Annotated in this window: 111 protein-coding genes, 2 tRNA genes and 1 pseudogene (2 of these 114 cut by a window edge); 54 read left to right on the forward strand and 60 right to left on the reverse strand. The window is 41.2% G+C overall.

Features of this window, described 5'->3' with window-relative positions:
- The 27 genes from F8N35_RS04925 to F8N35_RS05055 all read right to left on the reverse strand — a co-directional run.
- Positions 1-1348, reverse strand: the 5' portion of a protein-coding gene (locus F8N35_RS04925; RefSeq protein WP_293050240.1) for a class I SAM-dependent methyltransferase. The gene continues 29 nt to the left of window position 1, outside the view; the window shows 1348 of its 1377 coding nt (coding positions 1-1348); the start codon lies at positions 1346-1348; its stop codon lies beyond the left edge, outside the window.
- 737 nt (positions 1349-2085) lie between these two features.
- Positions 2086-3210 carry a Wzz/FepE/Etk N-terminal domain-containing protein gene (locus F8N35_RS04930; protein WP_293050241.1) on the reverse strand — a complete coding sequence of 375 codons (1125 nt, stop codon included), beginning with the start codon at positions 3208-3210 and terminating at the stop codon, positions 2086-2088.
- 292 nt (positions 3211-3502) lie between these two features.
- Entirely contained in the window at positions 3503-5950 is a 2448-nt protein-coding gene (locus tag F8N35_RS04935) for an SLBB domain-containing protein (RefSeq protein ID WP_293050242.1), read from the reverse strand.
- 38 nt (positions 5951-5988) lie between these two features.
- Positions 5989-7377, reverse strand: a complete 1389-nt coding sequence (locus F8N35_RS04940; RefSeq protein WP_363928361.1) for a sugar transferase — start codon at positions 7375-7377, stop codon at positions 5989-5991.
- 36 nt (positions 7378-7413) lie between these two features.
- Positions 7414-8118, reverse strand: coding sequence for a WecB/TagA/CpsF family glycosyltransferase (locus tag F8N35_RS04945; protein WP_293050243.1), 705 nt, complete (start codon positions 8116-8118; stop codon positions 7414-7416).
- The gene (locus F8N35_RS04950; protein ID WP_293050244.1) at positions 8118-9017 is read right to left on the reverse strand and encodes a hypothetical protein; all 900 of its coding nucleotides are present in this window, start codon (positions 9015-9017) and stop codon (positions 8118-8120) included. The genes F8N35_RS04945 and F8N35_RS04950 overlap by 1 nt, the downstream gene beginning before the upstream one ends.
- A gap of 74 nt (positions 9018-9091) precedes the next feature.
- Positions 9092-10186 carry a glycosyltransferase gene (locus F8N35_RS04955; protein WP_293050245.1) on the reverse strand — a complete coding sequence of 365 codons (1095 nt, stop codon included), beginning with the start codon at positions 10184-10186 and terminating at the stop codon, positions 9092-9094.
- 52 nt (positions 10187-10238) lie between these two features.
- Complete coding sequence (locus F8N35_RS04960; protein ID WP_293050246.1) at positions 10239-11435, reverse strand: O-antigen ligase family protein; 1197 nt, start codon at positions 11433-11435, stop codon at positions 10239-10241.
- 71 nt (positions 11436-11506) lie between these two features.
- The gene (locus tag F8N35_RS04965) at positions 11507-12259 is read right to left on the reverse strand and encodes a hypothetical protein (RefSeq protein WP_293050247.1); all 753 of its coding nucleotides are present in this window, start codon (positions 12257-12259) and stop codon (positions 11507-11509) included.
- A gap of 32 nt (positions 12260-12291) precedes the next feature.
- Entirely contained in the window at positions 12292-13764 is a 1473-nt protein-coding gene (locus F8N35_RS04970; RefSeq protein ID WP_293050248.1) for an oligosaccharide flippase family protein, read from the reverse strand.
- Positions 13761-14771: a glycosyltransferase family 10 gene (locus tag F8N35_RS04975; RefSeq protein WP_293050249.1), complete on the reverse strand. Its 1011-nt coding sequence runs from the start codon at positions 14769-14771 to the stop codon at positions 13761-13763. Before F8N35_RS04975 ends, F8N35_RS04970 begins: the two co-directional genes overlap by 4 nt.
- Before the next feature lie 5 nt (positions 14772-14776).
- The gene (locus tag F8N35_RS04980; RefSeq protein WP_293050250.1) at positions 14777-15667 is read right to left on the reverse strand and encodes a glycosyltransferase family 2 protein; all 891 of its coding nucleotides are present in this window, start codon (positions 15665-15667) and stop codon (positions 14777-14779) included.
- 101 nt (positions 15668-15768) lie between these two features.
- The gene (locus F8N35_RS04985) at positions 15769-17469 is read right to left on the reverse strand and encodes a thiamine pyrophosphate-binding protein (RefSeq protein WP_293050251.1); all 1701 of its coding nucleotides are present in this window, start codon (positions 17467-17469) and stop codon (positions 15769-15771) included.
- Positions 17466-18380 carry an NAD(P)-dependent oxidoreductase gene (locus F8N35_RS04990; RefSeq protein ID WP_293050252.1) on the reverse strand — a complete coding sequence of 305 codons (915 nt, stop codon included), beginning with the start codon at positions 18378-18380 and terminating at the stop codon, positions 17466-17468. Before F8N35_RS04990 ends, F8N35_RS04985 begins: the two co-directional genes overlap by 4 nt.
- On the reverse strand, positions 18377-19066 hold the full coding sequence (locus F8N35_RS04995) for a hypothetical protein (protein ID WP_293050253.1): 690 nt from the start codon (positions 19064-19066) through the stop codon (positions 18377-18379). The genes F8N35_RS04990 and F8N35_RS04995 overlap by 4 nt, the downstream gene beginning before the upstream one ends.
- Positions 19067-19236: 170 nt before the next feature.
- On the reverse strand, positions 19237-19608 hold the full coding sequence (locus tag F8N35_RS05000; RefSeq protein ID WP_293050254.1) for a GxxExxY protein: 372 nt from the start codon (positions 19606-19608) through the stop codon (positions 19237-19239).
- Positions 19609-19666: 58 nt separating this feature from the next.
- Positions 19667-20986 carry a lipopolysaccharide biosynthesis protein RfbH gene (gene rfbH, locus F8N35_RS05005; RefSeq protein ID WP_293050255.1) on the reverse strand — a complete coding sequence of 440 codons (1320 nt, stop codon included), beginning with the start codon at positions 20984-20986 and terminating at the stop codon, positions 19667-19669.
- A 67-nt stretch (positions 20987-21053) separates the two neighbouring features.
- Entirely contained in the window at positions 21054-22139 is a 1086-nt protein-coding gene (rfbG, locus tag F8N35_RS05010; RefSeq protein WP_293050256.1) for a CDP-glucose 4,6-dehydratase, read from the reverse strand.
- Positions 22140-22236: 97 nt separating this feature from the next.
- Positions 22237-23010: a glucose-1-phosphate cytidylyltransferase gene (gene rfbF, locus F8N35_RS05015; protein ID WP_293050257.1), complete on the reverse strand. Its 774-nt coding sequence runs from the start codon at positions 23008-23010 to the stop codon at positions 22237-22239.
- Positions 23011-24408: 1398 nt separating this feature from the next.
- A complete protein-coding gene (locus tag F8N35_RS05020) occupies positions 24409-25479 on the reverse strand; it encodes a GDP-L-fucose synthase (protein ID WP_293050258.1) in 1071 nt (356 codons plus the stop codon).
- Positions 25480-25761: 282 nt separating this feature from the next.
- Entirely contained in the window at positions 25762-26838 is a 1077-nt protein-coding gene (gene gmd / locus F8N35_RS05025) for a GDP-mannose 4,6-dehydratase (RefSeq protein ID WP_293050259.1), read from the reverse strand.
- A gap of 138 nt (positions 26839-26976) precedes the next feature.
- A complete protein-coding gene (gene proC, locus F8N35_RS05030; RefSeq protein WP_293050260.1) occupies positions 26977-27756 on the reverse strand; it encodes a pyrroline-5-carboxylate reductase in 780 nt (259 codons plus the stop codon).
- Positions 27757-27970: 214 nt separating this feature from the next.
- Positions 27971-28453: a gliding motility lipoprotein GldH gene (locus tag F8N35_RS05035; protein WP_293050261.1), complete on the reverse strand. Its 483-nt coding sequence runs from the start codon at positions 28451-28453 to the stop codon at positions 27971-27973.
- Positions 28434-29594 carry a regulatory iron-sulfur-containing complex subunit RicT gene (gene ricT, locus F8N35_RS05040; RefSeq protein ID WP_293050262.1) on the reverse strand — a complete coding sequence of 387 codons (1161 nt, stop codon included), beginning with the start codon at positions 29592-29594 and terminating at the stop codon, positions 28434-28436. Before ricT ends, F8N35_RS05035 begins: the two co-directional genes overlap by 20 nt.
- A 128-nt stretch (positions 29595-29722) precedes the next feature.
- Positions 29723-30847 (reverse strand): DNA polymerase III subunit, encoded by a 1125-nt coding sequence (locus tag F8N35_RS05045; RefSeq protein ID WP_293050263.1) that lies wholly within the window; start codon positions 30845-30847, stop codon positions 29723-29725.
- Between the two features lie 56 nt (positions 30848-30903).
- Positions 30904-31938: a low specificity L-threonine aldolase gene (locus tag F8N35_RS05050; protein ID WP_293050264.1), complete on the reverse strand. Its 1035-nt coding sequence runs from the start codon at positions 31936-31938 to the stop codon at positions 30904-30906.
- 136 nt (positions 31939-32074) lie between these two features.
- Positions 32075-32410: a DUF3276 family protein gene (locus F8N35_RS05055; RefSeq protein ID WP_293050265.1), complete on the reverse strand. Its 336-nt coding sequence runs from the start codon at positions 32408-32410 to the stop codon at positions 32075-32077.
- 177 nt (positions 32411-32587) lie between these two features.
- Between F8N35_RS05055 and F8N35_RS05060 the strand changes: the two genes are divergently transcribed.
- Positions 32588-33700, forward strand: a complete 1113-nt coding sequence (locus tag F8N35_RS05060; RefSeq protein ID WP_293050266.1) for a universal stress protein — start codon at positions 32588-32590, stop codon at positions 33698-33700.
- A gap of 79 nt (positions 33701-33779) precedes the next feature.
- Here F8N35_RS05060 and F8N35_RS05065 read toward each other — a convergent pair whose 3' ends face one another.
- From F8N35_RS05065 to F8N35_RS05085, 5 genes are all read right to left on the reverse strand, one after another.
- A complete protein-coding gene (locus tag F8N35_RS05065; protein ID WP_293050267.1) occupies positions 33780-36101 on the reverse strand; it encodes a UvrD-helicase domain-containing protein in 2322 nt (773 codons plus the stop codon).
- Between the two features lie 156 nt (positions 36102-36257).
- Positions 36258-36608, reverse strand: a complete 351-nt coding sequence (locus tag F8N35_RS05070; RefSeq protein WP_293050268.1) for a TfoX/Sxy family protein — start codon at positions 36606-36608, stop codon at positions 36258-36260.
- Between the two features lie 59 nt (positions 36609-36667).
- Positions 36668-37423 carry a triose-phosphate isomerase gene (tpiA, locus tag F8N35_RS05075; RefSeq protein WP_293050269.1) on the reverse strand — a complete coding sequence of 252 codons (756 nt, stop codon included), beginning with the start codon at positions 37421-37423 and terminating at the stop codon, positions 36668-36670.
- Positions 37424-37466: 43 nt separating this feature from the next.
- On the reverse strand, positions 37467-38705 hold the full coding sequence (locus F8N35_RS05080; protein WP_293050270.1) for a BT_3928 family protein: 1239 nt from the start codon (positions 38703-38705) through the stop codon (positions 37467-37469).
- Positions 38706-38804: 99 nt separating this feature from the next.
- A complete protein-coding gene (locus F8N35_RS05085) occupies positions 38805-39347 on the reverse strand; it encodes a DUF1599 domain-containing protein (protein ID WP_293050271.1) in 543 nt (180 codons plus the stop codon).
- A gap of 1033 nt (positions 39348-40380) precedes the next feature.
- Between F8N35_RS05085 and F8N35_RS05090 the strand changes: the two genes are divergently transcribed.
- The 6 genes from F8N35_RS05090 to F8N35_RS05115 all read left to right on the forward strand — a co-directional run bounded on the left by F8N35_RS05090 (position 40381) and on the right by F8N35_RS05115 (position 51074).
- Positions 40381-43596, forward strand: coding sequence for a TonB-dependent receptor (locus F8N35_RS05090; protein ID WP_293050272.1), 3216 nt, complete (start codon positions 40381-40383; stop codon positions 43594-43596).
- A gap of 29 nt (positions 43597-43625) precedes the next feature.
- A complete protein-coding gene (locus tag F8N35_RS05095) occupies positions 43626-45917 on the forward strand; it encodes a RagB/SusD family nutrient uptake outer membrane protein (RefSeq protein ID WP_293050273.1) in 2292 nt (763 codons plus the stop codon).
- A gap of 207 nt (positions 45918-46124) precedes the next feature.
- Complete coding sequence (locus F8N35_RS05100; protein ID WP_293050274.1) at positions 46125-47351, forward strand: oligogalacturonate lyase family protein; 1227 nt, start codon at positions 46125-46127, stop codon at positions 47349-47351.
- A 156-nt stretch (positions 47352-47507) separates the two neighbouring features.
- Complete coding sequence (locus F8N35_RS05105; RefSeq protein ID WP_293050275.1) at positions 47508-47825, forward strand: hypothetical protein; 318 nt, start codon at positions 47508-47510, stop codon at positions 47823-47825.
- A complete protein-coding gene (gene rhaM, locus F8N35_RS05110; protein WP_293050276.1) occupies positions 47822-48136 on the forward strand; it encodes an L-rhamnose mutarotase in 315 nt (104 codons plus the stop codon). The genes F8N35_RS05105 and rhaM overlap by 4 nt, the downstream gene beginning before the upstream one ends.
- 55 nt (positions 48137-48191) lie before the next feature.
- Positions 48192-51074, forward strand: coding sequence for a sugar-binding domain-containing protein (locus F8N35_RS05115; RefSeq protein WP_293050277.1), 2883 nt, complete (start codon positions 48192-48194; stop codon positions 51072-51074).
- Positions 51075-51255: 181 nt separating this feature from the next.
- Here F8N35_RS05115 and F8N35_RS05120 read toward each other — a convergent pair whose 3' ends face one another.
- The 7 genes from F8N35_RS05120 to F8N35_RS05150 form a co-directional block, all read right to left on the reverse strand.
- A complete protein-coding gene (locus F8N35_RS05120; protein WP_293050278.1) occupies positions 51256-52449 on the reverse strand; it encodes a pyridoxal phosphate-dependent aminotransferase in 1194 nt (397 codons plus the stop codon).
- Positions 52450-52623: 174 nt separating this feature from the next.
- Positions 52624-53907, reverse strand: a complete 1284-nt coding sequence (locus F8N35_RS05125; RefSeq protein WP_293050279.1) for a YaiO family outer membrane beta-barrel protein — start codon at positions 53905-53907, stop codon at positions 52624-52626.
- 29 nt (positions 53908-53936) lie between these two features.
- The gene (locus F8N35_RS05130) at positions 53937-55955 is read right to left on the reverse strand and encodes a sulfatase-like hydrolase/transferase (RefSeq protein WP_293050280.1); all 2019 of its coding nucleotides are present in this window, start codon (positions 55953-55955) and stop codon (positions 53937-53939) included.
- Positions 55956-56007: 52 nt separating this feature from the next.
- A complete protein-coding gene (locus F8N35_RS05135) occupies positions 56008-57420 on the reverse strand; it encodes a glycosyltransferase (RefSeq protein WP_293050281.1) in 1413 nt (470 codons plus the stop codon).
- 28 nt (positions 57421-57448) lie between these two features.
- Positions 57449-58633, reverse strand: a complete 1185-nt coding sequence (locus tag F8N35_RS05140; protein ID WP_293050282.1) for a hypothetical protein — start codon at positions 58631-58633, stop codon at positions 57449-57451.
- On the reverse strand, positions 58617-59021 hold the full coding sequence (locus F8N35_RS05145; protein ID WP_293050283.1) for a response regulator: 405 nt from the start codon (positions 59019-59021) through the stop codon (positions 58617-58619). Before F8N35_RS05145 ends, F8N35_RS05140 begins: the two co-directional genes overlap by 17 nt.
- 299 nt (positions 59022-59320) lie before the next feature.
- Positions 59321-59959 (reverse strand): tetratricopeptide repeat protein, encoded by a 639-nt coding sequence (locus F8N35_RS05150; protein ID WP_293050284.1) that lies wholly within the window; start codon positions 59957-59959, stop codon positions 59321-59323.
- A 275-nt stretch (positions 59960-60234) separates the two neighbouring features.
- Between F8N35_RS05150 and F8N35_RS05155 the strand changes: the two genes are divergently transcribed.
- The 35 genes from F8N35_RS05155 to rplQ all read left to right on the forward strand — a co-directional run bounded on the left by F8N35_RS05155 (position 60235) and on the right by rplQ (position 82724).
- Complete coding sequence (locus F8N35_RS05155; RefSeq protein WP_293050285.1) at positions 60235-60681, forward strand: hypothetical protein; 447 nt, start codon at positions 60235-60237, stop codon at positions 60679-60681.
- 83 nt (positions 60682-60764) lie between these two features.
- Entirely contained in the window at positions 60765-64010 is a 3246-nt protein-coding gene (locus tag F8N35_RS05160) for a UvrD-helicase domain-containing protein (protein ID WP_293050286.1), read from the forward strand.
- Between the two features lie 325 nt (positions 64011-64335).
- On the forward strand, positions 64336-64752 hold the full coding sequence (gene rpsL, locus F8N35_RS05165) for a 30S ribosomal protein S12 (RefSeq protein ID WP_293050287.1): 417 nt from the start codon (positions 64336-64338) through the stop codon (positions 64750-64752).
- A gap of 138 nt (positions 64753-64890) precedes the next feature.
- Entirely contained in the window at positions 64891-65367 is a 477-nt protein-coding gene (rpsG, locus tag F8N35_RS05170) for a 30S ribosomal protein S7 (RefSeq protein ID WP_068702476.1), read from the forward strand.
- Between the two features lie 69 nt (positions 65368-65436).
- Positions 65437-67554, forward strand: coding sequence for an elongation factor G (gene fusA / locus F8N35_RS05175; RefSeq protein ID WP_293050288.1), 2118 nt, complete (start codon positions 65437-65439; stop codon positions 67552-67554).
- Positions 67555-67644: 90 nt separating this feature from the next.
- Positions 67645-67950: a 30S ribosomal protein S10 gene (gene rpsJ / locus F8N35_RS05180; protein ID WP_068702480.1), complete on the forward strand. Its 306-nt coding sequence runs from the start codon at positions 67645-67647 to the stop codon at positions 67948-67950.
- 97 nt (positions 67951-68047) lie between these two features.
- A complete protein-coding gene (gene rplC / locus F8N35_RS05185; RefSeq protein ID WP_293050289.1) occupies positions 68048-68665 on the forward strand; it encodes a 50S ribosomal protein L3 in 618 nt (205 codons plus the stop codon).
- Complete coding sequence (gene rplD, locus F8N35_RS05190) at positions 68665-69294, forward strand: 50S ribosomal protein L4 (protein WP_068702484.1); 630 nt, start codon at positions 68665-68667, stop codon at positions 69292-69294. The genes rplC and rplD overlap by 1 nt, the downstream gene beginning before the upstream one ends.
- 13 nt (positions 69295-69307) lie before the next feature.
- Complete coding sequence (gene rplW, locus F8N35_RS05195; protein ID WP_068702485.1) at positions 69308-69598, forward strand: 50S ribosomal protein L23; 291 nt, start codon at positions 69308-69310, stop codon at positions 69596-69598.
- A gap of 8 nt (positions 69599-69606) precedes the next feature.
- Entirely contained in the window at positions 69607-70431 is an 825-nt protein-coding gene (gene rplB, locus F8N35_RS05200) for a 50S ribosomal protein L2 (RefSeq protein WP_068702487.1), read from the forward strand.
- A 20-nt stretch (positions 70432-70451) separates the two neighbouring features.
- Complete coding sequence (gene rpsS, locus F8N35_RS05205) at positions 70452-70718, forward strand: 30S ribosomal protein S19 (RefSeq protein WP_068702489.1); 267 nt, start codon at positions 70452-70454, stop codon at positions 70716-70718.
- A 42-nt stretch (positions 70719-70760) separates the two neighbouring features.
- Entirely contained in the window at positions 70761-71195 is a 435-nt protein-coding gene (rplV, locus tag F8N35_RS05210; protein WP_068702491.1) for a 50S ribosomal protein L22, read from the forward strand.
- Entirely contained in the window at positions 71179-71931 is a 753-nt protein-coding gene (gene rpsC, locus F8N35_RS05215; RefSeq protein WP_068702492.1) for a 30S ribosomal protein S3, read from the forward strand. The genes rplV and rpsC overlap by 17 nt, the downstream gene beginning before the upstream one ends.
- Before the next feature lie 27 nt (positions 71932-71958).
- Positions 71959-72393: a 50S ribosomal protein L16 gene (rplP, locus tag F8N35_RS05220; protein ID WP_068702494.1), complete on the forward strand. Its 435-nt coding sequence runs from the start codon at positions 71959-71961 to the stop codon at positions 72391-72393.
- Positions 72394-72399: 6 nt separating this feature from the next.
- On the forward strand, positions 72400-72594 hold the full coding sequence (gene rpmC / locus F8N35_RS05225; RefSeq protein ID WP_068702496.1) for a 50S ribosomal protein L29: 195 nt from the start codon (positions 72400-72402) through the stop codon (positions 72592-72594).
- Between the two features lie 2 nt (positions 72595-72596).
- Positions 72597-72866: a 30S ribosomal protein S17 gene (gene rpsQ, locus F8N35_RS05230; protein WP_275505413.1), complete on the forward strand. Its 270-nt coding sequence runs from the start codon at positions 72597-72599 to the stop codon at positions 72864-72866.
- Positions 72867-72868: 2 nt separating this feature from the next.
- Positions 72869-73234: a 50S ribosomal protein L14 gene (gene rplN, locus F8N35_RS05235; RefSeq protein WP_068702500.1), complete on the forward strand. Its 366-nt coding sequence runs from the start codon at positions 72869-72871 to the stop codon at positions 73232-73234.
- Between the two features lie 20 nt (positions 73235-73254).
- Complete coding sequence (gene rplX, locus F8N35_RS05240) at positions 73255-73575, forward strand: 50S ribosomal protein L24 (protein WP_068702502.1); 321 nt, start codon at positions 73255-73257, stop codon at positions 73573-73575.
- Positions 73575-74123 carry a 50S ribosomal protein L5 gene (gene rplE / locus F8N35_RS05245; protein ID WP_068702504.1) on the forward strand — a complete coding sequence of 183 codons (549 nt, stop codon included), beginning with the start codon at positions 73575-73577 and terminating at the stop codon, positions 74121-74123. Before rplX ends, rplE begins: the two co-directional genes overlap by 1 nt.
- A gap of 14 nt (positions 74124-74137) precedes the next feature.
- A complete protein-coding gene (gene rpsN, locus F8N35_RS05250; protein ID WP_068702506.1) occupies positions 74138-74407 on the forward strand; it encodes a 30S ribosomal protein S14 in 270 nt (89 codons plus the stop codon).
- Positions 74408-74603: 196 nt separating this feature from the next.
- Entirely contained in the window at positions 74604-74999 is a 396-nt protein-coding gene (gene rpsH, locus F8N35_RS05255) for a 30S ribosomal protein S8 (protein WP_068702507.1), read from the forward strand.
- Positions 75000-75017: 18 nt separating this feature from the next.
- The gene (gene rplF / locus F8N35_RS05260) at positions 75018-75572 is read left to right on the forward strand and encodes a 50S ribosomal protein L6 (protein WP_293050290.1); all 555 of its coding nucleotides are present in this window, start codon (positions 75018-75020) and stop codon (positions 75570-75572) included.
- Positions 75573-75593: 21 nt separating this feature from the next.
- The gene (gene rplR / locus F8N35_RS05265) at positions 75594-75938 is read left to right on the forward strand and encodes a 50S ribosomal protein L18 (RefSeq protein WP_068702511.1); all 345 of its coding nucleotides are present in this window, start codon (positions 75594-75596) and stop codon (positions 75936-75938) included.
- A gap of 5 nt (positions 75939-75943) precedes the next feature.
- Positions 75944-76462, forward strand: a complete 519-nt coding sequence (rpsE, locus tag F8N35_RS05270) for a 30S ribosomal protein S5 (protein WP_293050291.1) — start codon at positions 75944-75946, stop codon at positions 76460-76462.
- 12 nt (positions 76463-76474) lie between these two features.
- On the forward strand, positions 76475-76651 hold the full coding sequence (gene rpmD / locus F8N35_RS05275) for a 50S ribosomal protein L30 (RefSeq protein ID WP_293050292.1): 177 nt from the start codon (positions 76475-76477) through the stop codon (positions 76649-76651).
- Positions 76652-76682: 31 nt separating this feature from the next.
- Positions 76683-77129: a 50S ribosomal protein L15 gene (rplO, locus tag F8N35_RS05280; protein WP_293050293.1), complete on the forward strand. Its 447-nt coding sequence runs from the start codon at positions 76683-76685 to the stop codon at positions 77127-77129.
- Between the two features lie 4 nt (positions 77130-77133).
- Positions 77134-78477: a preprotein translocase subunit SecY gene (secY, locus tag F8N35_RS05285; RefSeq protein ID WP_293050294.1), complete on the forward strand. Its 1344-nt coding sequence runs from the start codon at positions 77134-77136 to the stop codon at positions 78475-78477.
- A 13-nt stretch (positions 78478-78490) separates the two neighbouring features.
- Positions 78491-79270, forward strand: coding sequence for a type I methionyl aminopeptidase (gene map / locus F8N35_RS05290; RefSeq protein WP_293050295.1), 780 nt, complete (start codon positions 78491-78493; stop codon positions 79268-79270).
- Between the two features lie 26 nt (positions 79271-79296).
- Positions 79297-79515 carry a translation initiation factor IF-1 gene (gene infA / locus F8N35_RS05295; protein ID WP_068702523.1) on the forward strand — a complete coding sequence of 73 codons (219 nt, stop codon included), beginning with the start codon at positions 79297-79299 and terminating at the stop codon, positions 79513-79515.
- Positions 79516-79559: 44 nt separating this feature from the next.
- On the forward strand, positions 79560-79676 hold the full coding sequence (ykgO, locus tag F8N35_RS05300) for a type B 50S ribosomal protein L36 (RefSeq protein ID WP_068702525.1): 117 nt from the start codon (positions 79560-79562) through the stop codon (positions 79674-79676).
- A gap of 18 nt (positions 79677-79694) precedes the next feature.
- Positions 79695-80075, forward strand: a complete 381-nt coding sequence (rpsM, locus tag F8N35_RS05305) for a 30S ribosomal protein S13 (RefSeq protein WP_068702527.1) — start codon at positions 79695-79697, stop codon at positions 80073-80075.
- Between the two features lie 30 nt (positions 80076-80105).
- Positions 80106-80495: a 30S ribosomal protein S11 gene (rpsK, locus tag F8N35_RS05310; protein ID WP_068702529.1), complete on the forward strand. Its 390-nt coding sequence runs from the start codon at positions 80106-80108 to the stop codon at positions 80493-80495.
- Between the two features lie 128 nt (positions 80496-80623).
- Positions 80624-81229 carry a 30S ribosomal protein S4 gene (gene rpsD / locus F8N35_RS05315; RefSeq protein ID WP_293050296.1) on the forward strand — a complete coding sequence of 202 codons (606 nt, stop codon included), beginning with the start codon at positions 80624-80626 and terminating at the stop codon, positions 81227-81229.
- A gap of 11 nt (positions 81230-81240) precedes the next feature.
- Positions 81241-82233: a DNA-directed RNA polymerase subunit alpha gene (locus F8N35_RS05320; RefSeq protein ID WP_068702533.1), complete on the forward strand. Its 993-nt coding sequence runs from the start codon at positions 81241-81243 to the stop codon at positions 82231-82233.
- 5 nt (positions 82234-82238) lie between these two features.
- The gene (gene rplQ / locus F8N35_RS05325) at positions 82239-82724 is read left to right on the forward strand and encodes a 50S ribosomal protein L17 (RefSeq protein ID WP_293050297.1); all 486 of its coding nucleotides are present in this window, start codon (positions 82239-82241) and stop codon (positions 82722-82724) included.
- A gap of 79 nt (positions 82725-82803) precedes the next feature.
- Here the strand turns inward: rplQ and lpxA are convergent, their stop codons facing one another.
- The 3 genes from lpxA to lpxD are packed head-to-tail and all read right to left on the reverse strand — an operon-like array spanning position 82804 to position 86052.
- The gene (gene lpxA, locus F8N35_RS05330; RefSeq protein WP_293050298.1) at positions 82804-83583 is read right to left on the reverse strand and encodes an acyl-ACP--UDP-N-acetylglucosamine O-acyltransferase; all 780 of its coding nucleotides are present in this window, start codon (positions 83581-83583) and stop codon (positions 82804-82806) included.
- Between the two features lie 28 nt (positions 83584-83611).
- Positions 83612-84991 carry a bifunctional UDP-3-O-[3-hydroxymyristoyl] N-acetylglucosamine deacetylase/3-hydroxyacyl-ACP dehydratase gene (locus tag F8N35_RS05335; protein ID WP_293050299.1) on the reverse strand — a complete coding sequence of 460 codons (1380 nt, stop codon included), beginning with the start codon at positions 84989-84991 and terminating at the stop codon, positions 83612-83614.
- 14 nt (positions 84992-85005) lie between these two features.
- Complete coding sequence (gene lpxD / locus F8N35_RS05340) at positions 85006-86052, reverse strand: UDP-3-O-(3-hydroxymyristoyl)glucosamine N-acyltransferase (protein ID WP_293050300.1); 1047 nt, start codon at positions 86050-86052, stop codon at positions 85006-85008.
- A gap of 508 nt (positions 86053-86560) precedes the next feature.
- Here lpxD and F8N35_RS05345 point away from each other — a divergent pair.
- The 5 genes from F8N35_RS05345 to F8N35_RS05365 are packed head-to-tail and all read left to right on the forward strand — an operon-like array spanning position 86561 to position 92819.
- Complete coding sequence (locus F8N35_RS05345; RefSeq protein WP_293050301.1) at positions 86561-87466, forward strand: PASTA domain-containing protein; 906 nt, start codon at positions 86561-86563, stop codon at positions 87464-87466.
- A gap of 27 nt (positions 87467-87493) precedes the next feature.
- Entirely contained in the window at positions 87494-88564 is a 1071-nt protein-coding gene (locus F8N35_RS05350) for an RluA family pseudouridine synthase (RefSeq protein WP_293050302.1), read from the forward strand.
- Between the two features lie 30 nt (positions 88565-88594).
- Positions 88595-89821, forward strand: a complete 1227-nt coding sequence (locus tag F8N35_RS05355) for an HD domain-containing protein (RefSeq protein WP_293050303.1) — start codon at positions 88595-88597, stop codon at positions 89819-89821.
- 9 nt (positions 89822-89830) lie between these two features.
- Positions 89831-90589, forward strand: coding sequence for an SDR family NAD(P)-dependent oxidoreductase (locus F8N35_RS05360; protein WP_293050304.1), 759 nt, complete (start codon positions 89831-89833; stop codon positions 90587-90589).
- Positions 90590-90605: 16 nt separating this feature from the next.
- On the forward strand, positions 90606-92819 hold the full coding sequence (locus tag F8N35_RS05365) for a RelA/SpoT family protein (RefSeq protein ID WP_293050305.1): 2214 nt from the start codon (positions 90606-90608) through the stop codon (positions 92817-92819).
- A gap of 287 nt (positions 92820-93106) precedes the next feature.
- Here F8N35_RS05365 and F8N35_RS05370 read toward each other — a convergent pair whose 3' ends face one another.
- From F8N35_RS05370 to F8N35_RS05390, 5 genes are all read right to left on the reverse strand, one after another.
- A complete protein-coding gene (locus F8N35_RS05370; RefSeq protein WP_293050306.1) occupies positions 93107-93943 on the reverse strand; it encodes a M23 family metallopeptidase in 837 nt (278 codons plus the stop codon).
- A gap of 18 nt (positions 93944-93961) precedes the next feature.
- Positions 93962-94426: a nucleoside-diphosphate kinase gene (ndk, locus tag F8N35_RS05375; RefSeq protein ID WP_293050307.1), complete on the reverse strand. Its 465-nt coding sequence runs from the start codon at positions 94424-94426 to the stop codon at positions 93962-93964.
- A gap of 81 nt (positions 94427-94507) precedes the next feature.
- Positions 94508-96607: an ATP-dependent DNA helicase RecG gene (recG, locus tag F8N35_RS05380; RefSeq protein WP_293050308.1), complete on the reverse strand. Its 2100-nt coding sequence runs from the start codon at positions 96605-96607 to the stop codon at positions 94508-94510.
- A 26-nt stretch (positions 96608-96633) separates the two neighbouring features.
- On the reverse strand, positions 96634-97317 hold the full coding sequence (locus tag F8N35_RS05385; RefSeq protein WP_293050309.1) for a 2-C-methyl-D-erythritol 4-phosphate cytidylyltransferase: 684 nt from the start codon (positions 97315-97317) through the stop codon (positions 96634-96636).
- Between the two features lie 41 nt (positions 97318-97358).
- On the reverse strand, positions 97359-97799 hold the full coding sequence (locus F8N35_RS05390; RefSeq protein WP_293050310.1) for a nucleoside deaminase: 441 nt from the start codon (positions 97797-97799) through the stop codon (positions 97359-97361).
- 105 nt (positions 97800-97904) lie between these two features.
- On the opposite strand from F8N35_RS05390, the gene F8N35_RS05395 reads away from it, so the two are divergent.
- From F8N35_RS05395 to F8N35_RS05410, 4 genes are all read left to right on the forward strand, one after another.
- Positions 97905-99686: an aminopeptidase P family protein gene (locus tag F8N35_RS05395; protein ID WP_293050311.1), complete on the forward strand. Its 1782-nt coding sequence runs from the start codon at positions 97905-97907 to the stop codon at positions 99684-99686.
- Entirely contained in the window at positions 99673-100281 is a 609-nt protein-coding gene (locus F8N35_RS05400; protein WP_293050312.1) for a Crp/Fnr family transcriptional regulator, read from the forward strand. The genes F8N35_RS05395 and F8N35_RS05400 overlap by 14 nt, the downstream gene beginning before the upstream one ends.
- Positions 100282-100363: 82 nt before the next feature.
- On the forward strand, positions 100364-100963 hold the full coding sequence (locus tag F8N35_RS05405) for a hypothetical protein (protein WP_293050313.1): 600 nt from the start codon (positions 100364-100366) through the stop codon (positions 100961-100963).
- Positions 100960-101313, forward strand: a complete 354-nt coding sequence (locus F8N35_RS05410; protein ID WP_293050314.1) for a hypothetical protein — start codon at positions 100960-100962, stop codon at positions 101311-101313. The genes F8N35_RS05405 and F8N35_RS05410 overlap by 4 nt, the downstream gene beginning before the upstream one ends.
- Positions 101314-101544: 231 nt before the next feature.
- On the opposite strand, the gene F8N35_RS05415 is transcribed toward F8N35_RS05410, so the two are convergent.
- The 8 genes from F8N35_RS05415 to F8N35_RS05445 form a co-directional block, all read right to left on the reverse strand.
- The gene (locus F8N35_RS05415) at positions 101545-103650 is read right to left on the reverse strand and encodes a hypothetical protein (RefSeq protein ID WP_293050315.1); all 2106 of its coding nucleotides are present in this window, start codon (positions 103648-103650) and stop codon (positions 101545-101547) included.
- Between the two features lie 110 nt (positions 103651-103760).
- Positions 103761-103994, reverse strand: a complete 234-nt coding sequence (locus F8N35_RS05420) for an IS3 family transposase (protein WP_293050316.1) — start codon at positions 103992-103994, stop codon at positions 103761-103763.
- A 64-nt stretch (positions 103995-104058) separates the two neighbouring features.
- Positions 104059-104385 carry a DDE-type integrase/transposase/recombinase gene (locus tag F8N35_RS14560; protein WP_363928362.1) on the reverse strand — a complete coding sequence of 109 codons (327 nt, stop codon included), beginning with the start codon at positions 104383-104385 and terminating at the stop codon, positions 104059-104061.
- A gap of 254 nt (positions 104386-104639) precedes the next feature.
- Positions 104640-104813, reverse strand: coding sequence for a hypothetical protein (locus F8N35_RS05425; protein ID WP_293050317.1), 174 nt, complete (start codon positions 104811-104813; stop codon positions 104640-104642).
- Positions 104814-105169: 356 nt separating this feature from the next.
- Positions 105170-105619 (reverse strand): hypothetical protein, encoded by a 450-nt coding sequence (locus F8N35_RS05430; protein ID WP_293050318.1) that lies wholly within the window; start codon positions 105617-105619, stop codon positions 105170-105172.
- A 2-nt stretch (positions 105620-105621) separates the two neighbouring features.
- Complete coding sequence (locus F8N35_RS05435; protein ID WP_293050319.1) at positions 105622-107244, reverse strand: hypothetical protein; 1623 nt, start codon at positions 107242-107244, stop codon at positions 105622-105624.
- Positions 107245-107297: 53 nt separating this feature from the next.
- Positions 107298-109181, reverse strand: a complete 1884-nt coding sequence (locus tag F8N35_RS05440) for an O-antigen ligase family protein (protein ID WP_293050320.1) — start codon at positions 109179-109181, stop codon at positions 107298-107300.
- A gap of 25 nt (positions 109182-109206) precedes the next feature.
- A complete protein-coding gene (locus F8N35_RS05445; RefSeq protein WP_293050321.1) occupies positions 109207-109590 on the reverse strand; it encodes a DUF1573 domain-containing protein in 384 nt (127 codons plus the stop codon).
- Positions 109591-110148: 558 nt separating this feature from the next.
- On the opposite strand from F8N35_RS05445, the gene F8N35_RS05450 reads away from it, so the two are divergent.
- Together F8N35_RS05450 and F8N35_RS05455 are read left to right on the forward strand one after the other, a co-directional pair.
- Positions 110149-110460, forward strand: a complete 312-nt coding sequence (locus F8N35_RS05450) for a hypothetical protein (RefSeq protein ID WP_293050322.1) — start codon at positions 110149-110151, stop codon at positions 110458-110460.
- 22 nt (positions 110461-110482) lie between these two features.
- A pseudogene (locus tag F8N35_RS05455) lies at positions 110483-111426 on the forward strand (transposase).
- Positions 111427-111538: 112 nt separating this feature from the next.
- Here F8N35_RS05455 and F8N35_RS05460 read toward each other — a convergent pair.
- From F8N35_RS05460 to F8N35_RS05480, 5 genes are all read right to left on the reverse strand, one after another.
- A tRNA-Lys gene (locus F8N35_RS05460) sits at positions 111539-111611 on the reverse strand.
- 35 nt (positions 111612-111646) lie between these two features.
- Positions 111647-111719 (reverse strand) — tRNA-Lys (locus F8N35_RS05465).
- A gap of 125 nt (positions 111720-111844) precedes the next feature.
- Complete coding sequence (locus F8N35_RS05470) at positions 111845-112603, reverse strand: geranylgeranylglyceryl/heptaprenylglyceryl phosphate synthase (protein ID WP_293050323.1); 759 nt, start codon at positions 112601-112603, stop codon at positions 111845-111847.
- Between the two features lie 39 nt (positions 112604-112642).
- Positions 112643-113578 carry a hypothetical protein gene (locus F8N35_RS05475; RefSeq protein WP_293050324.1) on the reverse strand — a complete coding sequence of 312 codons (936 nt, stop codon included), beginning with the start codon at positions 113576-113578 and terminating at the stop codon, positions 112643-112645.
- Position 113579: 1 nt separating this feature from the next.
- Positions 113580-114860, reverse strand: coding sequence for a M64 family metallopeptidase (locus F8N35_RS05480; RefSeq protein ID WP_293050325.1), 1281 nt, complete (start codon positions 114858-114860; stop codon positions 113580-113582).
- 157 nt (positions 114861-115017) lie between these two features.
- Here F8N35_RS05480 and F8N35_RS05485 point away from each other — a divergent pair, with 157 nt between their 5' ends.
- On the forward strand, positions 115018-115343 hold the beginning of the coding sequence (locus F8N35_RS05485) for a DUF3078 domain-containing protein (RefSeq protein WP_293050326.1). The gene runs 1081 nt beyond the window's last position; only the first 326 of its 1407 coding nucleotides appear in the window; it begins with the start codon at positions 115018-115020; its stop codon lies beyond the right edge, outside the window.

The following is a 115343-nucleotide window of genomic DNA, read 5'->3' on the forward strand; positions in this document are numbered from 1 at the left end:
AAATTCTTTTGGAACCAGGAATAACAGTCTTGTCCATCATTTCAAAGGACTCATTAAATGTTTGAACAAAATTCTCCTCCGTGTAATCATTAAATGTTGATTCTCTGCCCGACATTAATATTTTTACTTTTTCGTCATCACGTGGAATAAATTCAATGATGACGTATTTGCTGCTAAACTTCGATAGCATCTCCGATACCTGATCCATGCTCATATAGCTGCTGATACACAAATGGTGTATTAATGCCAAACATAATACCACATCACATTGAGTGCGTTCAAATAGAGAATCTAACTCTTTGTTCAAAATCCCTAATGATGGGGTCGGTTCGGATAACTCTCCGACAAGGACATTGATATTTTTAATATTTTCATCTACAGTCATTTTTTCAATTAAGTCAACACAGTGTTGATCGCTTTCAATTGCAATAACTTCTTCTGCGAGTTTGGATGAAATTTTGCTAAATTTGCCGGTATTGGCTCCTAAATCCAATACTTTTGTAGGATTGCAATTTGTTAGCCATTGTCTAACGATATTTTCCTTTTCCAGTAAGTATTGTTCAGACTCTATCGTGTTTTTGTAATAGCCCGACCAATGATCGTTATAAGTATAAGGCGTCTCCCATTTTCTAACATTCGATTGGATTAATCTAAATAGTATTTGTAGTTTTGTTGAGTTAAATACTCTTGAGTCAGAAGTCTTATTGTTGATTTTTTGATAGTCAAATTTCGCATGCATGTGTAAGTGCATAAGGCATGTTGTGTTAAACCATGATCGAATTGGCAATTGCTTGCTAACAAAGGCCAATGGTAATCCATGCATATGAGTTTGATACAATCTAGCCCATCTCTGTCCTGAGAAATACATTAAGGCAAAAGGGGCTAATAATTCTTCACAAAACTGTCTGTATGCAATCCAATTATCTCCATCGTTAAAAGAGATAAACGAGCTGGTATCCAATAAAATTGCTCTTCCTTCTTTTAAATAAAAGTTAAATGGAGTAGCATCTTTTAGTATCATGCCATACTGTAAAGCTATGTGGTTTATCTCAAGGCATGTCAGTACTACTTTTCTCCATTGGGAATAAGACCATTCAAAAGGAAAACTTTGAAAGTTAATTTGTTCTGGTAGCAACCGCTTATAAACCGTTGAATCATCCACATCAATCATTACTTCATCGTGAGGGATAAGCAGTCCTTTCTTTATCAATACATGATATAGTCCGGATAGCATGAGTACATCGTAGTCTTTTTTGTACGCTTGAAAAATATACCTGTAGTAAATTCCATTTTTTTCAACGACTCTAGATGTCTTATCCCTATGTGATTTATAATTGGGTTTAATCATGATTTTTAGAGTCGGAATTAATGGACTCTTTTTTCTGTTTTGTGAATACGCTTTTGACTAAGAAAACTATCTTTTTAAAGAAAACCAAAAAAGTTAAAAGGCCTGATAATAGTGCTTGAAATAGTAAACTCCCGGATCCAGGGTCGATATATAAAAATTTCATTTTATGATATATTTGAAAGTATTGATGCAGATATGCTTCTGATATAATTAATTTGCAGTTTTTGTGTTAATAATACGAGCAGTTTTTTTACTGTTGCAGTAATGTAGTCCAATTTTGTAGAAATTGTCAGTAGGGCATGAGTCCCCTAACTATACCATTACCACTCTGCTTCACCCAAAGTGAATAATCATTATCGTATTTTGACTTCGTAAATTTCACTCTATCTTTGTTTTATTTTCTTTACGTTTTACTTTATTCCCTTTGTAGTAAAAGATATTACCACGAAGTACGCAAAGGTAGTCACAAAGTGCATGAAGCATTAAATCAGTATATTATGTTAACTAAACTGTTTTTATTTTTTATAATGTTGCTCTTACGGAGCTTTTGATTTATAAAAATGATGTTTACTACCATAATTAAGCTTCTAAAGGGAGCATTCGTGAGGCTTCAGGGGAGCAATTCCCGATAGCTATCGGGAGGTAAAATGAATTATCATATTCTTTTAGAGCTCCATGGGAGCGAAATAATATTGTATATAAAGAGTCAAGATGGTTTTGCGGTAATTTTCAATCAGTTATTCTTTTTTTTGTTCGGTTTCTTCTTTGGTTTCTGGTGTTAAGCTGACTTTGAAAAGCGACCAGAAATAGAGAGCTGCAAACCAAAGGATAGCTAAAAATCCACCGGTAAAGCCTCCTATAAGGATGCCTTTGGCTTTACCCAGACGTTGCTTCTCCAGGGGATAAACGGGAGCATCGATTACCTGTACCAGCGGCGTCTCCTGATTGATGGTCATTTTCATCACTTCCAGGTTCTTAATCATCTCCGCATAGGTAGCGCCTGCCACCTGCACATTGCTTTGCGAACGAACCACCCCAACACTGGCCACCTGGCGAACCGCGTTTGGTACGGCATCGGCCTGTGAGGCACGGGCTGCGACCGCTCCGTTGAAGATGGCTTTTACCGAGTCGGCCTGGTGGAGCAGCTTCAAGTAATTATCGCGCGACACTTTGGTTTTGGTATATACATAAAAGTCAGTTGTCTCGTGTATAAGATTCTCCACAAATAGTTTGGAGAGATCTTCATTTTCGGATACAAAGGAAATGTCACCGATACTCAGCTTTTTGCCACGCTGGGCTACGGTTAGCATGGGCTTCTTTGTAATGGTGGTATAAATGGATTGAAGAATGCTGTCCTGAGCCCGCGTGTAACTTTTTCTATCCTGACTAAGTGGAAAGGCCATTTTTTGAATTTCTGGTTTTGAGCTTTTGCTCCACCCTTCTCGCAACTTGTAAGTGTCTATATAGAGGTTCAGCAGGTTGGTTGTTTTGCCGTTAATGGTTGTCGGGCAGAGCAGTGTTTGTTCTACTAAACGGCGGGAGGTAAAGAGTTCGTAGAGATTGTCTCCTCCAAATGCGCTGCTGGCACCACCTACGCTTACACCGAACTGACTCGCAAGACTGGCGAGTCCCGACATGCCTCCGCCTTTTTCGTCCTGTAAGGCAAAAGAGAGTTTGGCGGTATAAGTCGGTTTGGTAAGAACAGATTTAGTAAGTCCGATTCCTGCTCCTATAACAGCAATAACAATTACGATCCATTTCTTGTTCCAGATCTTTTTCTTGATTGTCGTAAGATGCAGGAGCATCTCTTGTAAGGATATTTCGTCTGACGATGTCGTTCCGTTGTTATTCTGCGATGACATGTTTATATTGTTTTGTTCTGAACTCATTGTTTATAGAATCCTTTCTGAATTTTTATTTTATGCTAAGTTGAACATTTTTTCCCCTTTGGAAATTCTTTTAGCGTTTCCGACAACAACAAAATCTGAGATTAACCGCAAAGAAAAGCCAAGACTGTGCTAAGTACTCAAAGGTTTGATAAAGTCCAAGGTACAAGTGATTTCTTATGAATTAATCATTAATCCTTAACAATTAACCGTTATCTCTAATTTAATTCATGTCAATCCGTGTTCGTCCGTGGACTATAGATTGTCATTATAACGCTTTGATCAATGTTACGATCAATGCTGCCATGGAAACGATACTGGAAGTAAGACCAATTGTTTCAGCCGTGCTCATTCCTTTCTTTTCCGGTTTTAACGGGACGACAATACTTGCTCCCGGTTTCACTTTCGGATAGACCCGGAATCCTAAGAAGTGCGAAGTGGCGTCCACCGATCCGTTCGGATAAACCACGTATGTTTTCCCAGCCAACGCTTTGGCACTGAATCCTCCCGCATTGGCAATATAGTATCCCAGCGAGCGTCCGCTTTGGTAACGTACCGAAGCACTGCGGAGCACCTCACCCGATACATTCACCGTTTCCAGTTGTTTTGGGATAGAGAGAACATCACCCTCTTCCAGTTGCAGATCGTATTTTGATCCCGGATGTTTCATAATCTTTTCCAACCGGATGTCGACAATATCAGATGTCATAGCATCTTGTTTTTCTACCAGCATCGAGTCGATAGCGTTGGTTTTGCTTTTTACTTTTAAGGCTGCGTCTTTTTTAATGACCTCCATTGCTTTTTGATCTACAGCTTCCTTTTTGTGTTGACGAGTCAGGAAAGCTCCTTGTGGATAAGCATAGGCAGAGAGACCTCCTGCCTGACCAAGAAGATCGGAGATGCGTTGCTTCTTCGAGGTCAATACATAGTTGCCCGGAGCAATTACTTCGCCTTCTATCGTTACCTCTTTCATATCTTCAGCGCCGAAGATAGGACGAACTACCACGCGATCCTCCCGTTTGAGTTTGAAAGTGGCGGCTTCTCCGCTTTCCAGATCAGAGCTCATTTTAATCTTGAAAGATTCAGCTTTGGTTACGTTCTCGTTCAGTGTTTTTACGTCTGTAATCTGGCGATAAACTTCTATTTCGCCTACGTTGGCCCTGTTTTTAAAGCCGTTGGCAAGAAGAATGATGTCTTTCAGTGTCATGCCTTCGCCGAACGGATATTTGTTCGGTTTCATCACTTCTCCCGAAATATAGACAAAGTCACTCTCTTTCATATCGAGAACAGAACCGATATAGATGCTGTCTTCCCGTTGAAGCATGATGTCATTTTGTCCGTTTAGTACCTCTTTCGGGCTAAAAGAAGCAACTTCTGTGATGCCCACGTTGTTTTTGCGGAAGATCACGGCACTGTTGGCAAAAGCATCTTCTTTCAAGCCCTCGGCCAATTGAATCAGGTCTTTGGCTTTCATTCCTTCCTTCAAAGCATACACTCCCGGACGATAAACAGCTCCGGCAATTTGTACACGATTCACAAAACGATTCAGTAGTTTTCCCACCGTATATTCGTCTCCGGGTTCCGTTTGGAAGCTCTTGAAATCTCCGTTACTGATGCTTACCACACTCCTTTCTTTCAGGGTGTTGCGGTAGCCGGTGATGCTTTCTCGGTATGCTTTTTCGGTAAATCCACCGGCAAAGGTAATCAGATCCTGCAGGGTCTCTCCTTTCTTCATTTCGAAAATGGCAGGTGTCTTTACTTCACCGGTCAGTGTGACCCGGTTTTTATAGGGAAGTACTTTGATTACATCCTGATCCTGCAAACGGAAATCATGCTGCTTGCCATATACCAGAAAATCGTAGAGATCGAGGGTGCGGATTACCGAATTGTTACGGATCACCTGAATATCACGGAACGAACCGGTCTCTTTCGGGCCTCCCGATTGATACAGGGCGTTGAACACTGTGGCTAAAGACGGAATGGTAAAACTTCCCGGATGTGCCACTTCACCAATCACGTGTACCGTAATGCTGCGTATATTGCCCAGATTGATGCTAACAGATGTATTTCCGGAAGCTAAGCCTTTGTAGGTGGATGTCATGCGGTTTTTAATGACCCGTCGTGCCTCGGCAATGGTCAGCCCGCTTACATTTACCACACCAACGAGGGGAATGCGGATGTTTCCTTCCGGACTAACGTATAATTTGTGAGAAGCTTCGGATAACCCGGTAATGTCTATCAACACTTCGTCATCCGGCCCCAGTACATAGTCCTGCGGTGTAGCCAAGCGCAGGTTAGGCTCAAAACTCATGGCTGCGTTTTTAAAAATAGAGGTTCCGAATACCTTAGGTTTGGCGGCTCTAACAGAATCCCGTTTCCATTGGTCGGGTTCGAACCCGTTTTGAGCTTCGTCTCCAGCCATGTTAAATTCGTTATCTGATTCCGGATACCTGTTTCCTGGTTTTACCTCATGCCCGGAATATTGCACGATACGTGCTTTCAATTTCTGTGCTTGTTCCTGCGAAGCACCTTTCGCAGCGGCATATTGGTCTATTTGATTAACGGATACTCCCTGAACTTGCATCTGCTGCTTCAATTGCCCAATTTGGGCTTCACTGAGGTTGTCTACATTGATGTTTTGAAGGCTGGATAATGACTGAGAATAAGAGATAATTCCTATTAAAATTCCAATACAAATAAGGATAATTCGTTTCATTTTTTTATTATTCAAATATTTTGCAAAAATACAACTTTTTAATTATTGCCGGCCTTTAAAATAACACCGAAAGTGGCAAGAATTATTTTGGCATCTAACCGAATGGACCAGTTATCAATATACTCCAAATCCATGTGAATCCACTCTTCAAAACTTACATTATGACGCCCCCACACTTGCCAGGTACAGGTAATCCCGGGCTTCATGCTAAGCCGCCGGAGTTGGTGAGCCTCATATTGTTCTACTTCGGAAAGGAGTGGTGGACGTGGCCCAACTATAGACATATTACCCAAGACTACATTGATAAATTGAGGCAATTCGTCCAAAGATGTTTTGCGCAGAAATTTCCCGATTTTTGTTACCCGTGGGTCATCTTTTATTTTAAAGGCAGGGCCATCTGCTTCATTCAGCGCTGCTAATTGCTTTTTTAGATCTTCGGCATTGGGCACCATAGAACGAAATTTGTAACACATAAACCGTCTTCCATTCCTTCCAATCCGTTCCTGCTTAAAAAAAACCGGACCGCCATCCATTTTGATCAAAATAGCAATGAACAATGTCACTGGAGCCGAAGCCACGATTACGGTAAGACTAAAAAATAGGTCGAACAGATCTTTGATTTTCAATCGGAGATATTTGTCGGTTACAGTCTGGTAAGTGATAAACTGTTCGTTAAACTCTGTTTTAAGCGCATATCGCCCGTGTATATTTTGTTCCGAGTGTTGCATAATGTGCAATGTAACGCCTATGGTATTGCACAGGTCAATCAAGCTTTGTATATTGATGTTGTTGATAGGCAGGCAATAGAATATGTCGTCTACCGGATGTTGGAGAATAAAGTCTCTTGCTTCAGTTGTAGGGTAGATTTTTTGTTTTGGAAACCGGGAAAGTAACTCCGGGTCGTCGCTAAATATTCCTGCCAGCTTATACCCCCAGTCTTTTACTCTGTCGAAAGTAGATAGAAACATACAGTTGTTAGTATTGGCGATTATAATTATTTGCCTGGAGTTAAACCCCTTTCTGCGAATAAGGCGCATGCCCCTATAGAAGGCATATTTAAAAAGGATAAGGAGTAAGAAATTGCTTAGACCAAAGATCAAACAAAAATAAATTGAATCGAGACGTGTTGTCATCCACGGGTAAAGGATGGCTACGGTAATCAGACAGCATACACCGATAAGCACAACGCTGGCATAACCGCGTATCATTGACATAAATGCCAATTCACGGAAAATAATTCCCAATCTGAGGCGAAACAAAAAGTAGAACCATACACTTATTAAAATGGCAGAAATAATTATGCCATGTGCTATGGTAAACCGCTCCGGCTGTATTGTATACAGCGGAATAAATAATAGCATCGCAGATAGAAGAGTCTGCAATGTTACCATAATAAAGGATAGCGTAGATTCTCTTTTTGTAAGCATATTGCGGTATAAATTTGTACAGGTAATGAATAAACTTTATAATCTGTATTTTTCTTTGAATATTGCAAAGATAAACTTTAAGTTACCGATTAAATAGCGTCTCCACATTCTTCTGGGTTCTTTGATTAATCTAAATAGCCATTCTAATCCAGAATTGATCATCCATTGAGGTGCTCTTTTTACCGTTCCTGCATAAAAATCGAATACCGCCCCTATGCAACACACATGCCCGACCTGCAATTCATTAAAATGATCAAAAGCCCATTTTTCTTGTTTTGGGGCAGTCATTCCAATAAACAAAACATCAGGATGGAAATCATTAATAGCGTTTATTATTTGATTGTTATCTTCTTTCGAGAAAATATCTTTATATGGAGGCGAATATGTAGCTAATGTCACCGAAGGAAATTCAAAAGAAGCTCTGCGATATATCTTTTCTAAAACTTCATTACTACTACCTAAGAAAAAGCCTTTACCTTTAATGTATTGTAAATATTGCATTTCATAATCAAAAAGATCATTACCAGCAATCTTTTTTAATTTTTTTCCACCAAGTAATTTCATTCCTAACACAATACTAATTCCATCAGGAAGAACAATATTACTGCTATTGATAGCATGTCTAAAATCAATATCCTCTAAATATATATTATAAGAATGAGCATTTATCGTACTTATTAATAGTTTCGTTGAGGGTAGAATATCTAAAGAAGCGTTGAAAATTGGTACTTTGCTCAGCATTATTGCAAGTTATTTAGTTTGAATTTATGGGATAAATATGATTTGATATATTTTACGATTAAATGAATGTTTACCGATTGGTATTTTACTTTTAAATCTGGGTTTATAAAAATACGTTGAAACCCTCTGTTTCTGATATCTTGGCAAAACGCAAAATGTTCGCATCGTACCTCAACTTCAGGGTTGTTATTTTGTATAATTCTATATGTTAATGACTCAATAGCGTCAAATCGGTAGATAGCTAAACCTCCATATGCCGAATAAACCGGCATTAAAGGCATTCCCTTTTTTAAGAACCCCCATTTATAAGCATTCTCCCTTATTGAAATTTCTGATTGAGGTATTGATTCCTTATAAAGCTCGACTAATGCATATGAGTCATGATATCTTTTAGTTAACTTTGGAGATAATGAATATCCATTTGCGCAAACGACATCCCATTGTTCAACAATTCCAAACGAGTGAAAAATGCCTTCCAAATATATTTTAGATACATCTAAATCTACGATCATTACAAAATCAGGATTGAAATCGATATGTTGTAGCTTGTCTAAATAATTATTTCGATATTCCACCATCTTTGAAATTCGATCACTTGAAAAATACTTATTGACCCCTGTTTGATTAAAATTAGGGATTGTGTTAGTTTTATAATTCACACATTCAATGTATGTATTAGATGAATTTTGACGCCAACCTTTCAATGTCTCTTTTGTGTCATCAGTACTATCATTCTCAAATACAATAACAACACTTGATTTAAAGTAAGACCTTATTTCTTCAATAATAGGAATGTTCTTTTTTAGATTTGTGCTGCAATCTCTTACGATAGAGCAGATTGCTATATTGTAATTTTTTGCTAGCCCTTTTCCGTTGCTTTGCGTTTTTATTCTGTTCATTTGACCGATAGTATTCGTAAAATAGTTAAGATATAGGGATTTAAGAAATGCGATGATTTTACTTTCATATTTATTTAGGTCACAATGCGATCATATTCAATTGCAATTTGTGCCCATCTAAATTGATGTTTTAATTTTGTCGATTCAGAAAGAATTTTTTCATATAGATTTGGAGACTCGAATAGAATATCAAATATTTGAGGCAACTCTTCTATTTTGTTATAAATAAAACCATTTTTCGAACTTTCAATTATATCTTTAGCAATTCCAACAGGTTTGGATAATACCAAACAATTCATAATAATTGGTTCCACGATACAAAACCCAAATGTTTCTGATTTAGAGGCTATAATTGCAATATGTGAATCATTATAATACCTCGTTAATTGAGTAATGTTCAAATGTCCTGGAAATACAACAGAATCCTGAACATTTAATTGCTTCGATAATTGAATGCATTTATTTAAATTATCGCCATCTCCAGGTAAAATTAATTCTACTTTTTTGGGGGATAAAGAATTATACTTTGCAATGATTCTTATTAATTTATCTTGATCTTTACCTTCTCTAAATTGAGCAGGATAAATAGCTACAATTTTATTACCTATAAATCTATGTTTTTTTGCATTAATGAAATAAATATCATCAACTCCAAAAAGAAGTTTTTGCAATCGATCCCTTAAAATAGAAAAAGAGTCTTTTACATACGTCGTGGCAAATAGTACTTTATCAACAGTAACAAACAAAACAAGCCCAAGAAATAACCTGAATAATTCTCGGATAAGAATATTCTTATTGTTTCTGAACCCATGCACAGTATAAAAAATTTTGAATTTTCGAAATGAAAGTAATTTTACAATAATAGCAATTGCCAATTGCCAATTATTCTGTACATGCAAAATATGTGGATTAAACTCATTAACTAGTGATGTGAAAATCCTTACCAATCTCCTGAATTCTCTATGATATTCTAACCCTTCTACTTTTCTATAAGGAATATTCTCGACATCTAACTGATTAAACAAGCCATTCTCCTTTTCGCTGTTACCAGAAATAAATAAAAAATCTATATTTTCAATCTTATTAAATGCTAACGTTTGTTGCGTCAAAAATGTACTAATGCCATAATCGCGCTCACAAATAAAGAACATTACTCTCCTTTTTTTCATAAATGCTTATCATATTAGTTCTGTAAATACACAAATAATTCTTAGAATTCAATTAACTATCAAGTTTGCCGTTCAATACATAAAATGGATAAGCATTTAATAGTGCCAAATAGAAAGTTACAGAACCTGAAGGAAATAAGTGACCAGCAGTAGAGGAAATAACTAAAAATACTATATTTAAAACTAGTACAATAGCAAACTCTTTTATTTTGTACCTTCTATAATGGTGTAAACAAAGATAACTGATCCATAAAAAGGGAATATAAACAACGATAAAACCTACTAAACCGGATATTTTAAGAATGTCTATAAAATCAATCTCAGAACTACCTCCCACACCATTATCCTCATTAACAAATCTATACGATCCAATGCCGATTGCTTTCTCTAAGAATGTGAATTTTACAAAGTAATCATTTGTTCCCTTGACAAACCGGTCTTCCCTCCCACTTAGCAAAGCATTAGATTCATCTTGATCCATTTGGTCTATTACTTTCGAAACCTGCCCTGTTTCTTGAATTACTCCCCAATTCAGCATAATCAATACAGCGCCTAAACCAACCACAAGTGGTAAATATTTTCTTTGCCTGTCATAAAATGCAATTAGTGCAATAATAACAGAGCCAATAATGGCCGTCTTGGTTGCAAATGAAAATCCAATAATTAATGTCAAAATGGCAAACGATAGCAACTTAATATTTGATATTGAGTTTCGACGATACATATAAATTATTGCAGAAACTATTAACAAAACGATACCAGTAGCATTATGTTCGAAGAAGAAGCCTGATGTGCCAACTGGGATTCCATTGACCATATATGTAGCTTTCCCAAAGCCAAGAATGCCAAAAATTTGGTTAATAATTATCACAACATACGTAAACAAAGCAATGTTATATAGAGTTCTATTATTAATAACATTTCTCTTCGAAAGAAATGTCAGGTAATAGAAAAATGTGATAAACATTAAAAATTTTGACGCATTAATGATGTTTGTTGGAATAGTACTTATGTCAGACAATAATGAAGAAAAGAGTGTTGTTGTATAAAGTAATATATTGACAACCATTACCAACGGATTGAGCCTCGGCATGAAATAAAAAAGCAAGATCAACAACAAAAGCTTATAAAAGATACCTGGTGTAAAATTTAAATCAGGATTGGCAATTAACTGATAACCCGTCATCATATCGACAAGTACCATTCCATACATTAAGGCAATCATGACACGATTTAAATTCAAATACATATTTTTACAGCTTATGGTTTAATTCCTAATTTAGTCAATATGTTAAGTTTCTTAGATGATAAAATCATAATTCAATCCTTAGTATCGATTATACCTTTATTATCATATATATATATACTTTGAACATTTTTACGATAGTGTTGTGCAATATTTTCTTCAATGCAATGTGAACGAATCCTGTACATATTGGTTCGTAAGATTTTAGCTGGAATCCCTCCTATAACCATATTCTCAACATCGTTTTTTGAAAAATCTTTATTTACCATTGAATTAGATGCTATTGTTGTATAATTCTTAGTTATTGTTCCTGGCATTATACATACAGAACTGGCTATCCAATTTTCACAACCAATTTTTATTGGTTGTCTAAAAGGGTGAACTTCTTTGGTATTTAAATTAACCAATGGATGGAAATTTGTGTCCATAATAGATGTTTGGAAAGACGCATCAACATCATCTCCTAATTCAATTAAGCAGTCGCATAGGATTTTAGAATTAGATCCGATATTACAATTATTCCCCACTATTAATGTTCCATTAATTCTCAACAAAGTTCCCATTCCGATATCAGCTTTTCCCTTAAATATGATTAATCCCTCTTTTAGTAAAGCAATTGTTGTAGATTTATCGTAACCAGAAAGGCTTGCTCTATTTGAGCCTATTTTTATCATTTTGGTAAATATTTGACCTTCAATCTTCACTTTTCCTTCCAATGAATAGAATTGAACTTTTCCATATAGAACTACTGGTAATTTTATGGCCTGTTGAAAAGGCAAAAAGTTAAAGTTGAATAATATCGTCCTTAACAGATTAACTTGAGGCATGTCAATTCGTTTAAATATACGGGTTATAAATTTCATTTCTTTATTCTACTTATTAATGAATTTATTATATCAGTGCGCTTATTTAAATGAATCCAACAATACAAACAAACAATACCCACGCACAAAATTTCCAACAAAATAAGCCATGAATAATTTTGTTTCAGAATTTCAAGGGACAATATTGTAAGAGAAAAAATAATTAATATTGCAAATATGCGAAAAAAATCTTTATGAAAACTGATTGTATATATTTTTCTATAAAGTACATATGCAATACAGGCATAAATAAAAGTCGTAAGTGCATTACCTATTGCAATCCCCTTAAGCCCCCAAAACAGATAGAAGGGGATTTGAATTAACAATTTCGAAATAGCATAGATTATACTCATATATAAAAAACGTTTAGTATGTCCATAAGCAAGTGGAATATAATACAAACACCATGATATTGACATAAATATAGAACCAGATAAGATCCAATATAAAAAACTGGAAATGCTACTAAATTCCTTAGAAAGAAATAATTGAATAAGCACAGGAGCTGCAACTATCATTACATTTAGAATAGGAACCATTAATAAAACAGTAATAACAGCCTGAGTATTAAATGCATTGTTAAACCCAACTTTATCATTACAAAAGCTGGCTAATCTGGGATAGTAATCATTTGCTATTGCAGCAAAAACTAAATTGATAGACATATTGGTAATTTGCATTGCCCCTTGATATAACCCGACTTGAGCTAGAGATCCTTTCTTTACAATGACGATATTGGTAATATTTATAACAAAGTATTCAATCAAAGAAGAAATGACTAGCATTATGCCGAGTACAACCATAGGCTTTGCTTCCTTGATTGTTTCTCGTATTGATATTTTTACTGTAGATGTATTAACGGTTTTCTTTGTATAAAAAAAGTTCAAGGCAAGAATACTTAAAGCATTTAAGGCTATAGTAACGGGTATTGCCTTGGCTCCCCAAAAATAAAACATTATTAATGAGATCAAAATATTCCCGATTGATGAATACAAAGAAATTAAAGCAATATTCTTGATTGCCCTAAATCCTTTAAGACATGCATCATATCCTGTCGAGAGGATACTAAAGAAAACCGCAAAAGATATTATACAAAAGCCAATTATGTAGTTATTGCTTCCAAACATTAATTTGCTAAGAGGGAATGAGCATATTAATGTTACAATTACACCAATTACAGCTAAATAGAGGACTAAATTTTGCGTAATTTTAGCTACTCTTATTTTACCAATTTTCTGATGTTCTTTAGCAATCTCCCTGATAGCACTTGAACCAATACCTAATCCAATGACACTACCTAACATTAACAAGATGTTGTTGTAGACTGCAGAAATCCCAACACCTGTAGGTCCAATAAGAATTGCTACAATCTTAGATTTAATCAGACCAGACAAAATGACCACAATCTGAGTACCTCCAAATACACCAGTCGATTTTAGGATTTCTTTATATTCATTTTTGCTAGTCATGGGTACATTAATCTGATAATCTTTTGCTTTACACTATCCAATATGGAGAAATGAATCGGATTGAAATTTGAAAGCATTGTCTTTGATTCTGGATGTTTGATTTTATCAATACAAGAAATAATAATAGAGAAGGTATTATATTGATTTAATACTTTTAACTTTGCCTCGTTAAGAGAAGAAATTGAATCATGATACAAAGAGCTACCTAAAATTTCTTTGATCAGATTTAATGCGTATTGAAAGTTATTGATGTTAATTATCTTTATTTCGTTATCGGAAAAATAGTCCCCTATATTAGGGGCTCCATAATAGATAGGAAAACTTCCAGCCAGATAAGTATCTGCTAATTTTTCAGTCCAATAATTAGGATATGAACAGTTTTCAATAACAATCGAATATTTGTATTTTGATTGAATAGTGAACTTATCTGAAATATTAGTAAATCCATTGCCAAAAATATCCACTTTATCCGGTAATGCGTGCTTTAATTTTAAAGCAAAATCTACTCGATCTCGATGACCCTTAGTGATTTTTTTGTTTGATGTAATAATGCACACTTTATCTAGACGGTCCAGATTAGAGTAGCTTGAGAAATCATCATAATTCATATGTTTAGTGTTGCTAAACATATGTGAGTTTTCTTTGAGAGAACAACCTGTCATCCATGGTAAAGGAGGTATTGTAGAATAGGCATTGGATCTTTTAAGAATAGCCTTTTGACAAGTAAAAATGGAACCAAATTGATCTAAATATTTTGTTGGATATATTTTGATGTATGGCGGCTCTCCTGTAAATAATATCATCCTGTCTTTAGGATAATTTAATTCAATAGATTCTTTATAGTCATCTAAAACTACCAAGAAATCAAATTTATCTATATTTTGCTCAAATTCACTTGTGAATGTATTAATTTCGAAAATATACTTTTCCTTTACAGGCATTCCATTTTTACTAATTTGTCTATATAATGGATTATTTGAGGAGGTCAATATTAAAATATTTCTCATTAAGTCTATTTATTATATAAATGTAGCATTCTAATGATATATTTAAGAAAAAAAGATGTTGGTGACAATGTAAATAACAAACGCAAAATTCTCAAGCTATATAAAGGAATAGAATCTTTCTTATGACGACGAACAAGCTCGTTGTAGATGTTGAATACCCTAAGCCGAGTGATCCCTTTTTTATTCTCTTTTCCTGCAATACGCTTTAAATATTTAATTAGTGATAAATATTCGCAAAAATTATGATCTTGACTATCTTGTCCTTCATGAATTGTTATCTCCATTAAGGGATAAGGTATATGAACGACAAGTCCATTTTGAGGTAACGAAACAATAAAAGAACAATCAGAATATTTGCCTCCATTTTTTTTCTCTATAAAATTAGTTAATAGATGTTTGTTATACATATAAGAAGCAAAAGCAGCGTTAGCTCCTCCAGAGGTGTATTTAGAAATAAGAGTAACAGGGGAATCTATTATTTCTTTGTTATTTGGTATTTTTGAGCTAATTTTTCTTCCATTCTTTATAGTATAAGCAAATCCACCAACAGCAACAATCTTATTATCTTCTTTTATTGTTTCATATAATTGTCCAACCATTTCAGGTAGCATGATGTCATCATCATGGAAAATAATATAATATTGGGTTTGTACTTCGTGGTGAATTGCGTTAATGTGATCAATGCCGGATTCAAAAGGTTGGCATCTTCTTATATATGTGAACCGGGGATCTTTTATATTATTATTTACTATAATATTCTGAACTTCATTTGTGGCTGAATTGTCTGAGACAATAAAGTTAAAATTTTGGAAAGTTTGATTAAAGATGGAATTTATAGAACGCATTATATATTGCGGCCGGTCTCTTGCCATTAAATATATGCTAACATTGGTCATACGAATTTTATTGAATTGGTGATACGAGCAGCATTATAAAATTAAAACATTACTATCAGGGAGGCCCTATGGCGAATAATCTGATAGATTGTTGTTTTTAATCAGAGATCATATTTAGGTTCCATTTCTGTTATGGAATTTCCAAACAACATTTTAGGATAAACATTAGTATGAATATCCAGAGAAACATCTAATAAAAAAGGTTGATCTGGTTTTCCCCACATTTTTAAAAGGGCCTCTTCTATTTGCTCTTCCTGATCAATTCGGATTGATTCAATTTCGTAAACATTCGCTAAAGCAGCAAAATCAGGGGCTGAATATCCCCATACCGTTGATTGATATGCACTGTCAAAATAACTATCCTGAAATTGTCGTATCATGCCCAAGCAATGATTGTTCAGTATCACGATTTTAATCGGGAGATTATTCCGGCGGATTGTTTGCAATTCCTGCACATTGATTTGAAAACCGCCATCTCCTGCAAAACAAACTACAGGAGCTTTACCTGACGCAATCGATGACCCGATAGCTGCAGGGAGTGAATACCCCATAGCCCCCATTCCTCCAGAGCTTAGAAAAAGCTGATTGTTGGATAATGAGACAGATTGAGCTACCCACATTTGGTTGCTACCTACATCGGCAGTAACCGCAACAGCCAATCGGGAGCAATGCGATATTGCACGAACCAATTTGTTAGGGTTTATACCTTTTATATTAGATAGTTCAGCCGTATCAGGGCGTTCTTCTTTCTTTGCTTTAATCTCTGCAAACCAATAACTGAAATCAGTATCTGCAATATCACTATTCAAAAGCTGATTCAGAAAAGGCAAAATGTCAGCATGCAAAACCTGGCAATCGGAAATGCGGTTGTTTAGTTCTGCAGCATCAATATCAACATGGAATATTTTTTTCCCTGTTTTGAATGCTTGAATATCAGACCCAGTTTGGCGAAGATCAAGGCGACTGCCAATAACTAGGAGCAGATCACATGTGCCTAAAGCATAATTAGCCCATCTATTGCCATATGAGCCTATAAGTCCAATCCTACAGGGGTTGTTATCTGGAATGACATCAATTCCATTTAGGGAGGTTACAATCGGGATATTAAGCTTTTCTGCAATTAAGTGTAATTCCTTAACAGCATTTGCTATTCTGATCCCTCTACCCGCTAGAACGAGAGGTCTTTTACTTTGCCGAAGTGAAGAGATATAGTCACTTACAAAACTGAATAAATTATTTAAGTCCGGTTGTTGTACGGTTTCAGATAAATCCTTAAATTCATCACATTCTGCAATTTGAAGATTCATTGGAATGTCAATAAGGACAGGTCCGGGTCTTCCTTCCAAGGATAAATCGTAGGCTTGTTGTAAAACAGCAGGGACTTCCTGAGCCGATTTGATCGCAAATGCAGCTTTGGTCAATGGTTTTACAACAGATACAATATCTGTTTCCTGAAAACCCAATTGTCTGACAGATTTATCTCCTTTTTGTTCATTCAGATTTACCTGTCCGGTGATGAAGATGGCCGGTACAGAGTCAAAATAACAGTTGCCGATCCCCGTGATTAGATTAGTAGCTCCGGGTCCACTGGTTGCTAATGCAACGCCTGGTTTGTTGGTTACCCGTGCATATGCGTCAGCAGCCATAGCAGCAGCTTGCTCATGATGCATTGTAATGATTTTAAACCCGTCATGACGGTACAATTCATCAATTATACGGGTAATCATTCCCCCTTGGAGCTCAAAAATAGTATCGATATTTTTACTTTTGAGGAAATGTGCAATATAAGAGGTAACTTTCATAGAAGTCTTTCTTTGTGATGTTTTATTGTACGATTTAATCCCTCATTTAATCCTATCTTAGTTGAAATCGGAAAATTTTTTTTGAACTTTGTGTTATCCCCGGCGATCAACATATTTTGTCCTTCTCTATAGGGTATTGCCCCAAATTCAAGAAATTGCTCAGGTACACCCATGAATTCTGTTATTGTACGAAGCAATTGTTGCAATGATACGGATTTGGAATCACAGATATTGTAGACTCCGGATTTATTCTCAATGCTATCAATAATACCCAATAGTTGACTTGTGAAGTCTTTGATATAAAGGTAGTTGTATTGTTGTTCGCATTTAGTTAACTGTATTGATCTATTGTTTAATAGTTTTGAAATAACAGTTGGTATGAGCCAATTAGAGTTCTCAAATTCTCCAAATACAGAGAAAACACGAACCCAATACCAAGCTATCTCAGTCTTTTCAAAAATATTTCTCATATAATGAGCTGTCATAGTTTTTACCGCTCCGTAGGCATCATCCGGTTTGGGTGATGTTTCCTCGTTCACAGCAAATCCTTGCGAACCATATTCTGCCTGGGAGCCAAAAGCAATGACTTTTTTAATATCACATGTTTTGACCAGATCGAACAGCTCCTTTGAAAACCAAAAATTGTTTATCTGAAGCTCCCAGTCGTTACGATCCTTAGCACCAACTCCACCCCAAGCTGTATGTATCAATTGCTTTGGATTTAATTCTTGTATTTTATACTTCCAGTCTGGAGCATCACTATTTACCCAAGTGATTTTATTTTTGATATCAGCACATTTTTCAAATGAAGAACTGTTTCTGTATATGGCACATACCATATAATTTCTATCTAATAATTCTCTTGCAATATTAGAACCAATAAAACCGGTAGCACCTGTAATCAAAATCATTCCCACTCATCCGTTAAAATGTTTGTTTTTGGAATGCCATATTTTATTAGGCATTGCTTAAAAATTTTTATCATTGCTGGTGGTCCCGAAATGAAGAATGCATTTGTAACATCGGATTCCATTGCTATTTTTTCAATATTAAGTATTCCTTTTTTATCTTCATAAATGCAATGAGTTATCAAGGACGAATTAATTGATTGAGCATATTTTAATTCTTCTTGATATAAATTCAATGCGCCGGAACGAAATCCCGCATAGAGCACAGGCCTTGAATATTCTGAAAATGACGAATCGGTAAAGAGAGACAAAAAAGGAGTTATACCGGTTCCTCCGGAAATAAAGACTGTATTCTCTTTGCGATGCTCCTGTTCAAACAGGTCCCCATAAGGCATCTTGACCCACACTTCGCTTCCTTCCTGTATTTTTTCTCTCATTTGGCTTGTAAAGGCGCCTTTTACGGAATAAGTAATTTTTAGTGAGCCGAAGTCGTCCGGAGATGTCTGGATACTGAAACAGCGAGATTCCGGCCATTGGCTTACACCATCATAATCGCTATCGATGGATAGATGGAGAAATTGTCCTGGAGCAAAGCGAAATTTTCCGGTGATAGGTTCTATCGTTAACGTATAGACGCCTTCAACCGGATTTTCAATTTTCCGTATGATTGATTTGTATTTCTTTACCATAATTTGTGTGGTTCACTAAGTCCCTCCAAGTTTTCACCAAGTCTCGCTAAGTTTTTGTTTTACTTTGTGATGTACTTCGTGCTACTTTGTGGAATAATTTTTTGTTTCACTAAGTCACTCAAAGGATCCGCCAAGTTTCACTAAGTTTTTGTGTTACTTTGAGACATTAATCAAAGTACTAATCGTTTAATTCCGTTCTTCAATGATTTGACGTAAAAATTAATCAATAATCCCAGATGACTTCCTGACAATTTCATATACGTCAAAGTTTGTGCAATATGCACATCCGTAAAACATTCAACGGTTTTCAGCTCCACAACTACCTTCGATTCAATTAATAGATCAATGCGGTAGCCGCAATCCATCTTAATCTCTTCGTAAATGAGTGGCAACGCTCGTTCTTCTTCAACCTTTAATCCGGCTTTCCGTAATTCAAAGGCTAAACATGTCCTATATGCACTTTCCAAAAGACCTGGACCTAATGCGGTATGCACCTTGAAGGCACAGTCGAGAATTATTTTGCTTATCTGGTCTTCTGTCATAAATTTCGATTCCACTAAGTTCCTCCAAGGATTCACCAAGTATCACTACGTCGCCGTGCTACTTTGTGTAACTGCCAACAAATTGATCCAACATTTGTTCTGCATACATGAACATGCCTTCCTGCAATCCGGGATAAGTGCCTAAGAAGAAAGTATGGTTCATGATAAAGTCGGTTGTATTCAGATTGTCTGCAATACGGTGCGCTTTATTCATAAAAGCTGGTTGTTTGGTCATATTTCCGGCAAACAGATTCCTGGTTTCTATTTTATTTTGAGCCAGATAGCGGGTCAGTTCATCACGGGTGAACGGTGCACCTTCTTTGACAGTCACGATAAAGGCAAACCATGCAGGATCAGCACCTTCGGTAGCTTCAGGCAAGGTGAAGAATTGCGGATATTTAGAAAAAATACGTGTCCACGTTTTGAAATTTTCTTTCCTTTTTTCACAGAAAGAAGGTAGTTTGTCCATTTGAGCGCTACCGATAGCAGCTTGTATATCCGTCATCTTAAGATTATATCCGACCTCAGAATAAACATATTTATGGTCGTAGCCAAGCGGTAAATTACCAAATTGCTGAGTAAAACGTTTACCACAGGTGTTATTTTCACCTCCCACACAGTAGCAATCACGTCCCCAGTCACGGAAAGCACGAACCAATTTTGCCAGTTTGGGGTCGTTTGTACAGATTGCGCCGCCTTCACCGGTTGTGATATGGTGAGCCGGGTAGAAAGATATAGTAGATATATGTCCGAAAGTACCGGTATATTTTCCTTTGTATTTGCTGCCGAATGCATCACAGTTGTCTTCAATCACCCATAAGTCGTGTTTATTGGCCACTTCCATTATAGCATCCAGATTGTAGGGATTTCCCAGAGTGTGAGCCAAAAAAATGCAACGGGTTTTAGGAGAAATTGCTTTTTCGAGTTGAGCAACATTGATATTATACGTAGGAATTTCCACATCCACATATACCGGAATCAAACCATACTGAATAATTGGAGTGACAGTAGCCGGAAAACCGGCAGCAACGGCGATCACTTCATCTCCGGCTTTCAATCGTTTATCTCCCAGCTTTTCAGAAGTAAGAGCTGAAAAGGCTAATAGGTTGGCGGAAGATCCTGAATTGGTGAGCATTACATGTTTTATTCCAAGGAAATCAGAAATTTTCTCTGCGAAATCAGAAGAATAGCGTGATTCTGTTAACCAAAAATCAAGAGAAGAATCAACGGCATTAATTATTTCCTGTTCATCAAATACCCGACCTGCATAGTTAACGGGAGACTTTCCGGAAATAAATTCCTTGGTTCCAAACTGAATCTTATAGTACTCTTTTACCTTTTCAATAATCTCTGAACGAAGTTGTTTACTGTCTGACATATTATATGATTTTCTAAAATTATTATTGTTCATGTCACAAAGGCTCTCAATGTTTTCTTTGTGATACTTAGTGAAATGGGGTTTCAATATATTGTTCGATTTGTTTTTCGGTTATTTTACGAATGTCTTCCTTATTCAGATAAGCCTTATTCCATTCCACGATACTTTTGAGGGTAGTTTCAATATCCCATTTCGGATACCAGCCCAATTCAGCTTTTGCTTTGGAGCAATCCAGTTTCAGGTAGTTGGCTTCATGTGGCTGCGGGGTCGTGTCGATTTCGTAACCGGCATTATCACCCCAGAATTTGCAGAGGGTCGATGTAATCCATTCCACATTCTTTGCATCTTTATCTTCGGGTCCAAAATTCCATCCTTCGGCAAATTTTGAGCCTTCAGCGAACAACTTTGCAGTCAGCGTAAGATAGCCGGTAAGAGGCTCCAATACATGTTGCCAAGGGCGGATTGCATAAGGGCTGCGAATTTTGATGATCTCTCCATTTACTATAGAACGTATAAAATCGGGAATCAGCCGGTCTACCGCCCAGTCACCGCCACCAATGACATTGCCCGCTCGGGCTGAAGCCAAGGCTACGCCATGGTCTGCATACTTTGCAGGATTGAAATAGGAATTGCGGTAAGCCGATGTTACTAATTCGGAACAACCTTTACTGTTGGAATAAGGATCATAGCCTCCCATAGCTTCATTTTCACGGTATCCCCAGTGCCATTCCCGGTTTTCATAACATTTGTCAGTTGTTACGTTGACAATAACCTTGATGCCCGGAGTCAGTCGGCATGCTTCCAGTAAATTGACAGTGCCCATCACATTGATGGCATAGGTGTCGACCGGAATTTTATACGATTCACGAACCAAAGGCTGAGCTGCCATGTGGATAACAATTTCCGGACGAACCTGATGTACAAACCGGGATAAATGATCCAAATCCCTTATGTCGCCGATTTCGGAGGTAATCAGTTCTGCAACTTTAGCTTCCTGAAAAAGGCTTGGACGGGTAGGCGGCTCTAAAGCATAGCCATACACATCTGCTCCAAGTTTATTGAGGAGTAGGCATAACCATGAACCTTTGAATCCGGTATGTCCGGTAATCAATACCTTACGGTTTTTATAAACTGAATTGAATAAATTTTCCATTTCACTAAGCTTCTCAAAGGGTTCACAAAGTTATTCAAATAAACCTTCGTGTGACTTTGTGTGTGTTAACATTGTGCTCCTTTGTGGTATAATCAATTTACCATTTGATCCAGGGAGCTGTACCCATTTCAACCATCTCACTTAATTCTGTTTTATCGCGAAGCGTATCCATCGGCTTCCAGAACCCACTATGTTTATAGGTTACTAATTGTTTGTCTTTTGCCAGATTTTCGAGCGGTTCCCGTTCAAAGAAGGTGGAATCACCGCCTTGAATGTAGTCGAAAACTTCAGGTTGGCACATAAAGAAACCCGCATTGATCCAGCTCCCGTCTCCTTTGGGCTTCTCTTTGAAAGAGAGAATATTATTGTTTTCATCAATCAACAAAGAACCAAAACGTCCGGCAGGCTGTACGGAAGTCATCGTTATTAATTTTCCGTGTTGTTTATGATAATCCACTAACGTATTGATATTAATATCGCAAACACCATCGCCATAGGTAAGCATAAACGGCTCATTCCCGACGTATTCCTGAACCCTTTTAATACGCCCACCTGTCATGGTGTTTAATCCGGTGTCGATAAGAGTTACTTTCCACGGCTCTGCATGATTTTTATGGTAGCAAATCGTATTTGTCGACATATCTATAGTAAGATCCGAACGATGGCGATAGTAATTGGCAAAATACTCTTTGATAACATATCCCTTGTATCCGCACATAATGATGAATTCATTAAATCCATAGTACGAATAGATTTTCATAATATGCCACAAAATAGGACGTCCTCCTATTTCAACCATTGGTTTAGGCTTTAAAGATGTTTCTTCAGAGAGCCGCGAACCAAGTCCACCAGCAAGGATAAGTATTTTCATTATTAAATAATTTATCTTTTATTTATCAAACATAATTATGTGTTATTGAAAAATATTTTTATTCACGTTGATGTTATTGAGCAGTGTTTTTTGCGTAAAAAAACGGATTGCTTCAAAAAAGCATTATTTTTCAATAAATGGCAGGTTGATTATCAATGGTGTCGGCAGGATAACCAAGATGCCCGGAAACAACACGTTTACCGATTTCCTTTTCTATTATAAAAAAGGATAAAGATAAACCGTACACATAAAATAGGGAAAGATTAATTTATACAGGCTTAGCTAATCAGTCAGATTTGCTTTGTCCTGTATTAAGAATTTTTTTCTGTACTTCCCTTGCGTTATAAATTGGTCTTGGTTAGTGGCACAAAAGGGATGAGACTGTTCTCAGGATTGTAAACTGTTTTCGGTTTATCTATGGACAGCAGTCCCTCTGATTTTGGTGTGCAAATTTACGGATTTGTTTTGGTTGCACAAGCAATAAATGGAGATTTTAACTGAAAGAAAAATGAAGCGAAGGTGAGATCTAATGGTTAATTGTTAATGATAAATGGTAAATGAGTGAGAAACGAGGACGGCGGGCAAGAGACAGGTAACCATTAAGGCCGATAAGAGGCTCTTAAATATCTTCATTTCTTAATGGTAAAATTTATAGGCACGAATTGCACAAATGAATTCAGATTGCCAGGGCTATGCTTCTTAATCGGAGGTTAACCGCAAAGAACGCGGAGAATATGCAAAGCGTACAAAGATATGATTTAATTCAGATGCAGGGCTAAGGTGTCGATGCTAGGCCTGGTTCAATAAGAGCCGCCGATTTAATCCCCTCTTAATGGTATGATAGATTAATTTCTCTTTGTGATCCTGGTGGCATCTTTGTGTACTTCGTGGTAAAATCAGATTAACCACAAAGAGTACAAAGGACATTCACAAAGAAACACCAAGTTTAATCCGGAGGGAAGATGTGCCGATTAAACATTCTTCTGGTAGAGAATAATAGACACGAATAGCATGAATTAATCCTGATTGTCACGACTATGCCGTCAGGAAGTAGTAGCAGGTCTACTTCCTTAAACCGTTTTTTTTGTTTCGTATTTTGTTTCCCGATAGAATGTACTTTTGCGTCCATGCGAACCATGGAGGGATAGGGTATTGGTGCGATTTGGAATTAACTTCTTTCAGTCGTTGAACAATGTTTCGCACGACCCGAAAGACCTACTCTTGGGTGATGCGAGCTCCGACTCGCATTGTATTGCAGATATTTATAGACACAAATAGCACGGATTGGTAAAACAATTCGTGCTATTTTTCGAGTATCACTTGAAGCGAGAAGTTATTAACCGTAAACTTGGCCTCAGGCTCATTGGCCATTAACAATTAATCATTAACCATTAACCATTATTGCAAGTACCATTCATACATCCGTTGTACTCCCTCTTCGATGTCGATTTTGTGATGCCATCCCAGACGATGAAGTTTGGATACGTCGGTCAGTTTGCGCATGGTGCCGTCGGGTTTTTCGCTGTTGAAGAAGAGTTCACCCTTGTATCCAACAGTATCCACAATCAGCTCGGCCAGTCCGCGGATAGAAATCTCCTTTCCGGTGCCGATATTGATATGACAGTTGCGGATGTCGCGATCACCCGCTTTGTAGGTATCTTTGAAATCGACGTGTTCCATGACGAAAACGCTGGCGTCGGCCATCTCTTCGCTCCAGAGGAACTCGCGCAAGGGTTTGCCCGTTCCCCACAGTTCCACCTGGTCGGCAGTAATACCGTATTTAGCAAGGATGGACAGAATTTCATACGGGGAGCTCTCTCCTGAAATGCCTTCCACCGGGCGGAGATTGAGATCTTTGCGAACGGCCTCCATATTCTCCTCGTTCAGACATTTTGCTAAATGTATCTTGCGGATCATAGCGGGGAGTACGTGGCTTCGTTCCAGGTCAAAATTATCGTTTGGACCATACAGGTTGGTTGGCATTACCGCGATGTAGTTGGTCCCGTATTGCAGGTTAAAGCTTTCGCACATCTTCAACCCAGCAATTTTGGCGATGGCATACGGTTCGTTGGTGTATTCGAGGGGAGCCGTCAATAGCTCCGTTTCTTTGATAGGCTGCACGGCATCGCGCGGGTAGATACAGGTACTGCCCAGAAAGAGCAGTTTCTTCACCCCGTGGCGAAAACTCTCCCCGATAACATTCTGCTGAATTTGCAGGTTTTTATAGATGAAGTCGGCACGATAGACGCTGTTGGCCATGATGCCCCCTACGTGCGCTGCCGCCAGAATCACATAGTCCGGTTGTTCGGAGTCGAAAAAGTTACGGACAGCAACACCGTCCAGCAGATCGAGTTCGTGATGGTTTTTACCAATCAGGTTGGTATATCCTTTTTGCAGCAGGTTGTTCCAGATGGCCGAGCCCACTAAGCCACGATGTCCTGCTACATATATTTTGGCATGTTTATCCATTTGTTATTTGGTAATTAGAAATGTACGCGAAGCCACGATGACGCGAAGAAATAAAATGCCTGATTTGTTCAATTTGCGTTTTGGCGCCTTAGCGTACAATCCGGTTTGTATTTTTTTCGTTAGAGTTTTTACCACAAAGTTCACAAAGGGTAATTCACAAAGCAATACAAAGAATCTTGTTGAAACCTTTTGTGATATGAGAATGTACGTAAAGACGCGATGATGCAACGAGAATGAATGTCTAATTTGCGTCTTGGCGCCTTTGCGTACAATCCAATATGGTTACTCCGGTATTTGGCTATGCAATTTTTTGACAAACTTCATATCGTGTTGCGCCATGATGCGGACCAGTTCCGGGAAAGAAGTCTGAGTTGGGTTCCAGCCCAGCAGGGTACGTGCTTTGGTGGGGTCGCCTAACAATTGTTCCACTTCGGCAGGACGGAAATACTTCGGGTCAACTTCTACCAGTACGCGGCCGGTTGCTACGTCAATGCCTTTTTCGTCAACGCCCTTGCCTTCCCATCGCAATTCGATGCCGGTTTCTTTGAATGCAAGCGAGGCAAATTCACGAACGGTATGGTATTCGCCGGTAGCAATTACGAAGTCTTCGGGGGTGTCATGTTGCAGGATGAGCCACATACACTCCACGTAGTCTTTCGCATAACCCCAGTCGCGCAAGGCATCGAGATTTCCAAGATACAATTTATCCTGATAACCCTGAGCGATGCGGGCAGCAGCTAGTGTGATTTTGCGTGTAACGAAGGTTTCTCCGCGGCGTTCGCTCTCGTGGTTGAATAGGATGCCGTTGACAGCAAACATTCCGTAACTTTCACGGTAGTTCTTGGTAATCCAGAAGCCGTATTGCTTGGCTACTCCGTATGGAGAACGGGGATAGAACGGGGTGGTTTCCTTTTGCGGAACTTCCTGTACCAGTCCGAAGAGTTCGGAAGTGGAGGCCTGGTAGATCTTTGTTTTCTTTTCCAGACCCAGAATACGAACAGCTTCCAACATACGGAGAGTCCCTACCGCGTCTGTTTCGGCAGTATATTCCGGTACGTCAAAAGATACCTTGACATGGCTTTGAGCAGCAAGGTTATAAATTTCATCGGGTTGTGTCTCCTGAATGATACGGATCAGTGAACTGCTATCGGTCATGTCGCCGTAATGCAGGTTGACCAGGCGACTACGTTTCATATCGCGTACCCATTCGTCGAGGTAGAGGTGTTCGATTCGACCGGTGTTAAAAGAGGAAGACCGACGCAGGATGCCGTGAACTTCGTATCCTTTTTCAATTAAAAACTCGGCAAGGAATGATCCGTCCTGACCGGTAATTCCGGAGATTAAAGCTACTTTCTTCATACAAAATTGATTGTTGGTCATACAGTGAAACGAAGTGAATCACTACATGCCATCTGTTGTTGTTTGTGGTGTAATTGTGATAAATGATATTTTGAAACTATTTTTCTCTTTAGATTCTATGATTCCATGTTTTGATTTTTATATCAAACTCGCTTTTAGTCCTTTGATGACGGCATTGGTAAACCCTTCGGCTTCCATGGCGTTGAGTCCTTTTATGGTAATGCCACCGGGGGTGGTAACTTTGTCAATTTCCACCTCGGGATGCGAATTGTTTTGAAGGATAAGCTGTGCTGCACCGATCAAGGTCTGTGCAACCATCTCTTTGGCCTGCGAAGCCGGGAATCCCATTTCGACACCGCCTTCGGTAGCTGCACGGATATAACGTAGAGCGTAGGCAATGCCACACGATGTAAGGGCAGTCGCTGCATTCATCAAGGATTCCGGGATAAAGAGTGTTTTTCCAAGCTTTTCAAAAATGGAACCAATCAGTTTGTCCTGTTCGTCGTTTGTGTTTTGGTTGGCGATCAGCGTCATGCTTTCAGCAATAGAAATGGCTGTGTTGGGGATCAGGCGGTAAACAGGGTAGCTGGCCTGAAGTCTTTCCTGCAGGTGGCTGATAGTAACGCCGGCTGCAATGGATACGATAATCGGACAGCGTGACTCGATGACCGGTTTGATGGTGTCGAGTACGATATCGACTAACCATGGTTTCACTGCAATAAGCACGATGTCGGCTTTGGCCACCGCTTCGGCATTATCCGAAAATGTCGCATCGCAATAGGGCGCAATGGCAGCAAGCTTTTCCTGGTTAATATCGGCAACTGCTACGTGCAGGTTGTCTTCGGCTGATTTGTGGTTGAACAGACCCTGAGCAATCGCGCTCCCCATATTGCCTGCTCCGATAATTGTAAGTTGCATGATATATGTAATTTGAGAATTTGAAGATTAGAGGTAAGATATTTTCGGTTCTTTCTCAATTCTCCAGTTGTGTTTACATGGAGACCTTGGTGTGTGCGTTCTTATTAAACACAAAGTTCACGAAGATTTTAGCTTCGCTTACCGTTGGTTCACAAAGGACACAAATAAATGAAAGATTCAATAGTTGTTTCCTGTTTTTCTAATACCGTTTCTCTTAGCGCGGTTTATCTGCTTTGTCTATCTCAATCCCGATGTCGGTAATTCCGGGCAAGAGATCATCACGCATGCCTTGTCGAATGGCAAAAGTATATTTTCCCGGTTTTGTGAATGCCGTATTGGGTTTGAATAGCACAGGCATGTTGTAAACGGAGCTCAGTCCGCTACCCAGCCATTTTCCCCTGTTGTCAGCCAGATAACATTCTATTGTATCCTGCGTTGTCTTTCCGTCGGGCGTGGTAGTGGCTATAAACATCCAGAAATTCTGGTAAGGGTAGGTGTTGTTGTGACGGATATTGACCAGTACGTTACACGGAGTTCCTGTCTCTGTAATGTTGACTGTGAACCGGGCAACACTATCCTTGTTCCATCTGGCATCCGGGATGGATTTATAATCGCTGTAGACAGCATTGTGTGAACAGGCGGCAATCATGAGTAAAAAAGCCGCAACCAGCAGATATTTAATTTTCTTTCCCTGCATCCTGAGGACGATTTTTCTGACCATTGTCTTTGGATCTCGATTTGTTTCTTTTCTTTTTGTTTTTGCTTCTACTCTGGTCGAAACGGGTGAGACTATCCTGACCCACTACATTCTGAAAGTCGATGTTCTGTACTGGCTTGTCTGATTGTTTTTTCTCTTCCAGAGCATCTACTTTACCACCTTTTCGGTTGATCGCAATGATTTCTTTTACTCGGTCGACCGAGAGAGTTACCAGATTAGCGGGAATGCCCGGAGCCGATGAATAGGCCATCTGGCGTTTGAATACATCCGTTTTGAAGTGGTAGAAAGTGCCGGTTTTGGTTTCGAGTGGAATTTCTTTGGAAGGGAAGTCTTTCTGTGCATCTACATACACATCCATCTCGTAGTTGACACAACATTTGAGCTTTGCACACTGCCCGGCCAGCTTTTGCGGGTTGGTGGAAAGATCCTGATAACGCGCTGCACTGGTCGACACGGAGACGAAACTACTCATCCAGCCTGAGCAACACAGCTCGCGACCGCAGGGGCCTATACCGCCGATACGACCGGCTTCCTGGCGCGCACCGATTTGCCGCATCTCAATACGGATGCTGAACTCTTCGGCCAATACTTTGATGAGCTGACGGAAGTCGACCCGTTCGTCTGCAATGTAGTAAAAAATGGCTTTGTTGCCATCGCCCTGATATTCCACGTCACCAATCTTCATGTTGAGGTGAAGATTTTCGGCAATTTTACGTGCCTTGATCATGGTGGCATGTTCTTTGGCCTTCGCCTCTTCGTATTTTTCCATATCGACCGGGCGGGCCTTGCGGTACACACGGCGCACCTCAACCTTTTGCGGGTTGACGCCGTTTTTACGCATTTGCAACTGTACCAGACGGCCGGTAAGTGTTACTTCGCCGATATCGTGTCCCGGCGACGATTCCACGGCAACAACATCTCCTTTTTCGAGCTTTAATTTGTTGCTGTTGAGGAAATATCCCTTGCGGGTGTTTTTGAATTGCACTTCCACAAAGTCGCAATCGTCCTGTGTTTCGGGAAGATCGCAGAGCCAGTCGAAGACGCTGAGTTTTTGTCCGGAATTGCGGCAGCATCCTTTTTTGTTCATTTTGCAACCGCCGTTATCTAATGTAAAATCCATTTGTTCAGTAGTCAGGAGTTAGTAGTCGGGAGCCGGAATGGAGGAAATTATCTCCGAATTTTCTCTTTCCTTCTTCGCTTTTGTAATCCAATAAGCAATTTAATTGCCTGATGTAAAACGCAAAGTTACTATTTTTTTATTAATGAGACGATGAACTTCAACGATAAATCGAAAAAGACCATCTTGGCCTGTACGTTGCCTTCAATGTGTCGTTCGGCAATAGCCAGATCGGTCATGATGGTTTCAATATTCCGCTCGTTGATGAATGGAGCAAAACGTTGCGAAAATGTCTCTTCGTTGTTATTCAGATAATTGAGTTCTTCTTCGTGCAAGTTGAGAATAAAATTTTCGCGCACCATTTTCTGTGCGTAGACGAAAAAGCTCTTTTGGCGCTCGCGTCCGATCTTTGACATCATTTCCGACCATTGCTTCATCTCTTTTACTTTTCGTGCATAAGCAGTTCGCATCAGAAAGATAAACTGTTCGAGATTAAACTGGTTCTCGTCACTCGATTCAATCATCTCTTCTGCCTTACGGTAGTTTCCATTGGCGATGCGTGCAACGTTGGCAGCAGATTCCGGAGTAAGCGAGAATTTCCTATGTAGTGCCTCTTCGAGTGATGCTCGCTCTATTTGCGGAATGTTGATGCGCTGTGTGCGTGACTGTATGGTGGCCAGCAACATATCCGGCATTTCCGATACCAGAAGGAAGAGTGTCTTTTCCGGTGGTTCTTCCAGTATTTTTAGCAGTTTGTTGGCGCAGGTGATGTTCATCTTTTCCGGCTGCCAGATAATCATCACTTTATATTCCGATTCGTATGTTTTGAGATTCAGTTTGCGCAGGATTTCACCGCTTTCGGCTTCATAAATCATCCCTTGCTTTCCGGAACCTATGCCGTTGATCCATTCGTTGACAGTACCATAAGGATGTTCCAATACAAAGTTGCGGAATTCGGCAATAAAATCATCACAGACAACCGATTGTTTGCCTTCCGGCTTAATGATCGGGAAAACAAAATGGAGGTCGGGATGAGCCAGCTTGGCAAATTTTACGCAGGAGGGGCACGAACCGCAGGAATCGGTCGGAGTACGGTGCTCGCAACAAACGTACTGAGCAAATGCAATGGCCAGCGGTAACTTGCCGATGCCTTCGCCACCACACAGCAGCAGGGCATGAGGAATGCGTTGTTCCTGTACCGTCGCAATGAGGCGCTGTTTGATAGCCTCCTGTCCTATGATTGATGAGAAAAACAAACTAATTGATAATTAATGATTAATGATGGAATCCCAATGTGAGCATCCTCTGTTTTTTATCGGTCGAGATTCGCGCAGAGTTCTTTGATGCGTTTCACAAAGATAATTATTTCTTCTTCGGTTGTATCGAACGAGCACATCCAGCGGGCTTCGCATGTTTGTTCATCCCACAGATAGAATGGAAACTCTTTTTGTAGCGGCTCCACAATAGCCGGAGGAATGAGGGCAAACACACCATTAGCATCGGTGGATTGTGTGATCTTTACCTGAGAGACGGAGCTCACTTCACGGACTAATAGTTGAGCCATAGCATTGGAATGAGCGGCCATGGTAAGCCACAGGTCGTTTTCGAGTAAGGCAACAAACTGTGCGGAGATAAAGCGCATCTTTGAAAAAAGTTGAGCCAGTTGCTTGCGTACAAACTGAGCGTTGGCAACCAGATCTTTATTGAAGATAAGGACAGCTTCCCCGATCATCAGTCCGTTTTTTGTACCTCCGAAACTCATGATGTCAACGCCACAATCGACCGTTCCGGCTTTGGCACTACATCCGAGTGCAGCTAAAGCGTTTGCAATACGGGCTCCGTCAAGATGAACATAAAGTCCGTTTTGGTGCGCAAACCGGCACAAGGTCGTAAGTTCCTCCAAAGAATAAACTGTACCCACTTCTGTGCATTGAGTGATGGAAATTACCCTTGGTTGTGTGTGGTGAATATTGCCAAGATCGGAGAGAAACGGAGCGATAAGTTCGGACGTTAGTTTGCCATCGGGTGTGTCAATTGCGTGTAACTGGCAGCCGGTAGCTTTCATTAGCGCGCCGCATTCGTCAACGTTGATATGTGCCGTTTTTGCACAAAGGATAGAGTGAAATGATTGTACCGCGCATTGCAGTGCCGTGATATTGGCTCCGGTTCCGTTGAATACGAAAAGGACTTCAGTGTCCTGCCCAAATTGTTGTTTAAAAAGATGTTCGGCTTTTGCGGTGAAAGGATCGTTGCCGTAAGAAGAAGCATGTGCCTGATTGGCTTCTGCTATTGCGCTGAGGATGGTCGGGTGGATCCCCGAATAATTATCACTTGCAAAACTTTTCATTCGTTGGTTTGTTGATATTTCAGGTATCTTCAAATCAACAAATCATGAAAGTTGATTACTGTTTATTCGCTTTTTGATCAAAAGTTTTGCAGTCTATTGATTTGAAGATTCCGATTGTTAAAGTAACTTACGTTAATCAGTTGTCGTTGGCGTCTTCAGAAAAGTCAGCTGCAGAAACAGCCCGACCTTTGTTTTTTTCGTTTACAAACCCTATCACTTCTTCCAATCCGGTGATAAATTTCATAAAATCTTCTTTGTAGAGAAATATTTTATGCTTCTCGAAAGAGACAACCTGACCATTGTCCATTCCAGAAACACGCTTTTTGCTTTCTGTTATCGCAACGTAGTAATCTTCGTTACGACTCTGCTTAACGTCAATATAATAAATGCGTTTACCTGCTTTAATTGCCTTGGAAAAAACGATGTCTTTCTCCTTGTTTTCTCTGTCATCTTTATGTCTAAACTCACTCATTGTTTCCAGGTCGGTTAAAGTGTAAAAATTGTTGTCAAAATTGGGAATAATTTTTGATTTTGTCAAGTATTGGAATCAAAAAGATTAAAAAATAATAGTTGCCACCGGTCTCACAATCTTGTTTTTTGCATTATATTTGCAATATCGACGTAAGCATTAATTTTGTAAAATAGTGTTATGGAAACCAATTATGTAACAGTAGCCATTCATACCTACGAACGTGCACAGGTGCTCAAAACCCTGCTCGAACGGGTGGGGATAGAAGCGCATTTGCACCGGGTGAGTGAAGATCATCCTCAGGTAGCTGCCGGTGTCAGGGTCAGGATCAAAGAAAAAGATCTGGCTCATGCCCTGCAAGTGATTGAGGAGATGGAAACCGCACACAGAAGCGGTGTGGACATATTGAATAAACCGCAATCTCCGGTGGTAATGATACCGGTTGACTTTTCGGATTATTCGATTCGTGCCTGCGAATTTGGATTTCGCATGGCTAAACTGTTGAATGCAAAGGTTGTTGTGCTACATGCTTACTACAGCCCGGTGTTTTCGATAGCACAACTTACCGAAACGCTTTCGTATGATATTTATGAAAATGAAGCGGTAAGACAAATTATCAAGAAGGCGGAAGGCGATTTGGAAAATCTGACAAACCTTCTGAAGCGCAAGATGCAAAAGAATGAATTGCCATCCGTATCATTTACCTGCGAGCTGAAAGAGGGAGTGCCCGAAGATGCTATCCTTTCGTATGTTAAGGAACGGGAGCCGTCTTTAGTTGTGATGGGTACAAGAGGAAAGGATCAGAAAGAGGCCGACCTGATTGGCAGTGTCACTGCTGAAATTATTGACCGTTGCAGAGTTCCGGTTTTGGCTGTGCCCGAAAATGTCTCCTTGTTCGACGGCGATGGCGTGTACAATGTGGCTTTTGCAAGTGGTTTCGATCAGAAAGATCTACTGGCTTTCGATAAGATGATGCAGTTTTTGAAACCTTTCAAAATTAAAGTTTTCCTGACACATATTCAGCCCCATAAGGAAAAGAACTTCAACACGGAACAGCTCAAAGGAATTACCGAATACTTCACAAAAAATTATCCGGGCCTTGATTTTGAGTTCCTGTCTATTAAAGATGATAATCTGTTGTCTGAATTACAGGCTGTTGTTGAGGCAAAGGGAATAGGCCTGATTTCGTTGAATTCACGGAAGCGGAGTCTTTTTACGCACCTGTTTAACCCGAGTGTGGCGCACAAAATGATTTTCCATTCCGACACCCCGATGTTGGTGTTCCACTCCTGAATAAGAGGCGAGATGGTGAGATAGTGAGTATCTGTTTGCAGATTTACCTCACTTACTCACCACCTCACTTACTCGATATCTATTTAATCACTTCCAGTTTTGCATATTTCAGCAGTAATGCCCGTGCGCCGTTGGATCCGAAGTCGACGGTTGCTTTGTTGTTGCCATCCACGTTTTCTATATTGATAACCTGGCCGATGCCAAACTTCTCGTGCCGAACGGTATTGCCAATGGCTATTCCACCAGCTGATTGAACGGCTTGTGCAGGTGCGTCGTTTGTGCTTCCCAGCTTTTTCCAGCGGTTGGTATTATGCGCTCCGATATTGGTCGATGACGGTTGCGGACGGTTGTAGGTTGTCGGCGAACTGAACAGTTCCCGTTCCTTGTCGATGCTGCTTCCCTGCCTTCTGCCGTACATCGTCTTGTAATCGATGGGGAGGTCGAGGTATTGCTGGTCGATGTCACCCAAAAAGCGACTCGGATTCTGAAAGTTGAGCTGGCCATTGCGGAAGCGGCTTTTTGCATAACTGATAAAGCATTGCTCTTCGGCACGGGTAATGGCCACATAGAACAGGCGACGCTCTTCTTCCACTTCACTCTCGCTGTCCACATAACCAGACGGAAAAAGTCCTTCTTCCATCCCAACGATAAATACGTTGCGGAACTCAAGTCCTTTTGCAGAGTGAATGGTCATCATGGTGAGCTTTTCAGCATCTTCGTCGTTCGTATTATCCTGATCGGTCAGCAACGACACTTCCGACATAAACGAAACCAGTCCGATTTCGGTTTCTCCTTCGTTGACCCGTTGTTCACAAAATTCGTGCATGCCGCTCACTAACTCCTGTAAGTTCTCCTGCTTGCTAAGGTTTTCGGGCGAAGTGTCGACGCTGACATCGGCCATAATTCCGGCTCCTTTTACCACCTCTTGTGCCATTTCGTAGGCATCCAGCTGTGGCGATTTTTCGATAAACGAGAAGATCAGGTCACGGAACTTAGAAAGTTTCCCGGCTGTTCCGGCATTGACTGCCAGATTGAATTGCAGCGGATCGCTCAAGACCTCCCACATGGAGACATGATGCAGGTGCGCACAGTCGGAAATTTTGCCCACGGTCGTATCGCCGATACCTCGTGCCGGATAGTTGATGACTCGTTTCAGTGCCTCTTCGTCGTATGGATTGATGACCAACCGGAAATAGGCCAGCACATCTTTGATCTCCTTGCGTTGGTAGAACGAAAGCCCACCGTAAATTTTATAGGGAATATTGCGCTTACGTAAAGCCTCTTCGAAGATACGCGATTGGGCATTGGTGCGATAGAGAATGGCAAAATCGCTGAACGGATGGTGCTGAGTCAGGTGAATTTCCGAAATCTTGTTGGCAATATTAAAACCTTCCTCTGTATCGGTCATAGCACTGAAAACCTGAATGCGCTGTCCCTTGGCGTTTTCCGAAAAAACATTCTTCTGAATCTGCGTTTTGTTTTTCTGAATCAGGCTGTTGGCCGCCGCCACAATGTTTTGGGTTGAACGGTAGTTCTGCTCCAGCTTGAAGAGTTTGCTATCCGGAAAATGATTCTTGAATTTCAGAATGTTATCGATGTTTGCTCCACGGAACGAATAAATGCTCTGGGCATCGTCGCCTACCACCGAAATGCGTTGATGCTGCTCGGCCAGCCGTTTCACGATGAGGTGCTGTGCGAAGTTCGTATCCTGATACTCGTCGACCAGAATAAACGAAAAACGTTGGCGGTAATTGTTCAGCACATCGGGATAGTCACGGAAAAGAATGTTGGTATAGAGCAACAAATCGTCGAAATCCATGGCATTAGCCTGGCGACAGCGCGAAGCGTAAAGCGCGTAAATATCGCCGGTACGTGGAATACGGGCGGCACTGTCGGCTTTGTACAAATCTCCGTTGCTTTGGTATTTATCGGCAGTCAGCAGGTTGTTTTTGGCAAACGAGATGCGACCGTGGATCACAGCCGGTTTGTAAACCTTGTCGTCGAGTTGCAACTCTTTGATAATGGTTTTGAGCAGACTCTTGGAGTCGGCCGTATCGTAAATGGTGAACCCCGATGTAAACCCGAGTTTTTCGGCTTCGGCACGCAACATGCGAGAAAAGATGGAGTGGAACGTGCCCATCCAGAGCCATTTGGCCTTGTCTCGACCCACCAGCGTGGCGATACGCTCTTTCATTTCGCGGGCTGCCTTGTTGGTAAAGGTAAGCGCAAGGATAGACGAAGGATGCAGACCGCTCAACAGCAGGTATGCTATTTTGTACGTCAACACGCGGGTTTTGCCCGAGCCGGCACCGGCGATGACTAACGACGGTCCTTCGTTGTAGGCAACCGCCTGCCGCTGACTTTCATTGAGATGCGAGAGAAGTTCTTCTAACTGATTCACGTTGATGATTACCAATTAAATGACAATAATAAATCTTCAAAGATAAAGGAGAGATACAAATCTGATTTTTACCATTAAGAGATTAAGGAATAAAGATGTTTACTTAACTTCTTCATGCCTTAATGATAGATGGTGTTTTTATTATTGTGCAGTGGTTTATTCCGATAAATTTTTTTGAGACAATTGATGGAAACGTTTAAGCTCGGCTTTGACCTCTTCGGGCAGATCGCATTTGCGGATGCCGCGGATTGCACCTTCGAGCGCCATCAGTTCGTGCAGGCAGGCTCCGCTGTCTACCGTCTGTAAACGAAGGAATGCCTGTTTGCTGCCGAGCGCCCGGAGCTCTTCCGGCGTAGAGATGCCCACTTCATTGAGTTTGGCGGCGACTACTTTGCCGATATTCACCTGGTTAGCAAGTTCGTTTTCCATACGGTAAAGGTAGAAAAAAAGACGCGAAGCTACAAAGCGAACCTTGTATCTCCGCGCCCAATCAATTTCGAATTTCAAGATTCCTTATTCAAAGATTCCAGAATTGGAACCTTGAATTTGGAACCTGAAATGCTATTTCAAAATGCGTCGATAATTGCAACGAAATCGGCAGCTTTCAACGAAGCACCACCGATCAAACCACCGTCGATGTCGGGTTGAGCGAACAGTTCGGGTGCGTTTTTAGCGTTGCAGCTACCACCGTAAAGGATAGAGGTGTTGTCTGCAATTTCCTGACCGAATTTTTCGGCGATGATGCTACGGATAAATTTCAGCATATCCTGAGCCTGTTCTGTAGAAGCTGTTACGCCGGTACCGATAGCCCAGATAGGTTCGTAAGCAATAACCAGTTTCTTGAAGTCTTCGGCGCTGAGGTTGAAGATAGTTTCTTCCAACTGATTTTTTACGAATTCGTTTTGTTTGTCGGCGTTACGAATGTCGAGAGCTTCGCCACAGCAGTAGATTGGAGTCAGGCCATTAGCCAAAGCCAACGCAACTTTGTCGTTCAGGATAGCGCTGGTTTCGTTGTAGTATTCGCGACGTTCAGAGTGACCGAGGATTACGTATTCAGCACCGGTAGATTTTACCATAGCAGCACTTACTTCGCCGGTATATGCACCCGATTCTTTGTTAGCACAGTTTTGAGCAGCAACGCCGATTTTCTTTGTGTCTACAGTTGCGGCAACAGTTGCGAGGTGGATAAACGGAGTGCCGATTACTACGTCGCAATTAGGAGTTTTTGATGCTAAAACTTCGTTCAATTCTTTGGCCAAAGCCACGCCTTCTTGCAGGGTTTTGTTCATTTTCCAGTTACCTGCTACAATGTTCTTTCTCATTTCTAAATGTATTTATTTGATTGATGGAAATTAAAAATCTCTCTTATTTCTGAAATCGTTTTATCAATATTTTTCGCAAGACGATAAATGCAGCCGAGTAGGCAATTGCTACAGCCACAACCAGCAACCACGATGGAATGGAGGGTGCTTCGTCTTTTGGATTGTTGCTCAATGGTTTGTTAAATGACGGCAGCCATCCGTTGGGCCAGTGGTTTACGACTGTCCCATTGTGTAACAGAATCAAACCCGGATTGGAACGGATGGTTGTTTTGAGCATAATCGGGTCGGCATTGCAAACCTCAGCTTTCAGCCCTGTTTTTTTTACAAAATCATCCACATCGCTACCCGTTGAGGCCGTTAAACAATAGAACGGATAGTTGTTCTTCTTGGCATAATCGGCAATGGCGTTGATCTTGTCGAACCGATCGGTTGCGGCTTTATTCAGATCGTACGCTACCAGCAGGAATGAATAACCCTTGTTGCCCAGCACGATGTCGGTAATTTCTCCTTTTGTCGGACTCTGTATCGAAAAGTCATGAATAGGAGGTTTGTACCCTTCTTTTACCAAAACTGTCTTTTGGTCGACGAATTTCCATGTGCTATCGTTTGCCGGATAGTTGTTAAGCGTAAACTCTTTCTTTACCCCGTTTTTCGCGTAAATAAACGTGGTGGAATATTCGTCTTTGGGAGCTCCATCCGGAATTTTCATTCCTTCAGGGATATTGGCTCCGATCTTGTAAGGACGAAAATCGACCATCGGCAGGTAGTGGTAGTTGAAATGCGACAAGGTCATCACGCTGAAGAACGAAAAGGCAACCAATATCCATTCCGACAACGGTCGGAGGGTGGTAGTGTGATGTTTGCGCAACAGAAGGATGCCGATAATCATTGTCAACAATACAATGTTTTTGTAGAATGTAGCTTTGTTGCTGATAACTAAGGCATCGCCGAAGCAGCCGCAGTCGTGCACGGGATTGGCTTTGTAGATCCATGCCGTGAGTCCCGTCATAAAGAGCATAAAAAGCAAAGCCACCCACGAGGTCTCTTTCAGACGGATGCCGGCAATCAGGTTCAGTCCGATAACCATTTCTACCGCAGAAAGCAGAATGGAAAGCACCAATGCGAACGCGCTGAGGCTCTCGAGACCCATGGCGGCAAAGTAATCCTGAAATTTGTAGGAGCCACCCAGCGGGTCGATGGCTTTTACGAAGCCCGAAAAGACAAACACAGCCCCGAAGAGCCAGCGCAGAATCCGAAGTGTATTTTTAGGTAGAGAATTCACAATCGTAATTTGAAAATTTGAAAATTTGAGGATGTGGAGATTAAATCGGAAATATCAGAGAATGTAGTTTAATTCTCAAATCTTCACATCTTCATATCCTCAAATCGGGTTGTCTATTTTAATTAGCGCAAAAATAGCATAGTTTACCATGTCGGAGTAGTTGGCATCAATGCCTTCGGAAATCAGCGTTTCGCCATTGTTCGATTCTATTTGCTTGGTGCGGTTGAGCTTTTGCAGAATAATATCGGTGTACGAGCTAACCCGCATCAGGCGCCAAGCCTCGCCATAATCATGGTTTTTGGCAATCATCAGCGTTTTGGTCTGCTGGAGATATTTGTCGTAAAGTGCTAAAGCCTCCTCGGGCGACAGGTCGGGCTGGTCGGCATAACCCAGCGCAAGCTGAATCAATCCGATGACACCGTAGTTGACGATGGCAATCCATTCACCGCGTGTTCCTTCGTCCACCATCGCCTCTTTTTTTGTTTCGAGACTGCGGATGCGGTTGGCTTTGATAAATATCTGGTCGGTAACCGAAGAGGGTCGCATGATGCGCCATGAAGTGCCGTAGTCGGTCAGCTTCTTGGCAAAAATATCGCGACAGGTTTTGATAACGGAGTCAAATTGCTGCTCGGTTGTTGTCATACAAGGCGGGATTTATTTCCGGAACCACAGGGCAAAAGCTTCTCTTCTGCATCTGTAAGTTGTGTAAACTATTGAAATATAATTGTTTCTAAAAACAATGATTCGACATCAAAGGTAGGTATTTTTTTTGAGATTAGGGAAGATGCTGCCGCAAAATGCTGTTAGTCATATACTCTTTAATAATGGGATATGCATGAAGAATAAGAGCAGGGAATCACTTTTATGTTTTGAAATATTTAATCGTGCTTCTTTGTAAGAATAACAAGTGATAAGCAGTAGGGCAGGATACTAAAAGTCTGTTTGAAACTCAGTGTTGAGCTGGCTGAGAGGAAGGGTAGGAACGAATTGCTTGTCATTTATGTTATTTTTTGGGGATGACGCAAGCATCAAGCATAAATTCAGAGACCTAAGATTGACCAACAAAGTATCTGTATTTTGTTTTTTATATTGTTAATGAATGGTGGTGAGCGTGGGTGAGTTAGCCCTTTTTTTCTACCGACACTTGTGATGACAGAAAGCTAAGAAACGTTCCTGCTGAATCGCTTGTCACAGGAATGACTTCTTGTGAATTTTTGGTGGTAAGTATAAGATATATAATTGTATAGATTATCTGTGGATCCGGTAATTTGCTAACAAATGATGTATGTCGTTTTTTGTGTTAAAAATCAAAATGCAAAGGCAAAATATCAATATGTTCAAGAACTGGAAGATGGAAAATGGCGTATTTTGCATTCGTAAAAAAAATTAACCATTATTTCAATATTGGGGGTTGGTTCCTTTGATTGCTTATGCAGATAAAGATCAACTAACATTGATTTTTTTGGAAATTTATCGTGCGCGAGCACGTAATATAATTTATTTGAAATGTATAAAAAACACTTCGCATTCTATGTCTGGTAAGAGATTTGAAATGTGAAGATAATTCAAACCTCAATTTTCATTAACCTGCTAATTTTTGCTTATGAAAAACAAAAATGCTGTAAATCAAAAAGAAGTATGCAGACATCGAATGTTATTACTCAAAATGTTCTGCATGTTGATTCTAATTTCGACTGCTCCTTTGGCGTTCGCCCAAAGTGTAACTATCAAAGGAAATGTCAAGGATTCTCAGGGCTCTCCACTACCCGGTGTTGCTGTAAAAGTGCAAGGTACTTCACAAGGTACTCTTACCGATGTTGACGGAAATTATTCGATTTCTGTTCCTTCTTCAAAATCCATGCTGATTTTTTCATTTATCGGAATGGAAACCGAGAAAATTACGGTTGGTACACAAAAGGCGATCAGCCTTACGATGAAAGATTCGTCTATCGCTTTAAATGAAGTGGTTTCCATTGGTTATGCCAGGGTAAAGAAGAGTGACGTTACTGGCGCTCTTACTCAGGTTACTGCTAAAACGCTGGAAGAGAGACCTGTGCAAAATGCAATTAGTGCAATGCAGGGGAAAGCAGCTGGTGTTGACGTACAATCGAACAATCGTCCGGGTGAAATTTCTAATGTTGTTATTCGTGGTACGCGATCTATTAATGGATCAAATTCGCCTCTTTATGTTGTTGATGGTGTAATTCTTATGGGTGATATGAACGATATTAATCCGAATGATATTGCTTCGATGGAAATTTTGAAAGATGCATCTTCTACTGCTATTTATGGTTCGAGAGGTGCTAACGGGGTTGTACTTATTACCACTAAGAACGGGAAAAAAGGTAAGATCAATATTGACTATACCGGTACTGTTACATTTGATGTAATTAATTCAGTAACAGACTGGGCAAGTGCAGGCGAAATGCTTGATCGTTATCGCTTAGCAAACATTAATGGAGGAACCTATAAAAGCGGTTCAACTAATTACATGTATCCGGATCCTGCTGTTGACCTTGCTATTTTCGGGCACTCTGATGCTGCAACTATGGCAGCAATTCGTTCTGCCTACGATTGGAATAGTGACGGAACTGTAAAAACCCGTGCGACAACTTCTGAAGAACAGGCTGCCGGTTGGCCAGCTCAGGTGCCTGTTTACAATTCGGGCAATGTTCCTACCACCGACTGGACAAAATATCTTACAAGAACCGGTGTTACTCAAAATCATCAGGTTGCTCTTTCATCAGGAAATGATGTTTCGAAATTGTATATGTCATTAGGATATTATAACAACAAAGGAACACAGGAAAATCAGGGATACAAACGCTATTCTGTTAGAATGAACGGAGAAACATCTCCCCTCAAATGGTTAACTGTGGGTGTTAATTTAAATACCTCGTTGAGTGAACAAAAGTATGGAACTTCTTATCGTACAGGTAGCTCTACCGGGCCAAATGATGCTTACGGATTGGCATTGAGTCAATATGTTATGGCCAAACCATACGACGATAATGGTAATTTGATTTTATATCCTGGTAATAACCAGTCTCTACCTACCTGGAACCCACTCATTAACCTCTCCACCACGGATGATTTGACAAGAAAGTTAACTATTCAGGCAAATACATTTGCTGATATTAAATTTACTCCATGGCTTAAATACCACATGAACTTTGGTGCTGGGTATAGAACATCCAATTCAGGTTCATGGCAGGGATCCGGTTCAACCACCAGATTGAAAAGTGGTTTGCCAACGACTGCCGTTGCATCCTATTCTACCTCTGAAGTTTATCAGTATCTCATAGAAAACCTCTTGTATGCTAATAAAACATTTGGCAAACATGATCTGGGATTGACTTTAATGCAATCTGGTCAGTATGCAAGAAACGTAGGATCAAACATGAGCGCTTCGAGCATTTTCTACGATGCTTGTAAATGGTACAACCTCGCAGCTAACTCGAATGGGAAACCAGATAGTTATGGAACCAGTTTCAGCGAAACTTCAATGATTTCGTATATGGCTCGTTTTAATTATTCATTTATGAGTCGTTATCTTCTGAATGCATCTTTACGTTCTGATGGTGCTTCGCAGCTTGCCGACGGTCATAAATGGGATCTTTTCCCATCAGCTTCTGTTGCGTGGAAATTGCATGAAGAGTCTTTTATGAAGTCCTTTAAATGGGTGGATGAACTGAAATTACGTTTTGGTATGGGTACATCAGGAAACTCTGCTGTTGGAGCATATTCTTCCGCAGGTCCGTTGGCTCAGTACGCTTACACATGGGGTACCACTGCCGCTTATGGTATGATTCCATATAATATGCCGAATCCGTCTCTCGGATGGGAACATACTTCTCAGTACAACCTTGGTTTGGATTTTGCTTTCCTGAACCAACGGTTAACCGGTACTCTTGAGTTCTACTTATCGAACACCCGTGATATTCTTATGTATCGCTCAATTGTTCCAATTACAGGCTATGCTCAAATTATGGACAATATCGGTAAAATGAGAAATAAAGGGGTTGAATTCACTATTTCAAGCAAGAACATTGTAAAGAAAGATTTTTCATGGTCTACCGACCTTTCAGTATCATCTAATAAAAATCAGATCGTAGAATTGGTGAACGGAAAACAGGATATGGCCGGAAACAACTGGTATATCGGACAGCCTTTGAACGTGTTCAGAACTTACCACATTGCCGGAATCTGGCAAAACACTACAGAAGATCTCGCTGAGATTGCGAAATGGAAAGCGAATGGTTATACATTTGCAGTAGGCCAATACAAACCACAGGAATTAGGTACACCGGATTATAAATTGACTGATGCCGACAAATCTATTGTAGGTAGTACAGATCCGAAGGTGGTATTAGGTTTGACCAATACCTTTACGTACAAGAACTGGGAATTCAGTTTCTTCCTGTATTCTCGTTTAGGACAAAAATACTTCTCTTCGTTACTTCCTGCCGGTATAAACGGAACGAACTATGTAGGATATGGGCGCCACGTAAAAGCCAGCGATTTCTGGTCGCCATCAAATCCATCGGGTAAATATCCGCAACCAAGTACAGCAAGTGCTGCAACTGTCAATGCCTCCTTAACTCAGGCATCGTATGTGAACGACGGGTCGTATGTGATTGTTCGTAATATATCATTGGGTTATAAACTTCCGGCAAAATTTGCAAACAAATTAAATATGAAGAGCATGCAGATTTTTGGACAGGTTATGAATCCATTTATCTTCGGAGGCGAAGTTGTGAAAGCCGGATTGAATCCTGATGATACGAATGGTTGGACAAGTACGAATAGTGTGGGAGAATCAACTGGCGGTACTAACAACAATACCATTATTAATACCAGTTTTGTTGCAGGTGTTAGAGTTAGCTTCTAATTATTAACCTAATAAATCAAGTTTATAATATGAAAAAATATATTCTGTTATCGTTGTTGATAACATCATTATTTTCCTGTAAAGATTTTTTGGAAGAAAAGTCTGTTACAACATTAACTCAGGATTATTACAAAACGGCTGAAGGCCTTCAGTCTTTGTGTAAAGGGAGTTATCAGTTCCTGCGCTTTAAAAGTGATTACAATCAGGGGAACTATATTTTTGGTGTCGGATCGGATGTGGAAGTATTCGACTGGTCACTTGCAGACCGCATTGCTATGGGAAGTTATAACCCAAGCGGATGGGATCCAGCCTCTACAGTTTCGACTCGTATGACAGCGCTCACCAATTTCTTAATTGGTAGCCTTAGCGGAGGTTATACCGAAGGTGCTTATCCTGAAATCGGGCGTTGTAACCTGTTCCTCGAAAATTATGCGAAACTTACTTCGACAGATCAGACGTCATTAGTTGCAAGAAAAGGAGAAATGTTATTTCTGAGAGCCTATTCATACTTTTTGCTGACTAATGCCTTAGGAGATGCTCCTCTTATTCTGCACAGCTTTTCAGGGATGCCATCTAATTTTAACTTTCCTAAAGCGAAAATGGAAGTTATCTACAAACAGATGATTACCGATTTGCGCGAAGCAGTTAATGTTCTTCCGGCAACTACTACTGAAACAGGACGTATCACTAAACCGGCAGCTGCACACTTGTTGGCAAAAATTTATCTTGCCCGTGCGCAGGGAGCAAACTTCCAAAATAGTACAGAACCAACATTGAAAGCATTGTACAAAGGGAGCGTTACTACCGACCTCGATTCATGTATCTTTTACGCATCAATGCCTATCGATCAGTTGAAGACTACAACTGCATACGGAGGGTTGTGTCCGAACTTTGGAACGTTATTTACCACAACAAGTGATTATGCACGTGAAAATCAAAAAGAAATTTTGCTTTCGGCTCAATACGAACCGACTCAGACATATGATGGGCGTTATGGCAATACTTTGGTTCACTTGTTCAATAGTAACCATACCTCGTTAAGAGCTTGTACTCCGAGAACATTGGATTATGGCCGTCCTTATGCAACTGCATGTCCTTCAGATTGGGGTTTTGACCAATATACAGACAGAGCTAACGATTCGCGTTATTACAAAACATTCTTAACCGACTACGTAGCTACAGCAACAACCACATCGGGCGGAAAACCCTGGGATAAAGCGACTGCATACTATTACAACAACTATCTTAATCCTACGGCTATAACAAAAGCAGTTGTGGGTGCTGTTAAACTGACACTGGGAAAACGTTCTATTGTTTATATTGAAAACTCCAAGGATCAACCTTTCGATTCTCTTTGGGTAATGAGTCAACCATATATTATGATGGTTCGCTGGATGGTAGGTAGCCCGAATGGAGCCGGATATTTTAATGCAGACGGTACTCCAAAAGCAGGCGCAATGGTAAATCCGGCTAATCCGGTTATCACTAATACTGCAGGTCGTAAAGTTATGTATCGCATTAGCGGTGATTATGGCGATCAGTTTGGTATTGACATCAATACAACCAATTCACAATGGTATATGGGCCCGAGAAAATGGTTAGACCAATACAGAGGAAAGTCAACCGATGTGAATGGGTCTGGTTCTATTGACTTTACAATTTTCCGTTTGGCAGAAACTTATCTTATCCGGGCAGAAGCCTATGGACGTAAAGGTGACTTTACCAGCGCAATTAACGATTTGAATGTTATTCGTAAACGTGCGGCTTATCATGCCGGCGAAAATCGCTCGGATGTACTTGTGACACTCGAACCGAGTGTTATTACAGGTAGTTTGTCTATTCCTGCAGCCGAAAAGGTAGCTCCTTATGCAGTAACTACCGATTCTTACAGCAAAATTGCCATTGATGGAACAGAATGGGATGGAGTAAGTGCGAAGAGTGTGCGGGAGAACTATCCTCCAACAGCTGCTTCCACACTCGATCGTTTTATTAATTTCATTTATAATGAACGTGGTCGCGAATTGTGCTTTGAGTTGACTAATGTTGAAGACCTCCATAATGCAGGCTTGTTATACGACCGTATTTATTATCACGATATGATGGGAGCTCCTGCTGCATCAACCGGTACAACAGCATTCCCGTTCCCGAAAGACGATATCTCAAAAGGGTCAATTGGCGCTTTAGGAAAAGGGAAAGGTACTCTGGACAGAAAGTACACGTTCAAACCATGGCCACTTGTCTTTTTACAACTATTGACTGACGAAAATAATAATCCGTTGGATGCAGCTACTATAGCAGCCTATCAAAACCCGGGTTATTAATGTAACATAGCTGTTGATTCGCAAATAAACAATTACCTACAACGGAGTCTGCTTTATACTTAAAAAGAGGTTTATGCAGACTCCGTTTTTTAAAATTGAATCTCCTTACACCAGATCTTTCCGTGGGATTTTCTGCCACGTTAAAAAACAGGAACCATTGACTGCTGAATGTGTTGAATATTTATTTACTCACAAAACTGCACTAATATGAAAAACAAAATTTATCTACTGGTCTCTTTGGTTCTTTTTACTACTTATTCTTTTGCGCAGTCTCTACTTGAAACAGGAGGAACGAAAATGCCTGCGGTCTGGATTGATAAAGATACCCATCACAAAATAATACGATTGACTCCGCGCGAAGGTAACAGTGCAAGTTTCTACTTCCATAACAATCCGTTTATTCTGGGTCGACCCGGAGAGGGCGACCGGATGGTGTTTTACGGAAATGATTCGTACAAAGCCGATGGAATAGGAATGCAACTATTCACGGTGAATCTGAAAACACTTGAAATCACCCAGCTTACCGACAAGCTAAAACGCAAAAGCGGAGAAATTGTCGGGCATAAAAATCACAAAGTTTATTATCAGATAAATGATTCGGTATTCTCTACGAATGCAGATACCCGTAAAACTACTCTCGAATTTGTATTTCCTGCTGATTTTAAAGGCGAAATTACTACCTTGAATGCCGATGAAACACTTCTTGGCGGAGCTTGGGCATCAGATAAAGAAAAGGATATATCCCGCAAGTTTCCCCAAAAAAGTGACTTTTTCAAAAAAATATACGAAGCGAAAGAACCCCGTACTTTATTTACTATCAACCTGAAAACAAAGGAACTTACCAAAGTATTTTCCGACAGCGCATGGTTAAATCACGTTCAGTTTTCTCCGACAGATCCCAAATTGTTGATGTTTTGTCACGAAGGCCCCTGGCATAAAGTAGATCGTATATGGACGATCAACATCGATACCAAAGAAGTAAAGTTGGTTCACAAACGTACCATGGATATGGAAATTGCCGGTCATGAGTGGTTTAGTCCCGATGGGAAGACCATCTGGTTCGATCTTCAACAGCCGCGTGGCGAAACATTTTTTGTAGCCGGAACCGACTTACAAACCGGCAAAGAAACCAAATATCAGTTTGGTCGTGACCAGTGGAGCGTTCATTATACCATTTCTCCCGATCAGAAACTCTTTGCCGGAGATGGTGGTAATCCCGGATCCGTGGCAAAAGCCAAAGATGGTCAGTGGATCAACCTGTTTACACCTGATGGCAATCGCTTTAAATTCGAACGATTGGTCAACATGAAGCATCACAATTATCATCTGGAACCCAATGTGCACTTCTCGCCGGACCAGAAATGGATTATATTTCGTGCTAATTTTGAAGGATTTGAAAGTGTATATGCCGTTGAAATAGTAAAGGAAAAGTAATAGGGGAGGCTTAAAATGTGACTCCTTAATGATATCGAAGCTGCTGCTTTATCTCTCGATGGCTTCTTTGCTCGAAACACGCACAACTTCAATTCGGCATTGGATGTCCGTAGTTGGGATGATTAATATATTACACGACCAGAAACAGGCATCCGGGTGAGTTCGGAAGGCTTCAATATTGTGTTTGTCGATTCGAATACTCATTGCCGGGGCAAAGAGTATTTCAGCAAGGTCGACGGAGCCGACCTTGCTTTCGTAGAAGTTGGAGTGAAAGACAAAAACGGTATGCGTTGTCTGCTTGCAAACGATACCACCCGTTTTTTTGTTACAGTGCAGGCGCCAAGCAACGCGACCTTTATAACGATCCGAATGCTGCCAACTCAAAAGAACATTTGCGGATTGTTGAAATTGAATCTTACGAACGACCTTGATAATCTGATTCACAAATTACCACTTAATTCTAATTTATCATGATACGCACAGCATTCAAAATGTTTCTAAAACCGGGCTTTGAAGCTGAGTACGAAAAACGTCACGCTGCCATCTGGCCGCAATTGAAAACACTTCTCAAGGATAGTGGCGTTTATGATTATTCCATTTTCTGGGACAAGGAGACCAATATTCTCTTTGCCGTTCAAAAGGTAAATGGAGATCAGAGCTCACAGGATCTCGGTAGTACTGAAATCGTACAGAAATGGTGGGCTTACATGGCCGATATTATGGAAACCAACCCTGACAATTCGCCTGTTTCCATTCCATTGCCCGAACTGTTTTATATGGAATAAAAAAACATCAGGTCGCTTCTCGCATTAGCAGCCTGACTTTTAATAAGCACAATCAATGAAACAACGTTTTTGCTCTTTACTGGTGATTAGCACTATCGCACTCATTTCTTTTGCTCAACAAACGATTTCGCTTACCGGCAAATGGCAGTTCCGCATCGACCGGAACGACGAAGGACTTGACAAAGGCTGGTATACGATTTCAATAGGAGACGAAACCGTACGGTTACCGGGTACCATGTGCGAAAACGGGAAAGGTGACGATATCACGCTGAAAACCCAGTGGACGGGAAGCCTCTACGACAGCTCCTTCTATTTTAATCCGGCCATGGAAAAATACCGCAAACTGGATAATCTGAAGCTGCCCTTCTTTCTCACACCCAACAAACATTACGTGGGAGTGGCCTGGTACCAGCGCGACATTGATATTCCCGAAGAATGGTACGGAAAACCGCTTTCCCTTTTTCTGGAACGAGCCCATATTCAAACCATGGTTTGGATTGATAATAAATTTATGGGTAATATAATGTCTATGACTACACCTCACCTTTATTTTCTTTCACCTTATCTTAAATCAGGCAAGCATCGGCTGACCATTCGCATCGACAACCGACTGAGAACGACGATCGATCCGGGGCAGAATTCGCATAGCGTGACCGACCAGACTCAAGGTAACTGGAACGGAATCGTAGGGAGGATTGAACTGCAAAGCAGACCTCAGATCCACTTGGAACCTATCAGCGTATTTCCCGATCTCAAAAACCGTGTGGCGAAAATCAGTTTCTTGATCCTGAATGAGACGGGAAAGAATCACAAAGGCAATATCGTTTTGTCTGCAAAAAGTTTCAATACCTCCGATCCACAAACCATCAATCCGGTAACGGTTCCGTTCACTGCCGACAGCCTTATTAAAAAAATAGACATTACGTTGCCTCTGCACGATAAGATGCAGCTCTGGAGCGAATTTTCGCCTGCACTGTATAAGCTGACGGTTACCCTGAAAAGCGGAGATACAGTCGACTCGCGGGATGTGGAGTTCGGAATGCGTGAAATCAAAATCGAAGGGCGCGGAATTTATGTCAACGGCATCCGCACCATGATGCGCGGGACTGTCGAAAACTGCGACTTTCCGCTCACCGGCTACGCTCCGATGGATCGGGCTTCGTGGGAGACGATTTTCCGCAAGTGCAAATCGTACGGACTCAACGCCATGCGTTTTCATTCCTACTGTCCACCCGAAGCTGCTTTCGAGGCTGCCGACCGCGTAGGTATTTATCTGCAACCCGAAGGTCCGAGCTGGCCGAATCACAGCACTTCGCTCGGTCAGGGCAAACCGATTGATGCCTATCTGATGGACGAGACGATACGAATGACAAGCGAATATGGCAATCACGCGTCGTTTGTGATGCTGGCTGCAGGCAACGAACCACGCGGTAACTGGGTGGCTTGGGTGAGCAAATTTGTGGATTACTGGAAGGCTACTGACAGCCGTCGTATCTACACCGGAGCCTCCGTTGGAGGTAGCTGGGCATGGCAACCGAAAAATCAGTATCATGTCAAAGCTGGTGCGCGCGGTCTTAACTGGGACAAAACCCGGCCCGAATCGATGTCGGACTTCCGCCAAAACATCGACACGGTGAAACAACCCTTTATTTCGCACGAAACAGGCCAGTGGTGCGCATTCCCCGACTTTACCGAGATTCCGAAATATACCGGTGTGAAACGGGCTAAGAATTTCGAACTCTTTCAGGAGAACCTCACCGATAACGACATGGCCGACATGAGCCGCAGATTCCTGATGGCATCGGGCAAACTGCAACTGCTCTGTTATAAGCACGACCTGGAAAAACTTTACCGTACACCCGATTATGCTGGCTTTTATTTGCTCGGACTGAATGACTACTCGGGTCAGGGAACAGCATTGGTAGGAGTGCTCAATGTGTTCTGGCAGGAGAAAGGATATGTCGATTCGCTTTCTTTCCGCCGTTTTTGCAACACCACGGTGCCGCTGGTACGCATGGAGAAATTCGTGTTCAACAACAATGAAACCCTGAAAGCGGGTGTGGAAGTGGCTCATTACGGAGCCTCCGACCTGAAAGAGACAACTATTCGCTGGAAAGTGAGAGATATGAACGGCAAGGTTGTAGAAGAAGGTTCACTTTCCAAACAAACCATTCCGGCCGGAAGTCGTTTGGCGCTGGGAAACATTTCGATGGGTCTCTCTAAAATAACCGCTCCGGCAAAGCTGAATCTGCAGGTGGCCATCGACGGCACTGCATATGCCAACGACTGGAATTTCTGGGTATATCCCGCAACAGTCACCGACAATTCGAAAGGCATTCTTGTTTGCCACGAACTGGACGAGACGGCGCAAAAGGTGTTGGCGAAAGGAGGCAAAGTACTGTTGCTCGCCGCCGGAAAAGTGGAATATGGTAAAGAGGTAGTGCAATATTACCAGCCTGTTTTCTGGAACACCTCTTGGTTCAAGATGCGTCCGCCGCACACAACCGGCGCCTACATCGAAAACAGCCACCCCATTTTCAAAAACTTCGTTACCGACGACTGGGGCGATTTGCAATGGTGGGAGCTGCTCAACAAGGCACAAACCATGCAGCTGACCGACTTCCCGAAAGGTTTTCATCCGTTGGTACAACCCATCGATACCTGGTTTATCAACCGCAAACTGGGCATGCTTTTCGAAGCGCAGGTAGGTAAAGGCAAGATGGTGGTGTGCAGCATGGATCTTGACAACGATCTGGAAAACCGTCCCGTGGCACACCAATTGCGATACTCCATTCTCAACTACATGCAGTCGAAACAGTTTAACCCTCAGTATAAAATTGAGCTTTCAACCATCGAAGATATCTTCCGTAAGACAGCCGAAAAGGTGAAGACTTACAGCAAAGATGTCCCCGACGAATTGAAGAAGGGAACACGATAATCATAAAAATAATTTGAGAGTCTCGTTTTAAGCGAGGCTCTCATTTTTTTTATGCTTGAAAGAGAAAAGAACCGAAATTCTTCTCTTTGCTATTTCACAACCGATATTTGACTCTGACCTTTCGAAAAAAAATAAGGCCGTCATGTAAATGACGGCCTTACAAAACTAACACCTAAGATACTTATACAAGCTTTGACAACGCATCTTTGATGCGAGCCATCGCCTTTTCGATATTTTCGTCGGAAGTTGCATACGACATGCGGATGCAATTGGGAGCGCCAAACGCATTACCACCCACGCAGGCCACTTTTGCCTCGTCGAGAAGGTACATTGCCAAATCGGCAGCTGTTTCTATTTTGTTTCCGTTGAATGATTTGCCTAAGTAATAACTGCAATCAGGGAATATGTAAAATGCTCCCGTGGGATTGTTTACTTTGAAACCCGGAACTTCTTTTGCCAGTTTCACAATCAGATCGCGACGGCGTTGGAAAGCCACACGCATTTCGGTAACACAGCTTTGGTCGCCTTTGTAAGCAGCCACGGCAGCTTTCTGAGCGATTGAGCAGGGACCTGAAGTATACTGACCCTGCAATTTGTTGATGGCGCCAACCACCCATTTCGGACCAGCAATCCAGCCGAGACGCCAGCCTGTCATTGCATAGCCTTTTGACACACCATTCACAATCACCACGCGTTCGCGAACGTTTTCGAATTGTGCGATGCTTTCGTGCTGACCCAGGTAGTTGATGTGTTCGTATATTTCATCGGAAATGATTACGATCTGAGGATATTTTGCCAACACATCAGCCAACCCTTTCAATTCTTCTTTGGTATAAACGCTACCGGTAGGATTTGAAGGAGAGCAGAGAATGATGGCTTTTGTTTTTGGAGTAATGGCAGCTTCGAGTTGGGCAGGAGTAATTTTGAAGTCCTGATCGATACTTGCTTCAACCACAACGTTAACCCCTTCGGCCAGTTTCACCATTTCCACGTAACTTACCCAGTAAGGAGCAGGAATGATCACCTCGTCGCCGGGGCCTACCACGCTGAGAACAACGTTGCAAACAGATTGCTTTGCACCATTGGAGCAAAGAATTTGATCCGGTTTATATGTCAAACCATTCTCTTTTTCAAGTTTTTCACTGATAGCCTGACGCAGGTCGAGGTATCCGGGTACGGGTGAATAGAATGAAAAATTATCATCAACCGCTTTTTTGGCTGCCGCTTTTATGTGGTCAGGAGTGTTGAAGTCGGGTTCCCCGACACTCAGGTTAATCACATCGAAGCCTTGAGCTTTCAGTTCGGCGCTTTTTTGAGACATCGCCAACGTCTCAGATGGTGATAATGCGTTAATACGCGCAGATAATTGGTTCATAAATTATATATAAATGGAATTCTCGGGTGAAATATCCGACTCGTTGAATGACCCGGATTTTACATGTGCGTGGAAATTGGTTGACCAAAAACCATGCAAAGGTACTCATTTTTACTAAGCCAGTCAAATAAAAAAGACACGGAAAACCACTTTTTTACACCAAAAATTTCTCTGTCAGAACCGACGCTGATAAGAAACCGATATTTCCACTTGATTCCCTTTTTGTCCAACATGATATTCCTGATTTAGCAAAGAAGCCGATATCGAGAAGACATTGAGCTTTTTAATGCTTCTTTTCAATCCTAAAGTTGCGCTTTTCGAAATAAGTTTGACATTGCCATTATTGTATGCAAGCACTGCATTCGCATCATCTGGGGACAAGCCATAGCCGATGTTGCCATAAAAATAATCGTCCGCTCCACCTACATAATAACGAACAGTGCCTGTATATGAATGAGATATGTTGTGATTACCGGGCACTAGAGTTACTCTTGCGTTAAACAAAAAGCTTTTATAATATTTTGAAAGTCCACCGACATAAATCCAGGTTGAGTTGCTGAAATTCAGATATCTGAATCCTAATTCGAGCTCAAAACTCTTGGGCAGCGTAGCATACAGCGACGCTCCTGCTCTGTAGTGAGGGAACACCGATGATACGTCAGACAAGCCCAAATTTGTATAGGCGTACAGGCCTTTCATTATGTGAGGATAAGCATCGATTTCGGCTTGAAAAGCAGTGTTGCCAAATCGTTTGCCGTAATTGACCCGTCCAGTTATGGAGCCCAATGAGGTAAAACGGGTATAATCGACATTAATGATTTGCCATGGCGATTTGTGCAAATAATCGCCATATCCATGATCGAACCAGGTAAAATCATAACCGACACTGACTTTATTGAGGGATGCAGCATCGGTAATGTCCAGAATAAGAGACCGCACATCGGTATTCGCAGGGTTTTTTTGAAGCAGCACAAGTGCCGTCTGATAAGCCTCCATATATCTTTTCTCCGATTTCAGTATCTTTATCTTTTTAATCAATAAGTCAGTCGAACCCGGATGGTACTGCAAGCCCTGATCACAATAAGTCAATGCAACCTTGTTATTGTCACTCCAGTATTCCAGATCAGTCAACGCAAGAGCAGCATCCTCGGAATCCGGTTTTTGTTTCAGTACAGTCAATAACTCAGTTCTCGCACTATCCGGTTTCCCGTTCCAAGTGTAAAGACGCCCTAAAAACACTCTTATGTCATCATATTTAGGACTTTGTAACAATGCCTGACGGGATAATTGGATAGCCAACGGATAATTTTTCTGCTTAAATGCGGCATCTCTGGCATTGTGAAACAAAGAGTCAGAGCTCAGTCCGGTTTGTCCAAATACCGGTATACTAAACAAACTTGTTATCAGAATAACAAAAAATCTGTAGGGTGTTATTTTCAATATAAAGGAAGTATTCATAGCGATTCATGTTAAAAATCAGTACAACATCAATATTTATGTAATAGGCTGTCCGGCACCAGCTTTTTGTGTGCCAGCATCGCCCTGTTTCTTTGAATAAATCGATCAAGCAACGACTGTAATTTATGTTGTTGGTCATTATCGTTCACCGGATCAAGCCCCATGTTTGCCGATAGCTTAAACACTGTGTTGCCACTCAACATATAATTGCCTGATAAATATTCGCTGACGCCCTGTTTAGTAGGTATCAAAGGATAATTACTGGCATTCCTGAAATAACGCGCAGTATCCAGACCGGCACCTAACCAGGTCACCAATGCAGGAGCTTTTGTTCCATATTGTTTTTTCTGGTAAGCTAATATAGAAGGTGTAATATCCAGATGCGAAACTACGGCAGAGAATTTGGACGGGCGCTTCAGCAACGGGCTATACACGATTAGCGGCACATGGTACCGGTCAATTTTGGTACTCAATGGAATGTCCGGCATCCGGTGGTCGCCCGTAATAATGAAAACCGTGTTACTAAAAGATGGTTTGGAAGCATAGTTTTTGAAAAAATGGCGCAAAGCATCGTCAAGATAGAGCACGCTTGCAAATTGCGGTTTATATGCACGATGCTCTTTTATCGAAGCTGCATCCAATTTTAGATCCTGCAATCGTTTTTCAAACAGGACATTATATTTTTCCTGATCATTCACTAGAAAAGGATTGTGCGTTGCAACCGTGAGCAAAATATTGATTTTTGGCTGTTTACTCGTTTTTTCATACTCCTGAAGATAAAACCGGAACAATTCGGCATCGCCATAGCCCCACGAAAATCCGTCAGAATTGGCTGGTAACTTTTTGTAAGAGCCATTGAACTTATGTAAATCGTATATGCCGTTAATGTTCTGCTTCTTCAGAAACAAGTTCATATTATCAAACTTCGAATCGCCTCCGTAGTAAAAGAAAGAACGATAACCATTCGTCTGGAGAATGTTAATCAGACCCAAATAAGAAGGCATTTGATCTCCCAATTCAGCAAAGCCGTTTGTGGCGTACGGCAGCGAAGCCAGCATCGAAGGTAAAACCTCAAATGTTCTACCGGCCGTGCTAATGCAGTTTTCCCAATAAAGGCTGTGCCGTGAAAGTGAATCAAGAAATGGCGTAAAACTATGCAGATAAGCGTTGTCGTTTGAAAATGCCCGGCCAAGTCCTTCCACAATTATAAAAACATAGTCGGGAGAGTCCTTGCCCTTCCGGATAAAAGAAGAGAGTACATCTTTTGTATTGTCGGGATGCAAAAAGGCAAAATGCTCTGCATCAGGATAATTGAAATCATTTGCATTGTGAGTCAATTCTTTCGCACCCGTGGCCATTTCAACACTATTGCCTCCACCATTGTGAGACAAATAAGCAAAAGTTGCATCGTAAAAAAAAGCAGATTTATTAAGTGCCAGATTATTATCATATTCTGACCCGAAATTGTATGCCAACGCATGTGTGGATCCCTTGAAAAAAAGAACTAAAAAGCAAAGTGCCACTAAGCTTGCATTCAGCTTAATTCCTGTATTAATGCGACGGGGGAAATAGATGAACAACAAAACAATAAGCGCGGTTACCAATAGCAACTTTATCAACATATCAAGGCTGATACCTGCACTGACGGTTTGCCTCACTTCTGCAACAGAGTAATAATACAGGTCGGCTCCCAAAGGATTCAGTACGACTGAAAAATACTTAACCAGCAACAAATGACCGATACAAAGAAGAATAAACAATGCCAGCATCAGCCTCTTTGTTATTTTTGCTGAAAGAAGAGCTGTGATGAAAAGTATAACAAACAAACAAGCTCCGGCTGTTAAAGAGAAGCCCAAGTCGGATAAAAGCGCTGACCCCATAAACCGAAACAAATGATCCCGGATATGTTGATCGAATTGGGCCATCGCAAGCTCGTATATTCTTAGTAATATGATGAATGTGAAGAAAACTGCCATAAACGAAGCAAAATTCTTCATCAGATCACTCATTTTAGCTTTAATAGATAAATGGGTGTTATTTTCTTGCATATAATTTCTAAATTTTAAAATGAATATAAATATCTCTATATAGCATATATAACTATTGGGGCGATGCGTTCGAAAACCCTTTTCTCTCCAATTTGTCCCATTTCCGATTACCTTTCAGAAACGAAATATTGCCTCTGATTGCCCAGTAAACATTGAGTGGATGGTAAACTATCGGCTCAATGAACGGAATAATAAAAAGCTTTCTAAGGTGAGCAAACCGATGATACCGGTGGAAGGTAAATTCGTCAAAAAGTACAGCATAAAATGAAAATGAAACCGAAAACAGATAGACAAACAACAGAAGAAACAGAAAAATAGGCCAATTGATTATCGACGTCATCAACAAAAAGAGCATAAAAACATAACCCCCGGCTTCGAACAAAGGAGCAAGCCATTCAAAGAAAAACCAAAATGGATAGCCCAGCATCCCCAAACGGCCATATTTCGGGTTAAACAAAAGCTTCCGGTGTATCTTCAAGGTATCTATGTTGCCTCTGGTCCATCTGTTTCGTTGACGTTGCAGCGCATCCTGAGTTGTCGGAACTTCTGTCCAGCAAAGCGGATCCGGAATGTATTCAACGCGATGCTTGATTTTTTGATCGTATAAAAATCTTCGCATACGCACTACCAATTCCATATCCTCACCAACGGTATTCACATTATAACCGCCGCATTGTACAACAATATCCTTGTCAAACATCCCCAGCGCTCCCGATATAATCAGCAAGCCATTCAGCTTGCTCCAGGCCATTCTCCCCATAAGGAATGCCCGAAGGTATTCAACCACCTGGAAACGCACGATATATTCATCCGGTACATTTACCTGCAATACTTGTCCATTATCAATTTTACACGAATTTGCAATACGAATCACACCTCCTGTTGCAATGGTCTTGTTGTCGGTATGAGAAAGGAAAGGCTTGACTAATTTTTGTAAGGCATCAGGAACAACAATGCAGTCCACATCAATCGCAACAAAATAAGGGAAGTGCGATACATTGATTCCTGCATTGAGTGCATCCGCCTTTCCTCCGTTTTGTTTGTCCACCACCGTAAGAAACGAGTAAGCTTGGTTTCTGGACTTGTAAATGCCATTAACAGGCTGTGTCGGTAGCGCTGCATAAGCAATATATTCTGTTTCTATCAAATCAAATTCTTTTATTATTTTGTCCAGAGTATCATCGGTACTTCCATCATTAACTACTATTATTTCATAGTTATTGTACTGAAGTGTAAACAATGCTTTTATGTTGTTGACAATCGTTTTGCTCTCATTGTAAGCGGGGGCTATTACTGTGACTCCGGGAGCAAGAGGCGATGAGAGAAGGGTACTGAAATCGGTATAACGATTTGCTCTTTTGTACTCAATCAACTGAAACATAGAAATAATTCCCAGAAAAAGGTAAATTGCCATAATTAACGCGGCAATTACCAGGAATAGATTATTGAAGAAAATATCAGCCATACGTTTAGTTTTTTTGTTGTGTTCAATCTTATTTCTGTTCAATTTGCTCCGGTTCCATGTCTTTTAAGAGCATGGCTTGCAATCCGGGAGAAACATGTTTCAGGATCTCAGCCTGCAATCGTCGGGGTGTATCCTGCCATATGTTTCGGTAGAATTCAAACGTCTCCTGAGGTTTATCCAGTGAAAGTGCCTGTATCATTCCAACCTGAACGCGAAGTGTTTCTCCGAGGAAATTCTGTTTTACAACGGGGATAGCCTCGTAAATATCCAGATCACGTACTACCCGTAGGGCATTTCTACGTACCATCGGATCATGATGTGTCACCAAACGGATAATCTCGTTCTGTGGACCCTTTTGAGAAAAAAGGCGAATCATATTTAGCGCAAAAATGATGACCGAAGCATTCTCCGAATGAAGAAAACTATAAAAGTCGGGTAGTGGTAAGGAGCCTCTAACCATTGTCTTATGCAGTAAAATCTGATGCCATATCGGCAGTGATTGATCCATAATATTCAGGAATGCAAACGCTTGGCCGGTATCGAGATTAACACATGCCATTTGCGCTACATTTCTTAAGTGAGGATTTTCTGCATATTGATAGGGCTGAATCTGCTCAAATGCCGCATAAACCTGCATCCATTGTGCCGCATCAATGTACAATAACTTATTAAACCATCGTGCACTTTTAATTTTATGAGTCACAAATACATCAAGGCCTAACTGGTAAAACAGCAGTTGCAAGTGTTCGGTTTTAGGCCCGGTGATTTGTTTGCGCAAACTGATTATTTCCTCAACAAGCATTTGTTTATTGAGTTGTTTTATTTGCTGTAAAGCCGATTCACTATCTCCGTAGAGGTATTCTACGATAGATTCTTGTGCTTTTTGTCTCATTTTATTTTTACGACGCCAAAGGTTGATTGAGCCCCATCTACGGAGTAAAATGAATAATGCGATTGTTACAATATTTACCACCGTAAGGATGAGCGCCGTAAATAGAACCGGAAATAGCCAAATAAGCAAAGTGCTTTGTTTTTGATTTTCTTCAATCGTTGCCATTAAGTAACGACCCAGATCGTGAAGCCAGTTAAATGCGCTGCTACTTTTCAGAAACCAGTTTTCCTGCATTAGCCAGCTTTTTACAATGAATGAGAATGCTATCAGCAAAATCATAGCCGCTAAAAACACGGCCACCGCTTTATATTTTCGTAACATAATCTATTGCATTTGAAATGAATGAATTTCTCTTTCCGCGTATTGCCTTTTGGATGTGGTTGTTTAGCTGTGTCGGATCAAGAGGTTTAGAAATAAACTCATCGGCACCAAGTCTGAATATGAGTTCTATTAATCGATTGGAACTTAATGAACTTATAACTACAATCGTCATCTTGGGAAATTGTAACCGGGCGTTGTGAATGAATTCGAACCCGTTCATATGCGGTAATAATACCTCTGTGATTAAAATATCAGGTGCAAATGACGTCAATTGACTTGCCATTTCTTCACTTACCCAGGCCAGACGAACTTCATTCTGTTCGGACATCAGTTCTTTCCCCATGAGTTGTACTAATAGAGGGTTGCTTTCGCATATAAGTATCTTCATAAAATTGTATTTTAGGATTTTTAAATCAGAATTGATAAGAACAAATGATTTCTACTGAGTACACATTGCGCTTGCTCATCTACACGGTCTTGCTGTAGGGAAATGCAGATCAGAACTGATTGCTTTACTCCAACCTGATTCTCGATGACTTAAGAATCGGGGTGACCGTGATCAATACATTCGTTAATTCCAGTTGCTGATTTTTAGATAAGCATCTGCTTCTCCCAGTACTCCTTACTATTCCGAATCGTTTCGCATAGTTAAATCTCCCGACCAATGTTCCTGTTGGAATTTTCCGGCTATACTGCAAATGGAGTGTTCGTCAGGGTATTAAAGTGCGACTCTGGAAATAGTCTGACGAATAACTGATACTCAGCTGGTTTTTTAAGTTGATCCTGCCATGATTTCAGCAATGTGAGGCCGTCTGCAATTTGAGGATCAACATACAACAGCATATTCAGAGCCACATTTGCCATTTCAGGTTTTTTCAATCCGTTGTAGGCTCTGGCTTTCTTTAATAAAAGAGCTTTGTTGTTGTGGAAGCATGAAAGGGCAGCATCACAATCGTGGAGGCAGGAAGTGTAATCTCCGCGCCACAGAGAAAAATCGGTTTTTACATCCCATGCATCGAAACTTTTTGGATTTGTTTCAATGATAGTATTGATGTTGGATTCTGCCAGATCATACTTTTTGTCCCATAAATAAATGCGGGACAACAAAATGCGGGCATCCTGATAACCGGGATTATTTGCAAGAATCCGTTTACAGGTAGTAATGGCGCCGACTTTGTCACCGGCATTAGCTGCCTGACGGGCGCTAATGAAAAGAGAATCGGCATTAATGCGTTGAGCTTTAATTGGATGAATGGACGCTAAAGCGTAAAATATCAGGCACAACGATAAATTCAAAATCCCTGACTTTGATATAGAACAATGCATAGTAGATAATTTTTAATTAAACATTACAGTGATAAAGTAGTCGATTTATCACATTGATATTCAAATAAAAAAAATGATGTTTTTTTATTTTATATGGCAAATATAAGGTGCGAATCAATTATATTTGCAATCAGACTAAAAAAATTGATAAAAACAATTTGGGCGTGTATCCGGATAAAGGTGCCGTAATATATTATGCGTCTTACTTTTTGCAAGGTTTTTTTTAGTGTGAGTTTGTGATGATGTCAGGTTGATCATTAATAAATTATTTGCACATGAACCCTAAGGAATTTCAAACAATCAGAGAAGCTCTTGCGTATTGCATTGATCAGGAGCATTTAAGTTATGAACAATACAGTCGCAACGCCAAAAGAACACTTAATCTTCATCAGAAGAGTATATGGGAACAACTTGCCAACGATGAATTACGGCACAAGGCATTATTGTCCTCTCTTTTGGATAATCATCAATTTCTTTCCATGTCATATACGCCCGATGCTAACCCGGAAAATCTTGATTTTCTTCAGATAGAAAAGCCGGTTAATCCTGTTAAAGAAATATTTATGAAGGCAATTAATGCTGAAATTGAAGCCTACTATGGATATCGTGATATTGCGCAAAAATCTTCAGAAACTGAGATGAAGAATCTTTTTCATCTTTTATCTCAGGAAGAGCTGGTTCATAAACAAACTTTGGAAGAAGAGCTGGCAACTCTTGAATAGGTGCCGATAGTTCATATTCGCTTCCTTTGTTCTTTTCTCTCTCCGATAGGTTTTTCTATCTTTGCAACATAGAACAAAAGAAAATGCTGAATCTCTATCGTGCTTCCGCCGGATCGGGCAAAACTTACCGCCTGACTCAGGATTATATTCGTCTGCTTTTTGCCGACCGGCAGCCTTATGCGCACCGCCGTCAACTGGCTGTGACTTTTACTAACAAGGCCACCGAAGAGATGAAGCTCCGTATCATCACAGAACTCGACAGGCTGGCGCGTGGCGAGGAGTCGGGCTATCGTGAGGGTTTGATGCGGCATTTCGGCCTTTCTGCTGGCAAGGTGAATGCTCGCGCGCATCACCTGCTCAAGGAGATTCTACACGACTACTCCTCCTTTTCTATCAATACCATCGACCGCTTTTTTCAGCAGGTACTGCGCAGCTTTACCCGCGAAATAGGTCTGCACGGTGGCTACAATATTGAGATTGATACCGACGAACCGCTGGCAACGGCCATCGACGGCTTGCTCTTTTCTCTCGACCAAAAAGAGAACCGCCTGTTGCTCGACTGGCTGATGCAGTTTGCCCGTGAACGCATCGAAAATGGCAAGGGGTGGGATATTCGTTATGCCATCCGATTGCTGGCCGGAGAGATATTTAAAGAACGATACAAAAAGAAGCTACCGCTGGTGCGTGAAAAACTTCACAACCGTGAATTCCTTAACGGATACCGGCAAAAATTATATGCCATCACTTCTCGTTTCGAAAAAGAGTTGAAACAGATCGGAGAGGAGGCGCTCACACTGATGGCGAGTCACGACCTTACTCCTGCCGATTTTAAGGGAGGTAGTCGTTCTGCACTATTTATTTTCGAAAAGCTGGCAGCAGGCGAAATAAAAGAGCCGTCGAATACTTTTATGGCTTTGGCGGGTAATCCCGACAACTGGTGCACGAAGACTGCTCCGGCAAAAGCACAAATAGAAGCGGTCTATCACACCGGACTTAACGCCTTTGTCGAGAAGATTTCTACGCTGTTCGGCGATGCCTTTGTCAAATACAAAACCGCCGACACCATTGGCCAACATCTCTACGCACTGGGTATTCTTTCCGACATCGACAGCCGCATCCGTCTTGACTCGGAAGAAAACAACCGTCTGCTCCTGAGCGATACTACTGAGCTGCTCAACCAGATTGTGGACGGAAGCGATACGCCTTTTGTTTTCGAGAAAACAGGGGTGCATATCCACCACTTGATGATGGACGAGTTTCAAGACACCTCTGCCATGCAGTGGCAAAATTTTAAGCCGTTGATGGATAATAGTCTGGCCTCCGGCAACGAAAACCTGATTGTGGGCGACGTAAAACAGAGTATCTACCGCTGGCGCAACTCCGACTGGCGTCTGCTCGACCGACAGCTCTTCGACGATTTTGCCAACGGACAGATTCACGAAGAATATCTCAATGACAACTGGCGAAGTTGCCGTAATGTGATTGATTTCAACAACCTCTTTTTCGATCGGGCATCGCTGTTTATGCAGCAGCTCTTCAACGATGACTTGCCCGAACACTACAGCGGCGATCTCCATTGTCGGCTGAAAGAAGCTTACAAAGGATTGTTCCAGCACTATTCGCCTAAAGCCGGCGAAGGCCACGTGGAAGTGCGCTTTGTAAATAACGAGGAAAAGGATTGGAAAGAAAATTCGCTGGCACAACTGCCTACCATTATTGAACAGTGGCAGGATAAAGGTTTTGCGCTACGCGACATGGCCGTGCTGGTACGCCGCAACAGCGAAGCCACCGAGGTGGTAGAATACCTGTTGCAATATAAAAATAGCGAGCAGGCCCGCGAAGGTTACCGCTACGACGTAATCTCTAACGAGGCATTGGTCATCGGAAACTCGCTGGCGGTACGGTTCGTTATCGAAGCATTGCGCTACATTTTGCATCCCGACGATAAACTGTTGCAAACCCTTGTGCCGTACCTCTATTTTGTGCTGCATCAGGGCAAAGAGCCCCATGAAGCATTAGCCTCTTGTTTTGATAATCCCGAAGGTGCAAATACCCGTATGGTGCACGAAGAGTTGCGGCGTCTTATCAACGAAGGAACCAACCGTTCTATCTTTGAGCTGAGCGAAGAGTTGATCTTCCTGTTCGGCCTCAAAAGCAACGAAGGCGAAGATGTCTACTTACAGGCATTCCAAGATTTGGTGCATCAATATTCCATCAAGGAGTCGGCGGGCATAGCCTCGTTCCTCGAATGGTGGGAAGAAAAGGGTGTGCAAAAGACGATTGCTTCACCCGAAGCGCAGGATGCCATCCGTGTACTTACCGTTCATAAATCGAAAGGGTTGGGTTTTGAAGCTGTGGTGATGCCCTTTGCCGACTGGTCGCTTGACAACAACAACCGCGATATCATCTGGTGCGAACCGACCGTGGCACCTTTCAGCGAACTGGAACTGACTCCGGTGCAGTACTCTTCTTCGTTGGCCAAGACTATTTTTGCGGCCGACTATTTTGAGGAGCGCATGGCTTCGTTTATCGACAACCTCAATGTGGCATATGTGGCTTTTACACGTGCTAAGCAGGAGATGGTGCTCCTGGCTCCGCAGCCCAAACCCAACGCTAAAGGAGAAATCAAGGTGAGTTCTCTCTCTACGTTGCTTCATCGCTGCATCACCGACGAACTGTCAGTCGAAAACATACCGGCCGATGCAAAAGATGCTTGTCATTCATTTGCTCCGTTTTGGAACAACGAATTGCTTACTCTGGATATGGGAAATACGGCACAACAGTCGACAAAGGAGCAGAAAGATTTGCAGGTGCATTACCGCTATGCACAATCTATCGCCCCCATCAGTCCCATTGCAGTAAAATACAAGGGAACGGACTATTTGGAAAAAGAGACATCGTCGCGCACTCTGTCGATCAACTACGGATTGCTGATGCATGAAGTATTGCACAATATTCGCCATGAAGGTGACGAGCAACGCGCCATCGCAGATATGGAACGCACCGGACGCATCACTGCCGGTGAAAAGGAAGAGATTACCGCCATGTTCGATCGGTTTTGGAAGATCGAGGGCATCCGGCAATTCTTCGCCCCCGGCTTGCGTATCCTTAACGAAACTCCCATCTTTACCCCTGACAACAAGACTTATGTGCCCGATCGCGTCGTTTTTACGGACGGGCACGCCACCATCATCGACTACAAGTTCGGACACGAACAACCCCGCTACCGCCAACAGGTACTCAACTACAAAAATTTAGTGGAAGAAATGGGCTATACCGCCACGGCCTACCTTTGCTATGTAGAGAAAAACAAGTTGGAAAAAGTGTAATTGGTTTGACTGTACATAACACGAATGTACTTTTTGCCAAAGATTATAATTCCAACATTAGGGACAAATATCCGGACTGAATCAAAATTATGTTTTTTTAGAATCCCCATTTGTTAAAAATTTTATTCCAAAGCAAAACGAATGACACAATTTTGTGCCCGTTTGACGGATAATTTTTTCTCTGCAGGTTCTGCAAAACCTCGTATCTTATAAAAAATCAAGAAATTATTTCGTACCTCTTTGTATTCTAAAAAAATAGTTCTATCTTTGCAGCCCAATTTAGAGTAGATATATCAAAAATTTAAGTATTTAAATCACAGTCAAAATGCCTACAATTCAGCAATTAGTGAGAAAAGGAAGGACAGCGCTGGTTGACAAGAGTAAAGCTCCAGCATTGGATGCTTGTCCTCAACGTCGTGGCGTCTGCGTGCGTGTTTACACAACCACTCCTAAAAAACCTAACTCTGCAATGCGTAAAGTAGCTCGTGTTCGCTTGACCAACCAAAAGGAAGTCAATGCTTACATCCCGGGTGAAGGACACAACTTGCAGGAACACAGCATTGTGTTGGTTCGTGGCGGTCGTGTAAAAGACCTTCCCGGTGTACGTTATCACATTGTTCGTGGTACTTTGGATACGGCAGGTGTAAACGGTCGTCTTCAACGTCGTTCGAAGTATGGTGCTAAACGTCCGAAACCGGGTCAGGCAGCAGCTGCAGCAGCTAAAGGCGGTAAAAAGAAATAAGTAGCCGACTTCCCTAAGAAAAGAATCTAATCACGGTTTGAGTTATTGGTGGCCGTTGAAGGTTGAGTAAATAATCCGGTGGGATTGTTGAAGAAACTACATTAAAACAACCAGAACAAAACAAAATTTTGAATCACAATGAGAAAGTCAAAACCAAAGAAAAGGATCATTCTACCCGATCCGGTTTTTAGTGAAGTGATGGTGACAAAGTTTGTCAATCACCTCATGTATGATGGCAAAAAAAGCACTGCTTTCGATATATTTTATGGTGCACTCGAAACCGTAAAAGCCAAACTTCCCAACGAAGAAAAGACTCCGCTTGAAATCTGGAAAAAAGCTCTCGACAATATCACTCCTCAGGTCGAAGTTAAGTCACGCCGTGTTGGTGGTGCAACATTCCAGGTTCCTACAGAAATCCGTCCCGACCGTAAGGAGTCTATCTGTATGAAAAATCTTATTTTATATGCACGTAAACGTGGTGGCAAATCAATGGCTGAGAAATTGGCTGCTGAGGTAGTTGATGCGTTTAACAACCAGGGTGGTGCCTTCAAACGTAAAGAAGATATGCACCGTATGGCTGAAGCAAACCGTGCTTTTGCTCATTTCAGGTTCTAACCTTAATTTAAACCGAACAAAAATCGTTACAAAATTAACGACCTATTGTTTAGGCAAATATAAAAACAAATGGCAAAAAAAGACTTACACTATACGCGTAACATCGGTATCATGGCTCACATCGATGCCGGTAAAACAACAACTTCGGAACGTATTCTGTACTACACCGGTCTTACTCACAAAATCGGTGAAGTTCATGATGGCGCTGCTACCATGGACTGGATGGAACAGGAGCAGGAACGTGGTATTACCATTACTTCTGCTGCAACAACAACGTTCTGGAACTATTTGAACGATAAATATAAAATCAACCTGATTGACACTCCGGGTCACGTTGACTTTACGGTTGAGGTAGAACGCTCTTTGCGTATCCTCGATGGTGCTGTGGCTACTTTCTGTGCTGTAGGTGGTGTTGAACCTCAGTCGGAAACAGTTTGGCGTCAGGCTGACAAATACAATGTACCACGTATCGGTTTCGTAAACAAAATGGACCGTTCTGGTGCTGATTTCTATGAAGTAGTACGTCAGGTTAAGGATGTGTTGGGTGCAAAACCTTGTCCTATCCAGATTCCTATCGGTGCTGAAGAAAAATTCAAAGGGGTTATTGACCTTGTTAAAATGAAAGCTATCTTCTGGCATGACGAAACTATGGGTGCTGAATACTCGGTAGAAGAAATCCCTGCAGATCTTCAGGCTGAAGCCGAAGAATGGAGAGAAAAAATGCTCGAGGTAGTTGCTGAATACGATGATGCCGTAATGGAAAAATTCTTCGACGATCCTTCAACAATCACAGAAGAAGAAGTCAACGTAGCGATTCGTAAAGCAACCCTTTCAATGGAAATTACTCCTATGATTTGTGGTTCGGCATTCAAGAACAAAGGTGTACAAACAATGCTTGACGCTGTTTGTGCTTACTTGCCAAGTCCTCTGGATACTCCTGAGATTTTTGGTAATGATCCTCGTTTCGAAGACAAACAAATCGTTCGTCATCCGGACGAAGACGAACCTTTGACCGCTTTGGCGTTCAAAATTGCAACTGACCCTTACGTAGGACGTCTTTGCTTCTTCCGTGTTTACTCTGGTAAACTGGCTGCCGGTTCGTACGTTTACAATACACGTTCTGACAAAAAAGAACGTATTTCTCGTATCTTCCAGATGCACTCCAACAAACAAAATCCTGTTGAAGTGATTGGTGCTGGTGATATTGGTGCTGGTGTAGGTTTCAAAGATATCCGTACAGGTGATACCCTTTGCGACGAAGCTAATCCTATCGTTCTCGAATCGATGGACTTCCCTGAACCAGTAATCGGTATTTCGGTTGAACCGAAAACTCAGAAAGATATGGATAAACTCGGTCTTGGTTTGTCAAAACTGGCTGAAGAAGATCCAACTTTCCGTGTTAAAACAAACGAAGATACAGGTCAGACTGTAATCGAAGGTATGGGTGAGCTTCACCTGGAAATCATTATCGACCGTTTGAGACGTGAGTTCAAGGTTGAATGTAACCAGGGTCGTCCTCAGGTATCTTACAAAGAAACTATCACCAACACTGTTGAACTTCGCGAAGTTTACAAGAAACAGTCGGGTGGTCGTGGTAAGTTCGCTGATATCATCGTAAAAGTAGGTCCTGTTGATGCAGGCTTTGAAGGTGGTCTTCAATTTATCGACTCTGTGAAAGGTGGTAACGTTCCTAAAGAATATATTCCTTCTGTACAGAAAGGCTTCCAGGCAGCTATGAAGAATGGTGTGCTTGCAGGTTTCCCGGTTGATCAGTTGAAAGTTGAACTCATAGATGGTTCGTTCCACCCGGTTGACTCTGACCAGTTGTCGTTCGAAATCTGTGCTCAGATTGCATTCAAAACAGCTTGTGCTAAAGCAAAACCCGTTCTGTTGGAACCGATCATGAAAATGGAAGTGGTTACTCCGGAAGAAAACATGGGTGATGTAATCGGCGACTTGAACAAACGTCGTGGTCAGGTTGAAGGTATGGAATCGAGCCGTACGGGTGCACGTATTGTGAAAGCTAAAGTTCCTTTGGCAGAAACATTCGGATACGTAACATCATTGCGTACAATCAGCTCGGGACGTGCAACTTCATCAATGGAATTCTCTCACTATGCAGAAGTTTCTTCATCTATTGCAAAAACAGTAGTTGCTGAAGCTAAAGGTAAAGTAGAACTCTTGTAAAAATAATAAGTGGAAACAGCGCAGGTTAGCAAATGACTCTTAACCTGCAGCTGTTAACACTATATCTATTAATATTAATCGACTATAACGATGAGTCAAAAAATCAGAATCAAATTAAAATCTTACGATCACAACCTGGTTGACAAATCAGCAGAAAAAATCGTTAAGACAGTAAAAGCAACCGGAGCAGTAGTAAGCGGTCCAATTCCATTGCCTACACACAAACGCGTATTTACCGTATTGCGTTCTCCGTTTGTTAACAAGAAATCTCGCGAACAGTTTGAACTTTCAAACTACAAGCGTTTGATCGACATCTACAGCTCAACTGCTAAAACTGTTGACGCTTTGATGAAGCTTGAATTGCCAAGCGGTGTAGAAGTTGAAATCAAAGTTTGATAAGTTTCTGCAAGAACAGAGTTAAGAATTAAGTACAAAAATAATTGTAAACAAGACCGATCCCCCGTTTGGGGTTAAGGGTTAAATTTTAATTGAAATGCCAGGATTAATTGGAAAAAAAATCGGAATGACATCCGTTTTCAGTACCGATGGTAAAAATGTACCATGTACTGTTATCGAAGCTGGTCCTTGTGTTGTTACGCAAATCAAAACCGTTGAAACAGACGGTTACGAAGCGGTTCAGTTAGGTTTTGAAGAAAAGAAAGACAAGCACACTACAAAACCCGAAGCAGGCCACTTCAAAAAAGCAAACGTAGCACCTCAAAGACACTTGGTTGAGTTCAAAGGTTTTGAAGGCGAAATCAAACTGGGAGATGCTCTCACAGTTGAAATGTTCGACGGTACTACTTGGGTAGACGTTATCGGAACTTCAAAAGGTAAAGGATTTCAGGGCGTTGTTAAACGTCATGGATTTGGTGGTGTAGGTCAAAGCACACACGGTCAGCACAATCGTCTGCGTCACCCGGGTTCTATGGGTGCTTCTTCTTACCCTTCAAAAGTGGTAAAGGGTATGAGAATGGGTGGTCGTACAGGTGGTGATACTGTAACAGTGCAAAACCTGGAAGTGTTAAAAGTAATCCCCGAGCACAATTTGTTGCTTATCAAAGGTTCAATTCCCGGGGCTAAAGGTTCAATCGTAATTATCAATAAGTAATGGAACTGAACGTATATAACATAGAAGGAAAAGAAACCGGAAAAAAGGTAACTCTTAACGAGGCTATCTTTGGCATTGAACCTAATGACCACGCTATCTATCTTGATGTTAAACAGTACATGGCAAACAAACGTCAGGGTACTCACAAAGCAAAAGAAAGAAGCGAACTTTCCGGAAGTACACGCAAGCTGATCCGCCAGAAAGGTGGAGGTGGCGCTCGTCGTGGTGATATCAACTCGCCGGTATTGGTGGGTGGTGCTCGCGTTTTTGGTCCGGTTCCCCGTGACTATAGCTTCAAATTGAACAAAAAACTGAAACAATTGGCTCGTAAGTCAGCTTTAGCATATAAAGCAAAAGCCGATGCGATTGTAGTAGTTGATGCTCTTCAATACGACGCTCCAAAAACAAAGAACTTAATCGCGTTGACCGAAAATTTGAAAGTAGCTGATAAAAAGCCGCTTATTATTTTATCGGAACCAAATAAAAACGTATATTTGTCGGCTCGAAACCTGAAAGGTGTTAATGTAACAACTGTTTCTGATCTAAATACTTACAGTATTATGAATGCGAAATCACTTGTTGTTGTTGAAGCTTCTTTCGCTGGTTTGGATCAAATCTTAAAAGCATAAGGAGGTAAAAGTGATGGGAATTATAATTAAACCGATTGTTACAGAAAAAGCAAACGGCCTTAGTGAAAAACTCAATCGTTTTAGCTTCCGCGTTGAAAAAGGCGCCAATAAGATTGAGATCAAGAAAGCCGTAGAAGAAATGTATGGCGTAACCGTAGTTGCTGTTAATACAGCAGTTATGCCAGGCAAAAAGAAAAGCCGCTTCACCAAAGGTGGAGTTATCAACGGTAAAACTTCAGCTTTCAAAAAGGCTATGGTTACGTTGAAAGATGGAGATAACATTGATTTTTATAGCAATATTTAAGTAAAACAATGGCTGTACGTAAATTGAACCCCGTTACACCGGGGCAGAGACACAAAATTATCGGTACGTTCGACACAATTACTTCGTCTGTACCGGAAAAATCTCTTGTGACAGGCAAACGCTCAACCGGCGGTCGCAATAACTCAGGTAAGATGACCATGCGTTATATCGGCGGTGGTCACAAGAAGAAATATAGAGTAATTGACTTCAAGCGTAACAAAGAAGGAGTACCTGCGAAGGTACAATCCATAGAGTATGATCCGAACCGTACGGCTCGTATCGCGTTGCTCTATTACGCTGATGGTGATAAAAGCTATATTCTTGCACCCAATGGACTGCAAGTTGGCCAAACTCTATTATCAGGCGCTGAAGCAGCTCCTGAAGTTGGAAACTCTCTACCGTTGAAGAACATCCCACTCGGTACAATTATTCATAACATTGAATTACGTCCGGGACAGGGTGCTGCATTGGTTCGCTCAGCAGGTACATTTGCACAGTTGACTTCTCGCGAAGAAAACTATGCAATTATCAAATTACCTTCAGGCGAAACCCGCAAAATTCTTTGCACATGCAAAGCAACTGTAGGTAGCGTTGGCAACTCAGAACACAATCTTGAAAGTTCAGGTAAGGCCGGTCGCACACGCTGGCAAGGACGACGTCCTCGCGTACGTGGTGTTGCTATGAACCCTGTCGATCACCCCATGGGTGGTGGTGAAGGACGCGCTTCTGGTGGTCACCCACGTTCTCGCAAAGGCTTGTTAGCTAAGGGCTATAAGACAAGAGCTCCTAAAAAGCAATCAAGCAAGTATATTATCGAAAGAAGAAAAAAATAACGTATAATTAGAGAGATACTATGAGTCGTTCATTAAAAAAAGGACCTTACATCAATCTGAAGCTTGAACAGAAAGTGTTGACCATGAATGAATCCGGTAAAAAAACCGTAGTAAAAACATGGGCTCGTGCTTCAATGATTTCACCTGATTTCGTAGGTCATACGATTGCAGTTCACAACGGGAACAAATTTATTCCTGTTTACGTTACTGAAAACATGGTAGGTCACAAACTCGGTGAATTTTCCCCGACACGTACCTTCCGCGGCCACAGCGGTAACCGTAAATAACCCGTTGATTCATTTACTTGAAAAAATAAAAATATCAATAAAATGGGTTCAAGAAAGAAAAATTCAGCAGAAAATAGGAAAGAAGCCCTCAAAACACAATATTTCGCCCGTCTTAACGACGTTCCAACTTCACCCCGTAAAATGCGCCTTGTGGCAGACATGATCCGTGGTATGGAAGTGAACAAAGCTCTCGGGGTATTGAAGTTTTCGACCAAAGAGGCGTCAGCCAGACTTGAAAAATTGCTTCGTTCCGCTATTTCCAACTGGGAACAAAAAACAGAACAAAAAGCAGAAAACGGCGATTTGTTCGTCAGCGCTATTCACGTTGATGGCGGCCGTATGTTAAAACGCCTTCGTCCTGCTCCGCAAGGACGCGGTTACAGAGTGCGCAAACGTTCGAACCACGTAACGTTGTTTGTTGACTCAAAGAATAGTATTAACGTATCAAATGAAGTAGCAGATGGGACAAAAAACTAATCCGGTAAGTAATCGTTTGGGAATCATCCGCGGATGGGATTCCAACTGGTATGGAGGGAATAACTATGGAGATACATTGCTGGAAGACAGCAAACTGAGAAAGTATCTTCACGCCCGTCTGGCTAAAGCGAGTGTTTCTCGCGTAGTAATTGAACGTACGTTAAAACTCATCACAATCACAGTATGTACAGCTCGTCCGGGTATCATTATTGGTAAAGGCGGACAGGAAGTTGACAAACTGAAAGAAGAGTTGAAAACTATCACCGACAAAGACGTTCAGATTAATATTTATGAAGTGAAACGTCCTGAACTCGACGCTGTAATTGTTGCTAATAACATTGCTCGTCAGATCGAAGGCAAAATCGCTTATCGTCGTGCAACCAAAATGGCCATTGCATCTACAATGCGTATGGGAGCCGAAGGTATCAAAGTGCAGGTTTCAGGTCGTTTGAACGGCGCTGAAATGGCTCGCTCGGAAATGTACAAAGAAGGACGTACTCCTCTTCACACATTCCGTGCAGATATCGACTACGCTCTTGCTGAAGCCTTAACAAAGGTTGGTCTTATTGGTGTGAAAGTGTGGATTTGCCGTGGCGAAATCTATGGTAAAAAGGACTTGGCTCCTCAATTCGCAGCAGCCAAAGAAGGCTCTAACAACCGTGGCCAACGTAACGACCGCAATGATCGTGGAGATCGTGGCGACCGTAGAGGCGGCTTCCGTAAAAAGAAAAAATAATTTCTAACGCATTGAATTCAAAGACTTATGTTACAACCGAAAAAGACAAAGTTCAGAAGACAGCAAAAAGGCCGCATGAAAGGTGTGGCTCAAAGAGGTAATCAGCTGGCATTCGGTTCTTTCGGCATAAAATCATTACAATCGAAATGGATTACAGGTCGCCAGATTGAGGCAGCCCGTATTGCCGTAACCCGTTATATGCAACGTCAGGGACAAATCTGGATTCGTATTTTCCCCGATAAACCAATTACCAAAAAACCTGCTGAAGTACGTATGGGTAAAGGTAAAGGTTCTCCCGAAGGTTTCGTGGCACCCGTTACTCCAGGCCGTATGATTATTGAAGTAGAAGGCGTATCGTTTGAGATTGCAAAAGAAGCATTGCGCTTGGCAGCTCAGAAGTTACCCGTTACAACCAAGTTTGTCGTCAGACGTGATTTTGATTCAACAAACCTTAACGCGTAATCGAATATGAAGACAAGAGAAATCAAAGAACTAAGTGTTAAAGAGCTGCAGGAAAGATTGGACAATGATAAAGCCATCTTATCGCGCTTGAAATTGAACCATACTATTTCTCCGCTCGACAATCCGATGCAAATCAGGGATGTTCGTAAACAAATCGCTCGCGTTGCGACCGAATTGAAGTTGAGAGAAAATAAACAATAATAATATTGAGCCGAATGGAAACTAGAAACTTAAGAAAAGAAAGAGTAGGGGTCGTTACCAGCAATAAAATGGACAAGACCGTTACCGTTGCCGTTAAGTGGAAAGAAAAACACCCTATCTACGGCAAGTTCGTCAACAAGACGAAGAAGTTCCACGCTCATGACGAAAAAAACGACTGCGGCATCGGTGATACCGTGCGCATCATGGAAACCCGTCCGCTGAGCAAATCAAAAAATTGGAGAGTAGTTGAAATAACAGAAAGAGCTAAGTAATTATGATACAACAAGAATCCAGAATAACAGTAGCTGATAACAGCGGAGCTCGTGAAGCTTTGGTTATCCGTGTATTAGGCGGAACCGGCAAACGTTACGCTTCTCTGGGGGACATTATCGTGGTAGCGGTAAAAAATGTGATCCCTTCCAGCGACATGAAAAAGGGCACCGTATCAAAAGCAGTAGTTGTTCGTACATCGAAAGAGGTTCGTCGTGCAGACGGTTCTTACATTCGTTTCGACGACAACGCTTGTGTGTTGCTCAACAATGCAGGCGAAATGCGCGGTAGCCGTATCTTTGGCCCCGTTGCGCGTGAGCTTCGTGCCTCTAACATGAAAATCATTTCATTAGCGCCTGAAGTACTTTAACCCTTGTAAAACAATTAGCAATGAGTAAATTACATATTAAAAAAGGCGATACAGTGTATGTAAACACTGGTAAGAGCAAGGGCAAAACCGGACGTGTCCTCGAAATTATGGCAGAAAAACAACGTGCGATCGTTGAAGGTGCCAATTTCGTGTCTAAACACACCAAGCCCAATGCAAAAGCTCCGCAGGGAGGAATTATCAAGAAAGAGGCATCTATTCATATCTCTAACCTCAACGTAGTTGATCCCAAGAGCGGCAAACCGACACGTATCGGTCGTCGTGAAAATGCCGAAGGTAAATTAGTGCGTTACGCTAAAAAATCAGGGGAGGAAATTAAATAATGAGTACAACCAACAGTCTTAAAACTGACTACAAGGAACGCATTGTTCCTGCTTTGATGAAGGAGTTTAGCTATAAGTCAGTAATGCAAGTACCTCGTCTTGAAAAAATAGTTCTCAACCAGGGGTTGGGAATCGCTGTGGCTGATAAGAAAATTATCGATACAGCTATCAACGAGATGACTGCAATTACCGGACAGAAAGCTGTTGCCACACTTTCTCGTAAGGATATTTCTAACTTCAAATTGCGTAAACAAATGCCTATCGGGGTTCGTGTAACTCTTCGTCACGAACAGATGTACGAATTCCTGGAACGTTTGGTTCGCGTGGCTTTGCCTCGTATCCGTGACTTCAAAGGTATTGAAAGTAAATTTGATGGTAGCGGTAACTATACCTTGGGTATCCAGGAACAAATCATTTTCCCGGAAATCAACATTGATAACATCTCTCGTTTGTTAGGTATGAATATCACATTCGTTACTACCGCTAAAACAGACGAAGAAGGTTTCGCTTTGTTGAAAGAGTTTGGTTTACCATTTAAGCACAACTAATTAAAGAAGATACAATGGCAAAAGAATCAATGAAAGCCCGCGAGGTACGTAGAGCGAAATTGTGTGCTAAATATGCCGCAAAACGTGAACAACTCAAGAAAGAGGGCAACTACGAAGCTTTGCAAGAACTTCCTAAAAACGCATCTCCTGTTCGTCAGCACAACCGTTGCAAACTTACAGGTCGTCCAAAAGGCTACATGCGCATCTTCGGAATTTCGCGTATTCAGTTCCGCGAAATGGCTTCTGCAGGCTTAATTCCGGGTGTGAAAAAAGCAAGCTGGTAATCAGTTTGTGCTGCAATACGAAAAGTCAGTAGTAATAAACTTGCGTTAATGTTGTTTAATTCGGGGAAAAACACTATTTTTGTGCCCCGAAATAGACAAAATGCAGGTTTATGCATTCTGACTTTTTAGGATTGCATTAAATATAAGTGTGATAAATATTGTCCGGGCAGGCCGGATCAATTTAAAACAAATCAATATGACAGATCCAATAGCAGATTATTTAACGAGACTGCGGAATGCTATCAGAGCAGGTCACCGTGTGGTGGAAGTTCCCGCGTCGAATTTGAAAAAAGAAATCACTAAGATTCTTTTAGAAAAAGGCTATATTTTGAACTACAAGTTTGTAGAAGACGGTCCTCAGGGATCCATCAAAATTGCCTTAAAGTATGACCCTGTTCACAAGGTCAATGCAATTAAACAACTCGTGCGTATTTCGTCACCGGGTTTGCGTCAGTATGCAGGTCACAAAGAATTGCCCCGCGTATTGAACGGTTTAGGCATCGCCATCCTCTCTACATCGAAAGGTGTTATGACAGATAAAGAAGCCCGCGATTTGAATATCGGAGGCGAAGTTTTATGTTATGTTTACTAATTAAGAGGAGGATTACAGATGTCAAGAATTGGAAAATTACCTATAAGCCTTCCTAAAGGTGTAACTGTTACTGTTAAAGATAACGTTGTTGCAGTGAAAGGACCCAAAGGAGAACTCTCTCAAGAAATTAATCCTAATATCAACGTAAGCGTCGAAGAAGCTGCTATCGTAGTAACTCGTCCTAACGATGAAAAGGAAAACCGCGCGATGCATGGTCTTTACCGTGCGTTGATCCACAACATGGTTGTTGGTGTATCTGTAGGATACCAGAAGAAACTTGAATTGGTTGGTGTTGGTTACCGTGTATCTAACAATGGCAACCTGCTTGAGTTTGCTTTGGGATATACTCACAACATTCACATGATGTTGCCTCCCGAAATTAAAGTGGAGACTAAGAGCGAACGTAACCAGAATCCATTAGTAATTCTGGAAAGCTGTGACAAACAACTGATCGGTCAGGTTTGTGCAAAAATACGCTCGTTCCGTAAGCCTGAACCATACAAAGGAAAAGGTATTAAGTTTGTAGGCGAAGTTATTCGTCGTAAAGCTGGTAAATCGGCAGGTGCAAAATAATTTTTTGAAATAGAAAGAGTTATGATTAAGAAAATTCAACGTAGAATCAAGATAAAAGCACATATCCGCAGTAAAATTGCCGGAACTGCCGAAAGACCTCGTTTGTCGGTATTCAGAAGCAACAAGCAAATCTATGTGCAAATTATAGATGACAAATCAGGCAAAACCCTTGCTGCCGCTTCTTCTTTGGCAATCGCCGAAAAAATGGCTAAAAAGGAACAAGCCGCAAAAGTGGGCGAATTGATCGCTAAGAATGCTCAGGCAGCCGGAGTAACTGATGTTATCTTCGACCGTAACGGCTATTTGTACCACGGTAGAGTGAAAGAATTGGCAGAAGCCGCACGTAAAGGAGGACTTAAATTTTAATCACTATGGCAGGAATAAATAACAGAGTTAAATCAACCAACGATTTAGAATTAAAAGACAGATTAGTTGCCATCAACCGTGTAACTAAAGTTACTAAAGGTGGTCGCGCATTCAGCTTTGCTGCAATCGTGGTAGTCGGCAACGAAGATGGTATTGTTGGTTGGGGCTTGGGAAAAGCCAGCGAAGTAACAGCTGCCATTGCGAAAGGTGTTGAAGCTGCTAAGAAAAACCTTATTAAAGTGCCTGTGTTGAAAGGAACTATTCCTCACCAACAAGTAGCTAAATTTGGTGGTGCAGAAGTATATATTCAACCTGCATCTCATGGTACCGGGGTGAAAGCTGGTGGTGCTATGCGTGCTGTACTTGAAAGTGTTGGTATTACTGACGTGTTAGCAAAATCTAAAGGTTCTTCTAACCCTCACAACCTTGTGAAAGCAACGATTGAAGCTCTTGGTGAACTGCGTGATGCAGCAACTGTGGCAACTAATCGTGGTGTTTCACTCGAAAAAGTATTCAAAGGCTAAAAACGTACAACTATGGCAACTATTAAAATAAAACAAGTTAAGAGTAAAATTAAATGCCCCAAGGTTCAGAAACTGACTCTGGAGGCTTTAGGTTTGAAAAAAGTGAATGCCGTTGTAGAGCATGAAGATACTCCTGCCATCCTTGGTATGGTAGAAAAGGTAAAACACTTGGTAATTGTAGAGAAATAATTGTTTAAAACGCTTAAAATAACATATATACATGGATTTAAGTAATTTAACGCCTGCAAAAGGATCCGTTAAGGAACGAAAAAGAATAGGTCGCGGTACAGGTTCTGGTTTAGGTGGTACAGCTACCCGTGGTCTTAACGGTGCTAAATCCCGTTCAGGTTATAAGAAAAAAATCGGTTTTGAAGGAGGCCAGATGCCTTTACAACGCCGTTTGCCCAAATTCGGGTTCAAAAATATAAGTCGTGTTGAATACAAACCGATTAACCTTGCCACTTTGCAAACTTTAGCTGAAGCTGGAAGCTTTACCAAAATTGGTATTGCTGAATTACTTCAGGTCGGAGTTATTGCAAAGAATGACCTTGTTAAGATCTTGGGCAATGGTACTTTGAGTGCAAAACTTCAGGTAGAAGCTAATGCTTTCTCAAAATCGGCAGAAGAAGCTATCGTAGCAGCAGGTGGAACAGTGGTAAAATTGTAATCCGATGAAACGTTTTATTGAAACACTCCAAAATATTTGGAAAATAGAAGACCTTAGAAATCGCCTGATAACCACAATATTATTTGTATTAGTCTATCGTTTTGGGTCATACATAGTATTACCGGGAATCAACCCCGCAAATCTTGAAGCTCTGCAAAATCAAACATCGGGTGGTTTGTTAGGCTTGTTGGATATGTTTTCGGGGGGAGCTTTTTCTCATGCTTCTATTTTTGCTTTGGGAATTATGCCTTACATCTCTGCATCAATTGTTGTGCAATTGTTGGGTATAGCAGTTCCTTATTTCCAGAAAATGCAACGCGAAGGCGAGAGTGGCAGAAAGAAAATGAACCAGATAACACGTTATCTGACCGTTCTGATCTTGTTATTCCAATCTCCGGCTTATTTGGTTAACCTTAGCGTGCAATTGGGACATGTCGGAGCTTCTCTTCCCCAAAGCTTTTGGTTTCAAATAACATCAGTCATCATCTTAACTGCAGGTAGTATGTTCATCATGTGGTTGGGAGAAAGAATTACCGATAAAGGTGTCGGTAATGGTATTTCTTTCATCATCATGATTGGTATTATTGCCCGTTTCCCGACAGCAATCGTACAAGAGTTCGCCTCTCGTTTGGGTGACGCTGCCGGTGGTTTGGTGATGTTTATCGGAGAAATAGTTTGTCTATTGTTCGTAATCGGACTGTGTATTTTACTGGTTCAGGGAACACGTAAAGTACCTGTTCAATATGCTAAACGTGTTGTCGGTAATAAACAGTATGGTGGTGTTCGCCAGTACATTCCCCTTAAGGTGAATGCAGCTAACGTAATGCCAATTATCTTTGCTCAGGCAATTATGTTTATTCCAATTACATTAGTAGGTTTTTCTCATTCGGAAGCTGCAAGTGGCATTGTAAGTGCATTTACAGATAATTCAGGATTTTGGTACAATTTCGTATTTGCTGTTCTGATTATTGCGTTTACATACTTCTATACCGCTATTACTATTAATCCGACGCAGATGGCAGAGGAGATGAAACGTAATAATGGCTTTATTCCGGGTGTTAAACCTGGTAAGAAAACAGCAGAATACCTTGATGAAATCATGTCTCGGATCACTTTACCCGGTTCATTCTTCCTGGCGCTGGTGGCTATTCTGCCAGCATTTGCAAGAATCTCGGGAGTGAGTACCAGTTTTGCCCAGTTCTATGGGGGCACATCATTATTGATCTTGGTAGGTGTTGTTTTGGATACACTACAACAAATTGAAAGCCGCTTGTTGATGCGTCATTATGACGGTTTGATGAAATCAGGCAGAATTAAAGGACGTACCGGCAATATTTCGGCTTATTAATTAATAAGCAGAGATGATATATCTCAAAACAGAGGAAGAAATTGAGCTACTTCGTCAAAGCAATTTGATTGTATCAAAGGCTTTGGCTGAAGTAGCTAAGTTAATTACTCCGGGTGTCTCGACACTGGAGCTTGATAAAGTAGCGGAAACCTGTATCAGAGATCATGGTGCTATACCAACTTTTTTAGGTTATGCTGGTTTTCCGAATACTTTATGCACATCAGTTAATGATCAGGTTGTTCATGGAATTCCTTCCAAGAATGCGATCTTAAAAGAAGGTGATATTATTTCAGTTGACTGTGGTGCAACAAAAAATGGATTCGTTGGTGATTCAGCTTATACATTTTGCGTTGGTAAGGTTGCTGAAGATATTAAACAGTTACTGAGAGTGACGAAAGAGTCGCTTTATCTTGGAATTGAACAGGCCGTTGACGGTAATCGTTTGGGAGACGTTGGTTATGCAATCCAATCACATTGTGAAAAACATGGTTACGGAGTGATTCGTGAAATGGTTGGACATGGTGTGGGAAAGGAAATGCATGAAGATCCTCAGGTTCCTAACACAGGCAGAAGAGGAAATGGCGTTCGGTTGAAAAACGGAATGACCATAGCGATTGAACCGATGGTTGCGATGGGATCCTACCGCTTATTCTTTGAAAAAGATGGCTGGACTACCCGGACGATTGATGGAAAATGTGCTGCTCACTTTGAACACTCTGTGGCTATCCGAGAAGGAAAGGCCGACATCCTGTCTACCTTTGATTATTTAGAAGAAGTTGTAGGTAAACTGTAACAAATAAAAGATTAAATAGACGTTTTATGCCTAAACAATCTGCTATTGAGCAAGATGGAACAATAACCGAAGCATTGTCTAATGCAATGTTTCGAGTAGAACTTGAAAACGGACACGTAATCACGGCTCATATTTCCGGCAAGATGCGTATGCACTACATTAAGATTTTGCCAGGCGATAAGGTTCGTGTAGAGATGTCTCCGTATGATTTATCAAAAGGAAGAATTTCATTCAGGTATAAATAACCTGATTTCCACCCAACTGCAAACATTGCAAATAATTATACAACATGAAAGTAAAAGCATCCATTAAAAAACGTACGCCCGAATGTAAAATCGTGAGACGTAAAGGGCGTCTTTATGTAATCAACAAAAAAAATCCTAAGTTCAAACAACGTCAGGGATAATATTTTAATTTTAAGTATATGGCTATAAGAATCGTTGGAGTAGATTTGCCTCAGAACAAAAGAGGCGAAGTTGGACTGACTTATATCTACGGAATAGGTCGCAGTAGCGCAAAACAAATTTTGGAAGAAGCCGGTGTTGATTTGGACACTAAGGTGAAGGATTGGACTGACGACCAAGCAGCTAAAATCCGCGAAATAATCGGAGCTAAGTTCAAAGTAGAAGGTGACCTTCGTTCAGAAGTTCAACTGAACATCAAACGCTTAATGGATATCGGATGCTACCGTGGCGTACGTCATCGTCTGGGCTTGCCTTTGAGAGGTCAGAGCACTAAAAATAATGCTCGTACCCGTAAAGGAAAGAAGAAAACTGTTGCCAACAAAAAGAAAGCAACAAAGTAAGGTAATTAACTTAGCAAATATTTTTAGGATATGGCAAAGAAAACAGTTGCAACCAAAAAAAGAGTGGTTAAAGTTGACGGCGTAGGCCAGTTACACGTTCACTCTTCATTCAATAATATTATTGTAACCCTTACTAATGGTGATGGTCAGGTTATTTCTTGGTCTTCAGCCGGTAAAATGGGTTTTAGAGGTTCTAAAAAGAACACTCCATATGCTGCTCAGATGGCAGCTCAAGATTGTGCCAAAGTTGCTTTTGACCTCGGTCTGAGAAAAGTAAAGGCGTATGTTAAAGGTCCGGGTAATGGCCGCGAATCAGCTATCAGAACTATTCACGGTGCCGGTATTGAAGTAACAGAAATTGTTGATGTTACTCCATTGCCACACAACGGATGTCGCCCAGCTAAACGCAGAAGAGTATAATAATCACCCACTTGTTCATTACCCGGCTAAAAGTGGATAAAGATTACAATTCTAACCTCTCTGTAATCGCGGCTGCACGGTAAGTCGAGTGTGATATAAGCAATAATAATCACAAAAATTTTGAAATAATGGCAAGATATACAGGCCCAAAAACAAGAATTTCACGTAAGTTTGGTGAGCCCATTTTTGGCCCCGATAAAACGTTATCGAAGAAAAATTACCCTCCCGGACAACACGGAAATAACCGTCACAAGAAAACGTCTGAGTACGGTATTCAGCTTCGTGAAAAACAAAAGGCTAAATATACCTATGGTGTTTTAGAACGTCAATTCCGTTTGTTATTCGAAAAAGCTCAACGTGCCAAGGGTATTACCGGTGAAATCCTTCTCCAGTTGCTCGAAACACGTTTGGATAACGTAGTTTACCGTTTGGGAATGGCTCCTACTCGTGCTGCTGCTCGTCAATTGGTAAGTCACCGTCACATCACAGTTGATGGTTCTGTTGTAAATATTCCTTCTTATCAGGTTAAGGCTGGTCAGGTTATTGGTGTACGTGAAAAAGATAAATCAATGGCAGTTATTGCAGATGCTTTGAACGGATACAACCACAGCAAATACCCCTGGATGGAATGGGACAAGAACAGTTTGTCTGGGAAGTTCCTTCATCAACCGGAACGTGCTGATATTCCTGAAAACATTAAGGAACAATTAATCGTCGAATTGTATTCTAAATAATCCATTTATCCATGTCTATTTTAGCATTCCAAAAACCCGATAAGGTTATCATGCTCGAATCTGATGCTCAAAAGGGAACATTTGAATTTCGTCCGCTTGAGCCCGGTTTCGGTATTACCATCGGAAATGCGTTGCGTCGTATCCTTCTTTCGTCACTGGAAGGTTTCGCCATCACCTCTATCAAGATCGATGGAGTTGAGCACGAATTTGCTACCGTTCCGGGAGTAATGGAAGATGTGACAAACATTATCCTTAACCTGAAAAAGGTTCGTTTTAAACGTTGTGTGGATGATGTTGAGAACGAAAAAGTAAGCATTGTTGTTTCCGGTAAAAGTACGTTTACAGCTGGAGATATAGGACGCTATTTGACTGGTTTCGTAGTGCTCAACCCTGATTTATTGATCTGTAGAATTGATCCAAGTTATACAATGCAGATTGATCTCACTATCAATAAAGGTAGAGGGTATGTTCCGGCGGAAGAAAATAAAGTAGCAGGTTCTGAGGTAGATGTAATTCCTATTGATGCAATTTTTACTCCGATAGTAAATGTAAAATATGCTATCGAAAACTACCGTGTAGAGCAAAAAACCGACTATGAAAAACTTATTCTTGAAGTTTCAACAGACGGTTCAATTAATCCTAAAGATGCCCTTCGTGAATCTGCAAAAATTTTGATTCAACACTTTATGCTGTTTTCTGATGAGAAAATTTCTCTCGAATCAACAGAAGAAAGCGTGGATGAAGAATTTGATGAAGAAGCATTACGTATGCGTCAATTGTTGAAAACAAAAATGATTGATTTAGACCTTTCAGTTCGTGCTTTGAACTGCTTGAAGGCCGCTGATGTTGAAACATTGGGTCAATTGTGTTCTTTCAACCGTAATGATTTGCTGAAATTCCGCAATTTTGGTAAGAAGTCCTTGAATGAATTAGATGAAAAGCTTGAATCTTTACATCTTTCATTCGGTATGGATTTAACTAAGTATAAATTAGATAAAGAATAACAGAAATGAGACACAATAAGAAATTCAATCATTTAGGCCGTACGTCGTCGCACAGAAAAGCTATGTTGGCTAATATGGCTTGTTCACTGATTAAGCACAAACGTATTGCTACTACTACAGCAAAAGCAAAAGCACTCAGAGTTTATGTTGAACCTTTGTTGACTAAAGCAAAAGATGATAGCACACACTCTCGCAGAGTAGTTTTTAACTATCTGCAAAATAAAGAAGCAGTGACTGAATTGTTCCGTGAAGTTGCTCAAAAAATAGCAGACCGTCCAGGTGGTTATACACGTATCCTGAAAACAGGATTCCGTTTGGGTGATGCTGCAGAAATGTGCATTATCGAATTGGTTGATTACAATGAAAACATGTTGACAACCAAAGCTGCTAAGAAAACAACACGTACTCGTCGTGCAGGTAAAAAGGCAGCTGCTCCCGCAGTAGAAGCAGCTCCTGCAGCAGAAGTAAAAGAAGAGCCAGCGGCAGAATAATACGCTGATAAGCTACTAAAAACAATAGCCGTCTCGATTATTCGGGACGGCTATTGTTTTTTCTTGAAGATAGAGTTGGTTATTCAAAATAACCTTTCATAATCCCTCTTGGAGAGTTGCGAACGAATAGCAAGATTTCATCTCTTTCTTTTGTAGCTGGCATTTCTGCTTCGATATGTTCTATTGCCATGCTGGTATTCATCCGAGACAGATAGATGTAGCGATAGATCTCCTGAATATCTCTGATTTGCTCATTTGTGAAGCCTCTGCGGCGTAGACCAACAGAGTTAATACCACAATAAGAAATTGGCTCACGAGCTGCTTTTACAAAAGGAGGAATATCTTTGTTTACTTTGCTGCCACCCTGAATCATTACATGTGGTCCGACATGGGTAAACTGATGGATCATAGTTCCACCTCCGATTACTGCCCAGTCTCCCACTACAACTTCGCCTGCGAGCTGAGTTACATTTGACATGATAACGTTATTGCCAACCACACAATCGTGGGCTACGTGGCAGTAAGCCATAACAAGGCAATTGTCTCCAATGGAAGTGCTTCCTTTTGATGCTGTGCCTCTGTTGACAGTGACGCATTCCCGCAGGGTGGTGTTATCACCTATGATGGCTAACGTGTCTTCTCCTTTGAATTTGAGATCCTGAGGAACTGCACTGATTACAGCTCCGGGGAAAATTTTGCAATTTTTGCCAATACGAGCTCCTTCCATGATTGTAACATTTGAGCCAATGTGAGTACCTTCGCCAATCACAACATTTTTATCGATGGTTACAAACGGTTCAATTACTACATTGGAAGCAATTTTTGCTTCTGGATGGATGTATGCCAATGGTTGTTTCATAATTGCAGTAGTTTTGATGTATATAATCTTATTTATTCTTTGCTATTTGTGCCATAAACTCAGCCTCTGCTACGATTTTATCGCCAACAAAGGCATAGCCTTTCATGGTAGCGCAACCGCGTCTGATAGGACTAATTAATTCGAGTCTGAATATTACGGTATCGCCAGGTACTACTTTTTGTCTGAATTTGACATTGTCAATCTTCATAAAGTATGTAGAATATAACTCGGGCTTCTCAACCTGATGTAAGATAAGCAGGCCTCCTGTTTGTGCCATCGCTTCAACCAATAAAACGCCGGGCATTACAGGCTCATTGGGGAAATGCCCCATGAAAAAGGTCTCGTTGCTGGTCACATTCTTCAGTCCGATAACCACAGAATCTGTAATTTCCATCACTTTATCGACCATCAAAAACGGCCAGCGGTGAGGTAACATTTTCTTTATTTGGTTGATGTTAAGCACGGGCTCTTTGTTCGGGTCATACACAGGAGTTGGAACTTCCTGACGTTTGATTTCTTTGCGAATGACTTTTGCCAGTGCGGTGTTAATTTTATGACCCGGACGGGTTGCAATGACTTTGCCCTTGATAGGTTTTCCGATTAAAGCAAGATCGCCCATTACATCCAGTAATTTATGTCTGGCAGGCTCATTTTCAAACTGAAGAGGAGTGAGGTAGCCTAACTCATCCACTTTTTTATATGGATGGTTGAGTAAGTCGGCAATACGGTTTAATTCTGTTTGCTCAATAGGCTCGTCGTAAATTACCAAGGCATTTTCGAGATCACCGCCCTTTATCAGATTCATTTTGAGCAGTTGTTCCAGTTCGCGTACAAACACGAATGTTCTACAGGCTGCAATGTCTGTGGCGAAATCTTCCAGTTGATTAAGAACAGCATATTGATTGCTTAGGATAGGAGATTTGAAGCCAATCATTGTCTGAACGCTGAAATGATCATCGGGCAGAATTACGATTGAGGAGTTGGTAGCCGGGTCAGTATATTCAATTTTCTTTTTTACAACAAAAAAGTCTTTATCAGCATCTTGTTCAACGATACCAACCGAATTAATTTTTTCGACGAAAAGTTTGGCGCTGCCATCCAAAATCGGGAATTCAGGTGCGTTTACTTCCATCAGACAGTTGTCAATTCCAAAAGAAAAGAGAGCTGCCATGGCGTGTTCTATGGTGCTTACCTGAGCATCACCATTTGAAAGAACAGTGCCGCGTGTGGTTTGTGTTACATATTCAGCCAAAGCCGGAATTATAGGCTGACCTTCTAAATCTATCCGTTTTATTTTACACCCATGGTTTTCAGGGGCAGGAAAGAATGTGAGCTGAATGTCAACTCCTGTGTGAAGACCTTTCCCCTGAAGTGAAAAGGATCCTTTGAGCGATCTTTGTTTTGGCATTTTTGGTTTGTTAGTTAGTCTGCTTTGATTTGATTGCGTAATTGTTCTATTTCCTTTTGCAAATTATTGATCGTGTTTGCAAGTTCCGGTAGTTTTTTGAAATAGACATACGATTTACTGAATTGCATGTGAGGCATTGCCGGAGAACCCAATAGTACTGAATTTTCTTTGACATTGCCAGTAATACCTGCTTGTGCTGAAATTTTTACTCCCTTCTCGATATGAAGGTGCCCCGGAATTCCTACCTGACCGCCAAACATACAATTAGGACCAATTTTTGTTGAGCCTGCAATGCCGGTTTGGGCGGCAATGACAGTATTTGATCCAACTTCAACATTATGCGCAATCTGAATGAGATTATCGAGTTTTACTCCTTTATGAATAATTGTAGATCCCATGGTTGCTCTGTCAACGGTTGTGTTGGCACCTATTTCGACATCACTTTCCAACACAACATTTCCAATTTGCGGAATCTTGTTGTAACTGCCATCTTCTGTAGGTGCAAAGCCAAAACCATCGGCGCCAATAACGGCTCCAGAGTGGATTACACAACGATCACTAATTACGCAATCGGCATAAATTTTGGCGCCGGCATAAATGGTTACATCGTCTCCAATTTTTACGTTGTCACCAATGTAACTTTGCGGGTATATCTTCACACTTTTGCCCATTTTTACATTGTCACCAATGTAACTGAACGCTCCGATGTATGGATCAGCGCCAATCTCAGCAGATGCCGATACATATGATAACGGTTCAATCCCGCTTTTATTTTTCTTGAAGCTATCAACCAACTGAAGTAATGATGCTAACGATTGGTATGCATTTTCAACTTTAATGAGAGTGGCGGAAATAGGCTTTTCCGGTACAAAATCAGTGTTTACAAGAATGATAGAAGCTTTGCAGTCGTAGATGAAATGACTGTATTTAGGGTTAGATAAAAATGATAGTGTTCCGGGAATACTATCATCTATTTTTGAAAGATTATTTACTTTGACATCGCGATCTCCAATAATTTCTCCGTGTAAGAAATCGGCAATTTGTTGTGCAGAAAATTCCATTCGTCTATATTTTTGAGAGTGTTAGGACAAAATTCTAACGTTTTTTGTCCTTGTCTTAAGCTACAGCACATCTTTAATTAGATGCTGAACTTATACAATTCGTTGCATCACTAACTGAATTTTGTTCACTTTTTTGAGTAATACTTTCAACAGAGTAATGATGGCTCGCCCCATTTTAGAGGGGATTTTAACAATTAAGTTAAAATAAAGCGTGCAAAGATATGAACATTAATTGGAATGAGCTATATTTTTTCTATAAAATATATCAATAAGATATTGAAAATTAGTTGTATATGTCAATTGATTTAGTCCTGTGTAGGTTATGCCGTCTCTCCGTAATTGGCACGCAAACAGGACTTTGATATTTAATATAACTGAATTTTATTGTTGCGAAGGATTGCTGAAATAGTGATTGAGTCGTCAAAGAAGAAGAAATGGAGATACAGGTAGAGTTCTTAACGGAAAAATAGCTACTTTTGTAGGATAAAATATACACTTCCCTAACGCTATGGATAAGAAGCACTTTTCTCAATTTCTTGGTTTTATAAAAGGCAGTTTGATTCTGAAAAACGTGTTTTACGCAGCAACGATACTCGTTGCCTTATTGATGTTCGTCCTTTTTATGCTTCAATTCTACACTCACCATGGAGAGGCAGAGACCGTACCGAATTTGTGTGGTTTGAAACTGGAAGATGCAGCAAAGTTGCTGGATAATAGGGGAATGCAGTATCAGGTGATAGACTCGGTATATAAGCCGGACAAAGCTCCGGGTATGGTTATGGAGCAATCTCCTATTGGTGGATCTAAGATAAAATCGTATCGAAGTATTTACATAACGATTAATGCCAAAATGCCTCCGGGTGTTGCATTGCCCGATGTGCGCGATCTGTCTTTACGCCATGCACAATCGTTGTTGGAAAGCATGGGAATTAAAGTGATGGGAGTTGAATATGTGCCATCGGAATACAGCGATTTGGTGCGAGATATAAAATATAACGGTCAGACTTTGACTCCGGGGCAGAAGATACCGGCGGGCAGTGGTGTGATACTTGTGGTTGGACGAACATCTACGGATGAAGACGGAAATCAGTTGATGCCTGATGTGCAGTCACTGACATTGGAACAAGCTACCCGGTTGATAAATAGCCACATGCTTTCTATCGGGGCAACAAATTTTGATGTGGAACCAACAAATGAACAGGATAAGGCGAATTATATTGTATATAAGCAATCGCCGGCAGCTAATGACTCTGTTCCTTCCGGTAAAGCTATTACTCTTTGGTTGACAAAGGAAAAAGGTAAAGTTGCTACAGAGGATGTTTCGACACCTGCTCCTGCAAAAACAACTCCGGCAGTAGCTCCCAAAAAGGAAGAAAAAAAGAAAAAGAAGGAAGATATTGAAAAATTCTTCTGACAAATCTGAATGTCAATATCCCGGATTATGACCAATGATTTTGAAGTTGATCAAGACGAATTGGATGAACTGGACGAAACTCCGGGGCAAGAACTTTTTGAGCATTTTCGTTTTGTTGCAGATAAAGGTCAAACCTTAGTACGTATAGACAAATTTCTGGTTGACAGAATCCAGAATGTTTCCCGGAATCGCATTCAGGATGCAGCATCAGCCGGAGCAATTCTGGTCAATGGCACTGCGGTAAAATCGAACTACCGTGTCAAGCCCAATGACATTATTTCCATCATGATGACACACCCGCCACGTGATGTAGAAATAACTCCCGAAAATATTCCTCTAAATATTGTTTACGAAGATGATAGCCTGTTGGTTGTAAATAAACCTGCGGGCTTGGTTGTGCATCCGGGACACGGGAACTTTGATGGTACGTTGCTCAACGCCTTGGCCTATTACATGAAGGATAATCCTCGCTTCAATCCTAATGATCCACGGTTGGGACTGGTTCACCGGATCGATAAAGATACCTCCGGACTATTGGTGATTGCGAAGACCGAGGAGGCAAAAACGTTGCTGGGAGCACAGTTTTTTCATAAAACAACCAAACGACTTTATTGGGCTTTAGTGTGGGGAACTGTTGAGAATGACAACGGAACTATTGTCGGCCATGTTGGCAGGAGTATCAGGGATCGGCAAAAAATGGATGTATTCCCCGACGGTGAATATGGTAAGCACGCGGTTACTCATTATCGGGTGTTGGAACGCCTGGGTTATGTGACACTAGTGGAATGCAGGCTCGAAACGGGAAGGACACATCAGATTCGTGCCCATATGAAGTATATCGGACATCCTCTTTTTAACGATGAGCGATATGGAGGACATGAAATTTTGAAAGGGACCCAATTTGCAAAGTATAAACAATTTGTGAAGAACTGTTTTGAAGTATGCCCTCGACAGGCGCTTCATGCTAAAACGTTGGGCTTTGTACATCCGGTCACCAAGGAAGAGATGTATTTTGATAGTGACATACCCGAAGACATGCAACAAGTGTTGGAGAGATGGAGGGTATACATTGCAGGAAGAGATTCGCAGATTAATTAATTCAATCTTTTGATGCATTATTTTGGCACTATGAGAAACAAGCGAAAAATAATAAATGATCCTGTTTTCGGTTTTATTAATATACCGACCGAACTTCTGTATGATCTGATTCAGCACCCTTATTTACAACGATTATCCCGTATAAAACAGTTGGGAATGTCGTCGTTTGTTTATCCCGGGACGCAACATACCCGGTTTCAACATTCTTTAGGTGCAATGTACCTGATGGGCGAAGCAATAACTCAGTTGCGCCAGTTAGGTTATGAAATAAACAAGGAAGACTGTGAAGGTGCATTGGCTGCCATTTTGTTGCACGATATTGGGCATGCTCCTTTTTCGCATGTACTTGAAAATAGTTTAGTATCAGATATTTCGCATGAAGAAATCTCTTTGTTGATGATGCAGCAGATCAATAAAGAGGAAAACGGAAAACTTGATAATGCGTTGAAGATATTTCATGGCACGCATCCTCATGTGTTTTTGCATCAATTGGTTTCTGGTCAGTTAGATGTTGACAGGTTGGATTACCTGCGTCGCGACAGTTTTTATTCTGGTGTAACGGAAGGAACCATCGGCTCCGATCGGATCATCAAAATGATGGACTTGTACAAAGGGCGTTTGGTAGTACAGGAAAAAGGAATATATTCTATTGAAAAGTTCCTGATGGCCAGACGTTTGATGTATTGGCAGGTGTATCTGCACAAAACGTCTATTGCAGCCGAAAAACTGATGATTTATGCCCTGACAAGAGCAAAAGAACTTGCAATGGAAGGTCAGGAACTGTTTGCTTCTCCTTCGCTTCATTTCTTTTTGTATAACTCGATATCTAAGAAAGATTTCTTTCAACGTCCGGAAGTGCTAGAAAACTATGCTTTGTTGGATGATAGCGATATTCTGTCGGCCATGAAAGTTTGGATGAATCATTCGGATGTGGTTCTTTCTAATTTAAGTAGCGGTTTTATCAACAGGCGCTTGTTTAAGGTAAAAGTACTTGAGCAGCCGCTTTCCAGGCAAGAGTGTAATGAATTAAATGCTCAATATCAGGAGCATTTTGGCATTTCGGAACACGATGCGAATTATTTTTGGGCAGTAGAAGAGGTTGCTAATGAGGCCTACAGTCCGAATGAAGCAGGAATTCAGATAAAATATAATAATGGGGATGTGAAGGACATTACCGAAGCATCCGATATGTTTAACCTGCAGGTACTAAGCAAAGAGGTGAAAAAGTACTATCTCTGCTACTGGCCTGTTTATTAATTAGGAAAAATGAACGCATTTATAACCGGAACAACAGCGGGTTTTGGGAAAGCAATTGCATTGCGATTGGCTAAGTTGGGCTACAACGTGATAATTACCGGTCGGAGAAAAGAACGCCTCGACTCACTGGCCGAAACCCTGCGAAATGAATTTTCGGTGAATGTTTTGCCCCTTTGTTTCGACATTCGGGACAAGGAAGCCTGCCGCCAGGCGGTGGAAAGCCTGCCTGCTGAATGGCAAAAGATTGACATTCTTGTAAACAATGCCGGTTTGGCCTCGGGTTCGGCTCCTTTTAACGAATTCGACATCGAAGATTGGGACAAAATGGTAGATACCAACGTGAAGGGATTGCTTTACATCAGTCGTTATATTACCCCTTTGATGGTGGCTGCAAAATCAGGACATATCATCAACCTGTCGTCGATTGCCGGACGCGAAGTGTATCCTTCTGGCAACGTGTACTGCGCCACAAAACATGCCGTGAACGCAATTACTCAGGGTATGCGCATCGATATGCTGAAGCACAATATTAAGGTGAGTTCCATCTCTCCGGGTGCTGCCGAAACCGAATTTTCGCTGGTGCGTTTTCACGGCGATCAGGCGAAGGCCGATGCCGTTTATCAGGGTCTTACTCCGCTCAATGCCGAGGATATTGCCGATGCGGTGGAATACATCGTCACACGCCCGGCTCATGTCAATATCAACGATATTTTTATAACTCCTGCCCGTCAGGCAAATACCTACGTGTACAACCGGACTGACGAGTAAAAAACCGAGTCTCATTATGGTACAGCCATTAGTAATTCCGGAAAAAGAGAGGCGAGAAGTTGCGCGGCATTATCGTGAAATGCTGCGTGCAGTCGATAATATCCTAACACAAGAGGATATTAAATTGTCGCGTCAATGGATGTATCAGTCGATTGCAAAAATGCTGGAAAAGGGCGAAGTGATGCCCACGCGCCGTGTGATCAAGCACCTGAGGATGGCTCAGGTTTTGGTCAATGAATTCGGACTGGGACGTTCTGCTATTTTGGCTACGATATTGTATGATAGTTTGCTGGCAGGTTCCGAAACTCTCGAATCGATAGAAAAGCAGTTTGGCCCTTCGGTCTCTATTATCGTTCACGGCTTGTGTCGTGCTCAAGATTTGTATGAGCGTAACAGCGCCATCGAAACCGAAAATTTCCGCCAGTTGTTGCTCACCTTTGCCGAAGACATGCGGGTGATCCTTATCATGATTGCCGATCGTCTGGATACAATGCGGACGCTCCGCGATCATGCCGATGACGAAGTGAGGTTGAAGGTGGCACACGAAGCATCTAATCTCTATGCGCCGCTGGCTCACCGTATGGGGTTATATGCCATCAAAACCGAACTGGAAGACCTTTCGCTCAAATATTCGAATCCTCAGATATACAAGGAAATTGCCCATAAGCTCAACGAAACCAAGCGGTCGCGCGATCAATACATTGCGTCGTTTATCGAGCCGGTGAAGAAAAAGCTCGAAGATGCCGGTTTTAAGTTCGACATCAAAGGGAGAACCAAGTCGATTCACTCGATTTGGAACAAGATGAAAAAGCAGAACACTCCTTTCGAGAATATCTACGATTTGTTTGCGATTCGCATTATTCTTGATACTCCTGTTGAGAAAGAAAAGTCGGAGTGCTGGCAGGTCTATTCCATCGTGACGGACATGTATATGCCCAATCCCAAGCGTTTGCGCGATTGGCTTTCCATTCCCAAATCTAACGGCTATGAATCGTTGCATATCACGGTGATGGGCAATGAGGGCAAATGGGTGGAGGTGCAGATTCGTACCCGCCGCATGGACGAAATTGCCGAAAAAGGGGTGGCAGCTCATTGGAAATACAAAGGCATTAAAAGTGAATCGAGTGGTATGGACGAATGGTTGAAGAACCTGCGTACCATCCTCGAAAATCCCGAGATGAACTCCAAAGAGGTGATGGATAACTTCAAGCTCAACCTCTACGACGACGATGTGTTTGTGTTTACGCCCAACGGCGATCTTCATAAATTGAAAAAAGGAGCTACCGTGCTCGACTTTGCCTTCGCTATTCACTCGGGACTGGGGTGCCGCTGCGTGGGTGCCAAGGTAGGTGGACGGAATGTCCCGTTGAAATATGTTCTACTCAACGGTGATCAGGTGGAGATTCTTACTTCGGCCAATCAATCGCCCAAAAGAGACTGGTTGAATATTGCGGTCACTTCTAAAGCTCGTACCAAGATTAAGCAGTCGCTCAAGGAAGAAGAGAACAAAGCCGCCGATTTGGGTCGTGAGGCTTTGCAACGCCGCATGAAGAACCGCAAGATGGAATTTGACGAAGCACAGATCATGAAGCTGGCGCGTAAGCACGGATTTAAGTTCGTGTCCGAATTCTATCAGGCCATCTCTTATGAAAGGTTGGATGTAATTGATCTTTGTGAAGAACTTGTCGAACTTGACAAGCACGAAGAGACACCTGAACTGGCCGCATTGCGTAGTGTGGATAACTTTTCGAAGCAGACCGACCTCGAAAAAATCACTTCTGAGAACGATGTGCTGGTGATCGGCGACAATGTGAAGAATGTGCAGTATTCGCTTGCTAAATGCTGTAACCCTATTTATGGCGACAATGTATTCGGCTTTGTTTCGGTAACGGGAGGAATTAAAATTCACCGCGACGACTGCCCCAATGCTTCGCAGTTGAAGGAGAAGTTTGATTACCGCATTATCGATGTGAAATGGGCCGGCAAATCGGGTAAATTCGACCTTGCTACCCTGCGTATTGTTGGCAAAGACGATATCGGCATTGTAAGCAACATCACTTCGGTTATCTCCAAGGAAAACAGGGTGCAGATGCGCTCTATATCCGTCAATTCGCACGACGGTATGTTTGAGGGGACCATTACCGTGATGGTAAGCGACGTAGCTCAACTCTCCCAGTTGATAAAGAAACTGCAAGGTGTCAAAGGCGTGATCCGTGCAGAACGTCTTTAATTAAGGATATACAATACAATACTAAAAAAGAGCAGACTTTCGGGTCTGCTCTTTTCTGTTAATTATACCCCGGCTGCCGCACGAGTCCCCTCGTGTGGCCATACCCTGTCTTCCTCATTTTGCTGACCAGCTATTACTGTTTCGTCTTTGCTCCACCGTATGGTTTGACCACACGATACGCTGCGCTAATCGTGCGGCAGCGGGAGCATATCCTGATCTGATCCGAGATGAAAAAATAAGCCCTCATGCGGAAAGCATGAGGGCTTATTTTTTATTGCTTTACCAAATTATCTGCGATGATGTTTGGATTTGTGGCTTTTCCCTGCTTTTGCGATGTATTTCTTATAAGCAGAAGAATGAGACGATTTTGCGTATTGGTAATCGAAAGAGCTGGCCTTTCTGATTACATATATGTCGTTGATCGGCATATGATATGCAAAGTCAAATAATTTTTCAGGATTGATAGCGTTACCTAAGTAACGGGTTTCGAAGTGGAGGTGAGGTCCGGTAGAGTGACCGGTGCTACCGCCTAATCCAAGTACGTCACCAGCTTTAAGTGGTTGGTTTTCGTGAACGAGAACTTTTGATAAGTGACCGTATACAGTTTCCAGCCCATTGTCATGACGAATAACTACATAGTTTCCGTAACCGCCGGCTTCGTAACCTGTGATACGTACTTTGCCGTTGAAAGCGGCGTGGACAGGATCTCCTACATTAAGTTTGAGGTCGGTTCCGTAGTGGAAACGATACTTACGCATTCCGAAGTGCGATGTGATAAAGGTTGCAACCGGAGGAACGTATTGAGAAAGATTGATACGTACAGAATCGGGTAATTTTGCAATCGGAGTCATGTACGGGTTGATACGTCTGTTGGTCCAGGTTTCGTATACCCCGCTTGCAGGAACTTCCGTATCTTCTTCTGTAGCATACGGGTCTTCTTCCTGTTGCATTTTTTGCTGCATCAATGAATTGAGCGCGTTAATTTGACGTTGTACGTCATCGACTGCGGCTATTTCTTTATGATACACGTGCTTCGCTTTCGCTCGTTTCTTTGCAGAAACGCTTTCAGTTGCCAAACCGCACATAAATAGCCATACAAGGGTGAATAAGAATACTTTCTTCATTCTTGTTTGGTTTATAGGTTAGAGTAATTCGTCGGAAGTATACAACACAGGTGTTACTGCCAACTGATACGAAAAAATTTCTTCCGGGCTGAAAAAACGGTTAATTTCCGTTAGGGCTGATTCTTGTGAATCGGATGCATGAATAATATTCTCTAATCTACTCATGCTATAGTCTCCGCGAATAGTTCCCGGAGCGGCTTCCCGCCCATTGGTAACTCCGGTCATTTGCCGGACAACACGGATACTGTCTTTGCCCTCTACAATGCCAATTATAACCGGAGTTCTCTTCATCGATGCTGTGATGGAAGGGAAAAATGGTTTATCAGCTAAATGGGAGTAATGTTCTACCAGAATATCATCTGAAAGTTGCATCATTTTTAATCCGGTGAAGTAAAGTCCTTTTTTTTCAAATCTGCTTATTACTTCGCCAAGAATGCCTCTTTCTAATGCGCTGGGTTTTAGAATTATAAGTGTTCTCTCCATGGCTGATTAAGTGGCTATTGCACTAATTTCAGGTCAAAGTAACAAATTAAAATCGACAAATCCAAACTTTTAAAACTGAATTTAGCTGATTTTTTTCCAGTCGACGGCTTCTTTTTGTTTTTTTTGTAATTGTTTAGTGAGTATGAGGTGTTCGGGGTGTTGAAGTAACGGATCATGGTCAAGTATGTCGTTGGCTACGTTTCTGGCGAATTGCAACATTTGCGAATCATGAGCCAAATCAGCTATTCGCAGGTTGAATGGCAGCCCGCTTTGTTGGGTTCCTTCAATATCGCCGGGACCCCGCATTTTCAGGTCTGCTTCTGCAATTTCGAAACCGTCATTGGTGCGGGTCATTATTTCCATGCGTTTTTTTGTGTCTTTGCCTAATTCAAATGGCGTGAGCAAAACACAGTATGACTGATCGGCACCGCGGCCCACGCGTCCCCGTAACTGATGCAATTGCGACAATCCGAATCGTTGTGCACTTTCAATAATCATAACGGAAGCGTTGGGAACATTCACTCCCACTTCTATTACGGTTGTCGCAACCATGATTTGTGTGTCGCCGGAGGCAAATTTGCGCATAGCTTCATCTTTCTCTGCCGGCTTGAGTTTTCCGTGAACCATGCTAATCCGGTACTCGGGAAATGCTTCTTTTACCTGATCGAATCCTTCTGTCAGGTTTTGGAAATCAAGTTTTTCCGACTCTTCTATAAGAGGATATACGATGTAGATTTGTCGCCCTTCTTCAATTTCTTTGCGGATAAAACGATAAACAGAATTTCGCTTGTTCTCATAATAATGATATGTCTGTATCGGTTTTCGGCCGGGAGGAAGCTCGTCAATCACGGACACATCGAGATCCCCGTAGATTGTCATTGCCAGTGTGCGGGGGATGGGGGTGGCTGTCATAACCAGAATGTGAGGAGCCTGATCGTTTTTTGCCCACAGTTTGGCTCGCTGGGCAACGCCGAAGCGATGCTGCTCGTCAATTACAACCAGTCCGAGATTATTGAATTGTACATTATCTTCCAACAACGCATGTGTCCCGATGAGAATTTGTAATTCTCCGGACTGGAGTTGCTCGTGGAGTTGTACTCTATCTTTTTTCTTGGTAGATCCGGTAAGAAGCCCGACGTTTAAGGTCATCCCTGATAAAAATGCAGAAATGGTTTCGAAGTGCTGTGTGGCAAGTATTTCGGTTGGAGCCATTATGCAGGCCTGGAAACCATTGTCAATGGCTAAAAGCATTACCATGAGGGCAACCAGCGTTTTACCACTTCCAACATCACCCTGAAGTAAACGATTCATTTGCTTACCACTGCCAACGTCGGCGCGTATTTCGCGGATGACTTTTTTCTGGGCGTTGGTAAGTTCAAACGAGAGAAATTGCTTGTAAAATTGATTGAAATGTTCGCCGACATGAGCAAACCTGAATCCAACGGATTGTTGGTTGCGTAATTTGACGGTGCGTAGTAACGAGAGCTGAATGTAGAACAGTTCTTCAAATTTCAGGCGCTGACGGGCTTTTGATAGTTGTGTAGCGCTTGAGGGGAAATGGATGTTTACCAACGCTTCGTGCAGCGGCAGTAGCTTAAATTGCTTAACGAGGTATCCGGGCAATGTTTCGGGTACTCTTTCCTGTAAAGAAGAAATGAGGTTGAAAATGATTTTCTGAATTGCTTTGGAATTCAGAAAATTGGATTTCATTTTCTCTGTGGTGTTGTAAAATCCCTGAAGGACAATTTTTTCTTTTCCCGCCGTATCCGCTATTTTCTCAATTTCGGGATGCGCTATATTAATATGTCCGTTGAAGAGAGAGGGCTTCCCGAAAACAATATATTCTGTGTTGACTTTATATTGGTCTAAAACAAAACGAACACCTTTGAACCAAACCAGTTCTATGGTGCCGGTTCCGTCTGTGAATGATGCCGTCAGGCGTTGGGACGGGCCGGTTCCTATTGTTTCAAAACGGGTAATTTTGCCTTTTAACTGAATATATGCAGAGTCGCTCTGTAGTTCGCGTATTGTGTAGAACTTGCTTCGGTCAATGTATTTGTATGGAAAATAATAGAGCAGATCCTCAAAGGTAAGAATGCTGAGTTCTTTGTTTAGCATTTCTGCCCGTTTGGGACCAACTCCGGTTAAATACTTTAATTCATTCGATGCAAGATTAATCATTCCGTAAAATCTCTTCAGTTACGAAGTTAAGAAATTATCGACTCTCTTTCCGACAAAAGCACTTCGGCGATTTTTAGATCCGGAGGCGTGGTGACTTTGATGTTATCCCGGTTTCCTTCCACCAGATTTAGCTCAATTCCTAACGACTCGACAACGGTAGCGTCGTCCGTAAACCGTTCTTCATAGGTCTGGTTGTAGGCTATCTTCAGAATAGAAGACTGAAAGACCTGTGGTGTTTGTACGGTAAAATACTGATTTCGTTCGACTGCAAAATTGGTGTTGTTCTCGGTTTTTCTCAGACTGTCGACAATGGCATATACAGGAACAGCTGTGCCATAACGTTCTGCCGTGGAGAAACAGTTTTCAAGCGTTTGGCTATTTACCAGCGGGCGAACTCCATCATGGACTGCGATAATGCATTTTTCCTTGATGGCAACCAACCCATTTTTGACAGATGAAAAACGGGTTTCACCGCCCTGAACGATTTCGTGAGGAATAGCAAAGCTATGTTCGTTGCACAGTTCTTTCCATAGGCTAATCTGATTAGCAGGCAAAACAATAATTAGTTGGATGAGAGAATCGTAGTCGTAAAAGGCTTTGATAGTGTGCATTAAAAGAGGAATTCCTCTGAGTTGAATAAATTGCTTCGGAAGGTCGGAGTTCATCCTTTCACCTTTGCCTCCGGCAACAATAATGGCATAACGTTTCACTTTGATTTTGGATTATTTCTGGTATAGTTTGGTTCTTCCCTTTATTTAGAACGTTTGTTCCGAAAAAAGCGGGTCATAAGTTCTGCACATTCAGTTTCCATCACACCACCCAGTACAGCTGTTTTTGGGTGTAGGGCATCGGCAGCATAGACATGATACCCCCGTTTCTCATCGTGGGCACCATAAACAATGCGTCCTATCTGTGCCCATGAAAGTGCTCCTGCGCACATAACGCAAGGTTCAACCGTGACATAGAGAGTACATTCCGTGAGGTATTTTCCTCCCAGCGTATTTGCGGCGGCTGTGATTGCAAGCATTTCGGCATGAGCCGTGACATCATTTAATGTTTCTGTCTGATTTCCGGCACGGGCAATGATTTGGTTTTGGCATACCACGACAGCCCCAATTGGAATTTCACCCAGAGACTGAGCTTTCTTAGCTTCTGCCAGAGCTTGCTTCATAAAGTAATTGTCATCAAACATAAAAACAAAGGTAGTAATTTTTATGAAATTGTACTTCCGGAATCTTCTTTGCCAATAAAAAACGTACTTTTGTGTCTTCTATCAATCCATTATAACTAAGTAACTATGCCAACAATACCATCCAGATTAGCCGCGTTGCGTCAGAAGATGGCCACCAGAGGAGTGGCTGCAACCATCATTCCGAGTACCGATCCTCATGCCAGTGAATATGTCGCCGATTATTGGAAAGAACGTCAATGGATATCTGGCTTTACAGGTTCGGCGGGGACTGTTGTGGTGACCGAAAAAGAAGCTGGTCTGTGGACCGACTCCCGTTATTTTCTGCAAGCTGACTTGCAATTGCAGGGAACCGGTATCGCTTTGTTCAAAGACGGCTTGCCCGAAACTCCTTCGATTACAGCCTGGTTGGGGCAGGTTTTGCCAGCCGGTAGTAAAGTGGGCATTAATCCCTTGCTGTTTTCGGTGAGCGCTGTCGAAAATTTGCAGAACGAATTGACAGCTGTCGGCCTGATGTTGGTAACTGACGTTGATTTTATTAAGTCACTTTGGAGAGACCGGCCTGCTTTGCCTGATGCTCCGGTTATGATTTTTTCGGTTGAATATTCCGGCAAAAGTGCTAAGGATAAAATTGCCGGTATCCGAGAAATCATGACTAAAAAAGGAGTGGATACTTACTTGTTTACGGCCTTGGATGAAATAGCATGGATTTTCAATATCCGTTGTTCTGACGTAGATTATAATCCGGTAGCCATTGCTTTTGGTGCTATTGACAGGCAAAAAGCCACGCTGTTTGTTAACCCCTCAAAAATATCACACAATGTAGCGGCTATGCTTGCCGACGAAGGTGTTGACATAGCTCCCTATAATGCTGTATTTGAATATGTGGCAACGCTTCATGTTCATTCTAAGGTGATGATCGATAAGAGTAAAACAAACTTTGCACTTTATCAGGACATTCCTTCTCACTCTACAGTTATTAGTGTGCCGTCTCCGATTTTCTACACCAAGGCGATAAAAAACAGCATCGAATTGGCTGGAACCCGCAATGCTATGATTAAAGATGGGGCTGCGTTGACCCGTTTCTTTATGTGGCTTGAAGCAAATATTACTTCGGGGAAGTTGACGGAATTGAGTATTGCCGAACAATTGTGCAAATTCAGAGCCGAGCAACCATTGTTTAAAGGTGAAAGCTTTGGAACGATAGCCGGGTATAAAGATCATGGTGCCATTGTGCACTACTCTGCTACCGAAGAAAGCAATGCCACTCTGCAACCGGAAGGCTTTTTGCTGCTCGATTCGGGAGGACAATACCTTGACGGTACGACAGACATCACTCGCACTGTTTCGCTGGGAGCTCTTACGGAAGAAGAAAGACTCGATTTTACGCTTGTGCTGAAAGGCCATATTGCTCTTGGTATGGCGAGGTTTCCGCAGGGAACACGCGGATCGCAGCTTGATATTCTGGCACGGAAGGCTTTGTGGGATCGCGGCTGGAACTACGGGCACGGAACCGGACATGGCGTAGGACATTTCCTTTGTGTTCATGAAGGACCTCAAAGTATTCGCATGGACGAAAATCCTACGCAATTGGTTCCGGGCATGGTTATTTCAAACGAACCTGGTCTGTATCGCTCGGGTAAACATGGCATCCGTTCCGAGAATTTGGTAACAGTCGTTGAGGGGGAAAAAACGGAGTTCGGGCAATTTTATCAGTTTGAAACATTAACTCTTTTTCCTTTCGATACAAAGGCATTGGATACTTCTTTGTTGAGCGGAGAAGAAAAAGTATGGCTTAACGAGTATCATCAAATGGTTTACGAAAGAGTCAGTCCTCTTCTGAGTGAAGACGAAAAGGCGTGGCTAAAACAAAAATGTGCTGCAATTTGAATTGAAAGGTATGGATGGCGTTGATCTTTTTCTGTTGAGGCAGGCTATTGATGCTCAGGTGTCGTTGACCGAAGAAGAGTGGAATCAACTGCGGGCTTGTGTCAGGGTGCGCTCTTTTAGTAAAAATGAGCTGCTGTTGAAGGAGGGATCGGTATGTAATTATTTGATTTTTATTCTTTCCGGCGCTGTGGTTTACTATTCTCTCAGCGAGAAAGGGGAGGAAATTACCACCGATTTTGCACTTGAAGGCAGTTGGGTGACCGATAACAGAAGCCGTTTGAGCCAAACTCCCTCTCACCTCAACATCAAAGCCATTGAACCTACGGAAGTAGTCATTATCGCAGAATCTGATTTGAATGAATTGTATCGGCAGATTCCGAAAATGGAACATCTCGGCCGTATCCTCATAGAGCAGGCCTATGTTCGGTTGGTGCAATTGAGTCTCGACTTGCAGATTTTATCGGCGGAAGAGCGTTATCTCAAATTATTACGGGACTATCCGGCGGCCGTCAAGCGTTTGCCTTTATATCATATTGCCAATTATCTGGGTGTTGCGCCCAAGTCACTCAGCCGCATCCGGGGAAAACTTACTTAGCCCCTGATTTGGTAACATTTGCGGAGAAGAATCTCTTTTTTATAACGGAACTTTGCATCGTTAAAATCAAAGTTTACAAGTTATGAAAAAGAGATTTTTTTTATGTGTGATGTTGATGCTCTCCTCGTTAGGTCTTTGGGCGCAAAGTGATTCGATAAAAATAGCTGCTCCGACCAGAACGTGGAATGTGAAATCGGCTATTGAGGTCGAAAGTCTTGTGCCGATGTTTATTACCGGCGGATTTCATGTCGGGATCGGATACCGCTTCGACAGGTTTCGTATACGACTCAGTGTAATTAACGGTGGTAGTTATGACGCCGAGAAAGCCGGTATTAATAACTCCTCGAACGACTTTAAACGTTTCTACAAGACGTCGCCCGGTTTTTTCTTCGGGTATAATGTTTGGCGCAACCTCGAACTCTACTCTTATCTCGAATTACATACTTTTGAGATAGAGCAGCGCAGCACGGGTATACGAAAAAATCTTTTCAGCATAGATACCGGACTGGGGCTCAGCTATCAGTTCTTTATTGGAAACGTCTTTTATATTCAACCTGGACTTCATCTCTATCTCAGAAAAAGGAACAGCATCGATTTTGAAACAGCTCGTTATACTATTCCCGGAGCCGATTTCTCTCCGGTATTGAGATTAGGAGCTCGTTTGTGGAGCAAATCGAGATGATGAAGATGGTTCGGTTTGTACTTATGATTACTGCAATTGTTGCTCTGGCTTCGTGCAAAACCAACATAGGAGCAAGGAGTCCGTTATCGGTTGGTGCTGACGATATGCACAAGGTAATTTATTATGCTACGTTGGCAGGAAGCTCGCATAATACTCAACCCTGGAAAGCAGAGGTTTTGAATGATCGTGAAATAAGGGTCTTGGTCGATACTACACGTGTCTTGAACGTGATTGATCCCAAAAAGCGCGAATTGTATATTTCTCTCGGAGCGTTTATCGAAAACCTTGATTTAGCGGCCGGAGCTTTGGGGTATGCCACAGAGGTGCAGGGTTGCCGCACTCTGAGCTAACAGCATGTGTTGCTGTTGTGATTCTAAAGCGGGCTCGTCCTTCGGAATTTGATTTGCATTCGATTGTTGCAAGAAGAACGTTGCGGGTTCCGTTTCATACCGCGGATATTCGAAATGAAGAGGTGGAACGGATACTCGCTGATGATCGGCGTTGGATAAAAATTTGAAACAATCCTCGCATAGCGAGAAAATTCACAAAAATAACACATGCTGATTGTCAACTGTCATACTCTACCACCATACTTGTTTCCCATTTTCATATGTAAAGATTCGCTCTTCCGTCCCTTTTGTTAGATTCCGCAATAGGAAAAGCGCATGGGTAGGGACGTTCTTGTAGGTTAATTTATACGTTTTACTTGACCCCGTTTGCTGACCCAACGACACCCATTTATTATTCCAATAAAAAAGCTCGTATAATTCCCCGTTACGAATACAGTTATCATCATTTCGGGGCAAGTAAATTATTTTTTTGATTTGCTTTGGTGAATTAAATTCCATCCCAGCCCACACATATTCCTTATGCGACCAGGCATAATATGTAAGGACATCTCCATCAAAAACATTAACTGAACAAGAGTCCGGAAAAGCAGGATGATTTTTCTTTATATTGTTTAGCTTCTTCCTGTTCAATTCGGACTGATTAGTTTTGTTTAATGTTAAGTTTTCGTCAGTTTGTTTGAGCAATGGAAATTTTAGAATTTTGGACGCATTCAATGGTGGAGATGCTAATATTTGATAATTTATATTTTCATTCGCTGTTCTTCGTATATAGAATGGAACTTTTGATAACTGATATTTTTCAGTATCTCCCAAGTCAAACTTTGTAAGACATCCTCCTGTGATTTTACCTGCAAGTTTTGAATCGGAATTCGATTCATATAATTCTATTTCTGCTACATTGCAGATTGATCGTCTAGGAGCTATGTATCTGAAATATTTATAACTCTTCGGTTGCTTTAAATTTACTATTTGGTAACTCGCTTCGGGTTTTTCTTTTATGGTATATAAATCAACGAAATGGGCAAAATTTGAATCTTTTGACACCTGAAACTTACCGCCAACCATTCCTTTGCAATATTCATTCAACAGGTTTGTTTGATATTTTCGATTCAAGACGATGGTTTGCTTTTTATTCAAATCCGGAATAATTTCAGATACTTTTCCTAAACTATCAATAATGATTGGGTACGCCGAAGGTATAAAATTCATATTAAAATAATAACCGGGCACACAGAGAATGCTTCTATGCAAATCTTTAAATACTGCTTTACAATTGGCCGTTTTTGCCCAACATACGGGAATCCAATCATGATTATTAAACACAGCAAGGTAAGCAAACCGATGATTGGCTGGTGGATTGAAATTAAATTTCACAGGGACATTCGCAGTCTGATAGTATTCTTTGGTTACATCTTTTATACAGGGCGACAACAATGTCGGGGGTATTTCTTCCAAACCATGAATCATTGCTAAGCTGTTTTTCTGCTTGGCGAAAGTCCTACGATATACTTTTGGGGGAATCCTATCGGGTATTAATTCAATATGTTTTCCCAATTCACAAGTATCTTGAATGCCAAAATTCAATGGTTTTCCATTTTTAGTGATTAAAGAATTCCATTCGTGCCCCATACTTCGGTTAGCCCATTGGGGAGTATAGTCAAGCACAACAGGTACTCCAATACATCGGGCAGCAAGACTTATTTTTGAACAATATTGTCGGCAAGTAGCTGCTTTTGCGGTCAACAACATATGAACGTTAAAATCAGGTACACTTTGAGGTGGAAAATATAAACACCCCTCTTTCAATACTCTTAAAGCCTTACAAATATTTTCGGACGATACAGAATTTTTTACGTCTTTTGGGGCCTGAAAAAAAACCTGAGGAATGTATTGTTTATTAAATAACTCTTGCCAATTTTCTAAAGGTTCATTCCCAGCTCTATATGGTAGAATGTATTCGCAAAATTCATTAAAAGTAAGATGATTGGCATATGGTGTTTTCCATTTCTCGAAAGCATAATCAATGTTTCGTATCAAGAACTTGGCTTTAATTGTATTCAAATCAGATAAATAGATAACATCTGACAAGTCGTATTTTTTAGAGATGCTATCAAAACCTTGTTTTAGTTTCGATTCTTCATGCTCTTTTTTAAACAGTCTATCAAGTTCCACCTGAAATTTTTCCCACTGATTACTCTGATAAGAATAATGAACATCCATGTTCTCTATCAAAAAAATAGCTGCTTTCAGCTTCAACGAATCTGCTTCACGATGAGAATAATGTCTGATTACTTTTTTAAGTTCAGATTGATTGTTCCCTGCTTTTTGAAATGCCACATCCAATGATTTTGGATAGGATGTGAAATCTAGAATCAGGTAAAGTAAAAATACTCCTAAAAGAATTAGAATTAAAAATATGGACTTCCTAATCATTATCGGATAAAAAGTTAAGCTACATATTTATTAGAATTGTTTTGCTCAGAATTAAATTCATCAACTGTCAGATTTCCAAGGATCCAATGTCTTCTTTTTTTATTGTACCAGCATTCTATGTACTCAAAGATTTCCACACGTAGTTGTTCTATTGCTTTCAATTTACACCCATAAATCAATTCTGATTTAAACGTCTTAAAGAAACTCTCAGCCACAGCATTATCCCAACAATTTCCTTTGCGATTCATACTTTGCTTGAACTGATAGGCATTCAAGTAATTTACCGTTTGCTTGCTACAAGATTGGACACTCCTATCGGAATGGAACAACATCTCTTTTTTTTTGTTTCCGGTCAGCTATAGCATCTTTTAACGCCGGGAGTACCGTTTGGATGGTTGTCATTCCTTTACTCAGGCACCAACCAATGATCTTCCTTTCATACAAGTCCAACACTGTGGTTAGATAAATAAATCCTTCAAAGTTTTGAATATAAGTGATGTATGATACACATTTCTCACCTGGAGACGCTGTTCGGAAATCACGGTTTAAGATGCTCTGAGCAATGGGATCGGTATGCTTTGAGTCGGTGGTCACGACAAATTTCTTACCAATTTTACTTCGTATACTCTTTTCTCGCATCCGCTAGGATACTGTTGTTTGTGAGATAGCATAACCGACCTTTGTTAGTTCAACGGCAATCCTGAGACTCCCATAGCGTTGATGTTAACCAAAATAGGTTTCGCGGATCTTGTCTTTTGCTTCTTCTTTGTATTGCTCCCGCTTGCCTCAACCAAAGGCTCGGAAGTAATAATACCCTGAGTTTGAAACCTCCAACACTTCACACATCATCTCAACTGTCCACTTCTTTTGGTTATCGGTGATAAACCGATCGATCAACAGTTGTCCTTGGTGATAATGCTGACGGCTTTTATTAGTATCTCAAGCTCCATTTCCTTGCGCTTAAGCTGCTTGCGCACCTCCAAAAGTTCTTTCATTCTGGCGTTACTGATTGTTTTCCATTGCCTGGAAAACTTTCTTAGCCCTTGGCTTGAGATTTTTCTCTCCATTGGTACAGTAAGTTCGCACGCATTCCTAACTCTCTCTGGCTAAATCGGATATATTACTGCGTTCGTAACTTAATTTCACCGTGTTCTCCTTGAACTCGCGGCTGTAATGCTTTCTGGTTGTTGTCATAATACAAAAGTAAGTTTTTACCCTTAACTTTTTATCCAGACAAAGTTACTAAGTCCACTTTGTAACGCTATTTCAGGACTAGACAATCACTAAAATAAAAAGGCAAACAACTATTTTTCATATGATCTTTTCTCTTTTGACGTAAAATTGCATAGCGTCGCGGCATGCCACGGCGCTACATTAGCCGAATTTTATTTCGTGACATCGGTAAATAAAATTTCAATATCAACTAATTGCCATTCTCATAGGGATTATACAAAATCTTTTTGATTTTCTTGTCTTTGAAGAATTCGTAATGTGCATTTACCCAAGTATCACACGGATAAACTTTCATAATATTTGCTAAAGGTTTCATTGTAAAAGGTTCTTCAAATGCTATAGATAGAATTTTCTTCCCTGCAGGAAAGCCCGGTTTACTTTCAAAGAACAAATTAATACCCATACAATAGCCTGCACTATTATAAAAGTCAAATCCAGTTGGTTTCATCTCAATCTCTTTAAGAAGTTCTCCAATCGTTTTTCCAATATAGACATTCTGTCTGTCTACAAAGTTTTTTTTAAGATATGATTTCGTATCCCCTTTGAAAGATTTCAAAGCCTTATAATTAGGTATTGGTTGCTGCGAAAATAAATTGCATACAAGAAGCATGCTTGCAAAAATCAAAATTATTTTTTTCATCTTTATTGACATTTTTGAGGTTGATAATTAGAGCCACTTTGAATTGTTTGTTGTTCTTTAAAATCGGCCTGTCCTTTCTTTTTCTCCGATATTTTCAAGCCCGTGCCATTATTATCCAAAACGTAAGAAATAGCATATGAATTGGCATCATCAGCAGAATATCCCAAATTTATCAAATTGTTATAAACAGCATTATACTGGATTGCCAATGTTGTCCCAGACGGAAACAAATGATCCGCTGTTGATGCTGGAAAATTCGAGTAACTGCAAAAGTTGTTGAATAACGACTGATTATCGATATATATCACATATTCCGAGCCATTGGATGCAAATACCACACTTGCATAAATATTAGAACATCCACTACTATACGTTCTACAAAGCATCATAACATCCTCTGGTGATGGACTCTGAGTTGTATTATTGGGGTGAGTATGAACAACAACACTGGTATTTGCCGAAGTTGAAATTCTAACTGAATGAGCGTTATTATCAGAATAAATATAAGGACCACCACCTGCTTGATTTGATAAATAATACATACCATCATTAAAAGAAATACTTCCTCCCCATTCATAAGAACTACTACCTGCATAAGCTCGTAGTTGAGTCATGAATGAATTTACATCAGCATAAGAACCCGTTGCATAATTTGTATTTGTATAATTCAATATTCCGTTCGTTCTAATTGAATTATCAGTTGCCGATGAGGGGCAGTTGGTACGAGTTTGAATTGTAGGGGTTGACGAACTGCCGCTACCACCGGTATACCCTCCGCCAGTACTTTGACCACCTCCGCTACTTCCGCCATCGTCATAACATACAGTCAGATACTGATTGCCTTCATAAGACCAGCTACAAGTAGAAGGAGAGACGTTTTGTGCACCTTGAGATTCAGAATTCGTGTACGTATAATAACATAACTGAGACCAAAGCTGAAAAGTAAGTGTAGAGCAGATGGTTGCTGCAGAGACTTTATTCCTCATTCCCATGCTTATGTCAATTCCATTCTCATCCACTTGCGTTACTCGCATCGTTACTTTACCATTTTCAAATTTCCATCCATTATTAAAGTGTCCATCCAGTGTATGGTAAAATACATAGCCGCTGTAACCCTTCTGCCATTTTCTATAATTTGAACTAAAAGCGGCAAAGTGAGTCGATTCGAGATAAGCCTTATCCGGGACAAGGGTCATTAAAAATGCATACATTCTGTCATCTTTCTTTTCGTTGATTACAACCATTTGAGTAAAAGTACTTATATATCTCGCATCACCTGTCGTCTCATAGGCTTGCTTATTGTCTGGCGTAACAAAACTAAATCTCTGTTGTGTATTTAAAGGCGTATGAACAGCTGAATAGCCTTCGTATTTAACACTGTAAGCATGTTTCCAATCGGGCTTGGCTGAAAATTTAGCATTACTTGATTTTACCCTGGCAATCCCAATCGGCAATGATGCCTGAAAAGTTTTATTATACCATTCCTGAGCTGCTGCCACGTCATTATCGGGCGACCCCGTTATGGAAGCCACTGCATTCTGAATATCCGCTTTACAAGCGTATAATAACACTGTAAATAAAACGATAATAGTCGAATAAAAAAAACATCTCTTTTGTTTTTTCATGAATAAATGATGTTAATATGATTATAAAGAATTGGATCCTTCTCTACTTGGGCTCACTGGATTGCATCAATCAGTTGAGCCATTTCGGACTGAATACTGTCTGTTTCTTGGTTTCTTATTTTAGGCTTTTTCTCCATCAGTTGTCTGGCGAGGTTCCTTGCCTCGGGTAATTCACCGGTTTCATAATCCATTTTGGCGATTAAATACAGAGGAGTGAAGAGTGCCGGTATCATCCGTGAGGCGGTGTTCCATGCTCCTCTGGCACCTGCGGTGTTTCCCGTTGCCCGGTAACATTTCCCCAGTTCTGTATAATTGCTTGCCTGTGGCTGCAGGACATTTGCTTTCTGCAACACAGGTATGGCTTCGGAATATGCCCCCGACAAGGTAAGCACTTTACCATAGTTGGTCATAAACAGTCCGTTATTACTCAGTGTAGGATAACACGATTGAAGCAGTTTAATTCCCCTTTGATTATTAAACAATGTCAATCCTTTTTTCCAGTCGTTACAAGCAGCATCGTATTGTAAAACACTGTTCGTTAAAAACGTAATAATTACACCATAAAACAATAGCAGTCCTGCCACAATCACTATCTTCCCGATTCTGGGCTGCTTCTTTAAAAATAAAGCAAACGGCAATCTTAAAACCCACCTGTCTCCCCCACATTTCTTAAGGATAGGAACCTGAGATGAGGTCGAATTTAAGAGGGCTACGAGCATAACCTGTATCACATTCAGCTGAAACACATCAGAAGGATAGGAAAAACACCCGAATGTAAACAACGCCACTAGGGTTGCTTTAATAGCCGTAATTTCGGGTGGATTCTCCCGATTTTTAAAAAACAGGATGTAACCCAATGCACCCAATAGCAAAAGTCCCATTATACCTTGTTCGACAAGTAGTTTCAGCACTTCATTAAATGCAAATCCATTATTATCGGCTAAGTTGCTGAAAGAGGAAGTTGGATGTAACGAGAAGTACCGTGCCTGATATTCCATGTAGTTAGCTTGAAAACCATTGATACCATATCCAAAAACAGGCTTGTCCTTTATCATATCGAGCGAGATGCGCCATATCAACAATCGCCCATCAGCCGACTCTTTTCTAACGGCATAGAGTCCAACTACTAACGCAATAACCGACAAGCTTATAGCTACACCCATCAGCAGCTTGCGAATTGAATTTTTCCGGACAAAACGTTGGTAAATACCTTCTGGGCGAAAAAATATAAAGTAAACACAGCCTGCCAGGCTGCCACACCAGGCTGCTCGGGAATGACTTGCCAACAACTGAATAAAGAACAGAAACAGAAGTACAAACCGCAGAATCTTCATAAAAGGAATTCGATGTATAAATTTGCTGCTATCGGTATTCCTAATAGGTAAACACAGTGTCGCTACAAATACAACAGACATAAATCCACCCATTATGCCTGTATTATTGAATACGCCTGTCACATCAACCAATCCATATCCGGGCATAAAGTATTGTGTTTGGTTGGCTATACCATAGATTATTTGCGCTATGCCGACTAATGGAAACAGAAGCAACAGGTATTTAACATGCTGCGGTTTAACATTCCTAAAAATAAGGAATAGAATAACAAGCGTTATAAACTCAAAGAAAGTCTCGGGGTTTATTGTCCTATGTTGTAATGCAAAACAAACTCCGGTGTAAAGCATATATGCTATCACAAGTATATCGGCAGCAGTGTGCCTTATTGTGTAATTCTTAGCAAAAATAATCTCGCCGGCAAAAAAGAAGGACAACGAAATTGCTAACGTAAAAAAAACAGGAGCAATAATGTCAATCTGGTTCAAACCAACAAACGAATCGTATGTACGCAGTGGAAACAAGCAGCAAACAAACACAATTATACCGACAAAGAAAAATTTCAAGTCCGAAATACTATTTGCTAATTTGCTTGCTTGTTTCATCTATAATAATATAATACTAACAAATTTATTCTATCATTCCTTTGATATACAATTGAACAACTTGCTTATTCGCATTAGAATAGACAAAAAGAGTTTTGCGAATTAAACCTATTTTTCCTTTCAATTCCAAAATGGCATATACATGTCCTTTAGTACCTGCCTGGACCGGTTTCTTAGTCCATTCAGAAATAGTACAGCCACACGATGTTTGCACGCTGTTTATTATTAGTGGAGCACTACCTGTATTTTTAAAAGTATAGTTAAATCTGATTTTCTTTGATTTGGAAGTGAATTTAATAACACCCAAATCATATTCCTGTTTCTCGAAACTCAGAACCGGCTTACCCTGTGCCATCATCAGATGGCTTATTGCTAAAAGCAAGATAAGTAATAGAAGATTTTTTTTCATTGTGTTTATTGCTTTATTAACCCGTAGTACACTTGATAATGTATTTAGATTTTATTTGTGATTATATTACGTTATTACATAAAAGAATTGCCGCCTCTGAATTTATCATATTTAATAAAAAAAGCATATAAAATAAACATATTATCTAGTTTTATTTATTATTAAATATTTATACATATATAATTAAACATAATGAACGATGCAAATATAAACATTTTCAATTTATATTATAAAAAATATACAACATATAAATTCATGTTTTACAACATAATTTTTTCAAAATACAAGCAGCTAATAGCTATCACATTAACAATCAAAGGATCAGAAAAACTATTTACCATAGGAGATATTGACTTGTAATAGATAAGCACTTTCTATCTGATATCTTGTTTTATAGTTTTTATAAAGGAGTAAATTAATAGACTTTATGCTGCACAACAGAACTGAATACATAGCAGTATCAATAGCTGTTTTTGAAAAAAACAGAGCAATTTCGGATCACCTACAAAAGTTGAGGGGGAATAACAGAATTTCTATCTTTGCAGTAAAAAAACAGAGATGCTAAAAGATGGATATAGCCTGTTATTACCGGCAGGCTTTACAGATTATTTTGACATAGTGAATGTGGAAGAGAAACTTGTAATAAAAGAACAAGAAGAGTCTGATCAATTAGAGAGTAAGGGTTTTTATCCGGCAGTTCTGGTGCAGGATTTTCCACTACGGGGCAAACCTCTGTTGCTAAATATCCGTCGACGACGTTGGATAAATAAACAGACCGGGGAATATGTCAACCGTGAGATACATATCACAGCAGACGGTACACGATTAACGCAAGAATTTGCGTCTTTTTTAAAAGGATTACATCGATAATCATGCCGTCAGTTGTAATACTATAGGAGACTTGTATGGTCTTGATGGCAACCTGTTCGAGCGGCAGTACAAGAATCATTTGAGCGAATTTAAGCAATGGGAACAGAGGGTTCATGCGCCGGATTGGATCTTGTATCCCAAGAATATGGGTTCTTATCTGCGCATTGATGAAGTGGCACTATCCCAAGGGGAATTATATACCGTTTTAATCAACAAGCAAGCCAAAGGCCGTCAGGGCAGCATTGTTGCTATTATAAAAGGAACTCAGGCAGAGGTAATTTGTAAAGTGCTTCTTCAAATGAACCGCAAAAGGCGGTTTCAGGCTCGGGAAATTACCATGGATGTATATAGTTGATTGCCAAGGCCTGTTTCCCGGCTGCCAAACGGGTAATTGACCGGTTTCATGTGCAAAAGCTGGCTTACGATGCGGTTCAGGAAATGCGCATTAAAGCCCGCTGGGAGGCATTGGACAAAGAAGCCATAGCCATCCATCTTGCCAAATGCAAAGGTGAGAAATACATCGCTCCTGCCTTTGAGAACGGAGATCCGCTCAAGCAGTTGCTGGCTCGCAGTCGTTATCTCTTGTTTAAAAAGAAATCTTCATGGACGCCGTCGCAGGAGCAAAGAGCAAAAATTCTTTTCCGGGAATATCCTGATATAAAGAAGGCTTATTATCTGAGTATGCAATTAGGTCTGATTTATCATCAAACCAAGCAGGCAGATGTGGCTTTAACCCGTTTTGCCCGGTGGTACGATCAGATTGATCGTAGCGGATTCCTTTCCTTTAGTACTATCGTAAGAACTATCCAGACCCATTATCTGGAAATTGTCAATTTCTTCCACCGCAGATCAACCAATGCAGCATCCGAATCATTCAATTCCAAAATCAAAGCCTTCCGATCTCTTTTCAGAGGTGTAACGGACAAGGCTTTTTTCTTGTTCCGCTTATCAAAATTATATGCTTAAATTTCAAATCCCTCAACTTTTGTAGGTGATCCCTTCTTTCGGTCGAAGGTTGGTCTTATGCAATAAGTAAAAAAGTCTCTGAAAATAATTACTTTTCAGAGACTTTTTATTGTGATTCAGCTGGGATTCGAACCCAGGACCCCATCCTTAAAAGGGATGTGCTCTACCGGCTGAGCTACTGAATCAGGGCTTTTACGCCTATATGTAGTTTGAGTTTCGGTGATTCAGCTGGGATTCGAACCCAGGACCCCATCCTTAAAAGGGATGTGCTCTACCGGCTGAGCTACTGAATCAAGGCTTTAAGCTATTGCTAAAAGCGGATGCAAAGATAGGGTCTTTTTTTTGAAACACCAAGTGGTGACGGCAATTTTGGATTAAAGAAATTGCTATTTTTTTTAATTAATTGATATGTAGTTTTTTATCCTGGTTGATTGTGGAGGTTTTTTATTGTTTTGGCAAAATCAACCATCTTTTCGGGGGTGCTTTCCAGTATATTTCCCACCACAATAATGTCGGCTCCCGCATTTAAAGCGTTCAAAATATCTTCGTTAGTGCGTAATCCGCCTCCAACAATTAGTGGAACAGATATCGATTTTTTGACGCCGGAGATCATTTCGGCAGGGACCGGCGGTTTTGCCCCGCTACCGGCTTCAAGGTAGATCAGCTTGTTGCCCAGTAATTCGCCGGCAATGGCAGTTGCTGCGGCTAATTGCGGTTTATGTCGTGGTATGGGGCGTGTGTTGCTGATATATTCCACGGCTGTTGTTTGATCGCTTTCCACCAGAATGTATCCGGTTGATATTGTCTCTATGCCTGATTGTTTTACCGCAGGTGCAATAACAACGTGTTGCCCGATCAGAAAATCAGGGTTACGTCCGGATATCAGAGACAAAAACAATAAAGCATCGGCTTCGGGCGTAAACTGGATTGCATTACCCGGGAAAAGAACCATTGGTATCAGGCATTGGCTTTTCAGGTGTTTGATTAGCCGTGCGGTAGATTCGCTGGTGAGGCTGCCGCCGATAAAAATAAGGTCGGGTTTTGCGATATTGAGTAGCGATGCAAGATGGGAGATCTGTTTTTCGTCCGAGCATTTATCCGGATCGATCAACACGACAAATAGTTTTTGATTTTGCTTTACTGCGTCCGATATTAATTGGTAAATTGCCTGCTTCATAGTGAGTTTTTAACAAAGCAAAGGTAAGAAAAGAAATGTCTATTTCTTATGCAGCTTGGACAGATATTCCTGTTCGGGCTGTCCCGGGGTAGGGAACAGGTTGGCTTCCCGTTCCAATAGTTTCAAATCCATGAGGGTAGAATAGCCCGAGCGACAAAAAATGTTGGGTGTCTGAAGCAGATGCGTTTTAAGTTCTCCGGAAGAAAGAACCGAAACCAAATCGATGTTACCAATGGCGGATTCCGACATGCAGTCCCCCGGTTTCCCTCTTACAATTAATGTGGGCTCTATGCTGTTTTTAAACCTTCCGATGCACATTTGCTCAAATAAAGTACGATGAGGTTCCGGTCCTGAGATAAGGCAAAGGTTTGTGTAGTTTTTTTTAACCGGAATCGCGTTCGTTGATGGGAATCGTGAGAGCCATCCGATAAGCCGCGCATTACGAGGTAACGGATATTTGTGAGAAAGCTCTCCCGAAAGATTTCCATCTCCTTCAATGTCGGGGATCCAGCATTCGTCGTAACGGTTGATGATGCAGCGATGGCAAAACCGGAGCAGGGGCTCCATCCAACGGTAAGGAGCCCGAATCAATAGCTGATGGGTTATATAGATCGATTTGACTGATTTGTTCCAGAGCCCGAAACGATTATCGGAGATCACCGTTTGGATATTTTCTTCCCGGATCAATTTTTTTAGATGTCGATGCTCCCGGATGGTTCCGGCTATTATCTTCGGTAGTTGTCGTATTATGGCAAACAGCTGAGAGCCACTAGGAGAATATTGGATATTGAATCCGGGTAGTCGGATGGTTTTTAAATCCGGAAATTCGCTTTTCAGCCAACTCAGGGCATCACCATCGGCAGCTAAGACAACGCGTTGTCCATTTGCAAGATAGTTGCGGATTATTGGCACACAACGGGTTGCATGTCCCAACCCCCAGTTGAGAGGCGCAATCAGAATTGTGGATGCGCACATCTTATTCGGTCAGGAAGCGAATCATCCGTTCGATAGCTTTGCGACAAACCGGGCAAAATTCCGGATACGAATTGGTTCTCATCCGGCAATCGAACGAAGGACGATACATGCCTTTGGTTAGATAGCCTCCGCCTTCAAAAATACCCACTTTACCTTTGTATTGATCTGTAGGCGGAGTTGGCACCGGCGTGCCTTTTGGAAGGTCGTTCTTCCATTTTTTATCGAAATCGACCAATGAGGTAATATTTGGTTCCCAGGGCTCGGTTTTCAGATCGTACATATCGGTGAGCACATCCTGCTTGTCGTAGAAATATTCATCTGCAAGGCCGCCGAAAGAGTGTCCGAATTCATGCACGGAGACCTGAGTAGTGTACTTGTTGTCGGCAGTAACCAGCGTATAGAAATTATAAATTCCTCCACCTCCGTATCGGTCGGTATTTACCAGAATATAGACAGCATCGTACGGAACAAGCGCTGCAAAATCATACACTTTCTTTACATTAAGGGTGGTCAGGTAGCGCGGTTCGTAAAAAGTATAAAAGTTGGATCCGACAGCCGTATTCTTCCAGACTGAATCCTGCGGAACGGAAACTCCGGAATTTTCGGATGGCGCAGCAATAGCGTGAAGTACAATTTTATTCTTATTGGAAGCAAAAGGCTCGTGAGTACACAGGTTTTCGTAAAGGCGTTGCGCGTCTTTGAAGAATTTATCCTGTTCGGCAGCGGTATATCCTTCGGCAATCACGGCAATGTCGATGTCTTTTTCGGGACGATCGGATTTTCCAATTGTTTTTACCGGTACTTGCCGCGGAATCCTTTTTTCAATCAGTTTGTCGTCAGGAGAAAGATTGAATCGCAACAATTCTTCCCATCGGTTGAAGTCTAGTCTCTTTTCGATGAGCAAGACAACGGCTTTTTTGGGATAGGGAAATTGAATGGCCTGTTCAAAGCTTTTGTTAGTCTTTTGTGCTTCAGGCGTTGATTGCCATTCACGAAACAGTGCATCAAAACCGTTGATATAAATTACTTTTTGAGAGATACTGTCAAGAACTCTGAATCTGAAATCGCCAAGATTCAGATCCGAGTCAAGGTGATTGTGACGACCACCCCAAAATGGTTCCTGACGGATGTTGTCGAGATATGCAGTGGTTTGATGAGTGTTTCCACAAAAATGAAAGTCAACGCGACAAGCTTTATCTGTAAAAAAATCGGAAAAAGAGGGTGACGCGAAAAGATTGGAATAAACTAAAATTGACAGTAAGGTAAGGGTATACTTTAGCATAAAGCGGGTGTTTTGAAATAAACAGGGTGCAAATTAAATCAAAAAAAACAAAACTACGTCACAAAACTACAAAATTGACTGATTTTATATAGGGGACAGCGATTTCGTACGTTTATAATGTGTATTTTTGCAGCCATTATTAAGTTGATTAAAGACAATGAAGAAGTTAGTTTTTAGCATTTTGTTTGGATGTGTAGCTGTTCTGTTAAATGCACAGCAACCTCTTGAACTGAAAGGCAATGTACAACAAGAAACATTGCATGTCAACATTGACTCTATCGCACTTTCCACACTGGGAAAGGCCGTTCCGGTTCCGGATAGTCTGGTGAATAAAACCAATATTGAGTATAGGTTGTTGCCTGACCGATCGTATTATGAGAGCAACCCGCTTTTCAATGATTTGATCTTTACAGGAATGCGCCTTTCCTTTAATCCTCCATTAGCTCCTGTTGTAGCCCAAATGAACAAATCGTATCAATCATA

This window comes from Paludibacter sp. (assembly GCF_009712605.1).
GTDB lineage: Bacteria > Bacteroidota > Bacteroidia > Bacteroidales > Paludibacteraceae > Microbacter.

What these genes read in the sequence shown, in the direction of transcription:
- F8N35_RS04930 (WP_293050241.1), bottom strand. Translation starts at nt 3,210, where the DNA reads ATGTCATCGCAGAATAACAACGGAACGACATCGTCAGACGAAATATCC.
- F8N35_RS04935 (WP_293050242.1), bottom strand. Translation starts at nt 5,950, where the DNA reads ATGAAACGAATTATCCTTATTTGTATTGGAATTTTAATAGGAATTATC.
- F8N35_RS04940 (WP_363928361.1), bottom strand. Translation starts at nt 7,377, where the DNA reads ATGCTTACAAAAAGAGAATCTACGCTATCCTTTATTATGGTAACATTG.
- F8N35_RS04945 (WP_293050243.1), bottom strand. Translation starts at nt 8,118, where the DNA reads ATGCTGAGCAAAGTACCAATTTTCAACGCTTCTTTAGATATTCTACCC.
- F8N35_RS04950 (WP_293050244.1), bottom strand. Translation starts at nt 9,017, where the DNA reads ATGAACAGAATAAAAACGCAAAGCAACGGAAAAGGGCTAGCAAAAAAT.
- F8N35_RS04955 (WP_293050245.1), bottom strand. Translation starts at nt 10,186, where the DNA reads ATGAAAAAAAGGAGAGTAATGTTCTTTATTTGTGAGCGCGATTATGGC.
- F8N35_RS04960 (WP_293050246.1), bottom strand. Translation starts at nt 11,435, where the DNA reads ATGTATTTGAATTTAAATCGTGTCATGATTGCCTTAATGTATGGAATG.
- F8N35_RS04965 (WP_293050247.1), bottom strand. Translation starts at nt 12,259, where the DNA reads ATGCCTCAAGTTAATCTGTTAAGGACGATATTATTCAACTTTAACTTT.
- F8N35_RS04970 (WP_293050248.1), bottom strand. Translation starts at nt 13,764, where the DNA reads ATGACTAGCAAAAATGAATATAAAGAAATCCTAAAATCGACTGGTGTA.
- F8N35_RS04975 (WP_293050249.1), bottom strand. Translation starts at nt 14,771, where the DNA reads ATGAGAAATATTTTAATATTGACCTCCTCAAATAATCCATTATATAGA.
- F8N35_RS04980 (WP_293050250.1), bottom strand. Translation starts at nt 15,667, where the DNA reads ATGACCAATGTTAGCATATATTTAATGGCAAGAGACCGGCCGCAATAT.
- F8N35_RS04985 (WP_293050251.1), bottom strand. Translation starts at nt 17,469, where the DNA reads ATGAAAGTTACCTCTTATATTGCACATTTCCTCAAAAGTAAAAATATC.
- F8N35_RS04990 (WP_293050252.1), bottom strand. Translation starts at nt 18,380, where the DNA reads ATGATTTTGATTACAGGTGCTACCGGTTTTATTGGTTCTAATATTGCA.
- F8N35_RS04995 (WP_293050253.1), bottom strand. Translation starts at nt 19,066, where the DNA reads ATGGTAAAGAAATACAAATCAATCATACGGAAAATTGAAAATCCGGTT.
- F8N35_RS05000 (WP_293050254.1), bottom strand. Translation starts at nt 19,608, where the DNA reads ATGACAGAAGACCAGATAAGCAAAATAATTCTCGACTGTGCCTTCAAG.
- rfbH (WP_293050255.1), bottom strand. Translation starts at nt 20,986, where the DNA reads ATGTCAGACAGTAAACAACTTCGTTCAGAGATTATTGAAAAGGTAAAA.
- rfbG (WP_293050256.1), bottom strand. Translation starts at nt 22,139, where the DNA reads ATGGAAAATTTATTCAATTCAGTTTATAAAAACCGTAAGGTATTGATT.
- rfbF (WP_293050257.1), bottom strand. Translation starts at nt 23,010, where the DNA reads ATGAAAATACTTATCCTTGCTGGTGGACTTGGTTCGCGGCTCTCTGAA.
- F8N35_RS05020 (WP_293050258.1), bottom strand. Translation starts at nt 25,479, where the DNA reads ATGGATAAACATGCCAAAATATATGTAGCAGGACATCGTGGCTTAGTG.
- gmd (WP_293050259.1), bottom strand. Translation starts at nt 26,838, where the DNA reads ATGAAGAAAGTAGCTTTAATCTCCGGAATTACCGGTCAGGACGGATCA.
- proC (WP_293050260.1), bottom strand. Translation starts at nt 27,756, where the DNA reads ATGCAACTTACAATTATCGGAGCAGGCAATATGGGGAGCGCGATTGCT.
- F8N35_RS05035 (WP_293050261.1), bottom strand. Translation starts at nt 28,453, where the DNA reads ATGCAGGGAAAGAAAATTAAATATCTGCTGGTTGCGGCTTTTTTACTC.
- ricT (WP_293050262.1), bottom strand. Translation starts at nt 29,594, where the DNA reads ATGGATTTTACATTAGATAACGGCGGTTGCAAAATGAACAAAAAAGGA.
- F8N35_RS05050 (WP_293050264.1), bottom strand. Translation starts at nt 31,938, where the DNA reads ATGAAAAGTTTTGCAAGTGATAATTATTCGGGGATCCACCCGACCATC.
- F8N35_RS05055 (WP_293050265.1), bottom strand. Translation starts at nt 32,410, where the DNA reads ATGAGTGAGTTTAGACATAAAGATGACAGAGAAAACAAGGAGAAAGAC.
- F8N35_RS05060 (WP_293050266.1), top strand. Translation starts at nt 32,588, where the DNA reads ATGGAAACCAATTATGTAACAGTAGCCATTCATACCTACGAACGTGCA.
- tpiA (WP_293050269.1), bottom strand. Translation starts at nt 37,423, where the DNA reads ATGAGAAAGAACATTGTAGCAGGTAACTGGAAAATGAACAAAACCCTG.
- F8N35_RS05085 (WP_293050271.1), bottom strand. Translation starts at nt 39,347, where the DNA reads ATGACAACAACCGAGCAGCAATTTGACTCCGTTATCAAAACCTGTCGC.
- F8N35_RS05090 (WP_293050272.1), top strand. Translation starts at nt 40,381, where the DNA reads ATGTTGATTCTAATTTCGACTGCTCCTTTGGCGTTCGCCCAAAGTGTA.
- F8N35_RS05095 (WP_293050273.1), top strand. Translation starts at nt 43,626, where the DNA reads ATGAAAAAATATATTCTGTTATCGTTGTTGATAACATCATTATTTTCC.
- F8N35_RS05100 (WP_293050274.1), top strand. Translation starts at nt 46,125, where the DNA reads ATGAAAAACAAAATTTATCTACTGGTCTCTTTGGTTCTTTTTACTACT.
- rhaM (WP_293050276.1), top strand. Translation starts at nt 47,822, where the DNA reads ATGATACGCACAGCATTCAAAATGTTTCTAAAACCGGGCTTTGAAGCT.
- F8N35_RS05115 (WP_293050277.1), top strand. Translation starts at nt 48,192, where the DNA reads ATGAAACAACGTTTTTGCTCTTTACTGGTGATTAGCACTATCGCACTC.
- F8N35_RS05120 (WP_293050278.1), bottom strand. Translation starts at nt 52,449, where the DNA reads ATGAACCAATTATCTGCGCGTATTAACGCATTATCACCATCTGAGACG.
- F8N35_RS05125 (WP_293050279.1), bottom strand. Translation starts at nt 53,907, where the DNA reads ATGAATACTTCCTTTATATTGAAAATAACACCCTACAGATTTTTTGTT.
- F8N35_RS05130 (WP_293050280.1), bottom strand. Translation starts at nt 55,955, where the DNA reads ATGCAAGAAAATAACACCCATTTATCTATTAAAGCTAAAATGAGTGAT.
- F8N35_RS05135 (WP_293050281.1), bottom strand. Translation starts at nt 57,420, where the DNA reads ATGGCTGATATTTTCTTCAATAATCTATTCCTGGTAATTGCCGCGTTA.
- F8N35_RS05140 (WP_293050282.1), bottom strand. Translation starts at nt 58,633, where the DNA reads ATGTTACGAAAATATAAAGCGGTGGCCGTGTTTTTAGCGGCTATGATT.
- F8N35_RS05145 (WP_293050283.1), bottom strand. Translation starts at nt 59,021, where the DNA reads ATGAAGATACTTATATGCGAAAGCAACCCTCTATTAGTACAACTCATG.
- F8N35_RS05150 (WP_293050284.1), bottom strand. Translation starts at nt 59,959, where the DNA reads ATGCATTGTTCTATATCAAAGTCAGGGATTTTGAATTTATCGTTGTGC.
- F8N35_RS05155 (WP_293050285.1), top strand. Translation starts at nt 60,235, where the DNA reads ATGAACCCTAAGGAATTTCAAACAATCAGAGAAGCTCTTGCGTATTGC.
- F8N35_RS05160 (WP_293050286.1), top strand. Translation starts at nt 60,765, where the DNA reads ATGCTGAATCTCTATCGTGCTTCCGCCGGATCGGGCAAAACTTACCGC.
- rpsL (WP_293050287.1), top strand. Translation starts at nt 64,336, where the DNA reads ATGCCTACAATTCAGCAATTAGTGAGAAAAGGAAGGACAGCGCTGGTT.
- rpsG (WP_068702476.1), top strand. Translation starts at nt 64,891, where the DNA reads ATGAGAAAGTCAAAACCAAAGAAAAGGATCATTCTACCCGATCCGGTT.
- fusA (WP_293050288.1), top strand. Translation starts at nt 65,437, where the DNA reads ATGGCAAAAAAAGACTTACACTATACGCGTAACATCGGTATCATGGCT.
- rpsJ (WP_068702480.1), top strand. Translation starts at nt 67,645, where the DNA reads ATGAGTCAAAAAATCAGAATCAAATTAAAATCTTACGATCACAACCTG.
- rplC (WP_293050289.1), top strand. Translation starts at nt 68,048, where the DNA reads ATGCCAGGATTAATTGGAAAAAAAATCGGAATGACATCCGTTTTCAGT.
- rplD (WP_068702484.1), top strand. Translation starts at nt 68,665, where the DNA reads ATGGAACTGAACGTATATAACATAGAAGGAAAAGAAACCGGAAAAAAG.
- rplW (WP_068702485.1), top strand. Translation starts at nt 69,308, where the DNA reads ATGGGAATTATAATTAAACCGATTGTTACAGAAAAAGCAAACGGCCTT.
- rplB (WP_068702487.1), top strand. Translation starts at nt 69,607, where the DNA reads ATGGCTGTACGTAAATTGAACCCCGTTACACCGGGGCAGAGACACAAA.
- rpsS (WP_068702489.1), top strand. Translation starts at nt 70,452, where the DNA reads ATGAGTCGTTCATTAAAAAAAGGACCTTACATCAATCTGAAGCTTGAA.
- rplV (WP_068702491.1), top strand. Translation starts at nt 70,761, where the DNA reads ATGGGTTCAAGAAAGAAAAATTCAGCAGAAAATAGGAAAGAAGCCCTC.
- rpsC (WP_068702492.1), top strand. Translation starts at nt 71,179, where the DNA reads ATGGGACAAAAAACTAATCCGGTAAGTAATCGTTTGGGAATCATCCGC.
- rplP (WP_068702494.1), top strand. Translation starts at nt 71,959, where the DNA reads ATGTTACAACCGAAAAAGACAAAGTTCAGAAGACAGCAAAAAGGCCGC.
- rpmC (WP_068702496.1), top strand. Translation starts at nt 72,400, where the DNA reads ATGAAGACAAGAGAAATCAAAGAACTAAGTGTTAAAGAGCTGCAGGAA.
- rplN (WP_068702500.1), top strand. Translation starts at nt 72,869, where the DNA reads ATGATACAACAAGAATCCAGAATAACAGTAGCTGATAACAGCGGAGCT.
- rplX (WP_068702502.1), top strand. Translation starts at nt 73,255, where the DNA reads ATGAGTAAATTACATATTAAAAAAGGCGATACAGTGTATGTAAACACT.
- rplE (WP_068702504.1), top strand. Translation starts at nt 73,575, where the DNA reads ATGAGTACAACCAACAGTCTTAAAACTGACTACAAGGAACGCATTGTT.
- rpsN (WP_068702506.1), top strand. Translation starts at nt 74,138, where the DNA reads ATGGCAAAAGAATCAATGAAAGCCCGCGAGGTACGTAGAGCGAAATTG.
- rpsH (WP_068702507.1), top strand. Translation starts at nt 74,604, where the DNA reads ATGACAGATCCAATAGCAGATTATTTAACGAGACTGCGGAATGCTATC.
- rplF (WP_293050290.1), top strand. Translation starts at nt 75,018, where the DNA reads ATGTCAAGAATTGGAAAATTACCTATAAGCCTTCCTAAAGGTGTAACT.
- rplR (WP_068702511.1), top strand. Translation starts at nt 75,594, where the DNA reads ATGATTAAGAAAATTCAACGTAGAATCAAGATAAAAGCACATATCCGC.
- rpsE (WP_293050291.1), top strand. Translation starts at nt 75,944, where the DNA reads ATGGCAGGAATAAATAACAGAGTTAAATCAACCAACGATTTAGAATTA.
- rpmD (WP_293050292.1), top strand. Translation starts at nt 76,475, where the DNA reads ATGGCAACTATTAAAATAAAACAAGTTAAGAGTAAAATTAAATGCCCC.
- rplO (WP_293050293.1), top strand. Translation starts at nt 76,683, where the DNA reads ATGGATTTAAGTAATTTAACGCCTGCAAAAGGATCCGTTAAGGAACGA.
- secY (WP_293050294.1), top strand. Translation starts at nt 77,134, where the DNA reads ATGAAACGTTTTATTGAAACACTCCAAAATATTTGGAAAATAGAAGAC.
- map (WP_293050295.1), top strand. Translation starts at nt 78,491, where the DNA reads ATGATATATCTCAAAACAGAGGAAGAAATTGAGCTACTTCGTCAAAGC.
- infA (WP_068702523.1), top strand. Translation starts at nt 79,297, where the DNA reads ATGCCTAAACAATCTGCTATTGAGCAAGATGGAACAATAACCGAAGCA.
- ykgO (WP_068702525.1), top strand. Translation starts at nt 79,560, where the DNA reads ATGAAAGTAAAAGCATCCATTAAAAAACGTACGCCCGAATGTAAAATC.
- rpsM (WP_068702527.1), top strand. Translation starts at nt 79,695, where the DNA reads ATGGCTATAAGAATCGTTGGAGTAGATTTGCCTCAGAACAAAAGAGGC.
- rpsK (WP_068702529.1), top strand. Translation starts at nt 80,106, where the DNA reads ATGGCAAAGAAAACAGTTGCAACCAAAAAAAGAGTGGTTAAAGTTGAC.
- rpsD (WP_293050296.1), top strand. Translation starts at nt 80,624, where the DNA reads ATGGCAAGATATACAGGCCCAAAAACAAGAATTTCACGTAAGTTTGGT.
- F8N35_RS05320 (WP_068702533.1), top strand. Translation starts at nt 81,241, where the DNA reads ATGTCTATTTTAGCATTCCAAAAACCCGATAAGGTTATCATGCTCGAA.
- rplQ (WP_293050297.1), top strand. Translation starts at nt 82,239, where the DNA reads ATGAGACACAATAAGAAATTCAATCATTTAGGCCGTACGTCGTCGCAC.
- lpxA (WP_293050298.1), bottom strand. Translation starts at nt 83,583, where the DNA reads ATGAAACAACCATTGGCATACATCCATCCAGAAGCAAAAATTGCTTCC.
- F8N35_RS05335 (WP_293050299.1), bottom strand. Translation starts at nt 84,991, where the DNA reads ATGCCAAAACAAAGATCGCTCAAAGGATCCTTTTCACTTCAGGGGAAA.
- lpxD (WP_293050300.1), bottom strand. Translation starts at nt 86,052, where the DNA reads ATGGAATTTTCTGCACAACAAATTGCCGATTTCTTACACGGAGAAATT.
- F8N35_RS05345 (WP_293050301.1), top strand. Translation starts at nt 86,561, where the DNA reads ATGGATAAGAAGCACTTTTCTCAATTTCTTGGTTTTATAAAAGGCAGT.
- F8N35_RS05350 (WP_293050302.1), top strand. Translation starts at nt 87,494, where the DNA reads ATGACCAATGATTTTGAAGTTGATCAAGACGAATTGGATGAACTGGAC.
- F8N35_RS05355 (WP_293050303.1), top strand. Translation starts at nt 88,595, where the DNA reads ATGAGAAACAAGCGAAAAATAATAAATGATCCTGTTTTCGGTTTTATT.
- F8N35_RS05360 (WP_293050304.1), top strand. Translation starts at nt 89,831, where the DNA reads ATGAACGCATTTATAACCGGAACAACAGCGGGTTTTGGGAAAGCAATT.
- F8N35_RS05365 (WP_293050305.1), top strand. Translation starts at nt 90,606, where the DNA reads ATGGTACAGCCATTAGTAATTCCGGAAAAAGAGAGGCGAGAAGTTGCG.
- F8N35_RS05370 (WP_293050306.1), bottom strand. Translation starts at nt 93,943, where the DNA reads ATGAAGAAAGTATTCTTATTCACCCTTGTATGGCTATTTATGTGCGGT.
- ndk (WP_293050307.1), bottom strand. Translation starts at nt 94,426, where the DNA reads ATGGAGAGAACACTTATAATTCTAAAACCCAGCGCATTAGAAAGAGGC.
- recG (WP_293050308.1), bottom strand. Translation starts at nt 96,607, where the DNA reads ATGATTAATCTTGCATCGAATGAATTAAAGTATTTAACCGGAGTTGGT.
- F8N35_RS05390 (WP_293050310.1), bottom strand. Translation starts at nt 97,799, where the DNA reads ATGTTTGATGACAATTACTTTATGAAGCAAGCTCTGGCAGAAGCTAAG.
- F8N35_RS05395 (WP_293050311.1), top strand. Translation starts at nt 97,905, where the DNA reads ATGCCAACAATACCATCCAGATTAGCCGCGTTGCGTCAGAAGATGGCC.
- F8N35_RS05405 (WP_293050313.1), top strand. Translation starts at nt 100,364, where the DNA reads ATGAAAAAGAGATTTTTTTTATGTGTGATGTTGATGCTCTCCTCGTTA.
- F8N35_RS05410 (WP_293050314.1), top strand. Translation starts at nt 100,960, where the DNA reads ATGATGAAGATGGTTCGGTTTGTACTTATGATTACTGCAATTGTTGCT.
- F8N35_RS05420 (WP_293050316.1), bottom strand. Translation starts at nt 103,994, where the DNA reads ATGAATCGCAAAGGAAATTGTTGGGATAATGCTGTGGCTGAGAGTTTC.
- F8N35_RS14560 (WP_363928362.1), bottom strand. Translation starts at nt 104,385, where the DNA reads ATGCGAGAAAAGAGTATACGAAGTAAAATTGGTAAGAAATTTGTCGTG.
- F8N35_RS05425 (WP_293050317.1), bottom strand. Translation starts at nt 104,813, where the DNA reads ATGGAGAGAAAAATCTCAAGCCAAGGGCTAAGAAAGTTTTCCAGGCAA.
- F8N35_RS05430 (WP_293050318.1), bottom strand. Translation starts at nt 105,619, where the DNA reads ATGAAAAAAATAATTTTGATTTTTGCAAGCATGCTTCTTGTATGCAAT.
- F8N35_RS05435 (WP_293050319.1), bottom strand. Translation starts at nt 107,244, where the DNA reads ATGAAAAAACAAAAGAGATGTTTTTTTTATTCGACTATTATCGTTTTA.
- F8N35_RS05440 (WP_293050320.1), bottom strand. Translation starts at nt 109,181, where the DNA reads ATGAAACAAGCAAGCAAATTAGCAAATAGTATTTCGGACTTGAAATTT.
- F8N35_RS05445 (WP_293050321.1), bottom strand. Translation starts at nt 109,590, where the DNA reads ATGAAAAAAAATCTTCTATTACTTATCTTGCTTTTAGCAATAAGCCAT.
- F8N35_RS05450 (WP_293050322.1), top strand. Translation starts at nt 110,149, where the DNA reads ATGCTAAAAGATGGATATAGCCTGTTATTACCGGCAGGCTTTACAGAT.
- F8N35_RS05470 (WP_293050323.1), bottom strand. Translation starts at nt 112,603, where the DNA reads ATGAAGCAGGCAATTTACCAATTAATATCGGACGCAGTAAAGCAAAAT.
- F8N35_RS05475 (WP_293050324.1), bottom strand. Translation starts at nt 113,578, where the DNA reads ATGTGCGCATCCACAATTCTGATTGCGCCTCTCAACTGGGGGTTGGGA.
- F8N35_RS05480 (WP_293050325.1), bottom strand. Translation starts at nt 114,860, where the DNA reads ATGCTAAAGTATACCCTTACCTTACTGTCAATTTTAGTTTATTCCAAT.